This is a genomic window from Massilia niabensis (genome assembly GCF_042655085.1).
Classification (GTDB): Bacteria; Pseudomonadota; Gammaproteobacteria; order Burkholderiales; family Burkholderiaceae_D; genus Telluria; species Telluria niabensis.
In genome coordinates this window covers 168114-261526 of sequence record NZ_JBHSMU010000008.1, presented here as the reverse complement: position 1 = coordinate 261526, position 93413 = coordinate 168114, and the positions used below count along the sequence as shown (strand labels likewise).

At 63.9% G+C, this 93413-nt stretch carries 91 protein-coding genes and 2 tRNA genes (1 of these 93 only partly in view); 50 read left to right on the top strand and 43 right to left on the bottom strand.

Going from position 1 to position 93413, the window contains the following annotated elements:
- Window positions 1–405: 405 nt before the first annotated feature.
- Both ACFPN5_RS08110 and ACFPN5_RS08105 read right to left on the bottom strand, forming a co-directional pair.
- Window positions 406–1974, bottom strand: coding sequence for a phospholipase D family protein (locus ACFPN5_RS08110; RefSeq protein ID WP_379781942.1), 1569 nt, complete (start codon window positions 1972–1974; stop codon window positions 406–408).
- Between the two features lie 3 nt (window positions 1975–1977).
- Window positions 1978–2754: an enoyl-CoA hydratase gene (locus ACFPN5_RS08105; protein ID WP_379781940.1), complete on the bottom strand. Its 777-nt coding sequence runs from the start codon at window positions 2752–2754 to the stop codon at window positions 1978–1980.
- 158 nt (window positions 2755–2912) lie between these two features.
- Between ACFPN5_RS08105 and ACFPN5_RS08100 the strand changes: the two genes are divergently transcribed.
- Window positions 2913–4133, top strand: coding sequence for an MFS transporter (locus ACFPN5_RS08100; RefSeq protein ID WP_379781938.1), 1221 nt, complete (start codon window positions 2913–2915; stop codon window positions 4131–4133).
- A 3-nt stretch (window positions 4134–4136) separates the two neighbouring features.
- On the opposite strand, the gene mltA is transcribed toward ACFPN5_RS08100, so the two are convergent.
- The gene (gene mltA, locus ACFPN5_RS08095) at window positions 4137–5372 is read right to left on the bottom strand and encodes a murein transglycosylase A (RefSeq protein ID WP_379781936.1); all 1236 of its coding nucleotides are present in this window, start codon (window positions 5370–5372) and stop codon (window positions 4137–4139) included.
- Between the two features lie 11 nt (window positions 5373–5383).
- Between mltA and ACFPN5_RS08090 the strand changes: the two genes are divergently transcribed.
- Window positions 5384–5533 (top strand): hypothetical protein, encoded by a 150-nt coding sequence (locus ACFPN5_RS08090; RefSeq protein ID WP_379781934.1) that lies wholly within the window; start codon window positions 5384–5386, stop codon window positions 5531–5533.
- Window positions 5534–5536: 3 nt separating this feature from the next.
- Here the strand turns inward: ACFPN5_RS08090 and apaG are convergent, their stop codons facing one another.
- Complete coding sequence (gene apaG, locus ACFPN5_RS08085) at window positions 5537–5911, bottom strand: Co2+/Mg2+ efflux protein ApaG (protein WP_379781932.1); 375 nt, start codon at window positions 5909–5911, stop codon at window positions 5537–5539.
- A 134-nt stretch (window positions 5912–6045) separates the two neighbouring features.
- On the opposite strand from apaG, the gene rpe reads away from it, so the two are divergent.
- The 8 genes from rpe (at window position 6046) to ACFPN5_RS08045 (ending at window position 12700) form a co-directional block, all read left to right on the top strand.
- Entirely contained in the window at window positions 6046–6717 is a 672-nt protein-coding gene (gene rpe, locus ACFPN5_RS08080; RefSeq protein WP_379781930.1) for a ribulose-phosphate 3-epimerase, read from the top strand.
- On the top strand, window positions 6717–7427 hold the full coding sequence (locus ACFPN5_RS08075) for a phosphoglycolate phosphatase (RefSeq protein WP_379781928.1): 711 nt from the start codon (window positions 6717–6719) through the stop codon (window positions 7425–7427). The genes rpe and ACFPN5_RS08075 overlap by 1 nt, the downstream gene beginning before the upstream one ends.
- 196 nt (window positions 7428–7623) lie before the next feature.
- Window positions 7624–9120, top strand: coding sequence for an anthranilate synthase component I (gene trpE / locus ACFPN5_RS08070; RefSeq protein ID WP_379781926.1), 1497 nt, complete (start codon window positions 7624–7626; stop codon window positions 9118–9120).
- 1 nt (window position 9121) lies between these two features.
- A complete protein-coding gene (locus tag ACFPN5_RS08065; protein WP_379781924.1) occupies window positions 9122–9688 on the top strand; it encodes an anthranilate synthase component II in 567 nt (188 codons plus the stop codon).
- A gap of 21 nt (window positions 9689–9709) precedes the next feature.
- The gene (gene trpD / locus ACFPN5_RS08060) at window positions 9710–10747 is read left to right on the top strand and encodes an anthranilate phosphoribosyltransferase (RefSeq protein WP_379781923.1); all 1038 of its coding nucleotides are present in this window, start codon (window positions 9710–9712) and stop codon (window positions 10745–10747) included.
- A gap of 11 nt (window positions 10748–10758) precedes the next feature.
- Complete coding sequence (locus tag ACFPN5_RS08055) at window positions 10759–11394, top strand: LysE family translocator (RefSeq protein ID WP_379781921.1); 636 nt, start codon at window positions 10759–10761, stop codon at window positions 11392–11394.
- A 12-nt stretch (window positions 11395–11406) separates the two neighbouring features.
- The gene (gene trpC / locus ACFPN5_RS08050) at window positions 11407–12207 is read left to right on the top strand and encodes an indole-3-glycerol phosphate synthase TrpC (RefSeq protein ID WP_379781919.1); all 801 of its coding nucleotides are present in this window, start codon (window positions 11407–11409) and stop codon (window positions 12205–12207) included.
- Window position 12208: 1 nt separating this feature from the next.
- Window positions 12209–12700 carry a TonB C-terminal domain-containing protein gene (locus tag ACFPN5_RS08045; protein WP_379781917.1) on the top strand — a complete coding sequence of 164 codons (492 nt, stop codon included), beginning with the start codon at window positions 12209–12211 and terminating at the stop codon, window positions 12698–12700.
- Window positions 12701–12740: 40 nt separating this feature from the next.
- Here ACFPN5_RS08045 and ACFPN5_RS08040 read toward each other — a convergent pair whose 3' ends face one another.
- The 6 genes from ACFPN5_RS08040 to ACFPN5_RS08015 form a co-directional block, all read right to left on the bottom strand.
- Window positions 12741–14045, bottom strand: a complete 1305-nt coding sequence (locus ACFPN5_RS08040) for an amidohydrolase (protein WP_379781915.1) — start codon at window positions 14043–14045, stop codon at window positions 12741–12743.
- Window positions 14046–14070: 25 nt separating this feature from the next.
- Window positions 14071–15894, bottom strand: a complete 1824-nt coding sequence (locus ACFPN5_RS08035) for a M61 family metallopeptidase (RefSeq protein ID WP_379781913.1) — start codon at window positions 15892–15894, stop codon at window positions 14071–14073.
- Between the two features lie 66 nt (window positions 15895–15960).
- On the bottom strand, window positions 15961–16542 hold the full coding sequence (locus ACFPN5_RS08030) for a nucleotidyltransferase family protein (RefSeq protein ID WP_379781911.1): 582 nt from the start codon (window positions 16540–16542) through the stop codon (window positions 15961–15963).
- A 24-nt stretch (window positions 16543–16566) separates the two neighbouring features.
- Window positions 16567–17025: a (2Fe-2S)-binding protein gene (locus ACFPN5_RS08025; protein ID WP_379781909.1), complete on the bottom strand. Its 459-nt coding sequence runs from the start codon at window positions 17023–17025 to the stop codon at window positions 16567–16569.
- 4 nt (window positions 17026–17029) lie between these two features.
- A complete protein-coding gene (locus tag ACFPN5_RS08020) occupies window positions 17030–17746 on the bottom strand; it encodes a DsbC family protein (protein WP_379781907.1) in 717 nt (238 codons plus the stop codon).
- A 34-nt stretch (window positions 17747–17780) separates the two neighbouring features.
- Entirely contained in the window at window positions 17781–19052 is a 1272-nt protein-coding gene (locus tag ACFPN5_RS08015; RefSeq protein ID WP_379781905.1) for an FAD-dependent monooxygenase, read from the bottom strand.
- A gap of 130 nt (window positions 19053–19182) precedes the next feature.
- Between ACFPN5_RS08015 and ACFPN5_RS08010 the strand changes: the two genes are divergently transcribed.
- Window positions 19183–19258, top strand: a tRNA-Phe gene (locus tag ACFPN5_RS08010).
- Between the two features lie 291 nt (window positions 19259–19549).
- Complete coding sequence (gene gdhA, locus ACFPN5_RS08005; protein WP_379781903.1) at window positions 19550–20893, top strand: NADP-specific glutamate dehydrogenase; 1344 nt, start codon at window positions 19550–19552, stop codon at window positions 20891–20893.
- A 12-nt stretch (window positions 20894–20905) separates the two neighbouring features.
- Here the strand turns inward: gdhA and ACFPN5_RS08000 are convergent, their stop codons facing one another.
- Genes ACFPN5_RS08000 through ACFPN5_RS07985 form a run of 4 tightly spaced genes read right to left on the bottom strand, consistent with a single transcriptional unit; the run spans window position 20906 to window position 24457 of the window.
- Window positions 20906–21964 (bottom strand): glycosyltransferase family 2 protein, encoded by a 1059-nt coding sequence (locus ACFPN5_RS08000; RefSeq protein WP_379781901.1) that lies wholly within the window; start codon window positions 21962–21964, stop codon window positions 20906–20908.
- Window positions 21961–22137: a hypothetical protein gene (locus tag ACFPN5_RS07995; protein WP_379781899.1), complete on the bottom strand. Its 177-nt coding sequence runs from the start codon at window positions 22135–22137 to the stop codon at window positions 21961–21963. Before ACFPN5_RS07995 ends, ACFPN5_RS08000 begins: the two co-directional genes overlap by 4 nt.
- 2 nt (window positions 22138–22139) lie before the next feature.
- Window positions 22140–22898 carry a class I SAM-dependent methyltransferase gene (locus tag ACFPN5_RS07990; RefSeq protein WP_379781897.1) on the bottom strand — a complete coding sequence of 253 codons (759 nt, stop codon included), beginning with the start codon at window positions 22896–22898 and terminating at the stop codon, window positions 22140–22142.
- Between the two features lie 5 nt (window positions 22899–22903).
- Complete coding sequence (locus tag ACFPN5_RS07985; protein WP_379781895.1) at window positions 22904–24457, bottom strand: hypothetical protein; 1554 nt, start codon at window positions 24455–24457, stop codon at window positions 22904–22906.
- A gap of 206 nt (window positions 24458–24663) precedes the next feature.
- Here ACFPN5_RS07985 and ACFPN5_RS07980 point away from each other — a divergent pair, with 206 nt between their 5' ends.
- Window positions 24664–25107 (top strand): nuclear transport factor 2 family protein, encoded by a 444-nt coding sequence (locus ACFPN5_RS07980; protein WP_379781893.1) that lies wholly within the window; start codon window positions 24664–24666, stop codon window positions 25105–25107.
- 62 nt (window positions 25108–25169) lie between these two features.
- On the opposite strand, the gene ACFPN5_RS07975 is transcribed toward ACFPN5_RS07980, so the two are convergent.
- Window positions 25170–25706 carry a DUF2058 domain-containing protein gene (locus ACFPN5_RS07975; protein ID WP_379781891.1) on the bottom strand — a complete coding sequence of 179 codons (537 nt, stop codon included), beginning with the start codon at window positions 25704–25706 and terminating at the stop codon, window positions 25170–25172.
- Between the two features lie 95 nt (window positions 25707–25801).
- Window positions 25802–26767, bottom strand: coding sequence for a MerR family transcriptional regulator (locus ACFPN5_RS07970; RefSeq protein ID WP_379781889.1), 966 nt, complete (start codon window positions 26765–26767; stop codon window positions 25802–25804).
- Between the two features lie 176 nt (window positions 26768–26943).
- Here ACFPN5_RS07970 and ACFPN5_RS07965 point away from each other — a divergent pair, with 176 nt between their 5' ends.
- The 3 genes from ACFPN5_RS07965 (at window position 26944) to ACFPN5_RS07955 (ending at window position 30080) form a co-directional block, all read left to right on the top strand.
- The gene (locus ACFPN5_RS07965; protein WP_379781887.1) at window positions 26944–27840 is read left to right on the top strand and encodes an apurinic/apyrimidinic endonuclease family protein; all 897 of its coding nucleotides are present in this window, start codon (window positions 26944–26946) and stop codon (window positions 27838–27840) included.
- Between the two features lie 312 nt (window positions 27841–28152).
- Window positions 28153–28590 carry a post-PEP-CTERM-1 domain-containing protein gene (locus ACFPN5_RS07960; RefSeq protein ID WP_379781885.1) on the top strand — a complete coding sequence of 146 codons (438 nt, stop codon included), beginning with the start codon at window positions 28153–28155 and terminating at the stop codon, window positions 28588–28590.
- A 2-nt stretch (window positions 28591–28592) separates the two neighbouring features.
- The gene (locus ACFPN5_RS07955) at window positions 28593–30080 is read left to right on the top strand and encodes a PA domain-containing protein (RefSeq protein WP_379781883.1); all 1488 of its coding nucleotides are present in this window, start codon (window positions 28593–28595) and stop codon (window positions 30078–30080) included.
- 54 nt (window positions 30081–30134) lie between these two features.
- On the opposite strand, the gene ACFPN5_RS07950 is transcribed toward ACFPN5_RS07955, so the two are convergent.
- On the bottom strand, window positions 30135–30995 hold the full coding sequence (locus tag ACFPN5_RS07950) for a class I SAM-dependent methyltransferase (RefSeq protein WP_379781881.1): 861 nt from the start codon (window positions 30993–30995) through the stop codon (window positions 30135–30137).
- Window positions 30996–31097: 102 nt separating this feature from the next.
- On the opposite strand from ACFPN5_RS07950, the gene ACFPN5_RS07945 reads away from it, so the two are divergent.
- The 4 genes from ACFPN5_RS07945 (at window position 31098) to msrA (ending at window position 33834) form a co-directional block, all read left to right on the top strand.
- Window positions 31098–32105: an AraC family transcriptional regulator gene (locus ACFPN5_RS07945; protein ID WP_379781879.1), complete on the top strand. Its 1008-nt coding sequence runs from the start codon at window positions 31098–31100 to the stop codon at window positions 32103–32105.
- 52 nt (window positions 32106–32157) lie between these two features.
- A tRNA-Phe gene (locus ACFPN5_RS07940) sits at window positions 32158–32233 on the top strand.
- A gap of 184 nt (window positions 32234–32417) precedes the next feature.
- The gene (locus ACFPN5_RS07935) at window positions 32418–33281 is read left to right on the top strand and encodes an alpha/beta fold hydrolase (RefSeq protein WP_379781877.1); all 864 of its coding nucleotides are present in this window, start codon (window positions 32418–32420) and stop codon (window positions 33279–33281) included.
- A 37-nt stretch (window positions 33282–33318) separates the two neighbouring features.
- A complete protein-coding gene (gene msrA, locus ACFPN5_RS07930) occupies window positions 33319–33834 on the top strand; it encodes a peptide-methionine (S)-S-oxide reductase MsrA (protein ID WP_379781875.1) in 516 nt (171 codons plus the stop codon).
- Between the two features lie 128 nt (window positions 33835–33962).
- Here msrA and ACFPN5_RS07925 read toward each other — a convergent pair whose 3' ends face one another.
- The 4 genes from ACFPN5_RS07925 to ACFPN5_RS07910 form a co-directional block, all read right to left on the bottom strand.
- Entirely contained in the window at window positions 33963–34358 is a 396-nt protein-coding gene (locus ACFPN5_RS07925; protein ID WP_379781873.1) for an FxsA family protein, read from the bottom strand.
- A gap of 258 nt (window positions 34359–34616) precedes the next feature.
- Window positions 34617–35216, bottom strand: coding sequence for a CHRD domain-containing protein (locus tag ACFPN5_RS07920; protein WP_379781871.1), 600 nt, complete (start codon window positions 35214–35216; stop codon window positions 34617–34619).
- A 278-nt stretch (window positions 35217–35494) separates the two neighbouring features.
- Complete coding sequence (locus ACFPN5_RS07915) at window positions 35495–35914, bottom strand: YgiW/YdeI family stress tolerance OB fold protein (RefSeq protein ID WP_379781869.1); 420 nt, start codon at window positions 35912–35914, stop codon at window positions 35495–35497.
- Between the two features lie 42 nt (window positions 35915–35956).
- Window positions 35957–36166, bottom strand: coding sequence for a hypervirulence associated TUDOR domain-containing protein (locus tag ACFPN5_RS07910; RefSeq protein ID WP_379781867.1), 210 nt, complete (start codon window positions 36164–36166; stop codon window positions 35957–35959).
- A gap of 388 nt (window positions 36167–36554) precedes the next feature.
- On the opposite strand from ACFPN5_RS07910, the gene ACFPN5_RS07905 reads away from it, so the two are divergent.
- Window positions 36555–37010 (top strand): fasciclin domain-containing protein, encoded by a 456-nt coding sequence (locus ACFPN5_RS07905; protein ID WP_379781865.1) that lies wholly within the window; start codon window positions 36555–36557, stop codon window positions 37008–37010.
- Window positions 37011–37101: 91 nt separating this feature from the next.
- Here the strand turns inward: ACFPN5_RS07905 and ACFPN5_RS07900 are convergent, their stop codons facing one another.
- From ACFPN5_RS07900 to ACFPN5_RS07890, 3 genes are all read right to left on the bottom strand, one after another.
- On the bottom strand, window positions 37102–37974 hold the full coding sequence (locus tag ACFPN5_RS07900) for a hypothetical protein (RefSeq protein WP_379781863.1): 873 nt from the start codon (window positions 37972–37974) through the stop codon (window positions 37102–37104).
- 58 nt (window positions 37975–38032) lie between these two features.
- Window positions 38033–38620 carry a TerD family protein gene (locus tag ACFPN5_RS07895; protein WP_379781861.1) on the bottom strand — a complete coding sequence of 196 codons (588 nt, stop codon included), beginning with the start codon at window positions 38618–38620 and terminating at the stop codon, window positions 38033–38035.
- A gap of 72 nt (window positions 38621–38692) precedes the next feature.
- On the bottom strand, window positions 38693–39829 hold the full coding sequence (locus tag ACFPN5_RS07890) for a toxic anion resistance protein (RefSeq protein WP_379781859.1): 1137 nt from the start codon (window positions 39827–39829) through the stop codon (window positions 38693–38695).
- 361 nt (window positions 39830–40190) lie between these two features.
- Between ACFPN5_RS07890 and ACFPN5_RS07885 the strand changes: the two genes are divergently transcribed.
- Complete coding sequence (locus ACFPN5_RS07885) at window positions 40191–40847, top strand: OmpW/AlkL family protein (protein WP_379781857.1); 657 nt, start codon at window positions 40191–40193, stop codon at window positions 40845–40847.
- A 556-nt stretch (window positions 40848–41403) separates the two neighbouring features.
- A complete protein-coding gene (locus ACFPN5_RS07880; RefSeq protein ID WP_379781855.1) occupies window positions 41404–43038 on the top strand; it encodes a tetratricopeptide repeat protein in 1635 nt (544 codons plus the stop codon).
- A 3-nt stretch (window positions 43039–43041) separates the two neighbouring features.
- Here ACFPN5_RS07880 and ACFPN5_RS07875 read toward each other — a convergent pair whose 3' ends face one another.
- Genes ACFPN5_RS07875 through rdrA form a run of 3 tightly spaced genes read right to left on the bottom strand, consistent with a single transcriptional unit; the run spans window position 43042 to window position 48898 of the window.
- Window positions 43042–43686, bottom strand: coding sequence for a hypothetical protein (locus tag ACFPN5_RS07875; RefSeq protein WP_379781853.1), 645 nt, complete (start codon window positions 43684–43686; stop codon window positions 43042–43044).
- Complete coding sequence (gene rdrB / locus ACFPN5_RS07870; RefSeq protein ID WP_379781851.1) at window positions 43679–46261, bottom strand: antiviral RADAR system adenosine deaminase RdrB; 2583 nt, start codon at window positions 46259–46261, stop codon at window positions 43679–43681. Before rdrB ends, ACFPN5_RS07875 begins: the two co-directional genes overlap by 8 nt.
- Before the next feature lie 18 nt (window positions 46262–46279).
- Window positions 46280–48898, bottom strand: a complete 2619-nt coding sequence (rdrA, locus tag ACFPN5_RS07865) for an antiviral RADAR system adenosine triphosphatase RdrA (RefSeq protein ID WP_379781849.1) — start codon at window positions 48896–48898, stop codon at window positions 46280–46282.
- 515 nt (window positions 48899–49413) lie between these two features.
- Here rdrA and ACFPN5_RS07860 point away from each other — a divergent pair.
- The 3 genes from ACFPN5_RS07860 to ACFPN5_RS07850 are packed head-to-tail and all read left to right on the top strand — an operon-like array spanning window position 49414 to window position 52426.
- On the top strand, window positions 49414–50184 hold the full coding sequence (locus tag ACFPN5_RS07860) for an HpcH/HpaI aldolase family protein (RefSeq protein ID WP_379781847.1): 771 nt from the start codon (window positions 49414–49416) through the stop codon (window positions 50182–50184).
- Between the two features lie 47 nt (window positions 50185–50231).
- On the top strand, window positions 50232–51128 hold the full coding sequence (glxR, locus tag ACFPN5_RS07855; RefSeq protein WP_379781844.1) for a 2-hydroxy-3-oxopropionate reductase: 897 nt from the start codon (window positions 50232–50234) through the stop codon (window positions 51126–51128).
- Entirely contained in the window at window positions 51125–52426 is a 1302-nt protein-coding gene (locus tag ACFPN5_RS07850) for a glycerate kinase type-2 family protein (RefSeq protein WP_379781841.1), read from the top strand. Before glxR ends, ACFPN5_RS07850 begins: the two co-directional genes overlap by 4 nt.
- Window positions 52427–52478: 52 nt before the next feature.
- Here the strand turns inward: ACFPN5_RS07850 and ACFPN5_RS07845 are convergent, their stop codons facing one another.
- Together ACFPN5_RS07845 and ACFPN5_RS07840 are read right to left on the bottom strand one after the other, a co-directional pair.
- A complete protein-coding gene (locus tag ACFPN5_RS07845) occupies window positions 52479–55430 on the bottom strand; it encodes a bifunctional diguanylate cyclase/phosphodiesterase (protein WP_379781838.1) in 2952 nt (983 codons plus the stop codon).
- A gap of 78 nt (window positions 55431–55508) precedes the next feature.
- Entirely contained in the window at window positions 55509–56045 is a 537-nt protein-coding gene (locus ACFPN5_RS07840; protein WP_379781836.1) for a hypothetical protein, read from the bottom strand.
- 159 nt (window positions 56046–56204) lie between these two features.
- Here ACFPN5_RS07840 and ACFPN5_RS07835 point away from each other — a divergent pair, with 159 nt between their 5' ends.
- The 4 genes from ACFPN5_RS07835 (at window position 56205) to ACFPN5_RS07820 (ending at window position 60654) form a co-directional block, all read left to right on the top strand.
- Window positions 56205–56573 carry a VOC family protein gene (locus tag ACFPN5_RS07835; protein ID WP_379781834.1) on the top strand — a complete coding sequence of 123 codons (369 nt, stop codon included), beginning with the start codon at window positions 56205–56207 and terminating at the stop codon, window positions 56571–56573.
- Between the two features lie 124 nt (window positions 56574–56697).
- The gene (locus ACFPN5_RS07830; RefSeq protein WP_379781832.1) at window positions 56698–58713 is read left to right on the top strand and encodes an LTA synthase family protein; all 2016 of its coding nucleotides are present in this window, start codon (window positions 56698–56700) and stop codon (window positions 58711–58713) included.
- Window positions 58714–58736: 23 nt separating this feature from the next.
- Window positions 58737–59420 carry a response regulator transcription factor gene (locus tag ACFPN5_RS07825; RefSeq protein WP_379781830.1) on the top strand — a complete coding sequence of 228 codons (684 nt, stop codon included), beginning with the start codon at window positions 58737–58739 and terminating at the stop codon, window positions 59418–59420.
- The gene (locus tag ACFPN5_RS07820; RefSeq protein WP_379781828.1) at window positions 59413–60654 is read left to right on the top strand and encodes a sensor histidine kinase; all 1242 of its coding nucleotides are present in this window, start codon (window positions 59413–59415) and stop codon (window positions 60652–60654) included. Before ACFPN5_RS07825 ends, ACFPN5_RS07820 begins: the two co-directional genes overlap by 8 nt.
- On the opposite strand, the gene ACFPN5_RS07815 is transcribed toward ACFPN5_RS07820, so the two are convergent.
- The 4 genes from ACFPN5_RS07815 to ACFPN5_RS07800 all read right to left on the bottom strand — a co-directional run bounded on the left by ACFPN5_RS07815 (window position 60655) and on the right by ACFPN5_RS07800 (window position 64132).
- Entirely contained in the window at window positions 60655–61479 is an 825-nt protein-coding gene (locus tag ACFPN5_RS07815) for a hypothetical protein (protein ID WP_379781826.1), read from the bottom strand.
- A 48-nt stretch (window positions 61480–61527) separates the two neighbouring features.
- Window positions 61528–62061, bottom strand: a complete 534-nt coding sequence (locus ACFPN5_RS07810) for a YgjV family protein (RefSeq protein WP_379781823.1) — start codon at window positions 62059–62061, stop codon at window positions 61528–61530.
- A gap of 312 nt (window positions 62062–62373) precedes the next feature.
- Window positions 62374–62736, bottom strand: coding sequence for a hypothetical protein (locus tag ACFPN5_RS07805; protein WP_379781822.1), 363 nt, complete (start codon window positions 62734–62736; stop codon window positions 62374–62376).
- A 247-nt stretch (window positions 62737–62983) separates the two neighbouring features.
- Entirely contained in the window at window positions 62984–64132 is a 1149-nt protein-coding gene (locus tag ACFPN5_RS07800; RefSeq protein WP_379781820.1) for a branched-chain amino acid ABC transporter substrate-binding protein, read from the bottom strand.
- A gap of 202 nt (window positions 64133–64334) precedes the next feature.
- Between ACFPN5_RS07800 and ACFPN5_RS07795 the strand changes: the two genes are divergently transcribed.
- Window positions 64335–64808, top strand: coding sequence for a hypothetical protein (locus ACFPN5_RS07795; RefSeq protein WP_379781818.1), 474 nt, complete (start codon window positions 64335–64337; stop codon window positions 64806–64808).
- Between the two features lie 83 nt (window positions 64809–64891).
- On the opposite strand, the gene ACFPN5_RS07790 is transcribed toward ACFPN5_RS07795, so the two are convergent.
- Window positions 64892–65983, bottom strand: coding sequence for an alkene reductase (locus ACFPN5_RS07790; protein WP_379781816.1), 1092 nt, complete (start codon window positions 65981–65983; stop codon window positions 64892–64894).
- Between the two features lie 182 nt (window positions 65984–66165).
- Between ACFPN5_RS07790 and ACFPN5_RS07785 the strand changes: the two genes are divergently transcribed.
- The gene (locus ACFPN5_RS07785) at window positions 66166–67146 is read left to right on the top strand and encodes a LysR family transcriptional regulator (RefSeq protein ID WP_379781814.1); all 981 of its coding nucleotides are present in this window, start codon (window positions 66166–66168) and stop codon (window positions 67144–67146) included.
- Window positions 67147–67181: 35 nt separating this feature from the next.
- Here the strand turns inward: ACFPN5_RS07785 and ACFPN5_RS07780 are convergent, their stop codons facing one another.
- Window positions 67182–68342 (bottom strand): PEP-CTERM sorting domain-containing protein, encoded by a 1161-nt coding sequence (locus tag ACFPN5_RS07780; RefSeq protein ID WP_379781812.1) that lies wholly within the window; start codon window positions 68340–68342, stop codon window positions 67182–67184.
- Window positions 68343–68616: 274 nt separating this feature from the next.
- Here ACFPN5_RS07780 and ACFPN5_RS07775 point away from each other — a divergent pair, with 274 nt between their 5' ends.
- On the top strand, window positions 68617–69504 hold the full coding sequence (locus tag ACFPN5_RS07775) for a CAP domain-containing protein (RefSeq protein ID WP_379781810.1): 888 nt from the start codon (window positions 68617–68619) through the stop codon (window positions 69502–69504).
- Between the two features lie 12 nt (window positions 69505–69516).
- On the opposite strand, the gene ACFPN5_RS07770 is transcribed toward ACFPN5_RS07775, so the two are convergent.
- Together ACFPN5_RS07770 and ACFPN5_RS07765 are read right to left on the bottom strand one after the other, a co-directional pair.
- Complete coding sequence (locus ACFPN5_RS07770) at window positions 69517–71562, bottom strand: M13 family metallopeptidase (RefSeq protein ID WP_379781808.1); 2046 nt, start codon at window positions 71560–71562, stop codon at window positions 69517–69519.
- Between the two features lie 73 nt (window positions 71563–71635).
- Window positions 71636–71836: a DUF2905 domain-containing protein gene (locus tag ACFPN5_RS07765; RefSeq protein WP_379781806.1), complete on the bottom strand. Its 201-nt coding sequence runs from the start codon at window positions 71834–71836 to the stop codon at window positions 71636–71638.
- A gap of 264 nt (window positions 71837–72100) precedes the next feature.
- On the opposite strand from ACFPN5_RS07765, the gene ACFPN5_RS07760 reads away from it, so the two are divergent.
- From ACFPN5_RS07760 to ACFPN5_RS07740, 5 genes are all read left to right on the top strand, one after another.
- Window positions 72101–72622, top strand: a complete 522-nt coding sequence (locus tag ACFPN5_RS07760) for a host attachment protein (RefSeq protein ID WP_379781804.1) — start codon at window positions 72101–72103, stop codon at window positions 72620–72622.
- 84 nt (window positions 72623–72706) lie between these two features.
- A complete protein-coding gene (locus tag ACFPN5_RS07755; protein WP_379781802.1) occupies window positions 72707–73279 on the top strand; it encodes a lipocalin family protein in 573 nt (190 codons plus the stop codon).
- Between the two features lie 173 nt (window positions 73280–73452).
- Window positions 73453–75081, top strand: a complete 1629-nt coding sequence (locus ACFPN5_RS07750) for a methyl-accepting chemotaxis protein (RefSeq protein ID WP_379781800.1) — start codon at window positions 73453–73455, stop codon at window positions 75079–75081.
- A gap of 101 nt (window positions 75082–75182) precedes the next feature.
- Complete coding sequence (locus ACFPN5_RS07745; RefSeq protein ID WP_379781798.1) at window positions 75183–75539, top strand: zinc ribbon domain-containing protein YjdM; 357 nt, start codon at window positions 75183–75185, stop codon at window positions 75537–75539.
- A gap of 152 nt (window positions 75540–75691) precedes the next feature.
- Window positions 75692–76426 carry a hypothetical protein gene (locus tag ACFPN5_RS07740; RefSeq protein ID WP_379781796.1) on the top strand — a complete coding sequence of 245 codons (735 nt, stop codon included), beginning with the start codon at window positions 75692–75694 and terminating at the stop codon, window positions 76424–76426.
- Between the two features lie 133 nt (window positions 76427–76559).
- Here ACFPN5_RS07740 and ACFPN5_RS07735 read toward each other — a convergent pair whose 3' ends face one another.
- The gene (locus tag ACFPN5_RS07735) at window positions 76560–77861 is read right to left on the bottom strand and encodes a serine hydrolase domain-containing protein (protein ID WP_379781794.1); all 1302 of its coding nucleotides are present in this window, start codon (window positions 77859–77861) and stop codon (window positions 76560–76562) included.
- 187 nt (window positions 77862–78048) lie between these two features.
- On the opposite strand from ACFPN5_RS07735, the gene ACFPN5_RS07730 reads away from it, so the two are divergent.
- Window positions 78049–79035, top strand: coding sequence for an LLM class flavin-dependent oxidoreductase (locus ACFPN5_RS07730; RefSeq protein ID WP_379781792.1), 987 nt, complete (start codon window positions 78049–78051; stop codon window positions 79033–79035).
- A 5-nt stretch (window positions 79036–79040) separates the two neighbouring features.
- Here ACFPN5_RS07730 and ACFPN5_RS07725 read toward each other — a convergent pair whose 3' ends face one another.
- Together ACFPN5_RS07725 and ACFPN5_RS07720 are read right to left on the bottom strand one after the other, a co-directional pair.
- Window positions 79041–79631 carry an isochorismatase family protein gene (locus ACFPN5_RS07725; protein WP_379781790.1) on the bottom strand — a complete coding sequence of 197 codons (591 nt, stop codon included), beginning with the start codon at window positions 79629–79631 and terminating at the stop codon, window positions 79041–79043.
- A 10-nt stretch (window positions 79632–79641) separates the two neighbouring features.
- Complete coding sequence (locus ACFPN5_RS07720; protein WP_379781788.1) at window positions 79642–80811, bottom strand: PQQ-dependent sugar dehydrogenase; 1170 nt, start codon at window positions 80809–80811, stop codon at window positions 79642–79644.
- A gap of 122 nt (window positions 80812–80933) precedes the next feature.
- Here ACFPN5_RS07720 and ACFPN5_RS07715 point away from each other — a divergent pair, with 122 nt between their 5' ends.
- The 8 genes from ACFPN5_RS07715 (at window position 80934) to ACFPN5_RS07680 (ending at window position 87242) form a co-directional block, all read left to right on the top strand.
- On the top strand, window positions 80934–81467 hold the full coding sequence (locus ACFPN5_RS07715; RefSeq protein ID WP_379781786.1) for a peptidoglycan L,D-endopeptidase MepK: 534 nt from the start codon (window positions 80934–80936) through the stop codon (window positions 81465–81467).
- A 56-nt stretch (window positions 81468–81523) separates the two neighbouring features.
- Complete coding sequence (locus ACFPN5_RS07710) at window positions 81524–82315, top strand: hypothetical protein (protein ID WP_379781784.1); 792 nt, start codon at window positions 81524–81526, stop codon at window positions 82313–82315.
- Window positions 82312–82614 (top strand): hypothetical protein, encoded by a 303-nt coding sequence (locus tag ACFPN5_RS07705; RefSeq protein WP_379781782.1) that lies wholly within the window; start codon window positions 82312–82314, stop codon window positions 82612–82614. Before ACFPN5_RS07710 ends, ACFPN5_RS07705 begins: the two co-directional genes overlap by 4 nt.
- Window positions 82615–82712: 98 nt before the next feature.
- On the top strand, window positions 82713–84194 hold the full coding sequence (locus ACFPN5_RS07700) for a PQQ-dependent sugar dehydrogenase (RefSeq protein ID WP_379781780.1): 1482 nt from the start codon (window positions 82713–82715) through the stop codon (window positions 84192–84194).
- 121 nt (window positions 84195–84315) lie between these two features.
- Window positions 84316–84759 carry a thioesterase family protein gene (locus tag ACFPN5_RS07695; protein WP_379781778.1) on the top strand — a complete coding sequence of 148 codons (444 nt, stop codon included), beginning with the start codon at window positions 84316–84318 and terminating at the stop codon, window positions 84757–84759.
- Window positions 84760–85068: 309 nt separating this feature from the next.
- Entirely contained in the window at window positions 85069–85653 is a 585-nt protein-coding gene (locus tag ACFPN5_RS07690) for an RNA polymerase sigma factor (RefSeq protein WP_379781776.1), read from the top strand.
- A 13-nt stretch (window positions 85654–85666) separates the two neighbouring features.
- A complete protein-coding gene (locus ACFPN5_RS07685) occupies window positions 85667–86155 on the top strand; it encodes a hypothetical protein (protein WP_379781774.1) in 489 nt (162 codons plus the stop codon).
- 25 nt (window positions 86156–86180) lie between these two features.
- The gene (locus tag ACFPN5_RS07680) at window positions 86181–87242 is read left to right on the top strand and encodes a hypothetical protein (RefSeq protein ID WP_379781772.1); all 1062 of its coding nucleotides are present in this window, start codon (window positions 86181–86183) and stop codon (window positions 87240–87242) included.
- Window positions 87243–87326: 84 nt separating this feature from the next.
- Here ACFPN5_RS07680 and ACFPN5_RS07675 read toward each other — a convergent pair whose 3' ends face one another.
- A complete protein-coding gene (locus ACFPN5_RS07675) occupies window positions 87327–87827 on the bottom strand; it encodes a DUF3016 domain-containing protein (RefSeq protein ID WP_379781770.1) in 501 nt (166 codons plus the stop codon).
- A 207-nt stretch (window positions 87828–88034) separates the two neighbouring features.
- On the opposite strand from ACFPN5_RS07675, the gene ACFPN5_RS07670 reads away from it, so the two are divergent.
- Both ACFPN5_RS07670 and ACFPN5_RS07665 read left to right on the top strand, forming a co-directional pair.
- Entirely contained in the window at window positions 88035–88748 is a 714-nt protein-coding gene (locus tag ACFPN5_RS07670) for an endonuclease (protein ID WP_379781768.1), read from the top strand.
- 161 nt (window positions 88749–88909) lie between these two features.
- The gene (locus tag ACFPN5_RS07665; protein WP_379781766.1) at window positions 88910–90418 is read left to right on the top strand and encodes an HD domain-containing phosphohydrolase; all 1509 of its coding nucleotides are present in this window, start codon (window positions 88910–88912) and stop codon (window positions 90416–90418) included.
- A 217-nt stretch (window positions 90419–90635) separates the two neighbouring features.
- Here ACFPN5_RS07665 and ACFPN5_RS07660 read toward each other — a convergent pair whose 3' ends face one another.
- Window positions 90636–92030 carry a GAF domain-containing sensor histidine kinase gene (locus ACFPN5_RS07660; RefSeq protein WP_379781764.1) on the bottom strand — a complete coding sequence of 465 codons (1395 nt, stop codon included), beginning with the start codon at window positions 92028–92030 and terminating at the stop codon, window positions 90636–90638.
- A 110-nt stretch (window positions 92031–92140) separates the two neighbouring features.
- Window positions 92141–93064, bottom strand: coding sequence for a LysR family transcriptional regulator (locus ACFPN5_RS07655; protein ID WP_379781762.1), 924 nt, complete (start codon window positions 93062–93064; stop codon window positions 92141–92143).
- 91 nt (window positions 93065–93155) lie between these two features.
- Between ACFPN5_RS07655 and ACFPN5_RS07650 the strand changes: the two genes are divergently transcribed.
- On the top strand, window positions 93156–93413 hold the start of the coding sequence (locus ACFPN5_RS07650) for a S41 family peptidase (protein ID WP_379781760.1). 1101 nt of this gene lie beyond the right edge of the window; 258 of the gene's 1359 nt are visible here — the first part of the coding sequence; it begins with the start codon at window positions 93156–93158; its stop codon lies off the right edge, out of view.

Below are 93413 nucleotides of genomic sequence, written 5' to 3'. Positions count from 1 at the left end.
CCACCCTTATTGCTAAGGGGTCGCTCACTCAAGATACTGACCGTCACCTCATTGCTGAGACAACGCTTAATACTTTTGTGAACATTTGATAATTTAAGTAATCAAGAACCGAAGTTACTGGCACCTTCATCAAACGCCCACACTTATCGACTGTTAATTGTTAAAGAACTGTATTCGGTACTGCCTTGCTGTGTTCTGCGAATCGTTTTGTTCGTCAGCAGCAGAGGAAAAAGAGTATGAAGCAATTTCTGATTCTCGTCAACCTCTTTTTTGCTTCATCTCAGTTTCCTGATGTGCTGTTGTCAACTCAACTACTTGATTTCGTTGTGCTTTTCAGTCAGCGCTGAAGCGGAGGCGAATCATAACAAAGTTCGGGATGGGTGTGCAAGACCCACCCTGAACTTTTCAGAGCAGCCAGTCTATTGGCAAAAAGGACAGTATCCGGACGCCTGCGCGCTGCCATGCGCTCGTGCCTGGCTCCTCTTCGTGGCGTAACACTTTGCCCTCGGTGCGCTCCAGCCAGTAGAGCTTGCCGCTGTCGTCGAGACGCACTTCATAGGCGCGGCCGGGCATTCGTTCGTCCAGCGTGCGGCCCAGTTGCCCTGCCAGCAACGGGCTGTCGATCACTAGCCCCATTTCCGTATTCAGGTCGATCGACCGTGGGTCGAGATTGAAGGACCCGATGAACACCCTGCGGCCGTCGACGCCAAAGGTCTTCGCATGCAAACTGGACGCGGAGCTGCCGAAGCGGCCGCGCCCGGCCGCCGGAAGCGCGCCCCCCCAGCTGCGGCGCAGTTCGAACATCGATACGCCCGCCGCGAGCAGCTGGCGCCGCCACTTCGCATAGCCGGCATGCACCGCCGCCACGTCGGTGGCTTCGAGCGAGTTGGTCAGGATGCGCACGGTCGCTCCACCACGTGCGATGTCCTCGATCGCCCGCGCAGCCCTGTGGGTCGGGACAAAATAGGGAGAGACGATGTCGAGTTGCCGCTCAGGCTTGCCCAGCAGTTCGCGCATGCCCTCGACCATGCGCTCCTCTAGAGGGATTTGCCCCAGCACTTTCTCCGGCGGATCGCTGACCAGGCCGGCGGCGACCCACTCCAGGGGCAGGCGGCGCTCGACCAGTTGCTCGGCAAACGAAGAATGCCGGATGGCGTCCAGGTAGCGCCGCGCTCCGGCCTGGCCGAGCAGCACCGCGGCACGTTCCGCCAGTGCGGTGCCGGCTTCCGCATCTTCCCGTGCGACCAGTGCGGCGATCGGGTAGGCCGACGCGCTGTTCCAGTAGCGGTCGAAGTCGCGCGACACCTCGCGCACCACCGGGCCGATGGCGAGCACGTCGAGGTCGACGAACAGCAGGTCGCCCGCGGCGTCGAAGTATTCGTCGCCGACGTTGCGCCCGCCGACAATCGTCACCTGATTGTCGATCGTGAAGGACTTGTTGTGCATGCGCCGGTTCAGCCGACGGAAATCAAGGAGGTAGCCCAGGGGGCGCCAGCCGCGCATGGCGAACGGGTTGAACAGGCGCACCTCGACGTTCGGGTGCAGGTCGAGGGCGGCCAGTACCGGATCAAGTCCGGCCGTGTTGTTGTCGTCGAGAAGAAAACGGACGCGCACGCCGCGTGCCGCCGCGCTGCGCAGGGTATCGAGCAGCAGCGTGCCGGTAAGATCGTTGCGCCATATATAGTACTGAACGTCGAGGCTGCGCTCGGCGCTGCGTGCAAACAGCACGCGGGTGGCAAAGGCGTTGCTGCCGTCGGGCAGCGCCACCACGCCCGAGCGGCCGGGATGGGCGGCGGCCAGCGGTACGATGGCCTGTCCCAGGCGCGTCGATTGACTGCCTTCCAGCGCCGTGCTCACGGCCCTTGGCCCCAGCGGGGGCAGCACTGTGCACCCATAGACCGCGACCGCCGCGGCGGCGATGACGAGCGCGCCCGCCCTCGCACGCACCCTTCCGCGCAGCGCCGCGGCCCGCATCGCTTACATGCCTTCGAAGTTCGCCTTGCGCTTTTCCAGGAAGGCAGACATGCCCTCTTTCTGGGCCGGCGTGCCGAAGGCGGCGTGGAAGAAGCGGCGCTCGTAGCGCACGCCTTCGGTCAGCGTCGTCTCGAACGCGCGATTGACCGAATCCTTGATCGCCATCGCTACCGTCACCGGCATCTCGGCAATCGTATTGGCCACTGCCAGCGCTTCCTCCATCAGCGTCTCCGCGGGGAAGATGCGCGAGACCAGGCCGGTGCGCTCCGCCTCGAGCGCGTCGATCATGCGCGAGGTCAGCAGCATGTCCATCGCCTTCGATTTGCCGATGGTGCGCGGCAGGCGCTGGGTACCGCCCGCGCCGGGGGTCACGCCGACCTTGATTTCCGGCTGGCCGAACTTGGCTTTATCGGAGGCGATCAGGAAGTCGCACATCATCGCCAGTTCGCAGCCACCGCCCAGGGCGTAGCCGGCAACCACGCCGATCACCGGTTTACGGACGTTGAGGATGTGTTCCCAGTTGCGGCCGATGTAATTGCCCGGATAGGTGTCCGCATAGGTGTAATTGGCCATCGCCGCGATGTCGGCGCCCGCCGCGAAGACTTTTTCGCTGCCGGTCAGGATGATGACGTTGACGGCCGGGTCGGCGTCGTACTGGTATAGCGCGTGGCCGAGCTCGTTCATCATGTTGTCGTTCAGCGCATTCATCGCTTTTGGACGGTTCAGGCGAATGACCACCACCTTGCCGTGGTTTTCGATCAGCAGGTCAGCATATTCCATGGGACACCCCTCAATAGTAAGTTAGACGACACTGCCGCGATTGTAGCGCCTCCGGCGGCGCGGATGACAAGGTATGATTGCCGGATAGACAATCCGGAGACCCCGTCATCGCCCCGCAACCAGGAACAGGTTTTATCGCCAAACTCCGCAGCGACCCGATGCTGCGCCATCCCGACTTCCGCCGCTTCTGGCTGAGCAGCATCCTGACCAACTTCGGCGCGCAGGTGACCATGCTTGCGCTGCCGCTGTGCGCGGTACTGCTGCTGCACGCGACGCCGGCCGAAATGGGCATGCTCGCCGCCATCCAGTCCCTGCCCTTCCTGCTGTTCGGCCTGCCGACCGGCGTGCTGCTCGACCGCAGCCGGCGCCTGCCGGTCATGCTGGGCAGCGATACGATGGTAGCCGTTGCCCTGGCCAGCGTGCCGCTCGCCTGGTGGCTTGGTGTGCTGTCGGTGCCGTGGATCTATGGCGTGGCGTTTGCCATCGGAACCGGCTACGTGGTGGGCGGCGGCGCCGAGCAGGTCTACCTCACCTTCCTCGTCGGGCGCGACAACCTGATCGCCGCCCACGCCAAGTTCGCCGCGACCGAGTCCGCCTCGCGCCTGCTGGGGCCGGGCATTGCCGGCGGCCTGGTGCAATTGCTGGGCGCGCCGCTGGCGGTGCTGTGCAATGTGATGGCCTTTGCCGTGTCGATCGCCAACCTGAAACGCATCGAGGTGCGCGAGCCGGAACCGATCGCGCCGCAAACCCATCCGCTGCACGAAATCCGCGAAGGCCTGGCATTCGTGTGGAACATGCCCCTGCTGCGCACCCTCGCCTGGATCGCGGCCGCATGGCATCTGTTGTTCTATTCGTTCATGGCGCTGAACGTGCTGTTCGCCGTGCGCGTGCTGGACCTGTCGCCGGGCATGATGGGAGCGGCGCACATGGTCGGGGGCCTGGGCGTGCTGGCCAGTTCGCTGATGGTCAAGCCGATGTCCGAGCGCTTCGGCGTCGGCGCCACGATCGTGATCGGCCTGTGCGGCTCGGCGCTCGGGTTCGCGCTGCTGCCCTTGATCCCCGCCGGGGCCGATGCCGGCACGAGCGTCACGATGGCCGCCTATGCGGTCGTCATGTTCTGGCTCGACTGCGGCGCGATGCTGTTCTTCATGCCCTACATCGCCCTGCGCCAGCGCATCACGCCGGATGCGATGCTGGGGCGGATGGTGGCGACGATGCGCTGCCTGACCGTGGCAACCGCGCCGATCGGCGCCCTGGCAGCCGGGGCGCTGGCCGAACAGTTCAGCGTGCGCACGGGCCTGGCCGCAGTGGCGGCCGGCGCCATCCTGCTGGCGCTTGTTACCGTGTTTGGCACCCGCCTGCGCAGCGCCGAAGGCTAATATTTACTTGGGCAGCAGCACCCATACCGACCCACGCTGCTTCATGCGCCCCGCATACTCGGCCGCATTGCCGCCGAAACCGAAGAAGAAATCCGCACGCACCTGGCCGCGGATCGCGCCGCCGGTGTCCTGGGCCATCATCAGGCGCTGCAGCGGCGCGCCGGTCGCCGGGTGCGAGGTCGCCAGGAACAGCGGCGCGCCCAGCGGCACGTGCTGCGGGTCGACCGCCACCGAGCGCTCGGGCGTGAGCGGCACGCCGAGCGCGCCTTTCGGGCCGACGTTCGGATCAGGCAGGCGTTCCTCGCGGAAGAAAATATAGCTCGGGTTCACGTTCAGCAGTTCCTGGCGCCGTGCCGGATTGGCCGCGATCCAGGCCTTGATGCTCTGCGCTGACACCCCGTCGGCCGGCAGCTCGCCCTGCTCCACCAGCCAGCGCCCGATCACCTTATACGGATGGCCGTTCTGGTCAGCAAAAGCGATGCGCACGGTCTCGCCCGTTTCTTCGATCAGCACCCGGCCCGAGCCCTGCACCTCCAGGAAAAAGGCTTCGACCGGATCGTCGACCCAGACCAGCTCCTTGCCGCTCAGGGGCGCGCGCTCGATCTCGGCACGGGTGCTGTACGGCACCACCTTCTTGCCGACCAGCCGGCCGCGCAGGCGCATGTTCTTCAGACTCGGGTAGGCCGACGCCAGGTCGACCGTGAGTAAATCTTCCGGCACCCGGTAGAGCGGCGTCTGGAAGGCGCCGCCGCGCTTGCGCGAGCCGCGCAGCATCGGCTCGTAGTAGCCGGTGATCAGGCCGGTATCGAGGCCGTCGGGCATGCGCATCTGGTTCGGCACGAAATACGCTTCGAAATAGCTGCGGATGGCGTTGCTGTCGCCGGCATCGACCGTGGCGGCCGCGGTGCATGGCGCCTTCCACTCGGCTTTTCTCACCAGCACGCGGCACGAGGTCGTAAACGCCGGCCAGGCCTGGCGCAGGTCGTCCTGCTGCCAGCCCGGCAGCGCTGCGAACGAGACCGGGGTCATCGGTGGCACGGGGGCCGGAGCTGGGGCGGGGATGGCGACCGGGCCGACCGGCGGCGGCATGATGACGGGCGGCGGCGTCGCCGGCTGCGCAGGCACGGGCGGGGCAGGCACCGGCTGAGGCGCCGGCGCCTGCTGCGGCGTGCCGCAGGCGGCCAAAAGAAGGGCCACGAGGGCGAACGAGCTTGGTACACTGCGGCGTATCGTTTGCATAAGGACTGGTTATGTGGATCTTGATGTTGGAAGCGGGCGTGGCGCTGTTCCTGCTCGTGTTTATCGTCTGGTGGACGATGTTCTCGGGCCGCCCTGAAGAGCGCAAGCGGCCGCTGCGCGAAGAGAAAGCGCCGCCGCCGGAGCTGCCGCGCGACCAGTAACGATCAGTGCAGCATGCTCGGCAGCGTCAGCACGAACTCCGGGATCTTGACTTCGAAGCGGTGGCCATCCTCGGCCACGCAGAAGTATTCGCCGTGCATCGATCCTTGCGGCGTGTCGAGCGAGGTGCCGCTCGTGTATTCGAATTGCTCGCCCGGTTTCAGCAGCGGCTGGTGCCCGACCACGCCCAGGCCGGCTACTTCCTGCACGCGGTTGCTGGCGTCGGTGATGACCCAATGGCGCGAGATCAGCTGGGCCGGCACGTCGCCGGTATTGCTGATCGTAATCGTATAAGAAAACACATACTCGTCGCGGTCCGGCTTGGACTGCTCGGGCTGGTACTTGGTCCGGACGGACACGCTGAAATCGTAGGCAGCCATCGGCTTCTCTTCTCTTATTAGTGGGAACGCATGTGCGCAAAAGAACATGATACCCCGTGATGAAAAACGGGGCTGCGCGCCACTAACCTGGCTCGGCGTAAAATAGCGGCTGTTCACAACTGTATTGCCCTCCCATGACCACCTATCGCATCGCTCCCAGCATCCTGTCCGCCGATTTCGCCCGCCTGGGCGAAGAAGTCCGCAACGTCGTCGAAGCAGGCGCCGACATCATCCACTTCGACGTGATGGACAACCATTACGTGCCGAACCTGACCATCGGCCCGCTGGTGTGCCAGGCGATCCGCCCGCACGTGCAGGTGCCGATCGACGTGCACCTAATGGTGAAACCTGTCGACCGCATCATCCCCGACTTCGCGAAAGCCGGCGCCAACATCATCACCTTCCACCCGGAAGCGTCCGAGCACATCGACCGCACGCTGCAACTGATCCGCGACCACGGCTGCAAGGCCGGCCTGGTGTTCAACCCGGGCACGCCGATGCATTACCTCGAGCACGTGATGGACAAGATCGACATCATCCTGATCATGTCGGTCAACCCCGGCTTCGGCGGCCAGTCCTTCATCCCTGAAGCGCTGAAAAAGATCGCGATCGCGCGCCGCCTGATCGACGAATCGGGCCGCGACATCCTGCTCGAGGTCGATGGCGGCATCAAGGCCGACAACATCGCCGCCGCAGCTGCTGCGGGCGCCGACACTTTTGTGGCCGGTTCCGCCATCTTCGGCAAGCCCGACTACAAGGCCGTGATCGACGCCATGCGCGCCGAACTGGCCACGGTCGGCAAATAATGCGCGCCGCGTTTGGAAATACTACGGCGGTCATTCGGGCCGCCATCATCGACCTGGACGGCACGATGCTCGACACCGTGCCCGATTTCGAACTGGCCCTGAACGGCATGCGCGCCGAGTTCGAGCTCGCGCCGATCACGCAGGATGTCATCCATCCGATGGTCGGCAAGGGCTCGGAAAAGCTGATCCGCGACGTGCTCGCACTCGACTATGACGCCGCGCGCATCGACGCCCTGTTCGACGATGCCATGGCGGCCTACCAGCGCCACTACCTGGCCATCAATGGCGAGCGCAGCAGCTTGTTCGACGGCGTGATCGAGGGCCTGCAGGCGATGCGCTCGCTTGGCCTGCGCCTGGCCTGCGTGACCAACAAGCCGATTGCCTTCACCACGCCGCTGCTGGCGCAAAAGGGGCTGGCGCCGTTTTTCGAGCTGGTCTACGGCGGCGACTCGCTGCCCAGGAAAAAGCCGGACCCGCTGCCGCTGCTGCAGGTCTGCAAGGATTTCGACCTGGCGCCGTCCCAGGTGCTGGCCATCGGCGACTCCTCGAACGACGCCGAAGCGGCGCGCGCCGCGGGCTGCTTCGTGCTCACCGTGCCATATGGTTATAACCACGGAAGGCCTGTGCAAACCATCGATTCCGATGGTATAGTTAATTCGCTACTGGATGCCGCCGAGCTCGTTCGTGCGCACAACAGCACTCAAAACTAACTCATCTATACATGTTCTTCACTAAAAAACACACCGTCAATCACACCCGCGCCCTCGAGGCCTGGCTGTGGCGACGCTGGCAATCCTGGGCCAACTGAACCCGTATTGATTGCTGCCGGTCGCACATGCACCGGCAGGTTTTTTGAACCATCGCCGCCCATCCTCCAACTCGACTGCTGGCGGCCCGGAGAAGAACATGACCGAACTCGAATTCAAATCGCTGGCCAACCAGGGCTATAACCGCATTCCGCTGATCGCCGAAGCTTTTGCCGATCTCGAAACGCCGCTCACCCTGTACCTGAAGCTGGCCCAGTCGCAGGACACCGGCAAGAACACCTTCCTGCTGGAATCGGTTGTCGGAGGCGAGCGCTTCGGCCGCTACTCCTTCATCGGCCTGCCTGCCAAGACCTTGCTGCGCAGCAGCGGCAATCTCACCGAGATCGTCACCAGGGGCGTCGTCGTCGAAACGCACGAGGGCAATCCGCTCGACTTCATCGAGCAATTCCAGTCGCGCTTCAAGGTGGCATTGCGTCCCGGCATGCCGCGCTTCTGTGGCGGCCTCGCCGGTTACTTCGGCTACGACACGGTGCGCCACATCGAGCGCAAGCTGGCCGGCCAGGCCCCGGCGGACCCGCTCGGCCTGCCCGACATCCAGCTGATGGTCACCGAAGAGCTGGCCGTGATCGACAACCTGTCCGGCAAGCTCTACCTGATCGTATATGCCGACACGGCGCAGCCGGAAGCGTTTTCGAAAGCACGCCAGCGCCTGAAAGAGCTGCGCGTCATGCTGCGCCGTAGCGTCGAGCCGCCGGTGACGACCGCATCGGTCCGCACCGAAGCCGTGCGCGAATTCAATAAGGAAGACTACCTGGCGGCCGTCGCCCGCGCCCACGAATACGTGATGGGCGGCGACCTGATGCAGGTGCAGATCGGCCAGCGCATCCGCAAGCCCTACGTCGATTCCCCGCTCTCGCTGTACCGCTCGCTGCGCTCGCTGAATCCGTCGCCCTACATGTATTACTACAACTTCGGCGACATGCAGATCGTCGGCGCTTCGCCCGAGATCCTGGTGCGTAACGAAACCTCTGCAGCGGGCGAACGCAAGGTCACGCTGCGCCCGATCGCCGGCACCCGCCCGCGCGGCGCGACGCCGGAGCGCGACATCGAACTGGCCGCCGAACTGCTGGCCGACCCGAAGGAAATCGCCGAGCACGTGATGCTGATCGACCTGGCGCGCAACGACATCGGCCGCATTGCCGATACCGGCAGCGTGAAGGTGACCGACCGCATGGTCATCGAAAAATACTCGCACGTGCAGCACATCGTCTCGAACGTCGAAGGCGCCCTGAAAGAAGGCATGTCGAACCTGGACGTGCTGCGCGCGACCTTCCCCGCCGGCACCCTGACCGGCGCGCCGAAAGTCCGGGCGATGGAAGTGATCGATGAGCTGGAACCAACGAAGCGCGGCATTTATGGCGGCGCCTGCGGCTATCTCTCCTTTGGCGGCGAGATGGACGTGGCGATCGCCATCCGCACCGGCGTGATCAAGGACGGCAACCTCTACGTGCAGGCCGCGGCCGGCATCGTGGCCGACTCGATTCCGGAAATGGAATGGCAGGAAACCGAAGCCAAGGCGCGCGCCGTGCTGCGCGCGGCCGAACAGGTGCAAGACGGACTGGATGGGGAGATCTGACATGCTGCTAATGATCGACAACTACGATTCCTTCACTTACAACATCGTCCAGTACTTCGGCGAGCTGGGTGAAGAGGTCTGCACGAGACGCAACGACGAGATCACGCTCGAGGACATCGCGGAGATGAAGCCGGACCGCATCTGCATTTCGCCGGGCCCGAAAGCCCCGCTTGATGCCGGCATCTCGGTCGACGTGATCAAGGAGTTCAAGGGCAAGCTGCCGATCCTCGGCGTCTGCCTCGGCCACCAGGCCATCGGCGAAGCGTTCGGCGGCAAGATCGTGCGCGCCAAAGAGGTCATGCACGGCAAGACCTCGCTCATCGCGCATACCGGTGTCGGCGTGTTCAAGGGACTGCCGAGCCCCTTCACCGTGATCCGCTACCACTCGCTGGCGATCGAGCGCGCTTCCCTGCCTGCCTGCCTGGAGGTGACTGCCTGGACCGACGACGGCGAGATCATGGGCGTGCGCCACAAGGAGTACGACATCCAGGGCGTGCAGTTCCACCCCGAGTCGATCCTGTCCGAGCACGGCCACGCGCTGCTGAAGAACTTCCTCGATCGCGCTTAAATCTACCCATACTGGAACGCCATGCCGATCACCCCACAAGAGGCGCTGCTGCGCTGTATCGACCACCGCGAGATCTTCCACGACGAGATGCTGCACCTGTTCCGCCAGATCATGGCGGGCGAGATGTCGCCGACCATGGTCGCGGCGCTGACCATGGGCCTGCGCGTGAAGAAGGAAACCATCGGCGAGATCACCGCCGCCGCCCAGGTCATGCGCGAATTTTCGACCAAGGTGCCGATGGCCGACACCACCCACCTGCTCGACATCGTCGGCACCGGCGGCGACGGCGCGCACACCTTCAATATCTCCAGCGCCGCGATGTTCGTGGCCGCCGCCGCCGGCGCCCGCGTGGCCAAGCATGGCGGACGCAGCGTTTCGTCGTCCTCGGGCAGCGCCGACCTGATCGAAGCGCTCGGCGCCGACATCGACCTGACACCGGAACAGATCGCGCAATCGATCGCGCAGACCGGCATCGGCTTCATGTTCGCCCCGAACCACCACGCGGCGATGAAGCATGTGGCGCCGGTGCGCCGCGAGCTGGGCGTGCGCAGCATCTTCAACATCCTCGGGCCGCTCACCAACCCGGCCGGCGCGCCGAACATCCTGATGGGCGTGTTCCACCCGGACCTGGTCGGCATCCAGGTGCGCGTGCTGCAGCGCCTTGGCGCCCAGCATGCGATGGTGGTCTGGGGCCGCGACAACATGGACGAAGTCTCGCTCGGCGCCGGGACCCTGGTCGGCGAACTGGTGAACGGCGAAATCCGCGAATACGAAATCCACCCGGAAGACTTCGGCCTGTCGATGATCGCCAGCCGCAACCTGAAGGTGGCCAATACCGAAGAATCGAAAACCCGCGTCCTGGAAGCGCTGCGCGGCGACCCGGGACCGGCCTGCGACATCGTGGCGCTCAACGCCGGCACCGCCCTGTATGCGGCCGGCATCTCCGCCTCGATCGAGGAAGGCCTGGCGAAAGCACGCGCCACCATCGAGTCCGGCGCGGCGCTGGCCAAGCTCGAGCATTTTGTTGCCGTCACGCGGCAGCTGGGCGCGAAGGCTTAACAAGGAAAAGCATGTTCGGAATCCACGACCTCCCTCTTTTTGTGATTTCCGGACTGCTCCTCAACATCATGCCGGGCCCCGATTCGCTGCTGATCGTGACGCGCAGCGCGACGCAGGGTTGGCGCGCCGGCTGCGCGGCGGCGCTCGGCATCGGGACCGGAACGCTGGTCCATGTCCTTGCGGCGGCGCTGGGGCTGTCGGCCGTGCTGGCCACCTCCGCCACCGCGTTTACCGTCGTGAAGCTGGTCGGCGCGGCCTACATCCTGTACATGGCCATCGGCCTGCTGCGCACCCGCAAGCGGGTTGGCGACGCCGAGGCGCCCGCTTTGCCTGCCCTGCCCTACCGGAAGATTTTCGCGCAGGGTTTCATGACCAATGTGCTGAACCCGAAGGTCGCGGTGTTCTTCCTGGCCTTCGTGCCACAGTTCATCTCTGCCGATGCCCCCAACAAGGCGCTCGCTTTCATCGTCCTCGGCTGCATTTTCAATTTTAACGGCATGCTGTGGTGCGGCGCGCTCGCGCTGACGACCGCCAAGGCGAGCGAACGCCTCAAACCCAGCCCGGCCGTATCGCTCTGGCTCAACCGGGTGACGGGCGGCCTGTTCGTCTGGCTCGGCGTCAAGCTCGCGCTGGCCAAGCATCACTAAAGGTTTATACGAATGTCCGACATCCTGAACAAGATCCTCGCCGTCAAAGCCGACGAAGTCGCCGCTGCAAAAAAATACCGCGACCTGGCCAGCCTGCGCCGCGAAGTCGAAGGCGATGCTGGGTTGCGCGCCGACCTCCGCGGCTTCGAAGCGAACCTGCGCAAGACCATCGCCGCGGGGCGCGCCGGCGTGATCGCCGAAGTGAAGAAGGCCTCGCCCTCGAAAGGCGTATTGCGGGCGGACTTCCGCCCGGCCGACATCGCGGAGAGCTACGCGAACGGCGGCGCCGCCTGCCTGTCGGTGCTGACCGACCTGAACTTCTTCCAGGGGTCGGTCGACTACCTGCGCCAGGCGCGCGCCGCCTGTGACCTGCCGGTGATCCGCAAGGATTTTATTGTCGACATGTACCAGGTGTACGAAGCGCGCGCGATGGGGGCCGATGCGATCCTCCTGATCGTGGCGGCGCTCGATCATGGCCTGATGGCGGAACTGGAAGCCTGTGCTCAGGAACTCGGCATGGACGTGCTGGTCGAAGTACATGACGGTGATGAGTTGACCGCGGCGCTGCGCCTCAAAACGCAACTGCTCGGCATCAATAACCGCAACCTGCGCACCTTCGAGGTCACACTCGACACGACGCTTGGCCTGCTGCCGAACATACCGGCGGAACGCCTCGTCGTCACCGAGTCGGGCATCCTGGTGCCGGGCGACGTACAGCGCATGCGCGAGGCGAACGTGCACGCGTTCCTGGTGGGCGAAGCGTTCATGCGCGCTTCCGACCCTGGCGCCGAACTTCGACGATTATTCGACTAACATGACAACCATCATCCGCACCCGGGCCGCTTTCCTTCTTCTACTGGCAGCTCTGGGCGGATGCAGCACGGTCCAGCCCGTCGCTTCCACGGCAAAAAGTTTTGTCACCGCCATCGTCTCCGGCGGCAGGACCGCCGCACCCGTCGCACCGCCATCCATTACGCTCGACGCCTACAAGACCGAGGTCGCGCAGCACGTCATGCGGCACAACAGCGAACAAGCGTTCAGCGGGCGCCTGCCGCCCATGCTGCCGGCGATCGTGGTGGTCAATATTACGGTGGACGAAGATGGGCAATTGCAGGACGTCGCCGTGCAGCGCTCGCGCGATCCCGATGCCTCGGCCGTGGCGCTGGCGTCGATGCGGCGCAGCGGGCCCTTGCCGAAGCCGGCCAGCCTGCTCGCCACTAACATGCGGTCCTTCACGTTTTCGGAGACCTTCCTGTTCGGCGAGCGCTACCGGTTTCAGTTGCGCAGCCTGGCCGGGCCGCAATAGGAGCGGCCCCGGTGCGGCATCCGTCCGAATTCGTCGCGTCTCAGCGCCCCAGCACGTTCAGCACCGCCAGACTCATGGCCTGCGCCGCCGTCTTGATCGACGGTTCCGGCACCGGTGCATAGAACGGCGAATGATTAAAGGCGATCGGTTTGCCGCCCTCACGCGCGGCTTCCTCGACGGTCTTCGGATCGTACACACCAGTGAAGAAGAACATCGACGGCACGCCTGCGTTGACGAACTGGGAGAAGTCTTCGCTGGCCGTCATCGCCGGCATGCGCTGCGCGTTGGCGTCCCCGAAAGCGTCCTTGAACACGGCTTCGGTCTTTAATACGAGCGCATCGCTGTTGACGATCGCCGCGCCTCCGCTGATCAACTGCACGTCCGGTGCCGGCGCTCCTGCCATGGCCGCCGAGGCATTGGCCACGCGCCGCACGCCTTCGAGCAATTTGGCACGCACCGGCGGGCTGTACGAGCGGATGGTGCCGCGCACCTGCACGCTGTCCGGGATGATGTTGCCGACGGTGCCGCCCTGGATCGCGCCGATCGTCACCACGCCGAACTCCTTCGGGTCTTTTTCGCGGCTCACCACGGTCTGGACGTCGACCACGAAGCGCGCGGCGATCGTGATCGGGTCGAGCGACTTGTCCGGCGCGGAGCCGTGCCCACCCCGCCCCTTGAACACAATCTCGATTGCATCCGAATTGGACGACACCGCGCCCGTGTTGTAGCCCACGGTGCCATGCGCCAGCGGCCAGGAATGCAGCGCGAACGCGTAGTCCGGTTTAGGGAAGCGCGTAAACAAGCCATCGTCCAGCATCGCTTTGGCGCCCGATACCGTTTCTTCCGCCGGCTGGCCGACGAAGACCAGGGTGCCCTTCCACTGGTTCTTGAGTTCCACCAGCGTGCGCGCAGTGCCGAGCCAGCCCGCCATGTGGATGTCGTGGCCGCAGCTGTGGGTGACAAAACTCTCGCGCCCGTCGCTCGTCGCCTTGGCGCGGCTGGCGTAGGGCAGGCCGGTCTTTTCTTCCATCGGCAGGCCATCGAGCTCGGTGCGCACCATCACCGTCGGCCCGGCGCCGTTCCTGAAGACGGCGACGACGCCGGTCTTGCCGACCTTTTCAGTGACCGTGAAGCCGAGTTTGCGCATCTCGGCGGCGAGCTTGCCGGCGGTGCGCACTTCCTGGAAGGCGATTTCCGGATGCGCGTGGAGGTCCTTGTAGACCGTGTCGAGCCACGGGTACATGCCGTTGACGCGGGTCGTCACGTCCTGCTTGAGCGGTGCAGGAAGCTGGGCCAGGGCCGGGAGCGTGGACAGAGCAAGGACGGCTGCAACAAGCTTTTTCAAGTGGACCTCTTCTAAAGGGAAAAACTCAGGCCGCGCTCGGGCGGCGCAAGGACGACGACGACTTCTTGCCGGCGACGGCCTGCGACAGCGTGATGCCCGGGACCTTGTCGCCCTGCAGGGTCAGGTCGAAGGCGATCAGCTCATCGCGGCGGAAGGCATGGATCACGACCTGGTCGCCGACGCGGTAGCGCGACAGCAGCGCATCGATATTGGACGGGTTGCCGATCACGCGCAGCCCGTCGATCGCAATCACGATGTCCAGCGCCGACAGGCCGGCCTGGTGCGCGGCGCCGCCCTCATGGACCTGGGTCAGTTTGGCGCCCAGCGGATCGCGGCCGATGCCGGCGTCGAACGAGGGCTTGCCGCTCTTCCTCTCGTCGAGCAGCTTCACGCCGAAGGGGGCGAGCAACTTCGCCAGCGGGATATCCTCGGTGCCGCGCACGTACTTCTCGAACAGGGGGCGCAGTTTCAGGCCGCTCACTTCGTCGAACAGTGCTTCCACCTCCTGCTCGGTCACGCCGCGCCCGGCGCCCGCGTAGAAATCGCGCCCATAGCGCTTCCACAGTGCGCGCATGATGTCGTCGAGCGACCGGGCGCCGTCGGTCTTGGCGCGGATCGTCAGGTCAAAGGCCAGCGCGATCAGCGAGCCCTTGCTGTAATAGCTGATGATCGCGTTCGGCGAATTCTCGTCCTGGCGGTAGTACTTGCTCCAGGCATCGAAGCTGGAATCGGCCACGCTCTGCTTGGTGCGGCCACTGCCGCGCAGCACGCTGCTGACAGTCTTGGCCAGCAGCTTGAAATAGGTGGGCTCGCCGATGATCCCGGCGCGCACCAGCATCAGGTCATCGTAATAGCTGGTAAAACCTTCGAACAGCCATAGCAGCGGCGTGTAGTTTTCGACCTGCAGGTCATAGGGCGCGAACACCGCTGGCTTGATGCGCTTGACGTTCCAGGTATGGAAGTATTCATGGCTGCACAGGCCCAGGAATTTCAGGTAGCCCTCGTTCGGCTCGGCGGATTTCGGCGTGGCGCTGCTCGGCAGGTCGGCACGGGCGCAGATCAGCGCGGTGGAGGCGCGGTGCTCCAGGCCACCGTAACCGTCGCCCACCGCCATCGTCATGAAGACGTAGCGGTCCATCGGCGCGCGCTTCGTTTGCGGTTCAAAAAACGCCAGCTGCGCTTCGCAGATCGCTTTCAGGTCGACCTGCAGGCGCGCCATGTCCAGGTTCGGCACCAGGCCCGTGATGACGATGTCGTGCGGGATGCCATGCGCCTTGAAGGTGGCCAGCGCGAAGTCGCCCATCTCCACCGGATGGTCGATCAACTCGTCGTAGTTGGCGGCGACATAGGTGCCGAAGCCGTAGCGCTTGGCGCCCAGTTCCTTCATGGCGGTGGCCACGCGCCAGGTTTTCGCTACCGGATTGCCTGGCCGCTGGATGTCGACCTCGTGCGCGCCCTCTTCCTGGCCGACCACGCGCAGGAACACGCTGGTACCGTTGAAGAAGCCGTGCGTCTGGTCGAGGTGGGCGGCGCGCACCGACAGGTCCCAGGCATAGACTTCGTAATGGAGGGTCAAGGGGCCGGTGACCGGCGCCGCACGCCACGCATGCTTGTCGAGCTTGGTGAGGGCTACGGCGGCGCCGTTCGATTCGGCGCGGATGCGCACGATGTTGCGCGCGAACTCGCGGATCATGTAGCTGCCCGGGATCCAGGCCGGCAGTGCGAACTCCTGTCCATCGGCATCCGGGGCCGGAACGGTCACCGTGACGTTGAACAGGTGCCCCGCCAGGTCTTTCGGGACGATGGTGTAATGGATCGCAGGCTGCTTGCTCGAGGCTGTTTTTTTCATGATGGCGAAGGGAGTCGGCTTGATTCCCGTAGTGTAACGGATTCGATCACCGCGGCAACACGGCAATTAGAGATCGGCCGGGGTATCGATGTCCCGGAAGATGCCGGGGTCAGTCACTTCGACCTCCGTCACATGGGAAGACTTGAGCAGCCCGCGGGCCCCTGCATCCCCCTGCAGCGCCAGCAGCGCCGGCAGGTGGACAAGGCCAAACGCGACGGGATTGCCGCGCCGCCCTTCCATGACGGGCGCTGCGATCCCGGCTCCGCCGGCCAGGGCCTCGAGCAGCGCGCGCATCGTGCCTGGCTCGACGTAGGGCATGTCGCCCAGCGCCACCAGCCAGGCATCGGCGCCGTTGGGCGACCAGTGCAGCGAATGGCGAACCGCATGCACCAGCGAGGCCGCCATGCCGCTGTCGGCCGCATCGCAGACCGTGACCTCGCAGCCGAGCGCGCGCAGCGCATCGGCCACGCCGCCGTCGGCAGGAGGCACGACGGCGATGACCTGTGGGAGTACTGCAAGGAGATGGCGCGCGCTGGCCACCACGACCGGGTCGCCATTGGCGAGCGGTTGCAGCAGCTTGTTGCGGGCGCCTTGCGGATCGAAGCGGCGCCCGCGGCCGGCGGCGAGCAGGATGCCGGCGGCATTCATGGGGCGCCCGTTTTATAGCCTATTTCAGGCGAGGGTAGCCGCGGCATCCTTGATCGCCACGCGGATGCGCTGGTAGGTGCCGCAGCGGCAGATATTGCCGCTCATGGCGCTGTCGATGTCGGCGTCGTTCGGGGCGCGGTTGGCGCGCAGCAGCGCCGTTGCACTCATCACCTGGCCGCTCTGGCAATAGCCGCATTGCGGCACGTCGTGGCGGATCCAGGCGGCCTGCACGGCTTTTCCGACCGGGTCCTGGCCGATGGCCTCGATCGTCGTGATCTTCCGGCCAACGGCGCTCCCAACCGGCGTGACGCAGGCGCGCACCGGCGCGCCGTCGAGGTGGACCGTGCAGGCGCCGCACAGGGCCGCGCCGCAGCCGAACTTGGTGCCGGTCATGTTCAGGTTATCGCGCAACGCCCACAGGATGGGCGTCGAGGGATCGACCTCGACGCCAAACTCGCGGCCGTTGATGTTCAGCTGGACCATCTGCTTATTTGAGCGACTGCAGCTTCGCTTCCAGCGTCGGCAGGTCGACCGCGCCCGGGATGCGGGTGCCGTCGGTGAAGAAGATCGCCGGCGTGCCCGTGATGTTCAGTTTCTGGCCGAGCGCGACGATCTTCGCGTTCGGCGTCTCGCAGCTGGCTGGCGTCGCAGGCGGCACCTTGCCGTTGATCATCCAGTCATCCCAGGCCTTGATTCGGTTCGGCGCGCACCAGATGTTCTTCGACTTCGTGAACGAATCCTCGGACAGGATGTTGTACATGAAGGTGTAAATCGTGACGTTGTTCAGCTCCTTGAGCGTGGTCTGGCGCAGGCGCTTGCAGTAGCCGCAGTTCGGGTCTTCGAACACGGCGATCACGCGCTTGCCGTCGCCCTTGACCTGCTTGAGCGCCAGGTTCAACGGGAGGTCGGCGAACTTGATCTTGTTCAGGTCGTCGATGCGCGCGCGCGTCAGGTTCTTCGAGGTCTTGGCTTCGAACACGTGGCCGATGAACAGGAACTCGGCCTTCTTGTCGGTGTACAGGATGTCGCCGCCGACGCGCAGCTCGTACAGGCCGCTGTATGGCGTTTCGCTGATCGACTCGATCTTGGCGCCGCCCAGGCGTGGCTCGATGTTCTTGCGGATGTTCGCTTCCACATTGTTTTCGGCGCCGACACACGAGGCCACCATCCCCAGCGCCAGCAGCGCGGCGATCTTGGTTTTCATCACAATCTGATCCTTGTTGAAATGACTTGCTGAGTTACTTGCCGAGGGCGTGCGCCATCAGCTGACGCTTTACGAAGGGCAATTTATCGAGCAAGTTTAGCCCCAAATTCCGCGCGATGCGCACGGGTTCGAGGTTGGCGCTGAACAGGCGCTCGAGGCCATCGGTGGCCAGTTGCATTAACAGCACATCTTCCTTGCGTGCCCGTGCGTAGCGCGCCAACACGCGGTCGTCGCCGATCGCGCGGTGTTCTTCGCGTTCGGCCACCACGCGCAGCAGGTCGACGATGTCGCCAAAGCCCAGGTTCATGCCGTGTCCGGCCAGCGGATGCACGGCGTGGGCGGCATCACCGATCAGGGCCACGTGCGGGGCGGTCAGGGCGTGCGGGCGCACCAGGGCGAGCGGCACCGCCTTGCTGGACTCGGGCTGCAATGGCTTGAGCGTGCCGAGCGGCTCGTCGGCGTACTCGCACAGGCGGATCGCCAGTTCCCCCATCGACTCGTCCATCAGCTGGGCGGCCAGGGTTTCCGGCGCCGACCACACCAGCGACACGCGATTGCCCGGCAGCGGCAGCAGCGCAATGACGCCGTCGGCGCAGGTGAACCACTGGTGGGCCACGCCATGGTGCGGCTTTTCGCAGGAAAAATTGGTGACGATGGCGCGCTGGTGGTAGGAGCGGTAATCGATGCCGATGTCGCACTGGCCGCGCACCCAGGAATCGCGCCCGTCGGCGCCGACGACCAGCCTGGCGTCGACCCGGCGCCCGTCGTCGAGTTCGATCGCCGCGCCCTCGGGGCCGCAGCTCAGGCGCACGGCGCAGCCCTGGACGACTTGCACGTTGTGGGCGAATTTCAGTGCGGCGTCCAGTGCATTGTTGAGGTTGCTGTCCTCGACGATCCAGGCCAGCGCACCGGTGTGGGCGCCAAAGGCGTCGAAGCCCAGGCTGCCGCCGTTCTTGCCGTCGCCATTGACCGCCATCGCATCGACCGGCGCCACCCGGGCCAGGTCGAGCGCGCCCCACACCTTCAGCGAGGCGAGCACATCGTGGGCGGTATGGTTCAGCGCGTAGACACGCACGTCCCACGGGCGCTCGCCCGAGCTGGCGGCGGCGCCCTCCCCGTGCGACGGGCTCGACGCCGGCACCAGCAGCGTCACGCTGTGCCCGGCCTGGGCGAAGCCGAGCGCGGCCGTCTTGGCGATGGCGCCATTGCCGACGATGCAGACGTCGCTGTGAACCCCGCTGCGGATGCTCCCGCCGGTGCTGCCGGCGCTGCGGTATTGTGCGGTGGAAGAAGTGGGTGTCGTCATGTCAAGCATTATAGCGGGATGTCCCCCGGCGCTCGGGCCAGGCGAGCAGGCGGTGCGCAGGGGTTTCCGAAGAAAGTTGCAGCCGGGACTTGCAGAGCCGACGACGGGTGGCTATAATCATGCCTCTCTTGGCCTGGTAGCTCAGTTGGTAGAGCAGAGGATTGAAAATCCTTGTGTCGGTGGTTCGATTCCGCCCCGGGCCACCAAGAATTAGCATCGGCAACAATGCAAACAACAACGCCACCTTTGGGTGGCGTTGTTGTTTCCGGGGTCTGCAGGCCCCGGGCATGACCCGGGCTCGCTCACAGGCGGCCCGCGGAAGTCACATCGGCGACCCTGATGTGGTTTTTCATGACGGACATCGTGCTCCAAGCGTCCATTGGTACTATCCCACTGCAAGGCCATCGTCCGGACAAGCAGCGCCAGCGGCGCGGCACTTGGTGCATCAACCAATCATCGCGTCACGCCACGCGACGCGTTCCGACCTGAGGACCCACATGAAATACGCTTCCGTACATCAGTATCTGCAGCACATAGCCGACAGAAACCCTGGTCAGCCCGAATTCCTGCAAGCCGTCACCGAGGTCATGGAAAGCCTGTGGCCGTTCATCGAACAGCATCCCAAGTACACTGAACAGGGTCTGCTGGACCGCCTAGTCGAACCCGAGCGCGTGGTCATGTTCCGGGTTTCCTGGGTCGACGATCACGGCCAGGTCCAGGTCAACCGCGGCTACCGCATCCAGCACAGCATGGCGATCGGCCCTTATAAAGGCGGGTTGCGCTTCCATCCTTCCGTTACCTTGTCGGTACTGAAGTTCCTCGCCTTCGAGCAGACATTCAAGAATGCCCTCACGACCCTGCCCATGGGCGGCGGCAAAGGCGGAGCCGACTTCGATCCGAAGGGAAAAAGCCCGGGCGAGGTCATGCGCTTCTGCCAGGCTTTTGTCAGCGAACTGTTCCGCCATGTCGGCTCGGACACGGACGTCCCTGCCGGCGACATTGGCGTCGGCGGCCGCGAGGTCGGCTACATGGCGGGCATGATGAAGAAGCTCAGCAATCGCGCCGACTGCGTATTCACCGGCAAGGGCCTGAGCTTCGGCGGTTCGCTGATGCGCCCCGAAGCGACCGGCTACGGCACCGTGTACTTCGCACAGGAGATGCTCGCGACGCGCGGCCGCTCGTTCGACGGCCTGCGGGTCAGCGTCTCCGGCTCGGGCAATGTTGCCCAGTATGCGGTGGAAAAGGCGATGGCGCTTGGCGCCCGCGTCATCACCGTGTCGGACTCGAGCGGGACCGTGATCGATACGGATGGCTTCACCCCCGAGAAGCTGGCCATCCTGATGGAAGTGAAGAACCACCTGTATGGCCGCGTCAGCGACTATGCGGCGCGCACCGGCAGCCGTTTCGAAGCAGGCGTGCGTCCTTGGCATGTCCCGGTGGACGTCGCCCTCCCCTGCGCAACCCAGAACGAACTCGATGCGGACGATGCCGCAACCCTGATCAGGAACGGTGTGCTGTGCGTGGCCGAAGGCGCCAACATGCCGTCGACCATCGAGGCCGCAAAGGCGTTCGAGGCTGCCGGCGTCCTGTATGCGCCAGGCAAGGCCAGCAATGCCGGCGGGGTCGCGGTGTCCGGCCTGGAGATGAGCCAGAACGCCGAGCGCCTGAGCTGGCCCGGCGCAGAAGTGGATGCGCGCCTGCTGCAAATCATGCAGGGCATCCATGCGGCCTGCCTGAAGTACGGCACCCGCGCCGACGGCCGCGTCAGCTACGTGGACGGGGCCAACATTGCCGGCTTCGTCAAGGTGGCCGATGCCATGCTGGCGCAGGGCGTGATCTAGTCCCGCCCGGCCTCACCCTTCCGCGCATTCGCCATGTTGCTCGACCGCTGCCACTATCACCGGCATCACCGGCGCCACCGGCGCGGCACGCCGGAACGGCGCTACGCTACGGCCCGTCTTGAGAAAATACAGCGGTCGCTTCTTGCTTTCGTCGAACATGCGCGCCAGGTATTCGCCGATGATGCCGATGCTGAGCAGCTGGATACCGCCGAGGAACAGGACAATCACCACCAGGGAGGGATAGCCCGGAACGGGATTGCCGTACAAGAGCGTGCGCACGGCAAAATAGGCGCCGTAGGTGAGCGCGGCCAGGGCGCTGGCCAGGCCGGCGTAGGTGGCAACTTTAAGCGGACCGCCGGTAAACGAGGTGATGCCTTCGAGCGCGAAATTCCACAGCTTCCAGTAGTTCCATTTGGTGGTGCCGGCAAAGCGCCCTGCCCGTCGGTACGGGACGGCCTTTTGCGGGTAGCCGATCCAGGCGAATAGCCCCTTCATGAAGCGGTGCTGCTCCCGCAACTGCTTGATGGCGTCGACCGCCCGCCTGCTCAGCAGGCGGAAGTCGCCGGTGTCTTCCGGAATCGCGACCCGGCTCATCTTCTGGATCAGGCGGTAAAACAGGAACGCCGTGGCGCGCTTGACCACGCCTTCGCCATCGCGCTGCGTGCGCTTGGCGTACACCACGTCGTAGCCGTCCAGCCAGTGGCTGACCAGTTCGGGGATCAGTTCCGGCGGGTCCTGCAGGTCGGCGTCGATGACGACGACGGCATCGCTGTCGGCATGGTCGAGGCCGGCGGTGAGGGCGATCTCCTTGCCGAAATTGCGGCTCAGGTCGACCAGTTGCAGGCGCACGCTCCGCGCATCGAGCCCGTGGATGACATCGAGCGATCCATCGGTACTACCGTCGTTGACGTAGATGATCTGGCTGTTCATGTCGAGCGTGGCCAGTACCGTGCACAGGCGCCGGTGGAATTCAGGCAGGACTTCCTGTTCGTTATAGACCGGCACGACGACCGACAGCGATCGCCTGGTGTCATGGCTCCTCAGTGTTTCCCGAATCGCGTCCCGAATCATGCCGTGTCCTTCCCATAAGAAAAAGTCCGCCGCGCTTGGAAAATCCGCTGTGCGCCGACGAAATTGCACGTCACCACCGCACCGATCGCCGCCAACTGGACTGCGAAATAGACCAGGCTGCCGGCCAGGCGCACCAGCGCAAAACGGGCGAATCGGGCGAGCGCGGCATCCATCGCTAGCCCGCGCTTGCAACGTAGTACTGCGTCCATAACAGGCCGACGCCGGCCGTTCCGCGCAGCTTGCGCTCCAGCCATTGCTCCAATCGCAATGCAGCCGCGCCGCCAAACTCGGCAAGCAGCGGCAGGTACATGCCCGACTGGTGCTGCTCGCGCAGCGCGAATCCGGCGTCGCGCAACTGGCGCTGCACCGTGCGCGCCGTCATCAAATTGATGTGGCCGGTTTCCAGTACCGGCTCCTTGTAGATGCGCCGCACCAGCGCGATGACGCCGGGAAGAAATGCGATCCGCGCGGCCTGTTCGAGCGGACTGTAGCGCTGCGGGGTCGACAGCACCAGCAGGCCACCCGGCTTGAGCAGGCGGCGCATGCCGCGCAGCGCCGCGCTCGAGTCCGCGATGTGTTCGACGACCTCGGTGCAAAGGATGAGGTCGAAGCTCGCCGGCGGCAGCGCCGAGTCGCAGATGTTATCGCGTGCCAGCTGCAGGTTGGGCAGGCTGTGCCGCAAGGGTTCGGCGTGCTTCAGGAAGGCCGCTTCGATGTCGGTGGCGACCACTTCGGCAAACAGGCGCGCCAGCACCGGCAGGTAGATGCATGACCCGGGGCCGACCTCGAGGGCGCGCGCAGGCCTGGCGGGCGCATGGCGGCGCAAGGCGTCGATGATCCAGTCGCGCCTGGTGCAGTGCAGCCAGCGGCGGGTTGGATTGCTTGAGCGGTACAGGGTTTCCTGCAGGGCGACCAGTTCGCTCTCGGATGCCATGGCCGCTATTCCTGGTGACCCGGCCTGCCCGACAGGGCCGCCTGGCGCGGCACGGACCGCAGCAACACCGAATGCCGCTTGTCGCGGAAGGCTTCCCTGAAACTGCCCTCGGCCAGGAGCAGTTGCCGGATCGGCGCGTCGTTGTCGAGGATGGCGAAGTCGATCGCGAGCCGGTCGAATTTTTCTTTCCAGTCGGCGGCGCCGGAGTACATAGCCTGATGGTCTTTGAAAAATTCGTCGCCATACACATCGACCCGGCCGTCGATGCACACTTTGTGCTCCGGCCCGAGCCGATAGATCAGGTATCCGCCATCGTCGTAAGCGTTGAACATATTCCCCCCGATCCGATTGGCGATCACATAATCCGCGGCCGCCGCCGGCAGCCGTTCGGCCTGCCTTGCCTGCTTCGCGTGCAGCCGCGGCTGGTAGAGCGACAGCAGGATGACGATGGCAGCCAGCACGATCCAGTTCAGCAAGCCTTCCGCCGCCCGGCCCAGTTGCCTGCCGCTCCCGGCAGTACTGGCGTACCTGCGCCCGAGCCAGGAGCCCTGCCATCTGGCGGCACAGGCCGCCGTACTGCCGCGCGCGAGCGCGAGTGCGATGAAGGGCATGACGGTCAGTACCGCGAGCGGAACGTGCCTGACCGAGACAAACCCGTTGAACAGGAAGAAGCCCGGAACCAGCAGTTCGGTGATGTCGGCCCTGGGCGTTGCGTAGATGTACGACAGCAGGAACAAGCCGCACAGCAGCAGGTAGACTTTGGCGACGGTGCCATGGAAATCCGGGCTCTGCCATTCCTGGATCGACCGGTTCGCCTCCATGCCCAGGACCTGGAACGGATACCACCAATGGCCGATGAATTCGGGATTGACCAGGCTGGCAAGCAGGGTGGCCGTGGCGATCCGGGTCAGTTGCACCAGGCGCTGCTTCTGGACGGGATCGCGCGCGTGCGTGGCAGCAAACCAGTAATTGAGCCATTCGGCGCCGGTGAACAGGAAAGTGAGCGCGATCCCGATCACGTAGCCGCCGTGGACGTTCACCCACACCACCATCAGTAGCGGCAGCACGAACAGGGCGCGCCGGGCGCCGTAGTATTTGTCATGCAGGAGGACCGACAGGAACACGGAAAAAAACAGGTAAGTCACTATTTGCGGGCGCGGATTCCACCCGCTGGCAAACACGAAGCCGCCGCACAGGGCAAGCGCGCAGGCAACGAAGGCCGATCGTCCCATCCGCCGCGTCAGGGCAAATGTCACGCCGAGCGTGGCGACGGCAAGGAACGCCGCCAGCAGTTTGACGCCGGCCGGCCCCCACGTTGCAAACGCGCCGAACAGCATCACCTCGAACAGCCATTCGTGCAGTACCCAGGGCTGGCCGGCGCGCGTAAACGAAAAGATGTCGCCCGCGGGCAGCGCGCGATGGGTCACGATGTATTCGCCCGCCTTGAGGTGCCAGAAGTAGTCGGGATCGGTCAGCGGCAGGACCACGGCCAGCACCACGAACAGCGCCACGAACGCCAGCCTCGTCTTCGTGAGCAGCGTGGCGGCAGTCAGCAACATGGGGGTAGCTCCGAGAAAAAAGTATCAAGGAGCAATGTACGTGGGTGAAGCCTTACGTAGTTGACGCTACGCAACTTTTTAAAAATCCCCTCCCCGTCGCGGCGGCCTTGACTTCCCGGCGCCCCGCACTAGGCTGATTATATCGACCGTCCTGGCATGACCGTCCGCGATTGCCAGTGGGCGGCCGGCATCCGAGGGGAACTATCATGGACGCACAAGAAAACAAGCGGATAGTGATGGAAGGCTACCGGATGTTCCAGGCCGGTGACATTCCACACCTGCTGGAGCGCTATCACGACGACGCGCTCTGGATCGAGCCGGACGCGGAGAACATACCGTTTGCCGGCAAGCACCAGGGCAAGGCTGAAATTGCCCGCTTCTTCCAGCAGCTCGACGAGTGCGCAGAAGCGCTGCGCTTCGAGCCGAAGGAATTCATCGCCGAAGGCGACAAGGTCGTCGTGACCGGCGAAGCAACCTGGCTGGCCAGGAACACCGGGCGCAGCTACGACAGCCCCTGGGTGCACGTGTTCACGCTGCGCGACGGGAAAGTGGCACATTTCCAGAGCTTTCACGACACCGCCGCCGGCGAGCGCGCATTCCGGCCCGAACAAGCCGGGCAGACGGCTGCGGGGGCGCCGCTACATCACTAAGAGAACTTACTGAGGGAAAGAGAAACGCCACCGCAAGGTGGCGTTTTTCCATGTTAAGTCTGTTACCACATCAAATCGTCGGGAATCTGGAAAGCCGCGTACGGATCCTCCTCGTCGACCACGGCCGCGGTCTTCTTCACCCGCACCACGAGCGAGGCATCGCGTTCGGCAATCTTGTCGGCGATGATGCGCGGCACCAGCTCGGTGCTGTCGCCCAGGCGCACGATGACCAGGCGCCCGGCCATCAGGTGCTCCTGCACCGCGTTCGACACATAGATGCGCTCGATCTTCGCGCCATGCGTGAAGTTGTAGGCGACGTCGCCATTGCCCTTGTTCTGGCGGTTCTTCTGCACCATCTGCACGATCTGCGCCATGATCGCCTTTTGCTGCGCGGCCGCATCGCGCTGGGCGTTCAGTTCGCGGGCGCGCTCGGCATTCTTGCGCTGCAGTTCAGCGGCGGCCAGCTTGGCCTCGTCGACCGTTTGCGTGCCGGTGCGGCGCTCGATCTTTTGCTGCTTGGTCTTGTCCTGCTGAAGTTGTTTTGCCTTGTTCTTGTTGACCAGGCCGGCCTTCAAAAACTGATCTTGCAACGATGCCATGTCGGCGCTCCAATAATAAGGTGGCCGGAACTGGCCGGCGATGATCACCCGCTAGCATAGCAAGGACGGGGCCGCACGGCCAGCGCCGGGCGCTTTTACGATGCTGCAGCGCGGCTGGCAACACGATCAGGGCGCTGCCACGGCAGCGGCAAGCCTTCGGCGATGGCCAGCGCCTCCATGGCCTCCTCCAGTACCATCCGCGCCTGCCCTGCCGCCAGTTCGAGCTGGGCATGCAGGCGCGCATCTTCCGGATTGCGGTTCGCGCACTGGGCGCTGTAGCGCTCGAAGCTGAAGAGCATCATCAACAGGTCCGAGAGATGGCGCGGGCATTCGCAGCTCAACCGGTTGCTCGCCGCTGTCATGGCGGCCAGCGCATCGTCGTCGAAGCGGGGTGGCGCGACGGCCGTGGCCGGCGCCGTGCGGCCCTGGGGCGACGCCACGCCTTGCCCGGCCAGTGCCGCGCGGCACAGCAGCGCCAGCTCGCCGAGGTCGGCGGGCACGCGGGTGACGAGGCAACCCTGGGCGCGCAGCGCGCGAATGGTGGCGCTGGGACAGAAACGGTACAGCACCACCGTCGCAGCGACGCCCGATGCCGCGCGCGCCGCGGCGATGGGCGCCAACGCGGTATCGTCGAGCTCGGACAGTTCGACCACCAGCACCTGCGCACCGCTGCCCGCCCCCTGTTCGGCCACCTGTTCCAGCCGGGCACAGCTGGCGCGTACATCGAGTCCGGGCAGGCTACGCTCGGCCGCCACGCGCCGCGACAGGGCCGCTCCGGCCAGCACGACGGGTACCGGGCCCGCGGTTGCCCGGGCGCCGGCCGCACCGGCGGCGAGCATGGCTTGCAACTGTTCGGGCGCCAGGCTCGCCAGTATGCCGATCGCATAGCCCTGGTCGACCAGTTGTTTCAGCAATCCCAGCCGCGCCACCTGCTCGGCCGAATACAGGCGCTGCCCACGCTCGGAACGCTCGGCGTCGGACAGGCTGTAGCGCCGCTCCCACATGCGCAGCGTTTCCACCGGCAGGCCGGCCAGCCGGGCGGCGGCTCCACTGCGGTACATAATGCGTTCTGGTTCATTGGCAAGCTGCGTTGTCATGAGTGTCGTCCCGAGATTGTCCCAATAATGTTTTATTATATAGTGACAAAGCTCGGACAAGCGCAGGTTTTCCACGTTCGCGCGCTCTGGCCTCGCGCCCGAAGACATATACTCGGATCATCACCTTACGGGACTCCCTCATGCCCAACCTCGGCCTGGTCTGCATCACCGCTTCGAAAGACGTCCGCTACCGCACCGTCACACGCACGCGCCTGCATGCGCAATCGCCGGATAGCCAGCGCACCATCCTGGAAGACATCTTCCGCGACAACCTGCAAACCTTCGACGCAGCCATGCGCTATTGCACGGGCGCCGGCATCTGGCTGTACCGCATCCCCTCCTCGATCTTCCCGTTCGCGGACACTCCCGAAGGCCTGGCGGTCCTGCAGACGCTGGCGCCGGCGCTGGCGCGCTCGGGGCGGCGCGCCCTGGAGGCCGGCATCCGGCTGGTGATGCATCCGGACCAGTTCGTCGTGCTCAGTTCCGACTCCCCCAGCGTGGTCACCAACAGCATCAAGATCCTGCAGATGCACGCCGACATCATGGATTTGCTGGAGCAACCCCGCTCGCCCTGGGCGCTGCTGGAAATCCACGGCGGCAAGTCAAACCGGGCCGATGCGCTGGTGGCTTGCATTGCAACTCTGCCGGATGCGATCCGTTGCCGCCTCGGGCTGGAAAACGACGAGTACGCCTATAGTGCCGAGGAAATTCATGCCATCTGCATGCGTAGCGGCGTGCCGATGGTGTTCGACGCCCACCATCACATCGTCCACGAGAAACTGGACAGTTACGATGACCCGAGCGTCGCCGCGATGCTGGAGCAGGCGCGCGCAACCTGGGCCGTGCCCGAGCACCAGCTCGTGCACATCTCGAACGGGCGGGCCGGCTTCAATGACCGCCAGCATGCCGACCTGATCGACACCATGCCGGCCTCGTATGCGCGCGCGCCCTGGATCGAGATCGAAGCGAAGTCGAAGGAAGAGGCAATCCAGGGCTTGCGCCCATGGCTCGACTCACTGGATATAGCGGCAGGATAACAGCAAAAAAAGTCACAATATCCGCACAACAATGGTGCGAATTCAAGCATTTCCTCATCACTTGTAGGAAGTACTTACAGACCGCTGTAAGAATCTTCGCAGGCCCAAGCACGTCTGTTCGAACTCAACGATACAAAAAAAGCGTCATGCGTAATGCATGCAGCCCCAGCGTTGGCGCGAATAGTTCGCCGCGACATGTCGTAGGTTCACGCGACTTTCCTGAATCACAAAACGCTGGCTCTATTGTCTAAAACTTTGGAGGCGTATCAGATGATGAAGAAGCTTCGCAGGCCTAACTACAAGGAGATCGCCATGTCCCAGAAACATCAGTCCGGCCGCCTGCTGTACGCCGCCGGCATCACCCTGGCCCTGCTCGGCCTCGCCATCCAGAGCGCGGCCGCCCAGGAAGTGCCGGTGCAGTCAACCGATTCGATGACGGTGGTGCGCGATGCCGAAACCGGCCAACTGCGCGCCCCCACGGCCGCAGAACAGGCCGCGCTGCAATCGCAGACGCAAGCCAGGGCGTCGGGCAATGCGAGCGCGATGCGCGCCGCGCCCAAGGCCACCCAGCAGAAATTCCACGCCAGCGGCGCCCGCGGCGCCCGCCTGACCGACGAGTTCGTCAGCTCGGCCGTGGCAGTCAGGAAGCCAGACGGGAGCATCGAGATGCAGTGCTCCGATTCGCACGACGCGGCCAAGTCCGCTGTCGCGACCGGCCACGTCCACACCAACAAGGTTGAAACGGAATAAACATGCGCACACCTACCATTTCGCGGACCGCCGCGCGCCCGCTGGTCGCTGTCGCCTGCGCCCTCGCCTGCCTGGCTGCCGACGCGGCCACCATCAAGATCCAGAACCGCGACCCCGCCGGCTTCGGCTTCAACGACCCGACGCCGGCCGCGCCGGTGGGCGGCAACATGGGCACCACGCTCGGTCAGCAGCGCATGAACGTCTACCGCCACGTCGCCGACATCTGGCAAAGGAAACTGCAGAGCAATGTCGAGATCGTCGTCTCGGCGGCCTGGGAGCCACTGAACTGCACCGCGACCTCGGCCGTCCTGGGCAGCGCCTCGGCCTGGAACATCTGGTATGACTTCCCGAACGGCAAACCAGGCACCTGGTATCCGCAAGCCCTCGCCAACAAGCTGGCCGGGACCAACCTGAGCGCCGGCCAGCCGGACGACGGTACCGGCTACGGCAACGTCGACATCAAGACCCAGTTCAACGCCAACCTTGGCCAGCCGGGCTGCCTCGCCGGCACCGGCTTCTACCTGGGCCTGGACGGCAATGCCGGCGACCAGATCAACTTTGCAAGCACCCTGCTGCACGAACTGGGCCATGGCCTGGGCTTCTCGGTCCTTTCCGTGAACACCTCGACCGGCCAGCGCATCAATGCCGAGGGAACGGCATATTCGGACACGGGCCTGCCGAGCATCTGGGAAGGCTTCATGTACGACAACACGGCCAGGAAGAGCTGGCTGGTCATGACACCGCTCGAGCGCCGCGCCTCGGCGCTCAACACGCAGCAACTGGCCTGGAAGGGCAGGAACGCCGTTGCCGGCGCCAGGTCGACGCTCGCCCCGCTGCCGGTCGTAAAATCGACCAGCCCGGCAGGCGCCGTGCCAGACGTGGCATACACCCCTTCGACCTTTGGCCCGGCCGTGCCGCGCAGCGGCAAGCTGGGCGTGCTGGCCATGATCGCCACCCGGGCCTTCGAACTCGGCCTAGGCTGCTCGCCGTTCAATGCAGCGAACGCGGCAGCGGTGAAAGGCAAAGTGGCGATCATCAGCCGCGGCGGCTGCGCCTTCGCTGACAAAGTGAAGAACGCACAGAACGCCGGTGCGGTGGCAGTGCTGCTGGCGAATAACGCAGCCGGCACCTTCGTCCCGGGCGGCACCGATCCGACCGTGACGATCCCCTCCTTCGGTATCAGCCAGGCAGATGGCGAAATCCTGAAGGCGGCGGTGGCCAGGGCGAAGCTTCGCCACACGCGCGGCGTCGCCGGTGCCGTCATCGCGTCGCTCGGGATCGATCCGAAGCGCAGGGCAGGGGCTGACCTGGCCGGCCGTCCGCTGCTGTACACGCCGAATCCACTGGTGCCGGGCTCGTCGGTCTCGCACTGGGACGTGTCGGCTTCGCCGAACCTGCTGATGGAACCGTCCATCAACGGCGACCTGACGCTCAGCGTGGTGCCGCCGAAAGACCTGACGCTGCCGCTGCTGAAGGACCTGGGCTGGTAGCTTGCCAATCCGGGCGCTGGCGCAAGCCGGCGCCCGGTTTTGTTTCGACGTCCCTCAGGCGCTGCGTTTGATGATCACCGCCTCCAGGTACTCCGAGGGCACGACGAGCGAGGCCTTGCCGGCCGTGTTGAAGCGCTCGAGCAGCGTGATGATGTCGTGTTCGAGCGCAGCCTGCCCGTGGGCGTCGAGCGCGCCGAACGCCTTGTACACAGGGCCGTAATAGTCCCGGAAGATCTGCACCCAGTGCGCGGGCGACGCGTAGCGCATCAGGAAATTGCGGCGCGTGGTGCGGATGTCGGCGGCGGCGTCGCCGAACAGTTCGCCGAGATAGGCTTCCGTCCCCCACAGCAAGGGCGACATCACGCCCGCCGGCGGCGGCACGTACTTGCCGATCGTCTTGAACAGCTGGCCGATGAAACTGTCGGGTGTCCAGCTTGCCAGGCCGATGCGCCCGCCCTCGCGCACCACGCGCATCAGTTCACCTGCACTGCGCACATGGTCGGGCGCGAACATCACGCCATAGGTCGACAGGGCGACGTCAAAGGCGCCGGCCGGAAACGGTAAATCCTCGGCATCGGCCACGCGAAATTCCACCTGCAGCCCTTCGGCGTCGGCGCGCGCGCGGCCCTTGTCGAGCAGGGCCAGCACATAATCGGTCGAGGTGACGCGGGCGAAGCGGCGCGCCGCGGCCAGCGTCGCATTGCCGTTGCCGGCGGCAACGTCAAGCACGGTTTCGCCGGCGCGGATGTCGGCCGCCTCGGCGAGGGTTTCGCCGACGATCTGCAAGGTCACGCCGATGACGGCGAAGTCGCCGCTGGCCCAGGCCGCCTGCTGGCGCCCCTTGATGGCAGCGAAGTCCGGCGCGGCCGAGGGACGCGTTGTCACGGAAGGGGTCGATTGCGTTGATTTGTCCATGGTGGCATCCTCCATGTTCGCACTTCAAAAATACCAGTATCGTGCGTGGAGGTGCCCGCGACTTGACCGAGCGTCGGCCCCTTTTGCCCGTGCGTCCTGACCATGCAGACCGACACCCTGTCCGATGTGCTGCGCTCGGTACGACTGCGTGGCGCCGTCTTCTACCAGATCGGCTTCCCGGCCATCTGGTCGGTGGAGGCGCCGCCGATGAGCGAGCTCGGCCGCCTGCTGTTTCCCGACGCCGAGCACGTCATGGAATACCACGTACTGTCCAAGGGGGCCGGCTGGGCCGCGGCCGCCGGGCTGGCGCCGGTGGCGCTGCGCGCCGGCGACGTCGTCATCCTGCCGCACGGCGACGGCCACGTGCTCTCGAGCGACCCGGAACAGCAGCCGGCGCGGATCGATCCCGATTGGGTAAAAGCGACGCGCGACGCACCCAAGCCGATCCCGGTCGTGTTCCACTCGCAATACGAGTTCACCTGGGGCGAACATGCGGCGCCTGCGGACAACGAACTGGTGTGCGGCTTCCTCAGCTGCGACCGCCATCCATTCAATCCCCTGCTCGACGCCCTGCCGCGCCTGCTGCATCTGCCGGCCTGCAACGGCACCAGCGCACACGCGGAAATCGGCGCGCTGGCGTTGCGCGCCGACCGCGGCCTGCCGGGCGCCGCCGCACTGCTCGAGCGTGCCAGCGAAACCATGTTCATCGACGCCCTGCGGCGCTACCTCGAACACCTGCCCGCCAACAGCACCGGCTGGCTGGCCGGGCTGCGCGACCCGCAGGTCGGGCGCGCCCTGGCCCTGATCCACCGTTCCCCTGCGCGCCCCTGGACGATCGACGACCTGGCGCGCGCCGCCGGCCTGTCGCGCTCGGTGTTCTGTGCGCGCTTCCTGCGCCTGCTGGGCCAGCCACCGATGCAATACCTGGCGCGCTGGCGCATGGAGGCCGCCGCCGGCCTGCTGCGCGGCAGCCGTGCGCCGGTGGCTTCGGTGGCGCTGGAAGTGGGCTACGAATCGGAAGCGGCGTTCGCGCGCGCCTTCAAGCGCGAGGTCGGCACCTCGCCGGCACGCTGGCGGCGCATGCAGCACGCGACTGAAAATGAGTCCTGAAACATAAGAAATTATGGACGAGACACTACTTCATGCTAAAATTCGCCGCCTTGGCCTGGTAGCTCAGTTGGTAGAGCAGAGGATTGAAAATCCTTGTGTCGGTGGTTCGATTCCGCCCCGGGCCACCAAGAACATACTTCACGCAACGCCAACCATCACTGGTTGGCGTTTTGTTTTTGGATTTCGCAGTCCTTGTGTCCGATCCATTTCCGGACCTTCATCCCTCGCAAAAATTCCTAACGAACGCAGTCGTTGTGACCGCTGCGGTAGGCTTGCAGCCTACGCACGCCCGTGCGATGGGGAGGATCGATCATGCATCATATTCGTTGCGGCACCGGCAAGCCTTTGCTGCTGATTCATGGCCTGGGCGGTCGTTGGCAGAGCTGGAATCCCGTTCTGGCGGATCTCGCGACGAGGCGCGAAGTCATCGCGGTGGACCTGCCCGGCTTTGGCCAGACGCCGAGGCTGGCCGGCGAAACCTCGATCCGCACCCTGGCCAATGAGACCGCCGCCTTCCTCCATGCCCATGGCCTGAGCGGCATCGATGCAGTCGGCAGCTCGATGGGTGCGCGGCTGGTGCTGGAGCTGGCGCGACGCGGCGGGATCGTCGGCGGCGTGGTAGCGCTCAATCCAGGCGGTTTCTGGCAGGGATGGGAGCGTCACGCGTTCTTCAGCTCGATCTACCTGTCGATCCGGCTGCTGCGGCTGCTGCGCCCGGTATTGCCGGCGGTTTGCGCCAACCCACTTGGTCGCGCTTTGTTGCTGGCACAATTTTCTGCCCGGCCGACAAAGCTGGCGCCGGACACCGTGAGCGACGAATTGTGCAGCTATGTGGCCTCGCCAGCTTTTGATGAACTGCTGGCCCAGCTCGCCTACGGTGAGGAGCAACAAGGGGCTCCGCGCAACAGCATCGTGCATCCGCTCGTCATTGGCTGGGGACGGCGTGACCGGGTCTGCTTTCCGCGTCAGGCCAGGCGTGCGCTGGCCTTGTTCCCGGACGCTCAACTGCACTGGTTCGATCGCTGTGGCCATTTTCCGCACTGGGATGCTCCGGCGGAGACCGCACAGCTGATTCTGAGCGCACTTGCCGGTGCGCGCGCCAATGCTGCGGTCGGGCTTTCACACGCGCGCCATGAAGACCGTCCTGAACAATCCTTAGTCCTGCAGCTGCCATAATCGACTGGTCCACCACTCATTCAAGCAAAGGAAATCAATGACAGCTCACACTGAAACCGCCATCCTGGCCGGCGGCTGCTTCTGGGGCATGGAGGAATTGCTGCGGCGCATACCCGGCGTGCTTTCAACACGCGTCGGCTACACCGGCGGCGACGTGCCCCACGCCACCTACCGCAACCATGGCACGCACGCGGAAGCGCTCGAACTGGTGTTCGATCCGGGCCAGATCAGCTATCGCCAGATCCTCGAATTTTTCTTCCAGATCCACGATCCGACCACGGCGAACCGTCAAGGCAATGATCGGGGGATGAGCTATCGCTCCGGCATTTATTATCTCGACGACGCACAAAAGCGCATGGCCGAGCAGACCATCGCCGACGTCGACGCGTCCGGGCTCTGGCCCGGCAAGGCCGTCACCGAGATCGTCGCGGCGGGGCCTTTCTGGGAGGCCGAGCCGGAACACCAGGATTATCTGGAACGCAATCCGAACGGGTACACCTGCCATTTCATCCGGCCGGGCTGGAAGCTGCCCGTCCGCCAGGAACCAGCGTAAGCCGAGGAGTGGAAATCCTTGTGCCGGTGCTTGGATTCCGCCCCGAGCCACCAGGAATTCAGCAGTAAAGCAAAACGCCAACCCATGCAGGTTGGCGTTTTCGTTTCCGAACTCGAGGCGATCAACCCTCAATCTTTCTTTTCCCTGAATTCACCATCAATCACCCTGTCGTCGGTGCTTTTGCGGGGTTGTTGACCAGTGAATTTGAAGACGGAGGATAACATTCGATCGAATATCGCCCGCCTCAACCAGGGGAATGTAAGAAGGAACGCCGTCGCGAAACCTGTAAACGCTACGGGCACGTAGTCGCCTCGCGACAGAAAGTGCAACAAGCAGAGGCCGAGTATGCCCACGATGAGTGGTCGACGGACAGGTTTGGGTAGCAGGCCAACAACGCGCAGCTTTCCTTTGCGTATCCACGGAAATCTTGCAAAGAGAGCGCCAAGCAGCAGTCCTACCACGACCCGGCCCGTGCCGAGATAATCGGCCAACACGCCGATGACAAGGAAACCGGTGTAGGTCATCGTGCTGGCCAACGCTGCCAGCACCAATAACGCGACAGCGGCCGTTAGCTTTGGCGTACGTATCGCCGCTCTGACTAAAAAACCTAGGATTTGTGTACTCCTGCAAATGGGCTATCGCAAATTCTAACAGCACTCTCCGGTGCCAGTGCTTTTCAACCGGTACCGGGTACGGCGCGGCGCGGATGAGATGCATCGGCAACGATGCAACGACAACGCCACCCGAAGGTGGCGTTGTCGTTTCACGAGCAGGAAAGCTTATCAGGATTGCGCGACTCCGCGCCGGCGCCGTAGCGTGGCCAGGCCTGCCGCACCGAGCCCGAACAAGGCGATGCTGCCCGGCTCCGGTACCTCGGTGAGGAAGCCACGAATTTCCCCGGGCAGGAAAGCGGTCGTATGGATGTTCAGGTAGGCCTGGCCGGACGCGAGTCCCGCCAGGAATGCCCGCCGGGCGCTTTCCGCGCTGCCGCCATTATTATTAATAAAGTTGGTGTTGTAGGTGCTGGGATTGAGCAGATCGAAAGTTTCGGTGTAGCTGCCTGAGGTAACGCCGAGTGGGAAGGCGGGAAAGGTCGGCAGCGAAGTGGCCACGCCTGCCGTGCCCGTGAACGGAAGCAGCGTGCAGCAATGGATGTGGGACGCAGTGGTGGGCGCCGTCAAGTTCGAAAAGCTCGCGTTCACCGTCATCATGTTGGTCTCATCGTCGATGAGTACCCTTGTCCGGCCGGTAGCGGGCGAGTTGTTTGGCATGTCCTCGTTCGCGCCGTTCAGAATTGAAGAGTACGTAATGATGGCGGCGTGCGCAGCTCCGCTCAACGAACAGAGCAGGGACATGGACAAGCCGAGGGCAAGGCGTTTCATGACGACTCCTTCAATAAAGTGGATGTGCCATGCAATCAGCATAAAGCGTGCCGATGCGCCAGTACGGGGCAATAATGGTCCCGGATATACGAAGCTCGTGTGAATGTGTAAAGCCGGTCGACAATCAAAAAATACCAACCGTCATCACCAGGTTCCTGACGGTATCGTGAAAAGGAGCAGTCGAGCTCTGCCTCGAACATCCGTTATGTCGGTAGTTCGACTCCGCCCCGGGCTACCTGAATAAGATATCCAGGCAACCCGTGGCGCCGCAGTAACCGTCAGCGGCCTGCCGCCGCGGTCACCACCTTGATCTGCTTGACGTCAAGGGTTGGCTCGCCAACCAGGTCCTTGTCAAATTCGCCGACCAGTTCGACCATCGTGTTCTGGTCGATGCGCACGCCTTGCGGGAACAGGTCGTCGTCGATCTCTACCGTCATCTTGCCGCTGGCGTCGGCGAACTCATACTCTTCGTCGTCCTTGTGGCTGACCAGCTTGCCCTGCAGGCGCGCGTACTGGTCGTCCTTGCCCTTAGCAAGCAAGTCCTTCGCCGTCATCAGAGGAGCGTTCGTCATGCCGGCCTTGCCTTTTGTTGCCGCCTTGCTCGCGGTAGGCCCCGCATAACCGCTCGGCTGTGCCAGGGCCAGGGGTGCCGCGGCAAGCGCGGCGGCGATGACGGACAGTTCAACAATGCGTTTCATACGTGCTCCTTTTCGTAGTTCATTGCAACAGGGAGGATGTGCTCAGACTTTTTCCAGTGCTTCCGGCTTGTGCGCGGCCTCAGCCCCGGTCTTGTCGCTGACGACCAGGTATTCAGGATGGTCCTGCGAGGCGGCGACGTGATGGCCCTTGATGTGCGTCGATGCGGTCAGCTTCTTCTTGATCGTCCCGCTGACCGTGCCTTGCGGCGAGTGCCACCGTACTTTGTCGCCAACCTTGAATGCGTCTTTCATGGGGGGCTCCTTGTCATGGATAGCGGCGCACGCACCGCTGCTGTTGAAACAAGGCTAGCAGATGCTCCTGATCGGTGACGTTCGCCAGCGGGCGGAGCGGGCAGCAGGAAGGCACGGCAGCACCAGTCCGCCCAGGTCGGCTGGCACGCGCGCAACCAGGCGACGATGGGACAGAAACGGTACAACGCCAGGGTAGCGGCGATACCGGATCTGGCGCACCTCCAGCGATACCGGCCCTGTGCAGATGTGCTCGCCACTCACATGTCCCAATGTTGTCACGATAATCTTCAAGAATGAAGAGACAATACTTGGACAATTTGAATTGGGCGGCTTACATTAAGGACATGCCAGTTCACCATGAACTGCTGCCAACCCAGAGGAGCCTCACATGAAGAAGATCCTGTTTGCCCTGCCGCTCGCGATGGCGATCGGTTCCGCCCAAGCCGCCGACATCGTCGATACCGCCAAGTCCGCCGGCAGCTTCAATACCCTGGTCGCCGCCGTCCAGGCCGCCGGACTGGTCGATACCTTGAAGGGCCCGGGGCCGTTTACCGTCTTCGCGCCGACTGACGCCGCCTTCGCGAAAATCCCGAAAGCCAAGCTCGATGCACTGCTCAAGGACAAGGCGGCCCTGACCAAGGTGCTGACTTACCACGTGGTGCCCGGCAATGTGATGGCCGCCGATGTCAAACCAGGCAGTGTCAAAACGGTCGAGGGCAGCTCGCTGATGGTCGGCATGAAAGGCGGCAAGGTCATGGTCGACAAGGCGAATGTCACCAAGACTGACATCGCGGCCGACAACGGCGTGATCCACGTCATCGATTCGGTGATCATGCCTAACTAAGTTTTCACGGGCACAGCCTTGCCCTGTTCAAACAGAACGCCAACCGTCACCGGTTGGCGTTGTCGTTTGTGGATGACCCGGCAGGACGTCGTTAATGACCGCCCTGCGCCTGCGCCATCTCAAGCGCAGGCAAGGTGACCGTCAGGAACGAGGATATTTGACCGATCAGCTCAGCGGCTTGCTGGCGCACCTGCCCCATCTGCATGATCGACAGCTCTGCCTGGCGCACTGCCTGCTGGATCAGGGTGCGGCGCTGGATCAAAGCATCCGACAAGGTCGCATCGAGCGCACCGCCCGCGAGTGTCGCCACAACGGCGAGCGCAGCCGAGTGCAGGCTCAGGTTTTCGGCCGACTCCTCCAGGTTGCGCATCGCGACTTCGCTGTCGGCCATGAGCTGCAGGAGCTGCACACGGGCGGAGGTCAGCGCCGGCTTGTACTCGGCAGGCGATGGCGGGCGGCGGAACAGCTTGCCGAACATGCCCGTCGGCGCTTTGGTGCTCTCGAGCGCGGCGTCGAGTAGCGTGGGCACGGCCATTTGTGCGAATTTTAGCACCAGCTCGGTGACGGGCTGGAGCAGCGCGGCCTGCTCCATCAACGGTTGCTCCGCCCACTCCGTGACCAGCGCCAGCCGGACCGGCAGGAGGCGGCGGAACAGCGCGGCCAGGCGCCCCTCCGCGTGTTCGAACAATGCCGGATAATCGGCCCTGGCGGTTGCCAGGGCATCGCGCACCGCCGGATGGTCTTCGCTGTCGAACAGCGCCCGGGCTACAGGTTTCTGGGTCACACCTGAAGGCGCCGCGGGCAGCTCATCGAATGACAGCACCCGGGGCGGGCTGTCGGAGGCGAGCGGCGCAGCCTCGTCGCCGAAGTCGAACGCTTTCGGCACAGCGGAAGGGCTGACCGGCTCCGGGGCAGGCTCCGGCTCCTCGCCGAAGTCGAATGCCTTGGGCGTCTGGTGTGTCATCGGCTGCTTGGCGGCGGGAGCCGGCGCTTCGATGAAAGGCAGGCGCGCGTGGCCGTCCTCAGACGGTGCCGCCGAGCTTGCGGATGAAGGTCGCCAGGTTCAGCTTGAAGCCGGCGCCGACGGCCTGGAAGCGCCATTCGCCATCCTTGCGGTACAGCGAGCCGAACTGCAGCGCGGTCTTATCCGAGTAGTCTGCGTCCAGGTCGTATTCCGCGAGCACTGCGCCGGTCTCGTCGTTGTACACCTTGACGTAGGCATCCGTGACACGGCCGAAGGTCTGCTTGCGTGCATCGGCCTCGTGGATGGTGACCACGATCGGCATTTCCACGACTGCCGGGTCGACCTTGCCCAGGTCGACGGTAATGACTTCATCGTCGCCATCCTTGTCGCCCGTGCGGTTGTCGCCGGAGTGCACGACGGCCCCATCCGGGGAGGTGGTGTGGTTGTAATAGACGAAGTGGGCGTTGCTGATCATGACCGGGTCGTCGTCCGCGTTTTTCCTGCACAGGAATACCGACGAGTCGAGGTCAAAGGGCTGGCCTTCGGTCGCGTTGACCTTCCATCCGAGGCCGATACGAACACGCTTCAAGCCCGGGGCGGTTTTTTCGAGATTGATACGATGGCCAGTCTGGAGCGTCGTCGACATACACTTTCCTTATATGGTGAGAATGGTATTTTCGCTGGAATGCGCACCCGGGGCAACGGGTGACGTCACTTATCAGGCCCCGGTTGGCGAAAACCGCGTAATCAACTCACGCTCGAGTTCCTGCAGTTTCGGCAGCTCTTCCTTGCGTCGCTGCTGGCCTTCGTTCGAGATCTGCTCGAGCTTGTCGAAAGCGGTCATCAGTTGGGTCTGGACGTGCTGGGCGGTTTCCAGGCTGACCAGGGAACGCTGCTTGGCGCGGGCCACCGTCTCGGTATTTTCCAGCAACATGTCAGCCTGGGCGCGGAATGCCGCGTCGGTGGCGTCGTACGCCGCGTTGGCGACCGCCGCGCTCTGCTTGGCCTCGAGTTGCAGCAGGTAGAGCGAGAACACGTTGCGCCAGGCCGGAATCGACACGTTGACGATATCCGTGAAGGTGTCCGTCAGCGCCCTGGCATTATCTTGCGACAGGCGGATTTGCGGCACCATTTGGGTGGCCATCAGCATGGCGCGGCGCAAATCGTCGATGCGTTTTTCGAGACGCTCGAGCCGGCGCTTGAGCTCAGTGGCCTGCTGCGCCTCGAAGGCGTTGGCTGGCGCAGCCTGCTGCGCGACCGCCTGCCTGAGTTGCTCCGCCCAGGCTTCGCCCTTCCTCACGTCGGCATCCAGGCCCTGGTAGTACATTTCCAGGCCCTTGTACATTTCATCGAAATCGTGGATGCGTCCCCTGTGCACATTGGCATGGCGTGTCATCTCCGCAACCAGGGTGTCCATGCGCGATTCGACTACCTGGTACTGCGACAGCATCTTTTCCTTGACCGAGCCGAACATGTTCGTCACGCGCGACATCAGGCCGCCCGAGCGGAGCTTGGCCGGGTCCAGCCCCTTGGAGGTGGCAATCAGTTCGTTCAGCTGCGTGCCGAACACATCCGCGTCCGACGCACGCACGGTGCCAAGCAACTTGGCCGATATCTTCGCCACGCCCGTGCCCGTGTTGCCGCCCAGGGCCTCGATGGCCTTGTCGTCGATACCGGAGACATCGACACGGACCAGCGGGGCCGCGCTCGCCTCCGGACGCAATGCCGGCAGCGCGTCCGGCGTGCTGGCAAGACTCGGGAACGGCGCCATTGCTGGCGCCGGTGCGGGCGATGGCGCCAGCGGCACCGCAGATGCTGCGTTCGCTTCTTCGTCAGAGGAGAACAGCGGTTTCATAGGGTTCCTTCAGGTTTTGAAATGACAACATTCATAGGGTACCACCGGCGGCAGCGTAGAGGATTGAAAATCCTTGCGTCGGTGGTTCGATGCAGCCCCGGGCCACCAAGAACATCGTTCACGCAACGCCAACCATCACAGGTTGGCGTTTTTGTTTCCGGAACTGGAAGTCCTCGTGTCCGGTCTATTTCCGGGCTTCCGTCGAGCACCCTGGTGTCCTGTTGTTGGGATTCAGACGCTGAGCGGATTGGTACGGAAGGCGCGGAATTTACTTCAATCAATTCAGGCATTGGTATAATCTCGACTGGAACACCTTGGCCCTGCCCGGCCGGCTCAATCGCCTGCCGGCTCTGGAGGATGCATGCAGAACCCCACTTTGATCGTCAAACGCACCGCACTGGTGTGCACCATGCTGGCGTGCCAGGCCGCGCACGCCCAGTTCGACTTGCACCGCGTGAGCGTGCGGGCAGGCCCGACCACGATCGTCCCCAATGTTACGAGCGGCTACCTGAGCGGCCCCAGCGCGCCCGGGACCCAGATCGACGTCGACTCCGCAAGCGGGATCACGGGCGGCCTGAACTATGCGCTGACCGACAACATTTCGATCGACTTCCCGCTGGACCTGCCGTTCCGGTTCGACGTCAACGGCGCGGGCTCGCTCAACGGGGCCGGCAAACTGGCCGACATCAAGGCGCTGCCGATTTCGCTGCTGGCGCAGTACCGCTTCGGCAACGCCGCCAGCGTCGCCAGGCCTTACGTCGGCGCCGGTGCGGCGTACACGCGCTTCTATGGCGCCCGCAGTTCCGCACTGCTCACCCCCGTCACCCTGTCGATGAAAAACCGCTGGAGCAGAACCGCCCAGGTCGGTGTTGACGTGCCATTCAACGCCAGGTGGTCGCTCGATATTGCCGCAACCTATGTGCATTTGAAGACCACCGGCTCGCTGTCGACTGGCCAGACCATCGACGTCGCGCTCAACCCGATGTCCTGGAGCCTGGCGCTGGCGTACCGGTTTTAAGCTGCCAGGCCGGCCGCTGTTGTTCAATTGCTGGGAGCGGAAAATCCAAGGTCGAGTGCGACCAATGTCAACGATGCGTCCTGACTGATCAGCCGGCGCATCGCCTCTTCCCCCGAACGGCGCTCCAGAAAACCTGCGGACTCGTGTTGAGCTGGTCACTAAACAGCGCGATTGCGCTGTGGTTCGCAGGTCCAGTTATCACGCCAACATCGGTTTCCGTGCAATAAGCTTGAGGCCTGAATTCGCGTACAAGGTTTGATCTCGCGCAAGCCAAAAGTTCGCCTACGAAACTTGGAACTCTGGCCTGGATTCCAATAGCGATATCCGCATTATCCACACGGCAGCGATGCCGGGGGGGGAGGAGTCATGAGACCGCGATTCGTACTGCTTTTCGCTGCCACTGCCGCAGCGTCCGTCCTCCTTGCCGTGCCCTCCACGCAGGCCGGGCGCGAGGCCAAGGCCCAACCAAAGCCCCGTCGCCTTCGATCCGCTGTTCGCCCCCGGAGCCGCATGCTCGCCGGCACAACCAGGACGCCCGCCCCTGCTCGACAGCCTGGTGCTGGCGCAGGCGGAAACCCGACCATTCCAGCCGGGCCAGCAGCCGCCCGCCAAGGCGCCGCCGGCCCCGGCCGGGCCGCCCCCGCTGTATGACAACCTCGGCACCCTGCACGTGCCGATCACGACCAAAAACCCAAAGGCACAGGCCTACTTCGACCAGGGCATGCGGCTGACCTTTGCGTTCAACCACGCCGAAGCGGCGCGCGCATTCCGCGCCGCGCAGGCACTCGATCCCGGCTGCGCCATGTGCTACTGGGGCGAGGCCCTGGTACTGGGTCCCAACATCAATGCGCCGATGTTCCCCGAGGCGGTCGCACCGGCCGTCCAGGCCGCTGCCACGGCCATGCGCCTCGCGAAAAGCGCCACGCCCGCCGAGCAGGCCCTGATCCGGGCCGTTTCCCAGCGCTACAGCGCTGCTCCGAATGCCGACCGGGCCACGCTCGACAAGGCCTATGCCGACGCCATGGCCGCGGCGGCACGTGCCCATCCCAACAACGACACCATCCAGGTGCTGTTCGCCGAATCGCTGATGGACCTGTCGCCCTGGGATTACTGGGCCGCCGCCGGCACCCAGCCGAAGAACCGCACGGCCGAGACGGTCGATGCGCTCGAACGCGTCCTCGAGCGCAACCCCAGCCATCCCGGCGCCGCGCACTATTACATCCATACGATGGAAGCCTCGGTCAAGCCCGAAAAAGCCCTGCCTGCCGCGCGCGTGCTGGCGCGCCAGATCCCAGGGGCGGGGCACGTCGTGCACATGCCTTCCCACATCTATTACCGGCTCGGCATGTACCGGGAAGCGCTGCAGTCGAACGTGGAAGCCGTCGCCGTCGACGAGAAGTATTTCGCCTCCTCGCCCAGCGATCCCGTCTACCGCAGCGCCTACTATCCGCACAACATCCACTTCGTGATGGTGTCCGCGCTGATGGGAGGCGACGGCAAGACGACCCTGGATGCCGCTGGCAAGCTCGACAAGGCGGTCGGCGCCGATGCGGTCAAGGCCATCGGCGCGCTGCAACCGGTCAAGTCGGCGCCCTACTTCGCCCACGTCCAGTTCAGCAGCCCGGACGTGCTGCTGTCCCTGCCCGATCCGGGGCCCGACTTCGTGCTGGTCAAGGCGATGTGGCACTACGCGCGCGCCATCGGCCACGTGCGCAAGGGGGACGCCAGCGGCGCGAACCGCGAGGTAGCCGCCCTCGAGCGCATCGAGCGCAGCAGCGACTTCAAGCCGCTCACCGACTGGGCTATACCGGGGCGCGAAATCGTCCAGACGGCCAGAGCCGTGGCGCGCGGTCGCGTCGCCGACCTGCAGGGCAGGCTGCCGGACGCGATCGCCGCCTACCGCGAAGCCGTGACGATCCAGGATGGCCTGCCCTACATGGAACCGCCCTACTGGTATTACCCGGTGCGCCAGTCGCTCGGCGTGGCGCTGCTGCGCACCGGCCAGCTCGACCAGGCCGAGCAGGTCTTCCGCACCTCGCTGGCGCGCACCCCGAGCAACGGCTGGGCGCTGCGCGGGCTGATGGAGGTGTACCGCGTCCGTGGCGATAGCGCGGCGCTGGCAGCTGCCCAGCAGCGCTTTGCGAAAACCTGGCTGGGCAAGCCAGAGGGGCCGGCCTTGTCTGCGCTCTGAGTATCAGCTTCCGACTATTTTCGCTTTAATGGCATCAAGCGTGAAAAACGTGTCACCAACATGGTCCCGATATACATCGACGGCGTAAGCCTCAATCAGTTTTTCTTCTTCTTCCTTCTTGCTATTTCCGGCCGGCTTACGGGAGATGGCCGCAAGACGCTCGAGATAAAACCTGCTTCGCGCAAAGGCTCGGGTATATCCAAATGTCCGATCGGCTATCAATCCGCACGCCAGCAAGAACACAGCGTGGATGAAGCGCATGACGATCACCGCTTCCATTTCCCCTGTGAACCACATGGCAGGGAGTACGAATACTGCGACCAGCAGTGTTCCGCCGACCCGTTCCAAAAGCCCGTCCCAGCGCCATCCCACGAGCGAAAGAAGCAAGACGAGGGCAATGACAATCTGAACATCGAAATCCATGAGTGGTGCAAACGTCCCCATATCCAGCGTAGAGGATGCATCAACTGCCTTGCCGGTTTTCTCTTCGGCACCACCCCAACTCGCTTTCAGCAACAATAAAGCACCGAAAACGGACGCATAGATAGCGCCAAGCGCAGCGAGGCGCCGGGTACAGAAACTGGCCAGGCTGTAGCGGGCCTCCGCACACAATAATTTGTCATGGAATTCGCTGGCTGGATCATTCAAAATGGGTTTTCTTCTCAAAAATAGGCAAATGATTGCGATTGAATTCGTCTAGCCCGAATTCGCGCAGACGCTCGAGCCAGCTTTCAACGCAGGTACGTGAATAGCCCAGGTCGATTGCGGCTTCACCCAGCAGGGCATACTCGGTGCGCAGCGTGGTCGGCATGATGCCGGGGTCGTCGGTATTGATCAGCACCTTGATCGGTCCCCGCCTCAGGCCAAAACGGTTCCACTGCATGCCTTGTACGAGACAAGTCTCGTTCGGCGGATACCAGCGGAAGATCGGATGCTGGCTGTGGTTCTCGAGGCGGGCGATATACACGTTGGACGTTGGATTGGCCTCGATGATGAGCCCCATGGCGTCATATCGGTTAAGGAGAAAATCTTGCAGGGCACACATGAACTCGAGATCCTCCGCCGTTTCGAAGTCGTGCAGCAGAACGTCGCCCGTTTTTTTTGGTAGCCCATCCATGGCGTCCACATCGCCGCTCGGTTGCCGGACAAGCACATTCTTGATGGACTTTTCTTGATGGGCTTTTTCCTGGCAGTGCAGGTAAATGCGTTCAGCACTTCCCTTCGTGCCATCCCGTCCTGCCATCAGCCGGTCATAATCCGGGACGGCCGCTTCCAGCTGAGGGTCGTACATCCTGACTGGGTTACTTGAAAACTGATAATGGCAATTCCTGCGCAAATCCCAGGCTTCGTACAATTGTTGTGGGGTCGAACGGGAAAATTGCCCGTCGTACCAGCTGGATTCGCGCAGGAACCGTGAAATTCTCCGTTCCAGGCGAGGAACGATCTGTGCGGCGAGGGGCAAGCGGGCGCTCAGGGTGCAAGCTTGGTGCCAAGCCCATACCAGATTGTCGAGATGCTCATCCACGGACAGGATCATGTCGCCGTGGTGTTCGACCCATGTGATTGGTTCGATGCCGAGCGCCAGGCCATGGCCGATCCTGTCCCCGCTGCGCAGCTCGCAAAAGCGTACCGTTTCATCGACGTGACGCAGCCCGGAAAGCGGGTGAGCATAGTCTTCTCCCGCGTGGATGCTCAAATGGAAGCCGGCCGAGCCATGCTCATCGGGAGGCCGCGGCAGCAGCCCGTGCCGCAACCAGCGCAACACCGGCGCGAACACCTCGCTGCGTACCAGGTTCTCGTCGCCGGCAATGTCGAGGCCACGCAACCAGCGACCCGGATTAAAACGGTAATCCGGATTGATGTGACCACCGGCGAATTCGTCCAGATTCCACCCTGATTCGCGGGCGAGCGCCTCCGCAAATTTGTTTGCATCCTCCCAGAGCGCTGCACGAGATCTCACGTATTTCTCGCGCCGCAGAAAGTGAACACAGAAATGCCAGCGTTCGAGTTGCTCGATATACGACTTTACTGTCACCGGAGATGGCGCCATGCCGAACTCCGGGGACGCTACACCGCTATGGCGGGCAACCGCCTTTGCTAGTGTCGCCGTTAGGCCCGCAGAGAATAAGTCGGGCGAAATCTTGATCTCAGCCAGATCCTGTTTGCCAGCGAACATGCGGGCAACCACATCCATCGTGCTGGCATCCACATCGACCGTCTTCCGCAACTGATTGTTATAGTAGAGTTGCGTAAAGCGCGTCAATCCTTGGCCGTCCATAATCAGCTGGTGACGAAGCTGCATCAGCTTGCCAAACAGGTAAAACACCGCAACGCGCACATACTCGTTGCAATCGGCATGGCGATAGCTGTACCAGAGGAATACGACTAGCCAGCGCCAGGCCCTGCTTTGATCGCCGGCCAGCATGGCACGGGCGATCTGTGCCTTCAACCATGGGCCACCTACCTCCGCCTCTAGCCGATGCCGATCCAGCAGGAGGCTCCAGTCGATGTCATCCATCTTTGCTTGCAGCTCGTTGTCGGATAATGCACGAATACAGCGGGAGCGGAAGCTTTCCGGATCCAGAGTGCCGGCCGGGGGCGCCTGCAAATCTGCAGTCAGCAGGGTTGTCGTGAGTTCGCGCAGAGGCCTGAACTCGCTTTGGAATTGATGCGATAGTTCGTCCGCTAAATTGCCCAGTAAGGCTAGCGCATCGAAGTGAATTCCCCCAAGATGCACATGGCCTTCCGCGTAGTGTTTGTTCGGGCGGGGAGGCGGCGCATAGAACGGAAGCTGGCTGTCTACGACGCGCGCAACATCATGCGGCGACGCTTGGCTATCGAGTATCCAGCCGGCGAAATGCCAGCCCACGAGGAGGGTCGGCTCTACCTCTGCGGCCAGCCTTGCGTAGGCTTGCACTTTATCGTCCCGGTACTGCAGAAAGTCGCCGTTTCGCACCATGAGCTGGTGAATAAGTTCGTCAAACAGTGGCCATTTGCCGTCGACGAACAGATCATCGGGCCACCATATGCGAACGGCCCTGTCCAGGTCGTTCAAGCGGAACCGGCGCGGATGGCTGCGATCAAGGTCGCTTACCAATGCTATTCGGCATTTGATCGAAAGCTCTTTATCGTCAGATGGTGACACGGCGGTGCGCAGATAGGCATGCAGGCTTCTGTTCAGATGTTCGCTCGCAAATACCGCACCGGTCGTCAGTTCAGTCAATGACCGTTTAAGCATGCCTTACGTTCCCTTTTTTACCTGCCCTACGCGGTTGATCGCGTCCCGCAGCTTGGGATTCTGATATTTTTCTTCGTAGGCCTTCAAGAGTTCCCTGGCTTTTCCAATAGGCAAATTCAATATCCTGCGTGCAGCTGCGTCGTACTGCTTCTTACCGGTGTACTCGAACAGCCAATCGCTCGGATTCTGCCTCTCTATCCTCCCCTCTACCGCAGTGTTCGTTTCCTTTTTTTCATCAGAGAGCGCTTGCGCCGACGGCACTGGTAATCTATCGGTAAGTAGCTTCAAAGGATGGGATTCGAGCAAGGCCGTGATCGCACCTACCCGGCGGCCGAACTCCGTGACTCCCGATTTCTCGCCCACAAACGGGGTAATGTTCTGGCGATAGAGGTCACTCCTCTGGAAGTCGGCGCCGTCGCCGACGTTGACGGTAGCAATAATTGGCGGAAATCCGTAGCGTTCGCCTTTTTCGAAGCTGCCGAACGCGGCCCAGATACTGTTGAATGCCTTACGGCCCACCCACGCGATGGCGGCAAACGAATCAGGCGCTGACACGGTCCTGCTCGGAGCGTTGAATATCCACGCCTGATTGAAGAACTTGTTCATGACGTTGTACACCAGCCAAGGGGACAGGTGCAGGTCCCGCAACTTCAGTTGCGCCCGCCATTGATTGATGTCGCCCGCCAGTTTGGCCATTTCATCGGTCAGGTCCATGGGGTCGGCTTCGATGTCGGGTACATCGACCTGTTCAATCGCATCCCCTCCCAGCGTCTTCGTCTGCGCCAGCGCGCCAACCGAAAAGAAGGGAGGCCGCGAGAGAACCATAGCAATGTCGGATGCCGTCATATCCCTCATCAGGCTGGTAATGACGAGTTCGAACATGCGCCCAACGCACAGTAACATCCCTGTCTTGTTGCGCTGATAGAAGTTCCGGTGCAAGAGCAATTCGGTCAGCAGTCGCAAGTCGGACTCGACGTTTGCCGCTAAATATGTCCGTGTTGCATTTACTGACACTAGGGGCCCTATTTCGGGCACGGGGTAAGGCAGGATCGTGGCGCTCGACAGCTTCTTGAGCCAACCTTCCGGAACCCGGGCCGATAGTCTCTCCGCCCAGTCGGCTAAGTCGTGAACGGCTTCAAAATGGGGGTGCTGACTTGTCTGCAGCGCAGGTTGGAACAGTGAAGTATCAAATACGCTGATCCATTTATTGCCCTGTCGATTCTTCAGGCTCGCCCAATCGCCGTAAGCTTTCAGCACCAGATACGCTGCGCCGGCTTTGGCGTCGGACCTAAAATGTTCCCCCAACGTGGAAATCCATTGAGCGATCGAGATGCCGTCTAGGGGAGAGCTGTAGTTACGTGGAACTGCGCTGGTACGATCAAGAAATTCCGAATACGCCGTGTCGCGGGAGCTCCGCCGTTCGCTGGTGTCGCCGGTAACTTCCGTACTCTCATAGGTGTGCTTAAATGCCCGAATTGCTGCGAAAGAAATCTGCGGCATCAACATGTGGTGACGCAGCATCTCCTTGCTTAACCTATGATCCGAAATTGCCTTGTCCAACGCCGGAATCAAGCCGCGTACCCGATAAGCTAACTGTGCAAAAGCGCGCAACGTATGGACGGGTACCGGCAGATGGCTGTTTTCAACGCCGTTGACGCGGTCGTTGAGCAGCCCTTCCAGCCACGCATGAAAGTGGGGGAAAGTGAGACTGCCGCTTCCCATTTCACCCAGCACGATCGAATCGTCGCCAAAGTACTGGTCCATATTCGGCATGCTCAGGCGATATTGCAGTGGGAGCACTTTGCGGTGATATTCAGTCGCCAGTTCTTTGGCACGTTCTTTCGCCTGCAGCGCCTCGGATCGACTGTCCTTTAACAGGCGGCGGTGAATGTCGCGCCACGTAACGTCATGGTACAGCCCCGCATCCCCGCTGATCACAGGAAGGACAAGTGGCGAGGTCAGGTAGCGGCGTACCACTTCGAGGTTCTCGAAGGCGCGGTGCAGGGACGTGTCGACATCGTCGACAGGAAGAACAAGCAGCTGCTTACCGAGCAGCTTGAGCACAGCGTCGAAGAACTGATGGACCTCGTTGACGAGTTCCTGGTTGCCGATAAAGGCACGGATCTTGTCCAGCCCCTTCTTGTCGCGCTGTGTTTGCATGTTTTCAAGTGCATGCCCCAGCAGGTGCAGGCGCTTGTACACATTGGTGCGGCCAACCGACTCGTGCGCCAATGCGCCCTTAACATCCTGGTCCGAAAGGACTGCCGCAACGACGATATTGAGGAAAAGATCATCATGGTCTTCCAATAGCGTCGGATCGATCGGCTTCAATACATGCACCCGGCCGAGCAGCTGTTTATCTTCGCTTTCAAGATATGTTTTCAGGTTCAACAGAACCGAGCTCTTACCTGAACCGCGAGCGCCATCCACCAGGACTGCGGCATGGCGCTGATTACTTGCGTGCGGAGTGGAGCGGGTTGCATCGTTCAGTCGTTCCTGCACATGTCCACGCAAGGACCCGTAGACGGCACGGGCCAGCAGGTTGCGAGCATCCGCCTGTGAAGCACTATCGGCTTGGCGAATAGGGAAAAATATCTGTTCCGCTGTGAGGTTTTCCGCCATTTGGAGACCTATATCAAGACGTTAAAATTTAAACCAGATGACAGCCCGGTAACGCTGCGATCAATACTGCAATTTACACATCACAATTCCTGAATGCAATGAATTCTTGAGCGCGTATTTAGCTTTTTAGCGCCTAAGAGGACTCCAGTAAGCGCAGAGATAGGCGACAACCGAACGCAGGAGCTTTCTACCGCCCTGCGAGTCCAGCATTCGCCCTCCATGACATCTCTGCCCAGACCCTGTGCCCTCGGTACAGCTTCGGCTCCTATTTGATCGACGAGGTGTAAAAATAATAGAAGTTGTATGATGACATCAAAAATTGTGCTATGTTTTAGGTCTAGTATATTTATCGCCAAGCTGCAAGAATCAGGCATACACGGGGCATGCGTAGCGCATGACGCCGAGCTACTCCTAAGGAATACGCACCTAGTTGTACGATGTCATACCACTAAACACGCAATCGTAAGCTGTTACATCCAACCATCGGCCCCCAGAGGCCACATCAGGAGGAAGACATGCAGGTGCCAAGCAACCATTTCAAAAGCGCGTTGCGCAACGGCGAGATGCAACTGGGCCTGTGGTCCGGCCTGTCCAGCCACGTCACGGTCGAACTGCTGGCCAATGCCGGCTTCGACTGGCTGCTGCTGGACACGGAACACTCGCCGAACGAACTGCCGATGGTGCATTCCCAGCTGCAGGCGATCGCGCGCGGCACCACCCATCCGATCGTGCGCCCGGTCTGGAACGATACCGTCAACATCAAGCGCTACCTCGACATCGGCGTGCAAACGCTGCTGATTCCGTATGTCCAGAATGCCGAGGAAGCCCGCCAGGCGGTGGCGGCCACCCGCTATCCCCCGCTGGGCGTGCGCGGCTATGCGGCAGCGGCACGCGCCTCGGACTTCGGCAGGATCAAGGACTATCCAACCGCGTGCGAAGAACAACTGTGCGTGCTGGTGCAGGTCGAAACCCCGGAGGCACTGGCGAACATCGAAGCCATCGCCGCGGTCGATGGCGTGGACGGCCTCTTCATCGGCCCGGGCGACCTGGCCGCGTCGATGGGCCATATCGGCCAGGTCGGCCATCCGGACGTGGTCGCCGCCATCGACGACGCCATCGCCCGCATCCGCGCCTGCGGCAAGCCGGCCGGCATCCTCGCCGGCGACGAACGCCTTGCGCGGCACTGGATCGCGGCCGGGGCGAATTTCGTTGCCGTCGGCAGCGATGCCGGCATCCTCGCGCGCGGCGCCGAGCAACTGGCCGCCAAATTCAGGAACCTTGGCTGAAACCTTATTTATAAGCGCATCCCGACACCATTACCAAAGGAAATAACATGAGCAAAATCGGATTCATTGGCCTGGGCATCATGGGCACCCCCATGGCGGGACACCTGCTGCAAGCCGGCCACGAGCTGTTCCTGCATGACGTGAAGCCGCTGCCGGCCGAACTCGCGGACAAGGGCGCGCAGGCCTGCGCCTCGGGCCGCGAAGTGGCCGAGCAGGCGGACATCGTCATCGTCATGGTGCCGGACACGCCGCACGTGGCCGCCGTCCTGTTCGACGCGGGCGGCGTGGCCGAGGGCCTTTCGCCAGGCAAGATCGTGGTCGACATGAGCTCGATTTCGCCGATCGAGACGAAAAAATTCGCCGCGCGCATCAATGCGCTCGATTGCGACTACCTCGACGCGCCCGTCTCGGGCGGCGAAGTCGGCGCCCGCGCGGCCAGCCTGACCATCATGGTCGGCGGCACCCAGGAGGCGTTCGACCGGGTCAAGCCGCTGTTCGACCTGATGGGCAAGAACATCACCCTGGTCGGCGGCAACGGCGACGGCCAGACCACCAAGGTCGCCAACCAGATCATCGTCGCGCTGAACATCGAAGCGGTCGGCGAAGCGCTGCTGTTCGCCTCGCGCATGGGGGCCGACGCCGGCAAGGTGCGCCAGGCACTGATGGGAGGCTTCGCCGCCTCGCGCGTGCTGGAAGTGCACGGCGAGCGGATGGTCAAGCGCACCTTCGATCCGGGCTTCCGCATCGAGCTGCACCAGAAGGACCTGAACCTGGCGCTGTCGAGCGCGCGCGAGATGGGCCTGTCCTTGCCCAACACGGCCACCACGCAGCAGCTCTTTTCGACCTGCGCGGCAAACGGCGGCAAGGCCTGGGACCACTCGGCCCTGGTGCGCGCGCTCGAGATCATGGCCAATTTCGATATCGGCGGCACGGTGCCACAATGACGCCCCCGGCCCCCTCCTCTTCCACTGCGCCACGCGCGCTGCTGCGCGCCATGTTCGACGCTGCCGTCGCCGCCGCCCAGCCGTCGATCTGCCTGCCGCCGCACCTGCCCGCGCCGCCGCGCGGGCGCACGCTGGTCATCGGCGCCGGCAAGGCGTCGGCCGAGATGGCGCGCGTGCTCGAGCAGCATTGGTCGGGCGAATTGAGCGGACTGGTCGTCACGCGCTACGGCTATGCGGTGCCGTGCGAACGCATCGAGATCGTCGAAGCGGCGCACCCGGTGCCCGATGCCACGGGCATGGAGGCCGCCCGCCGCATGCTGGAGATGGTGGGCGGCCTGAGTGCCGATGACCTGGTGATCTGCCTGATCTCGGGCGGCGGCTCGTCCTTGCTGCCGCTTCCGGCACCAGGGCTGGACCTGGCCGACAAGCAGCGCCTGAACACCGCGCTGCTGGCCAGCGGCGCCACCATCGGCGAGATGAACTGCGTGCGGCGCCACTTATCAAGCATCAAGGGCGGCCGGCTGGCAGCGGCCTGCCACCCGGCGCGCGTGGTCACCCTCCTGATCTCGGACGTGCCGGGCGACGACCCGGTCGATATCGCCAGCGGCCCGACCTGCGCCGACGCCACTACCTGCGCCGACGCGCTGGCGGTGCTGCAGCGCCACCGCATCGAGGTGCCGCCGCATGTGCGCGAGGTGCTGGAAAGCGGCCGTGGCGAGTCGGTCAAGCCGGGCGACCCCCGCCTGGCAGGCCATGAAATCCACCTCATCACCGCACCGCAGATGGCGCTCGAAGCGGCAGCGGCCGTGGCGCGCGCGGCCGGGGTGCCGGCGCATATCCTGGGCGACAGCATCGAAGGCGAAGCGCGCGACGTCGGCATCGTCATGGCCGGAATTGCACGGCAGGCGGCCACGCGCGGCCAGCCGTTCACGCCGCCCTGCATCCTGCTCTCCGGCGGCGAGACCACGGTAACGGTGCGCGGCTGCGGGCGCGGCGGACGCAATGTCGAGTTCCTGCTGTCCCTCGGCGTGGCGCTCGATGGCCTGGCAGGCGTGCATGCGATCGCCTGCGACACCGATGGTGTCGACGGGCAGGAAGAGATCGCCGGCGCGCTGCTGGCCCCGGACAGCCTGGAGCGCGCCTATGCCCAGGGCCTGCGCGCCCGCGCGAGCCTGGCCGACAACGACGGCCATGGCTTTTTCGGGGCGCTGGGCGATTCGGTGGTGTGCGGGCCGACGCTGACCAATGTGAACGACTTCAGGGCGATCTATATCGGCCAGGATGCCCTGGTCCGATAGACAATCGAGCAAACGCCACCTTCGGGTGGCGTTTTGTTTTATCGGGGCTTCTTCAGGCGGCCAAGCGTATTTCAATCCGCTCGATCACCTGCATCACGTCTTCGGACGGCACCGGCGGGCTGAAGTAATACCCCTGGCCGATGTGGCACCCGTGGGCGAGCAGCCAATGCATCTGCTCCCGGGTTTCGACGCCTTCGGCCACGATGGTCATCTTCAGGGCATTGCCCATGGCGACGATGGCCTGGGTCAGCTTCTCCGCGTTTGCATCCTCGAGCATACTTGCGGTAAACGATTGATCGATCTTGAGACACTGCAGCGGCAACTGGCGCAGGTAGCTGAGCGAGGAAAAGCCGGTGCCAAAATCATCGAGGGTGGTGGAAATACCCTTTTCGTTCAACGCGCGCAACACACCCTGGGTCTGGCTCAGCTGGCGCATGAAGCACGATTCCGTTACCTCGATTTCCAGGGCAGCGGCGGGAACCTTGTACTCCTTTAATAACTCGGTGAAATACGTCACCAGGTTCGGCGACAGGATATCCGCGATCGAGAGATTGATGGCGATCGGCAGCATCGTCAGGCCGCTGGCGTGCCGCCGGGCCTGTTCTGCGATGGTATTGCGGATCACCCATCGATCGATGTGGATGATCTGGTCGCTGTTCTCGGCGATCGGGATGAATGCGCCAGGCGTGTTCTGGCCGCGGGTCGGGTGATTCCACCGTACCAGCGCTTCGAGGCCGACCACCTTGCGGGTAATCAGATCGACCTTCGGTTGAAAAACCAGGGACAGCTGGTTCCGGTCCACCGCCTCGTTCAGGTCACGTTCGAGCAGGTAGTAGTCCAGCTGGTTTTCCGCCATCGCCATCTCGAACACCACGCTGCGGCTGCGGCCCAGGGATTTCGCCTGGTACAGCGCCAGGTCCGCGTGGCGCAGCAATTCACTCACGGTACGGCCATGGCCCGGCGGGATCGCAATGCCGACGGAAATCCCCAGGCGAAGCTGCTGCCCGTTAATGGCGAACGGGGTGGCAACGGCTTGATGCAGGCGCTCGGCAAACGTCAGCGCGATGGCGGGACTCGGATGCGGGATCTGCAACAGCAGCATGAACTCGTCTCCGCCTAGCCGTGCCAGGAGGTCGAATTCGCGCATTACCGCTTTCAGCCTCAGGCTCAGTTGCTGCAGCACCTGGTCACCGGTTTCGTGGCCATAGGTGTCGTTGATTTTCTTGAAATGATCCAGGTCGAGCAGCATCAGGGCGGTATTGTACTGGCCGTCCTCCAGGCGCCTCGATACCTCGTCCTCCATGGCCCGGCGGTTATACAGCCCGGTGAGATGGTCATGGTGGGCGCGCCAATGCAGGGTTTCCTGCATTTTCCGGTTGCTTTGCAGCTTGTCGACCTCGCTCAGGATCCGCAGCAGGTTTTGCAGCGCATCAGCGTCCATCTGATGCCAGCGATCCGAATGGCCGCGCACCGACTGCTGCCAGACAGCAAAGGATCGTCGTGGCTCGAGGCGCACCTGGCCATCGGGAAGCGCAACAAGCTCCTTTGCAGGTTGCCCGCCCCAGCGCACTTCGCGCACCACTTCCTGCCGGGTCAGGAAACAAAAAATGATGTCGTCGGCATAGCGTTGCGCCAGCAACAGGCCGGCCGCTTCCGGCAGGAACCGGAGCGAGCGCTGTTCGGACGTCAGCAGATCGTCGACCATGTGCACGCTCGGGCTGCGGCTCTGGATGTCCAGCCGCGAGCCGACCTCGTCGAGTATCTGATGCGTGGAGCCATGCCGTGCCCCCGTTCCCCCGACATAGGCGAGGGTGCCGATCTGCACACCCAGGTTGCTCGCGTTAAATGCCGACAACAGCCTGGGCAGCCACACGTCCAGTACCGACGGAATATCGCCGTCCTGGATCAGGGCCTGATGAAACTGGTTCAGCAAGCGGTCGAGCGTGATGCGCTGGTGGACGGTTTCCAGATGGGACAGCGCCTCGATGCGCATGTTGGCGATTTCCGCCAGCAGTTCGCATACCTGGCGCATGCCTTCGCGGATCTGGTACGGGGGCGTCCTGGGTTGATGGTGATGGCAGGCGATCAGCCCCCACAGCTTTCCTTCGCACACGATCGACAAGGTCATCGTGGCACGCACGCCCATATTCCGGAGATAGGACAGGTGCACCGGCGACAGGCCGCGCAATATGCAATGGCTTTGGTCGAGCGGTTCCCCACCCGGCAGTGTGGGAGGCACCAGCGCATCCATCGACGCCTCCACATCGGCCAGCACGCGCAGCTTGTTGGTGAGGTAGAGCGTGCGCGCCTGGGCGGGAACGTCGGAAGCGGGAAAGCGCAATCCCACGTATTTTGGGTCGTACCCTGGGCCGGTGTGCTCGGCCACGACCTCGCCGCACCCATCGGGCAGGAAACGGTAGATCATCGTACGGTCGAACGCGCAGACTTCCTGGATCACCTTGACACACTCGTCGAAAAAGGAATCGAGTCCCGCGGCGCGCCGCAAACGCGCGATTACCTCCCCGAAATCGGCAAATACCTGGTTTTGCCGCTGCACTTCATCGTCGCAGCCGTTCACGGGCAGCCATTCCAGCAGCGCTAGCTCCCCGCGCCGGTGGCCGAGACATTCCCACTGCGAGGCCATGGACTCCACCTGCCCGGGCCCGGCGGCATGCGCGGTCTGCTCGAACCGGGGCCGCCAGCGCAAGGCGACGAGGTGCGATTCCGGCAGCGATGCAATATCGAGTGGTTCAGCAACTGAGTCAGCCCCCTCGACGGGAGCGACCCAATCGGACAGCGGCCGGGAGAGCAGCGCCTCGGCGCCTTCCAGGCCGGGCCAATGCGGCATGATCCCGGCGGAGACCTGGATAATGCACCGGCTCGCCAGGTCGACGACCATCAGGAAACCATAGGACTGCACAGTGCCCAGCAGGTGAATCGGCTCCCGGGCACAGGATTGCTCCAGCTCTGCCGGAATGGTGTCGCTGCGGACATCCGGGTTCATGCTCTCCAGCTCCTTTGTACGGCCTGCTTACAAAAAGCCAATCAAAATTGAGACCTCCAGCACGAGCATTGGTTCCGCTTAGCCCGGCGCTCGCTTCAGGACGAATTCCGCGCGTGGCCTTGCATGCCTGTCCAGGCGATAGCGCAACACATTTCCATCCTCACTGAGGCTGACGGTCCAGACGTTGGTCTCCGCGCCGGGGACGAGGCGGGCAGTATGGGCGTCGGCAAGGAAGGACTGGGAGCGTGCCGTCCCGCCCTCCTTTGCCATGCCGCCATACATGGTCACCGCATCGGGCGTGCCGTCCGGGTGGCGGTGATCGTGCCGCAGTTCCAGCCCGGCCGGGCCACGGGTAAAGATCCAGGTGCGCGACCGATCCTCGCCGACCAGCACCGGCATGCGCACGCCCGCCGCGGTACAGACCACCTGGGTCGATATTTTCTTGCCGGCGAAATCGTTTTTCGGATCGACCGCATACGCCTGCGCGCCTTCGAAGCGCTGGGCGCACATGCCCTGCAGCGTGCTCATGAACTGGTCGCGCGTGTCGACCGGGGCCGTGGTTGCGGCGCAGCCGGCAAGCAGGCAGGCGGCGAGGACGGGAAGGAAGGATCTCATTGCGTTCCGGAATGTGGTGGAGGAACGCCGAGGGTAACACGCTGGCTCGGCAGCAATCACGGCTGGCGGCTAGTGCTCAAGGGAACGGGTCAATGCGATAATGTGCATGAGAATCGCGATTCGCTCATTGACTGCGCCAACCACTGCGGAGAATTTTTCATGCCCCATATCGCCGGTATCGACCATGTTCAGGTCGCCGTCCCCCCTGGCGCCGACGACGCGGCGCGTGCCTTCTACGGCGGCGTACTCGGCCTGCCGGAAATCCCCAAGCCGGCCCCGCTGAACGCCTCGGGCGGCGTGTGGTTCGTCACCGGCGCCACGCAATTGCACATCGGCGGCCAGGCTAACTTCGTGCCGGCAAAAAAGGCGCATCCCGCCTTCATCGTCGAGGATTTCGACGCCTATTGCGCGCTGCTGCGTGAGCGCCAGGTGGTCGTGCGCGAGGAAGCGCAGGTGGCCGGCCGCCGCCGCGCCGGTATCGAGGACCCGTTCGGCAACCGCATCGAACTGATCGAGGCGTCCATATAGAACGAGAACGCATTTAACGAGAATTTAACGTCACCTTAACAGTCCCGAGACACGTGATTCGCTAATCTGCGCCGATTCGGCACGCGCCACCTGGCCGCGCCACGAATCCACGCACATCGAGCACATGAATCACGCAACTGCCTGCCCAGTAACAGACGAGTCCTTTCCCGTTCAGCAGCCGGCGCGCCGGTGGCGCCGATGGCACTGGTCGCGCCAGCTCGGCCCCTATCTCAACCTGTTCTGCCTGCTGGCGGCGGGGCTGGCGATGTTGTCCGTGTCGCGCCTTGCGCTCGTGTGCTGGCAGCGCCAGCGGGTGGACGCTGCCGGCATCATCGGTGAACTGTTTATCCAGGGTATCCGCGCTGACCTGATTCTGCTCGGCTATTTTCTCGTGATCCCGCTGGCGCTCGCGCCCTGCCTTGCCTACAGGCGCAGCGCGCGCCTGTGGACCGGGATGACCGCATGGTGGTCCACGTGTGCGCTGGTGTTCATCGGCTTCATGGAACTGGCCTCGCCCCAGTTCATCCAGCAATACGACGTGCGCCCGAACCGCCTCTTCGTCGAATACCTGGCCTATCCGGCCGAGGTATTCGGCACCTTGTGGCAGGGCTACCGGGTGGCCCTGCTCCTGACGTTGGCTGGCACCCTGCTGCTGGCCCTGGCATTGCACGCCGTGCTCAGGCGCGCGTCGAGCCAGACGACGATGTGGCCGGCCAAAAAGCTGCTGCTCACCTGGCCGCTCCTGATGCTGGTGGTGGCGATGCAGATCCGCTCCACCACCGCGCACCGCCCGGCCAACCCGGCCATGTTCGCGCTGAGCGGCGATGCGCTGGTCAATTCGCTGGTCATCAATTCCGCCTGGTCGGTGCTCGATGCCATCCATTCGCTGCGCAAGGAGGCCAGCTCGTCGGAAATCTACGGCCGCATGCCCCGAGCAAGCATCCTCGCCGCCGTCACTTCCGCGCCATGGCTGCGGGATTACCGCTATCCGTCGAGTGAGATTCCTACCCTGCACTACCAGCAGGCGGCAGTCGCCCGCGACAAGCCCCTGAACCTGGTCATCGTGCTCGAGGAAAGCCTGGGCGCGACCTTCGTGCAATCGCTGGGAGGATTGCCGGTCACGCCGGAACTGGAAAAGCTCAAGCACGAGGGCTGGTGGTTCGAGCAGCTGTACGCGACCGGCACCCGTTCCGTGCGCGGCATCGAGGCCGTGGTCGCCGGCTACGCGCCGACGCCGGCCCGCAGCGTGGTCAAGCTGTCGCTCGCGCAGCAGAATTTCTATACGCTGGCCCTCGGCCTCGGCAAACAGGGCTACCAGACCGAGTTCGTGTACGGCGGGGAAGCGCACTTCGACAACATGCGCTCCTTCTTCACCGGCAACGGCTTCCAGAATGTCGTCGATCGGCGCAGCATGCACCCGCGCTTCGAGGGCAGCTGGGGCGCCTCCGACGAAGACCTGTTCGATACCTCCCTGGAACGCCTGAAGCACCTGCACGCGCAGGGCAAGCCCTTCTTCAGCCTGATCTTCACCTCCTCGAACCACGAACCCTTCGAATTCCCGGACGGTAAAATCGCGCTGCACGACCCGGTCAAGGGGCGCGTCAACAACGCCGTCAAGTATGCGGACTACGCGCTGGGCAAATTCATCCGCGCAGCGAAACAGCAGGACTACTGGCGCGATACCGTCTTCCTCATCGTGGCCGACCACGACAATCGGGTCTACGGCGACAGCTTGGTGCCCATCAAGAAATTCCATATCCCCGGCCTGATCCTCGGCGCCGATATCCAGCCGCGCCGCATCCGGACGCTGACCAGCCAGATCGACCTCGGTCCGACGCTACTGTCGCTGCTGGGCGTCTCCAGCGCGCACCCGATGATCGGCCGCGACCTGGCCCGCGACAGCACCACGCCTGGCCGGGCCATGCTGCAGTTCGATAACTATTTCGCCTGGCTGGAGGGCAGTTCCGCCACCATCCTGCGTCCCGGGCAACGGCCCCTGCCCGGCCGCTACGATGCTGCCAGCGGGCAGCTGGTCCTCGGTAGCGCGCCGCCCGAGAAGGCCAGCGTCGACCGTGCACTGGCCCATGTGATGCTGCCCTCGCTGCTCTACCGCGAGCAGCGCTACCGGCTGCCGAAGTAAACACCGCACTTTATAATGACCCGATGCGCATCCTCATCATCGAAGACAACGCCGACATCGTCGCCAATCTGTATGGCTTCCTCGAACCGAAGGGCTATGTGCTCGATTCGGCGCCGAATGGCTATGGCGGCCTGGCGCTGGCCAGCGAACACGACTACGACGCGATCGTCCTGGACGTGATGCTGCCGGGCCTGAACGGCCTCGAGATGTGCCAGAAGCTGCGCGGCGAACTGCGCAAGAACACGCCGGTCCTGATGCTGACCGCGCGCGATACGCTCGAGGACAAGGTCGCCGGCTTCGACAGCGGCGCCGACGATTACCTCGTCAAGCCGTTCTCGCTGGTCGAGCTCGAAGTGCGCCTGAAGGCACTGGTGCGCCGGGCGCGCGGCGCCGGCGCCGCCAGCGCGGTGCTGGCGGTGGGCGACCTGGTCTTCAATACCGAAACCTTCCAGGCGACGCGGGCCGGCATGCCGCTGGCGCTGACCAAAACCGGCTACACGATCCTCAAGCTGCTGATGCGGGAAACCCCGAAAGTGGTGCCGCGCGACCGCATCGAGCACGAACTGTGGGGAGACAACCCGCCCGATACCGACGCCTTGCGGGTGCATATCCACGCCCTGCGCCAGGCGCTCGACAAGCCGTTCCCGCAGCCGATGCTGCAGACGATCGCCAAGATCGGCTACAAGCTGGTCCCGGCAAATGATTAAAACCGATTCGCTGCGGCGGCGCATCACCCGCGCCTACCTGACCTTTGCCGCCGTGTCCTCGGTGTTCTTCGCCATCATCGCGGCCGTCGCCGTCGAGGGGATCGAGATTCAACTGGTCGACGAACGCCTGGAAGAAGTGGCTGCCTGGGCCGGCCCGCGCAGCGCCGGCGGCCTGCCGGTCGAGATGCCGGCGGGACTGAGCTACCACCACGGGGCCGGCATTCCGCAGCCGCTGCACGCACTCGCCGAGGGCGTGCACGAGGTGACGGTCGACGGCGTCGACCTGCACGTGCTGCGCGGGCGCGACGGCAGGGGCGACTGGGCGGTCGTCGACCACGCCAGCGCCTACGAGCAGATCGAACTGGTCGTGTATTCGATGTTCGCCGTCGCCTTCATGGGATTCATGGGCTTTGCCGTGGTCCTGGGGCGCTTCCTCGGCAACCGCATCGTCGACCCTATCGTGGAACTGGCCGACGCCGTGGAAAAACGCGCCCCGCAGTTGCCGCTGCAGGACCGCCAGGACGAGCTCGGCCTGCTGGCGCGCACCATCACCGGCCACACGGCCGAGCTGCGCCAATTCCTCGACCGCGAACGCTTTTTCACCGGCGACGTCAGCCACGAATTGCGCACCCCGTTGACGGTGATCACCGGTGCGGCCGAGCTGCTGCTGGAGCAGACGAAGCACGATCCAGCGCTGCACGCGCCGGCCGAACGGATCCACCGCGCCGCACGCGACGCCGGCGATGTCACCTCGATGCTGCTGCGCCTGGCGCGCTCGCCGGAGCGGCTGGAGTGGAGCGCGATGCCGGCGGCGGCGCTGGCCAGCGCCGAGGTGGCCCGCTACCAGGCGCTGGTGGCGCACCGGCCCGTGGAGTTGCGCTATGCCGGCGGTGACGACTTCGTTGTGCATGGGGTGCGCGAGCTGGTGCTGGCGGCGATCGGCAACCTGGTGCGCAACGCCTGCCAGTACACGCAGCAGGGCCATGTCGAGGTCCGGCTGGAAGCCAATGGCGTCATCGTCGAGGATACCGGCCCGGGACTGCCGCCGGCCGCCCGCGCGCGCCTGTGCAACGAGCCGATGCCGACTGGGGCGCGCGGCTCGTCCGGAACCGGGCTCGGACTTGGGCTGGTCCAGCGCATCTGCGCCCACCTCGGCGCCAGCCTCGTCCTGCGGGAGCAGGCAGCGGGCAGCTGCATCGAAATCCGTTTCCCCCAGGAGCTAACGCGGCCTTGATTACTCCGAAATAATCCTGATGACCTTGACAGCGGCCCCGCCACCGGGAACCAGCGCGCCCGCCAGTTCCGATCCCATTTCAAACAGCATGTCACGCGTGGTAATCGCCTGAAGCTTTTCCTTGAACCACTGGCCATTCTCGATCACTTCGCCCGTCAAGCCGTCGACTTCGATGACGCCCACCTTGTCTTCGGTGGTCCAGGCGTATTCGAATGCGAATACAGGGCGGTAATACAGGTGCACTTTCTCAACCGTGATGAGGTCGTCCTGGAACTCGTGCGCATTGATCACCTCCGCCGCCAGCGTCTGGCGTATTTTCTGCAGCAGCATCGGCAAACGCAATTGCGGAACGATCGCTTCGGGCAACTCGAGCACCGTCTGCTCCTGCACCTTGTATTTGCTGATGTAGTTCGCCAGCGCCCCTTTTTTCAGGTCCCGCGACAGGCCATCGAGATGATCTTCATATTTGATTTTTCGATGCGAGTACTCGACTGCCGGCAGGCTGATCGTCCGCTTGCTTCCCTGCTCCGCGATCGAATATTCCTCGCCGTTAATGATGATCTTCTTTGCATAGGCATTGCCGATCTCCACCGGGTACACCAGCTCGCGCGAATAATCGACGGAACGGGTTGTCAGGACCTGCCAGAACGGCTCGTAACGCAACACGTGTTTCGACAGGAGTACGGTCTCATCCTTGGGCCGCTTGAATGGATTGAGCTTGGCAATCAATCCAAAAGCGTTCAGTTTTTTCTGGTTCGCCTGCTCGGCGGCGGCGCTTAAAGGATAAACCTGATCGAAAACGAACACCTTTTCGGCATTCTCCATGTATTGAATACGCTCCGCCATAACATCTCCCAGGAAATATTTAATATATTAAGCGATTTCTTTCGGGTTTAGAGCCTGGACCGCCCTCGCTTCGCGCACCATGCGGCGAATCGTCACGATGTTCACTGCAGCGATCACCAGTTCCAGTGCCGTCCCGCCGATCGAACCGGTGATCACATTATTCGCAATCCACAGCCCGGTCCCGCAGAGCATCGCCACGCGCATCCGCACCCCCTCCATCAGGAACAGGGCGAGCGTGCCGATGCAGGACGCGCCCAGCGGCAGCCAGTCGCTCGGTCGTGTCGCCAGCGCGATGCCGAGCCCGAGGTTGACCGCGATGACGGCGAACGCGACCCACTTCGAGCGGGTGTAGAGCGACAGCACCGAGCGCAGCAGCGACATGGTCGAGCTGGCGACCGCCGTGGGCTTGCCGAGCAAATAGAAATGGATGATGTAGGCGAGGCATTCGGCCGCCATGAAGAGCTTGAAGCGGCGGTCGTTCTTCTGTGAAAAAGAGCTGACACCGAGCACGAAGGCCGCATAACCGACGCACTGCGCGGGGGAAAACCAGTCGATCGTCATTAAATGGACATCAGGAGGAGAAGGACTTGAGCGGGCCGCGCCTGTCGGCACCGCCGGGAAGGCCATGGATGGGGCTGGCGAAAAAAGATTATACCTGCCTCATCAAGAGCCCGTTCTCTCGACAACAGAGGCATTCCCGGCCTAAAACCACAACATGATCGTTGTGAAAATCGACGCCGCGGACCTTGCATAGTCCGAAAAAGCAGTCAAGCGTCGCACGCCTGCCTTGCCTGCAAAGTGCAGGTGAAACACGGGCCGCCTGCGCTGGCCTCGTGTTTCAGCTCTTGCTTACACTACAAGAAGCGTAACGGATCACACAGCCAATCGATTCCATCCCGGACCTGACCCAGGCAATGCCAGTCGAAATCCTGCTGCCTTGGGATTCTTCGTTCCTGTTGTATTTCGTATCCATACTACACAACTAATTAGTCCAAAATAAAAAGCAGGTAAGGACAAACGATATCCGGCTTTTATCCTGTTTACTACGCCGGCGCCAGGGCTACCAATACCCTCCGCCCGCCATTCTGGAATCGCTGATTCAAAAGCCGCACTGACGTTATTGCTTCCAGTTGGGGCCAGCACCGTATCGTCTTTGCTCGCCTCTCCATGAAGATAAACGAGAAGCAGATTTAACTTCTTTCCTGGGCAGGACCAGGCAAAGGAACTGTCGTCCATGCATCTCGTCTCGAACCTGCCAATAGGTAAATAGCTTTCCCATTTCGGCAAGCTTGCCTCATGCATCCCTGTTGCCCGACTGCGCCGTTGGCGCGCATAAGACTCCAGGACAGACAGATACGATGCGTTTCCTCGGGTTGGTCATCGCTTATCTCAATATTCAGCCCCCCGTCTGGTCCGCCACGAATTGCCTGGATCTTGACCCGGCCACTGAGGGGAGCCATGTCTCCCAGCTCGTAGTCAGTGCTTAGCGCAGCACTTGCAGCTTGGTCTTCTTGCCCTTGCGGTAGGTGTAGAGGGTCAGTGCGGCGTTGCGCAGGTCGCCCTTCGGGTCGAACGCGATGGTGCCGGTGATGCCCTCGTGCTTGATTTGCGCCAGCGTGGGCAGGAACTTGGCCGGCTCGACGGAACCGGCTTTCTGCATGGCGGCGGCGAACACCATGGTCGCATCGTAGGCATATGGCGCGTAGGTCTGCACTTCCATCTTGTAGCGCTGGCGGTAGCGCTCGTTAAACGCATTGAAACCGGCTTCCTGCGCCCCGCTCACGCCGCCCGCCACGACGCAGAACACCTTGTCGTCGCCAAGCGCGTCGCCCGCCAGCAGCGGCAGCTTTTCCGAGCAGATGCCGTCACCGGCGACCATTTTCGCGCGCAGCCCGAGCGCCTTCATCTGCTTGAGCATGGGGCCGGCCACGGCGTCCATGCCGCCGTAGAAAATCACGTCCGGATCGCGCGCGCGGATTTGCGTGAGGATGGCGTTGAAATCGGTCGCCTTGTCGTGCGTGAACTGGCGGCTGACGATGGACGCGCCGCTGGCCGCGCCGGCACGCTTGACGCCCTTGATGAATTCGTCGGCCAGGCCCTGGCCGAAGGCGGTGCGGTCATCGATGACGGCGATCTTGCGCGCTTTCAGCGTCGTGATCGCATAGTTCGCCATCGTGCTGCCGACCAGGTTGTCGTTGGCCACGACCCGGAACGCGGTCTTGAAACCCTGGTTCGTGTAGAGCGGCGTGGTGGCCGCCGGCGAGATCTGGGGAATGCCCGCGTTCGCATAGATTTTCGAGGCCGGCACCGTCGGCCCCGAATTCAGGTGGCCGACGACTGCCGCCACCTTCGCATCGACGAGCTTTTGCGCAACCGCGGTACCCGTCTTCGGATCGCTGGCGTCGTCCTCGGGCTGCAGCACCCATTTTACTTTTTGCCCGCCGATGACAATGCCCCTGGCGTTGAGGTCGTCGATCGCCATGCGGGCGCCGTTTTCGATGTCCTTGCCCTGGTGGGCGCCGGGGCCGGAGAGCGGCGAGGCGGTGCCGATCCTGACGACCGTCTGTGAATGGGCCGGTGGTGCAAGGCTTGCAGCGAGCAGGCAGGCTGAGAGGATGGCGCGAAGTCGCATGGCAGTTTCCCTGGATAGTTGCACCAATTGTAATGCTGAGCGGGTCAATGGCGCTCGGGTAATCGTGCAGGCGATAGCAAGCAGGTGGCAAGCGTGCACGCAACAGGGTGCTTGCCTGCGCGCTTTTGCTGATATATTTCGTGCAATAATTTTCTATAAAGAATGGGCCGGCAACGGTCCTGCACCACTACAAGGAAAGACCATGCGCACCACGACCCTCATCCGCACCGGCCTCACACTGGGCGGCCTGCTCGCACTGGCCGGCATGACCGGCTGTGCGTCCGTCACGACTGGCGACGAGCAGGTCGTCTCCGTGGAAACCTACTCCCCGGCCGGCCCTGTCAGCGGCGCAACGTGCAAACTGCAGAACAAGAAGGGCTTCTACTACATCACCACGCCCGGCAGCCTGCGCGTGTTCCGTGACTATGGCGACATGACCGTCACCTGCGACAAACCGGGCCTGCCAACGAGCATCGTGCGGGTCAAATCGAAGACCGGGTATACAGTGGCCGGCAACATCCTGTTCCCCATCGGCGCCATGGTCGACGCCTTCTCCGGCGCAGCCTACGCCTATCCTGCCCTGATCCGCATCAGCATGAATGATGGCGTCACCGGCGCGACGGCGACTGCCGTACCGGGTCCGGCGGCGGCTCCCGTAAAGGGCGGTTCGAACTGAGGCAAGCCCGGCAGCCAGGACGGGACATTTAAAATAGAAAAAGCCAACCCTCGGGTTGGCTTTTTCTTCAGGGATCGACCTGCTTACGCCGCCTGGTCCAGCGTCGGGTAATCGATATACCCCACTTCGCCATGCGTGTAGAAGGTCAGCGGGTTCGGCACGTTCAGCGGTGCGTCCTGCTGCAGGCGCTGCACCAGGTCCGGGTTGGCGATGTAGAGGCGGCCAAAGGCCACCGCATCGGCCCGGCCCGATTTGACCGCGTCGATCGCCATCTCACGGGTGTAGCCGTTGTTGGCGATATAGGTGCCCTTGAACGCCTGGCGTGCCCATGCGAAATCGAAACCCGGCACGTCGCGCGGGCCGCCGGTGGCGCCTTCGATGAAGTGGATGAAGGCGATACCGCGCTTGTTCAGTTCCTCGATCAGGTAAGCGAACACGGCTTGCGGGTTGCTGTCGGCCAGGTCGTTGGCCGGCGTCACCGGCGACAGGCGGATGCCCACGCGGCCGGCGCCGATTTCGGCGACCACGGCGTCGACCACTTCGAGGGCGAAGCGGCAGCGGTTTTCGATCGAGCCGCCGTATTCGTCGGTGCGCTTGTTGGCGCCGTCGCGCAGGAACTGGTCGATCAGGTAGCCATTGGCCCCGTGCAGTTCGATGCCGTCGAAACCGGCGCGGATGGCGTTGGCGGCGCCGCGGCGGTATTCGCCGACGATGTCCCTGATTTCTTCCAGCGCCAGCGCACGCGGCTCTACCACATCGACCTTGCCGGCACGGGTGTAGGCCACCACTTTCGGCGCCACGGCCGAGGGGGCGATCGGCTGCACGCCGCCGGTCAGGTTCGGGTGCGTCACGCGGCCGACGTGCCAGATCTGGGCGACGATCTTCGAGCCGGCGTCGTGCACGGCCTGGGTGATCGGCTTCCAGCCTTCGACCTGCGCGTCGGAATAGATGCCCGGCGTGGCCATGTAGCCCTTGCCGACCGGCGACACTTGCGTGCCCTCGCTGATGATCAGGCCGGCGTTGCTGCGCTGGCGATAGTATTCGATGTTCATGGCGCTGCCCGGCACGTCGCCGGCCGGCTCGTCGGCACGGCTGCGGGTCAATGGCGCCATCACGACACGGTTGGCAACCTCGATGTCGCCGATGCGGGTGGGTTGAAACAGTTGCTGGGTCATGTCCGGGTCCGTTTCTTCAAGTTGGTCGATATCCGGGCCGCCGGTCGCGGCACCCCCATGGGGGTAATCGCCGGCAGCCACTACAATTCACAGTATGAGTATTCCTGGCGCAGCTGGGTAGACCACACGAATGATATGATCTATTCCTGACGGGAATAGGTGGGAGCCGAGTTGGAGATGAGATGGATCGCCTGCAATTGATGGAAACCTTTGTCCGGGTGGTCGAGACCGGCAACTTCTCGGCCGTCGCGCGCGAGGAGCGCAGCACCCAGTCCAGCATCAGCAAGCAGGTGCAGGCGCTGGAAACCCTGCTCGGCGCGAAACTGCTGGTGCGCTCGACGCGCAGCCATGCGCTGACCGAAGCGGGCAAGCGCTACTACGAGCGCTGCCGCCAGGTGCTCGACACGCTCGAGGAAGCACGGGTCGAGATCCAGCGCACCGAAAACGAAATCTCGGGCGTGCTGCGCGTGGCCGCGCCGGTCTCGTTCGGGCGCCTGCACATCGTGCCGCGATTAGGAAGCTTTTTCGCGCGCTACCCGAAGCTGAAAATCGACCTGCAGCTCGACGACAGCTTTGTCGACCTGGTCGTCGGCGGCATCGACGTGGCTTTTCGCGTGGGAGAGCTGAAGGACAGCCGGCTGATCGCGCGCCGCATCGGCACCGCGCACCGCGCCGCCCTCGCCTCGCCCGGCTACCTTGCGCAGCACGGCGAGCCGCAACATCCGAACGAGCTGCGCGCGCACCAGTGCATCGTCTACACGGGCCTGGCCAACCTCAACGAGTGGAGTTTCCAGGGCGAGGACGGCGCCCAGCACACGGTGCATGTCAACGGCCACCTGCAGTCGAACAGTTCCGAAGCGATCCGCCAGGCCGTGGTCGAGGGGCTCGGCATCTGCTACACGCCGCAGTGGGTGTACGGCGACGACATCCGCGCCGGACGGGTGAAACCGATCCTGACGCGTTATCGCTTACCGCCGCTGCCGCTGAACGTCGTATTCCAGCCGGCGCGCCGGCCCTCGATCAAGATCGGCCACTTCGTCTCCTTCTTCGCGGACGAGTTCTCGCGCGATCCGGACATTTCACCGATGCTGGCCAGCCAGGACGGCGAGGGCAACGCGCTCGGCGGCCTGGGTGCAAGCGCAGGCCTGACCGGCGCGCGCTAGCCGGTATGACGACCTGCCTGCCCTGCAAGCGGCAGTCAGGCCTTGCGGCGACGCGCAGCGCCGAAAGCGAGGGCACCCATGCCCAACAGCAGCAGGGAGGCAGGCGCCGGCACTTCGACCGGTTCGGCCGGCTTCTCGAGCACCTCGCCAACCAGGTTGAGGGTCAGCTTGTAGCCCGAACCCAGCGTATTGGCGGCGTAAGCGACATCCGGTGCGACGTCGGCAAACACCATCTCATAAGTGCTGCCGAACTTGCCAACCGTACCATTGAGGAAAGAAACACTGTAGTCCTTGCTGTCACCCTCGTTCAACTTGCCGAAGGTCGACAGGTTGGTCGCGAACATGCCAGCGTCGCCGCTGCCGGAAAAGCTGGTCATGCTCAGGCCGACACGGTTACCCAGTGTGGCGCTGGCCAGGTTAAAGACCGAGAACGCGCGCTCCGCCACGCTATCGCCGAGGTAGACGGAGCCGAAGTCCAGGCTCAGGACGTTCGAGCCCGATGCATCGAACGACTGGGCCGCATGCTGCAGGTAGCTGTAGGTGGCATTGAGCGTGCCGGTCCAGTCGGCGGTGGTTGTGGTCGTGGCGACGTTGTTCGTATTGAAGGTATTCGTCAGGGTCCTGGCCGTCAGCGAGGTGGCAACATGGTCCACATTGACCGTGGCGCCAGGGCCGGCGGCCGCATAGGCATCCAGGTTCGCCGCATCCACCGACAGGTTCGACGCGACAGTGGAGGACGACCCGGGCAGGATGCAAGCGCTCTTCTGCTTGCCGACACAGTCGTCAGTAAGGGTGCGCGAAGCGCTGGCACCCGTGACCTTGCCTGGCATGACCAGTTGAATGGCGCTCGTGCCGGTGCCTGTCGCGCTGGAGTTGCTGCTGTTGCTACCGTCTGACGTGCCGCTGGTGGTGACATGTGTCGTATGGGTATAGGACGATTTGAGCGCGACATTCACACCGGTCAGCACGCCTTTTTTGCTGTCGAATGCCGCGAGCTGGGTCGTATGCATGAGGACATTGGTTTTGCGTGCCGCATCGTGCGCAGCCATACCGGGGTTCAGGCTATCGGTGACCGTATCCTTTGCAGTGAATCCCACGTCGCCAGTCGAAGTGATCAGTGCGGCATGGGCAAAGCCTGGCGTGGCCAGTGCGGTCACAGCGCTCAGTACCGCAAGTTGCATCGTATTCTTGAACATGTTATTCCCTAGGTTTTGTGACATCGTCACTATTTATATTAACAATCAGAAACTATAATTGTATATATGCAATTGATGTGCCAGCTTGCCTAAGTGCCTGAATATTTACATGTTTATTTAAGGAAACTATAATTATCCAACTCGCATGTAAAATTTCTCGACAGAAAATTCAATGCTAGAGACGTGTTCGCCTCGCGCCAAGCGCGGCGCACGCACGAAGCGTCAGGCTGAGATATGCTGCTCTCCAGACTAACCTCCGCTTTGCAGAGTCGTCATGCCAATGTTTCGTATTTTCCCGGTCCGCACCGGCGCGCTTGTCGCCTTGGCTGTCTCAGTTGCAGCCCTGCTAGCCACCCTGCCGGGCGTCGCGCATGCGCAAACCAATACCGGACTCATCGCCCTGATCAACGACTACCGCGCCGCGCCCGCGAGTTGCGAAGGACGCCGCCTGACGCCGGCGCCGGCCCTGCGTCCGAACGCCGCGTTGGCGCGGGTACGCGTCGGCGCCGGCACCTTCCCCGAGTCCGCCCTGGCAAACGTCGGCTATTACGCGGTCCATTCCGAGGTCATCCATGTCGGCGGGCCTCAGGACGCCGCGGCCGCGATGGAGGTGATCCGCCAGCCTTACTGCCGCGTGCTGCTCAATCCCGGGGCTGTCGACATCGGCGTTACCCGCCGCGGCGACGAATGGACGATCGTGCTGGCACGGCCGATGACGCCGCTGGCGCTGCCCGCACAGGAAGCGGTGGGCCGCCAGATCCTCGATGCCGTGAACCAGGCGCGCGCCAGGCCGCGCAACTGCGGCACGCGTGCCTTCGGGGCGGCAGCTCCCGTCGCCTGGAACGGCGCGCTCGCTGCCGCCGCAGTGGCGCACAGCCGCGACATGGCGACCAACCGCCATTTCGAGCACAAGGGAACGGACGGCAGCGAAGTCGGAGCGCGCGCCGAGCGCGCCGGCTACCGCTGGCGCCTGATCGGGGAAAACATCGCGGCCGGCCAGACCTCAGCCCAGGAAACGGTGGCCGGCTGGATCGAGAGCCCCGGCCACTGCGCCAACCTGATGAACCCGGCGTTCACCGAAATGGGTGCGGGCTACGACATCCGCCGGGCAAAGATGCCGGGCTTTGCCTACTGGACGCAGGTGTTTGGCGTGCCGAGGTAAAGAAAACGCCTCTCACCAGAAAATGACGCGCTGATCCGGCGCCAGGTACATCTTGTCGCCCGGCTTCACACCGTAGACTTCGTAGAAGCCCGGGTGGTTGCGCATGCTGCCGTTGACGCGGAATTCCGACGGCGAGTGCGGGTCGGATTTCACTTGCGAGATCAGGGCGGCGTCGCGCGCCTTGCCGCGCCGGGCCTGGGCCAGGCCCATGAACAGGCGCTGCTCGGCGGTGAAGCCGTCGATGGTCGGCGCCGGTTTGCCGGCCAGGTAGATCTTGTAGGCGCGGGTGGCCATGATGGCGCCTGCGTTGTCGGCGATGTTTTCGCCCAGCGTCAGTTCGCCATTCACGTTGTAGCCGGCCAGCGGGCTGTAGGCGCCGTACTGGGCCACCAGCACCTTGCCGCGCGCGGCGAATTTTTCGGCATCCTCTTTCGTCCACCAGTTGCGCAGGTTGCCATCGCCGTCGAACTGCGAGCCCTTGTCGTCGAACGCATGGCTGATCTCGTGGCCGATCGAAATGCCGACCGAGCCGTAGTTGACGGCCGGTTCGGCGTCGGCGTCGTACAGCGGATACTGCAGGCGGGCGGCCGGGAACACGACTTCGTTCAGGGTCGGGCTGTAATAGGCATTGACGGTCTGCGGCGACATGCTCCAGGCGGCGCGGTCGACTGGTTTACCCAGCTTGGCGATGCTGTACTGGTGGCCGAATTCGCGCGAGCGCATCACGTTGCCGACCAGGTCGCCCCGTTCGATTTTCAGGGATGAGTAATCGCGCCACTTCTCCGGGTAGCCGATCTTCGCCTTCATTTTCGACAGTTTTAATTGCGCCTGCTTCTTGGTGTCCTCGCTCATCCAGTCGAGCGTCTGGATGCCTTCGCGAAAGGCGATCACGAAATTCTTCACCATCGCTTCGACCTGCTGTTTGCGCTCGGCCGGGAAGTGCTTCTCGACATACACCTTGCCGACGATTTCGGAGAGGTCGCGGTTGACCTGGGCAATGGCCAGCTTCTCGATCGCCCGGTTTTCCTTCGCGCCCGACAGCACGGCGCCGCGGAAGGCGAAGCTCTCGTCGACGAACGGCTGCGACAGATAAGGCGCATAGCTGCTGAGCAGGCGGAATTCGAAATACGATTTCCACACCTCGACCGGCGTGGCGGCGATGAGCTTGTCCAGGCCGGCCAGGTAGCTCGGCTGGTTGACGATGAGCGAGTCGACCTTGCCGGCAATGCCCGTGCCCTTCGTATAGGCCTTCCAGTCGAAGCCGGGCATCAGGTCCTTCAGTTGCGCCAGCGAGAGCTTGTTGTAGCGCTTGACCGGGTCGCGGTTTTCGACGGCGCTCCACTGCACGCGCGCGATTTCCTTTTCCAGGGCCACGACCTGCGCGGCCTTGGCGGCGGCGTCGGCGTGGCCGGCCAGCGCCAGCATCTTTTCGATGTGGGCCTGGTACTTCGCGGCGATGTCTTTCAGGCGCGCGTCGTCCTGCAGGTAATAGTCGCGGTTCGGCAGCCCCAGGCCCGACTGGCTGATGCCGACGATGAGGCGGGTCGAATCGCGGTTGTCCTGGCCGACATACATATCGAGCGGCGCGCCGGCGCCGATGCGCGAGAAGTACGCCGACAGGGGCGCGACGCCCTCTTTGTCCTTCAGTGCCGCCACGCGCGCCAGTTCCTTCTTGAGCGGCGCCAGGCCCAGCGCGTCGCGGCGCGCCTGGTCAATATAGCTGGTGTAGTAGTCGCCCATCTTCTGCGCCTGCGATCCCGCCTTGGCGACGGCCCTGGCGCCCTTCACAGCGGCAGCGCCTTCGACAATGTCGCGCACCTGGCCCTCGACCTTGTCCTGGGCGACGTTGAAGGCGCCCCAGCTCGAACGGTCCGACGGGATCTCGACGTCTTTCAGCCACTTGCCCTGGCTGTAACGGAAGAAGTCGTCCTGTGCGCGCACGCCGGTATCGACCGCCGCGACGTCGACGCCCGAGGCGGCGGAAGAAGGGGCGGCGCCGGCGTGGGAGGCGACGGCAAACAGCCCCGCGATCAGACTGCTGCACAAGGTACGCTTCATGGTGTCTCCGGACTGGAATAGTTGTGAACCGGAGGATGCTAATGCAAATGGCAGAGCCTGCCAAGGGAGGATGCTAGCGCCGGAACAGCCAGAGGAGGATGCTGACCACCACCGAAATGACGATGCAGGTGACGATCGGGAAATTGAAGCTGAAGCCCTCGCGCACGATGTGGATGTCGCCGGGCAGGCGCCCGAAAGGCAAGCGGCGCAGCCAGGGCCAGGCGACGCCGATCGCGGCAATGGCAAGGCCCAGGACGATCAGCGTGCGCTGCATGGTGCCGTCCCTTTTACGAAATTGGATGGGGTGCCGTATTGCGTGTCCTGTTTCTCGTTTGCCATACTCGATATCCCATTTCGACCAATTAGGAAATGCGTTCAATCATTTTTTCATTGTGCCGAACCCGCGCGAGAACCGGCGCCCGGCATGCCCCTCACCTGCGTGCGTCGGGGTTCCGGACCCCGATGCTATACTGAATTTACGCGACGATCAGCATGCAGATCGAACATCATTCACGATTCATTATTGACAGGGGGTAGCATGCCAACAACCTGGATTATCACGGCCAACGCCGGCCGGGCAAGGTTCTTTTCTGAAAACGATCCAGCAGAACCACTGCAGGAATTGCAGGACATGGTGAACAACGGCGCGCGCCTGCGCACGCAAGAGTCCGAGACCGACAGGCTGGGACCGCGGGCGGCAGGCAAGAGCAGCCACAGCATCGGCAGCGCCCAGAGCGGCGCGGCGGTTCACAACAATGCCCCAAGCGGCGGTGCTTCCGGCGCCCCCACCTCGATGTACGAGCCGAACCAGACGCCCGCCGAGCACGAGACCGAACTGTTCGCCAAGGACATCTCCAAATTCCTGATGAAATCCCACCAGGAAGGCCTGTTCGACCACATCGTGCTGTCGGCCTCGCCCCAGTTCCTGGGCTCGCTGCGTGCCAATTTCGATCCGCACCTCAAGCCCCTCATCAAGACGGAGTTCAACAAGGATTACACCCACGTTGCCCCGCACCAGCTGCGCGACCAGCTGCAGGCGCAACAGGCCAAGTCGGAGTAAGCCGGCCGGGTAGGTGACCCGTGACGCCAACCGCTGCCGGTTGGCGTTTTTTTTTGCCGGCGATGGCCGAACGAACGAGATGCTATGACGACCCGCCCCTCCCTCTTGCGCGGCGCCCTGCTCGCATCACTCGTGCTGCTGGGAGTGAAAGCCTGGGCAGCCAGCAATGCCCAGGCCGCGCCCGCCGAGCTGCAGACGATCCCGGCGCTCGACCTGCCGCGCTACCTGGGCACCTGGTATGAAATCGCGAAGTTCCCGAACCGTTTCCAGCGCAAGTGCACCGGCTTCACGACGGCCACCTATCTGGCCCTGCCCGACGGCCGCGTCCAGGTCGAGAACCGTTGCCGCCTGGCCGACGGCAGCACCGATGTCGCGACGGGTGTGGCGCGCCAGATCGGCGACGCGGCGTCGCCTCGGCTGAAGGTGCGCTTCGCGCCTGCAATCCTCTCCTTCATTCCTATCGTGTGGGGCAACTACTGGGTCATCGACCTCGACCCCGACTATGCACTGGCGGCGGTCAGCGAACCGGGGCGCGAATACCTGTGGATCCTGGCGCGCACCCCCACGGTCGAGAAGGCGGCCTACGATGCGCTGGTCGCGCGCCTCGCCCGCCAGGGCCTCGATGTGCGCAAGCTCGAACGCACGCCCCAGCAATAGCCGGCAGTTAGGCTGCTCAGCCGTTCCGTTGCCTTACCGCCACATTTCGTCGAAATGCGCGGTCCCCACGTAATTGTTCACGACGAAATTTCAGGAAAGTGCAAGAATCGGTGAGATTTCCATACGGAAATAACGTTAATTCATCACTTCCTCACCGGGTTGCAAGGTCGTCCATGAAGCTGAACAACTACAAAATCCGTACCCTCCTCGTCGCCGGTTTCGGCACGGTCCTGTTACTGATGCTGGTCCTCGTTGGTGTCGGCCTGGCACAGAACCAGAAGGTCAACGCGCTCAATGCCCGCCTCCTTGGGGAAAGCATGCACCATACCGACCGGCTGGATGAGTGGTTGTCGATTATCGAAGTCAATGCAGCGCGCACGCTCGCGGTGGCAAAGCTGGCCGATCCTGCCGCAGAAAAGTTTTTCATGGACGCCATGGCGCTTTCCTCGAAGCGGGCGGATGTGCTCCAGGCCGCCACCAAGGCAAGCGTGGCCGGGGACGCCGCGGCCAGTGCCCTGTTCGCGGATATCCTGGCGGCGCGCGAGGCCTACCGCGACGCACGCAAGAACGCATTCAAGCAGAAGGCCGACGGCGAAGTGGAGGCGGCGGCCAGGTTCTTCGAAACCGACATGGTGCCGAAGGTCGGCACGTATGTGGAAAGCGTGCGCCGCCTGGTCGCCTACCAGAAGGCCGCCATGGACACCGACAGTGCGGCGATCGCCGATGCATTCGAGGCGAGCCGCCACCTGCAGCTGGCCTTGTCAGGCGTTGCCCTGGCCGCCGGCATCGCTTTCGCCATCCTGATCGGCCGCGCGATCACGACGCCCGTGCGCGAGGCGCTGGCGGTGGCGCAGACGGTCGCAAAAGGCGACCTGAGCAGCCGCATCGAAGCCGGCGGCAGCAGCGAGACCGGCGCGCTGATGGGTGCGCTCAAGGACATGAACGAGAACCTGGTGGGCATCGTCAGCCAGGTGCGAAACAGTACTGAAACGATCGCCAGCGCCGCCGACCAGATCTCGGTCGGCAACCTCGAACTGTCGGCGCGCACCGAGCAGCAGGCCAGTTCGCTGGAGGAAACCGCCTCCTCGATGGAAGAGCTGACGTCGACCGTGCGCCAGAATGCCGACAATGCCCGTGCGGCCAACGCACTGGCGCAATCGGCGTCCGACGTGGCCAGCCGCGGCGGCGGCACCGTCGAGCGCGTGGTGCAGACCATGGACGCCATCACCGCGTCGTCGAAGAAAATCGTCGACATCATTGCCGTCATCGACGGCATCGCTTTCCAGACCAATATCCTCGCCCTGAATGCGGCGGTCGAGGCGGCGCGCGCCGGCGAGCAGGGCCGCGGCTTCGCCGTCGTCGCCTCCGAAGTGCGCACCCTGGCCGGACGTGCGGCCGGCGCCGCGAAGGAAATCAAGGGCCTGATCGGCGACTCGGTCGACAAGGTCGAGGAAGGCAGCCGCCTGGTATCCGAAGCCGGCGCGACGATGCAGGAAGTTGTCGAGAGCATCGGGCGCGTCACCACGATCATGTCGGACATCGCCCTGGCCAGCCAGGAACAATCGGTCGGCATCGAACAGGTGAACGGGGCGATTGCGCAGATGGACCAGGTCACCCAGCAAAATGCGGCGCTGGTCGAGGAAGCGGCCGCCGCATCGGAAGCGATGCGCGAGCAGGCCTACGCGCTGACGCAACTGGTGTCGACCTTCCGCTTCGACCAGCACGCCGCGAACACGGTGGGCGCGGCCACCACGGCACCTGCGCCGGCCAGGGACATGCTGGCCTTGCGCCACGCGGCCTGACGAGCGTACGCGGGTTGGCGCGCCATGCCTGATGGCCGCGCCACCCTGGGGCCGCGCCAGCCGGGGCGTTATACTCGCCGTTTTCGAATCGAATCCTTCCCATGACCGCCCTGCCTCCCTGCCCCGCCTGCCACTCCACCTATACCTATGAGGATGGCGGCACGTTGACCTGCCCTGAATGCGGCCACGAGTGGTTGGCGCAACCCGGGTCGGCGCAATCCGGCGGCCCCGGTGCCGAGACGGCGCGCGTGTACCGCGACGCGGCCGGCAACCTGCTGCAGGACGGCGATACCGTGACCGTCATCAAGGACCTGAAGCCGAAGGGCTCCGGCGGCGTCATCAAGCAGGGTACGAAGGTCAAGAACATCCGCCTGGTCGACAGCGATCACGATATCGACTGCAAGATCGACGGCTTCGGGGCGATGAGCCTGAAATCGGAATTCGTGCGCAAGGTGTAAGCGGCGCGCCAGGCCGGCGCGGCCACCGTCGGCCCGGCACGACGCCGGCACCCGCGCAGGACATGCAAACACCAGCCTTTGGCTGGTGTTTTTTTTTGCCCGCGCCTCACGCGGGCCTGGAACGACCGCAGGATCAGTAGCCGCGTCCGCTCGTGCCGCCGCCGGTACCGGTGCTGGTGCCCGAAGCACCGGTAGTACCCGAGGTGCCGGACGTGCCGCTGGTGCCGCTTGTGCCGGACGTACCGCTGGTGCCAGAAGTCCCGGTGGTGCCGGTAGTGCCCGAAGTGCCGCTCGTGCCGGAAGTACCGCTGGTGCCCGAAGTGCCAGTCGTGCCGCTGGTGCCGCTGGTGCCGCTGGTGCCGCTGGTGCCGCTGGTGCCGGTAGTGCCGGTAGCGTCGGTCGTGCCAGCCCCGCCGCTGCTGCCCACACCCTTCGCACCACCAGCCGTCCCCATCGCACCGCTCGTGCCGGTGTCGACCGAACCGCTGGTGCCGCTCGTGCCGCTGGTACCGGTGCCCATCGTGCCGCTCGTGCCTGAGGTCCCGCTGGTGCCGGTGCCCATCGAGCCCGTGGTGCCCGACGTCCCGCTGGCGCCCGTGGTGCCCGTGGTGCCGCTATCGGTAGTGCCCGTCGCCCCGGTGCCCGCTGCGCCGCTCGCGCTGCTGGAGGTACCGCTGGAGCCGGTCGTGCCGCTGCTGCTCGAGCCGCTCTGGCTGGACTTGCTCTTCTTCTGCTTTTTCTTGCTCTTGCTGGTGTCGGTACTTGAGGTCTGGTCGCTTGCCTGCGAACCCGAGCTGCCCGAGCCGCTCGTCTGGGCGCTGGCGTTAAACGACATCGCCATCGCTGCCGCGACTGACGCACCGAGCATTGCTTTCAACAATTTATGAATTTTCATATCTATCTCCTAATATCCCGGGGGCTAAAAAACTCAACAATATCAACAACATGTGAGTTGCCGAGTGTAGGGAGGTCGACATGGAAGCAGCGCACGCTAGCCTTTCGGCAAGTAAAAACCAGTCATCAGCGGCTTGCCACCGGCTGCTTCGAGGGGTCCGCCGCTACCCGCGCGGCCTGCGCCGCCAGGGTGCCGAGCTCGGTGTACAGCGGCAGCACGTTGCCCTTGTCGTCCGGGTAGACGCGGTTCGACAGGAACACATAAAAGCTGCGTGAAGCGGGGTCGATCCACAGCACGCAGCCGGTGAAACCCGTATGGCCGTAGCTGCCGACCGGGAACAGCGCGCCGCGCGGGCGCAGCGCAAACGGCGAATCGATGTCCATGCCCAGCCCACGCAGGGCGGCCATGCCGGGCGGCGTCTGCACCGTGCCCAGCAGGCGCACGCTGGCGCGCGACAACACCCTGGTGCCATCGAGCTCGCCCTCGCCCAGCAGCATGCGGGCGAAGCGGGCGATGTCGTGCACCGTGCTGAACACGCCGGCGGAACCGGCCACGCCGCCCATCCGGCGCACCGTCGGATCGTGCACCACGCCTTGCAGGGTGGCGCCCCCGGCGAGGTCGCCGTGCGGTGCGATCGGGCCGGCGGCCGGCGCCCGCTGCGTCGGCGCGATGCGTTGTGCAGGCAGGCGGCGCAGCGGCAGGTAGCCGGTGTGCTTCATGCCGAGCGGCAGGAAGATGCGCTGCCGCGCAAACTCGTCGATCGGCATGCCGGACACGCGCCGCACGAGCTGGCCGAGCAGCACGTAATTGATGTCGGAATAGGTGAAAAAACTGCCCGGCGCATGCTTGAGCGGCTGGGCACAGGCCAGCGCAAAGGCCGCGGCGTCGCCGCTCCAGGCGGCGCCGGTTCCGTTCGTTCTTGCGGGCAGCCCGGCGCCCAGGCCCGAGGTATGGGTCAGCAGCTGGCGGATCGTGATCGCGTCCTTGCCGCCGCCGGCGCACTCCGGGAAATACGCGGCGAGTTTCCCCTCCAGGTCGAGCTTGCCGTCCTCGAGCAGCAGCAGGATCGACGGAGCGGTGGCCAGCACCTTGGAGAGCGAGGCCGCATCGAATACGGTGTCGAGCGTCACGCCCGGGGCGCCGGGCTCATGGGTGAAGCGCCCGTAGGCCCGTTCGTACCGGGCGCCGCCCCGTTCCAGGTGGAACACCGCACCGGGCATCTGCTGCTGCGCGATCGCGGCGCCGATGGCGGCATCGATGCGCGCGAACTGGCTGCTGTCGAGCTCGGTATATGCACCCGCGTCACCGCTGCGAGGTTGCGGCACGCCGGCGCAGCCGGCGGCCAGGAGTGCGAGGCCTGCACCGGCGATGGCGGCCGTGTTTGCGTCCTTCAGCAGACGCAGCGCACGAAGGGAAAAACGATGCATGGGAAACCCTGGAACGAGCAGATGGCGGATGCGGCCTGGGCGGAGGCGCGGGCGCGGAAGAGGCCCATCATAGGCAAGCCATTTTCCCTGGTCAATATTTACACGCCGGGCAGGCCGCAGCCGGCGCACCGGCCGCTTTTTGCGACCCGGACAGCGAAAAAAAAACCTTCGGCGTATCATGCGGCTCATGATTCCCTTATCCATACTCGACCTCTCGCCGATCGCCGAAGGCAGCGATGCGCGCGCTTCTTTCCACCATTCCCTCGACCTCGCCCAGCATGGCGAACGCTGGGGCTACAACCGATTCTGGCTGGCCGAACACCATGGCATGCCGGGCATCGCCAGCGCCGCCACCTCGGTGCTGATCGGCTATGTGGCGGCCGGCACCTCGCGCATCCGCGTCGGCGCCGGCGGCATCATGCTGCCGAACCACTCGCCGCTGGTGATCGCCGAGCAGTTCGGCACGCTCGAGTCGCTGTTCCCGGGACGCATCGACCTCGGCCTGGGCCGCGCCCCGGGTTCCGACCATATCACTGCGCGCGCCCTGCGCCGCAACCTGGCCTCCGACGCCGACGAATTCCCGCAGGACGTCCTTGAGCTGCAGGATTATTTCGCCGATTCGCCGCGCCGCCAGGTCAAGGCCATCCCGGGCGCAGGCCTGGAGGTGCCGCTGTGGATCCTGGGCTCGAGCCTGTTCGGCGCCCAGCTCGCCGCCCACCTCGGGCTGCCCTACGCCTTTGCCTCGCACTTCGCGCCGCAGATGATGATGCAGGCGATCGACATGTACCGCGCCAACTTCAAGCCCTCGAGCCAGCTCGACAAGCCGTACGTCATGCTCGGTTTTAACGTATTCGCGGCAGACACCGATGAGGAAGCGCAGTTCCAGGCGACTTCGATGCAGCAGGCGTTTGTGAACCTGCGCAGCGGCCGCCCGTCGCGGCTGCAGCCCCCGGTGCGCGGCTACCTCGATATCCTCGCCCCGCAGGAACGCGCGATGCTCGACAGCGTGCTGTCGTGCTCGGCAATCGGCGCGCCGGCCACCGTGGCAGCCCAGATGAAGGCCTTCATCGCCCACACCCGCCCCGACGAGCTGATGATCACGTCACAGATCTTCGACCACGCCGCGCGCCTGCGCTCGTACGAGATCACGGCGCAGATTCGCGAAGCGGCGTAAGCCCTCTACGCGTCCCCGGTCCCCGCCTGCAAGGCATCGATCAATTCCCGCGTGCTGCGTACCCGTCCCATCACCCGGAAGGTATTGCGGCAAGCGAACTCGTGCGCCTCCGCCGTGATGCCGCTCATCGCATCCTCGGCAAACACCAGCGCATAGCCGCGGTCATGCGCCGCGCGCGCCGTCGATTCCACACCAAAATTCGTGACGATGCCGCCCAGCACCAGGGTCTTGATATGGCGCCGCCGCAGCAACTGGTCGAGCTCGGTGCCATAGAAGGCGCCCCACTGGCGCTTGGTGATGACGATGTCCGTTGCCTCCACCCCGCAGTCCGGCGCCAGGTGCGAGGCGTCGGGCGCCGGCGCGGGCGCGCCCGGTGGGCGCAGCGGCGCGTCCGCCAAGGGCGACTGCAGCTCGTTCATCAAGACCCGCACATAGATCACCATGGCCCCGCGGTCGCGCATTTCGCCGGCCAGCAGCACGCAGTTGCCGAGCACCTGCTCGGCGGAATACGGCGCCAGTGCGCGCCCGACGTTGCCGTTTTGCAGGTCGATGAGCACCAGTGCAGTGCTCGCGAGATCGATCGAAAAGTCAGTCATTGCATTCTCCTCAGGACTTGTCCGGCACGATGCGCAGGATGCGCGAGTTTGATTCGTCGGTCAGCACGTACAGGTGGCCGTCCGGCCCCTGGCGCACGTCGCGCACGCGCTTGCCGATCGACAGCCTTTCCTGCTTCGCGACCTTGCCGGCCGCATCGAACTCGATGCGGCGCACATCCATCGCCGCCAGGTTGCCGGCAAACAGGCTGCCGCGCCATTGCGGGAAGGCGGTGCCGGTGTACACCGCCAGGCCGGACGGCGCCGGCGACGGCGACCATGCCAGCAGCGGATCGACCATGCCCGGCACGCTGGGTTTCCCGACGGCCACGCGGGTGGTGTAGTCTAGGCCGTGCGTCTGGATCGGCCAGCCGTAATTCCTGCCGCCCTCGATGCGGTTGATCTCGTCGCCGCCGCGCGGACCATGCTCGCTCGCAAACACCCGCCCCGCCGCATCGACCGCCATACCCTGGATATTGCGGTGCCCGTAAGACCAGATTTCCGGCAGCGCGCCCTGCCTGCCCGCCAGCGGATTGCCCGGCGCCGCCTTGCCGTCGGCGCTCAGGCGCAGGACCGAGCCGTTGTGGCTGCCGAGGTTCTGGGCCTGGTCGCGCGCCAGCATATTGCCGATGCGCTGGGGCGGATTGCCGCCGTCGCCAATGCTCATCAGCAGGTTGCCGTCCGCCATGAACACGATGCGCGAGCCGAAGTGCTGGCCGCCCGTCTTCGACGGCGAGGCACGGAACAGGGTCTTGATGCCGTGCACCCGCTTGCCGTCGAAGACACCCTGTACCAGGGCGGTGCGGTTGTCGTCCGTCGTACCGTTTGCCATCGTCATGTAGACGCGCACATTCGGGCCCTTGTCGGCGGGATGCACGGCGATGTCGAGCAGGCCGCCCTGGCCGCTGTCCATCACGATCGGCAGGCCTTCCATCGGCACCGCCTGGACGTTGCCGGCGGCGACCAGGTGCAGCGTGCCGTCCTTGCCGGTGACGAGCATGCGCCCGTCCGGCAGCCAGGCCATGCTCCACGCTTGCGGCAGGGCGCTGGTGACGGTCTCGGCACGCCACCCCTTCGCGTCCGGGGGCGCGCCGGTCGCCTCCACTTGGGCAGCAGCGGGAAGCGCTGCGCAAGAGATAACGAAACTGACCGCGGCGCGTTGGGCAAGTTGGTTGAATTGCATGCAAATCTCCTTTAAAAGTTATTAACCTTCCGTCATCGTGTTGCATTTCTCACGTATCGACTGCAAAGATAACGGAATCGGGTTATCATCGTTGTTTCTGAACCTGCGTAAGGATGCTCTCAATGACCCAGCGACGCTCTTTCCTCAAAAGCTCTGTTGCACTCGCTTCCGTGATTGCCGTGCCCGGCCTGGCAAAAGCTGCCCAGCCTGCACAAGGCGAACGTGTCCTGCGCCTGTACAACACGCACACCGGCGAAAGCCTGAAGAGCGTTTTTTGGGCCGAGGGCCAGTTCATTCCGGACGCACTGCAAGACATCAACAAGCTGTTGCGCGACCACCGCAACAACAAGATCGCGCCGATCGATCCGAAACTGCTGGTGCTGCTCAATGAAGTCGGCAGCAAGTTCGGCGACACGCAACTGCACATCATTTCGGGCTACCGCTCGCCGGAATCGAACGCCAAGCTCGCTGCCAACGGCAATGGCGTGGCCAAGCACAGCATGCACATGGACGGCAAGGCCATCGACATCCGGGTGCCGGGCAAGAACCTCGTCCACGTGCACAAGGCAGCCATGGCGGCACGCGGCGGCGGCGTCGGCTATTACGCCGATTCGCAGTTCGTGCACATGGACACCGGCCGGGTCCGCTACTGGTAACCGGCATGCGGCCGCTCGCACGCTGCCTTGTTCTAAGTGTTAGCGTAACATGCGCCATGCTGGCCGCCGTCCCGGCCGCCAGCATGGCGCAGCAATCTCCGCAGTCTCCCGTCGCCACCGTGAACGTGACCAGCACACGTGATCCGGTCGACAAATCCTACCGCAAGATGATCCAGGGCATGGAACGCTTCGAACGCGAGCGTGCCCTCGCCCCCGCCGCCAGCCTGCGTTTCCGCCTGCTGCCCCGCACCCCGGACGTCAAGATGGAAGGCATCACCCTGCGCGTGGCCGGGGACACGGTGACAGTGCCGGTGCCCGTTGCACCCGACAACAGCTTCGTGTTGCCCCGCAATGAACAAGCGCTGCGCGAAAACGCGGCCGTGCTCGCGAACCGCAAGACCACCAGCATGACCTGGCGCGCCGCCATCAACACGCCCGGCTTGCCACCCGGCACAAGGCGCCTGGGCGACCTGCGCCTCGAATGCCGGGTCGGCGTGGAAGCCGGGCTGGTGTCGAACAGCTCGCCCCTGTTCGGCTGGATCTCGGATGTGCTCACCGGCCCCGACCAGGTCTGCAACAGCCCCAACGGCAATTACCTGTTTTTTGCCGAGCGCCCGATCTTTTCGGTGCGCCTGCGCGTGGGCAGCCGGGTCGAGGAATTGCCGTTCAAGATGCTCTATCACGGCGGCGAAAAAACGCCCGCCGACCTGCCCTTCTGCGATTGCCAGGTGCTGCTCGATCGCACGTATTTCGCGCCGATCTGGGATGCGAGCTGGCCCGACGATACGATCATCGAGTTCGAGTACATGACCGACGCCCCCGCGCCGGCGCCGGAGGTGGCCCCATGAAGACGTGCGCCCTCCTCCTTGCAGCCCTGCTCCTGGCGGGCTGCGCCACCGGTCCCGCCCCGCCCGGCACCCAGGTAGCGGCCGACCGGCTCGCTACGACGGTCGTACCCGGCCGTACCACCAAGGCCGAGCTGCTGGCCGCCTTCGGCAACACCAAGTCCGTCGTCTTCGACAGTGGCTTCGAGGTCTGGGTCTACCAGTCGCCCGCGGGCGGCGAGCGGTTTGCCGAGTACGTGATCCTGATCGATCCGCGAGGCGTGGTCGCCAAGGCCCGCCAGCGCCCGCCGGCCGCCCCATAACTATTCCCGGGGCAATTGCTGCGGCGAAGCGTGCGCGGCCCGTTCAACATCACTGGCAGTATCGGCGTGCGGAGTCCCGAATCCTGTAGAGGCCCATCATGCTGGTCGATCGCGCACGGATGTTTTTGCTGTCGCTGCCGCTCGTGCCGCTTGTGTTTTTCCTCCTGCTGCTGGCCGGTTGCGGCGGCGGAGGCGGCGATCCCGGCGCCGTTTCACCCCCGCCAGCGCCCCCAGGCGCGACCACCGGCTCCCTGCAGGTCGTCGTCAATTCCCTTCCCGCTGGTACGAATGCCACGGTACGCGTCACGGGGCCGAACAACTTCGCCCAGGATGTGATCAGTACCCAAACCCTGAACAACCTGGCACCCGGCTCCTACAGTGTCGCCGCTGCCAGCGTCAGCGTCGGCAACGCGACCTATACGCCGGCCCCAGCTACGCAGAGCGTCGTCGTCACGGCCGGCGCCACGGCAATGGCCACCGTGGCCTATGCAAGTACGGCGCTGACACTGGCGCTGCAGGATATCGGCCCCACCTTCACCAGCCCGACTTTCGTCACCGCGCCGCCAGGCGACGACCGCCTGTTCGTGCTCGAGCGGCGCGGCGTGATCCGCATCGTGCGCAATGGCGCCACGCTCACCCAGCCCTGGCTCGACATCAGCGCCAACGTCTTTGCCGGCGGCGAAGGCGGTTTGCTGTCGATGGCCTTCGACCCGAATTTCGCCAGCAACGGCTATTTCTATATCTATTACACCGACCCGTTCCTGAACATTGTCGTCGAGCGCTACGGCTCCTCCCCAACGCCGAACGTCGCCGACCCGACCTCGGCGCTGACCATCCTGCGCATCCCCCACCCGCAGTTCCAGAACCATTTCGGCGGCCTCGTCGCCTTCGGGCCCGATGGCTTCCTGTACGCCGCGACGGGCGATGGCGGCGGCGCCGGCGATCCGTTCGGCAACGCCCAGAACCTGACTTCGTTGCTCGGCAAGATGCTGCGGGTGGACGTGCGCAGCGCCACTGTGGCCCAGCCGTACACGATCCCGGCCACCAATCCCTACGTGAACGGGGCTGGACGGCGCGCCGAAATCTGGGCCTACGGCCTGCGCAACCCGTGGCGCTTCGCCTTCGACGGCGAACAGCTGTATACGGCCGACGTCGGCCAGGACGCACGCGAGGAGGTGAACATCGCCGCGGCCTCCCAGGGCGGCCTGAACTATGGTTGGGACATCATGGAAGGCACGGCCTGCTTCGGCGCCACCACCTGCGACCGCACCGGCCTGACCCTCCCTGCGTTCGAGTACGAGCATGGCGCGAACGAGGTCAACGGCTGTTCGATTACCGGCGGCTATGTGTATCGGGGAACGGCGATCCCTGAACTGGCCGGGCGCTATTTTTATTCGGATTATTGCAGGGGCTATATCAAGAGCTTCTTCGCCACCGGCGCCGGCATCGTCGAACAGCGCGACTGGGGCCTGGGCGCGGCCGGCCAGGTCGTCTCGTTCGGTCGCGACGGCGCGGGCGAACTGTATGTGGTGAGCGCCGGCGGACGGGTCTTCCGCATCGTTCGGGGCACCGTTCCTTAAGAAGCGTCCAACAAGATCCTCAGGGCAAGGCGCATCGTCGAAGACAGTACGACGGTACGGCGAGACGAATGCAACGCCGCCCTGGGGGTCTTGTTGGGCGCTTCGATGTAAAATTGGATCCATGGCCCGCCTACAACTCGACTTCCCCGAAGACCAGTACTACTACTCCACGCCGCTGACGGTGCGCGTGACCGACATCAACGCCGCGAACCACCTCGGCAACGACTCGATGATCTCGATGATCTCCGAGGCGCGCGCGCTGTTCCTGTTTGAATTCGGCGTCGCCGAAACCGAGCGCGACGGCACCGGCATCATCGTCACCGACCTGGCCACCACCTACCGCGCCGAAGCGCACGCGCGCGACGAATTGCTGTTCGAAGTCGGCGTGATGGACTTCAACAAGTACGGCGGCGACATCACCTTCCGCATCACCCGCCCGCGCGACAAGGCCCTGGTCGCCATGGCCAAGTCCGGCTTCGTGTTTTATAACTACAAAACCAGCCAGGTCGTCGCCATGTCCGAGGACTTCCGCAACAAGTTCGAGCGCGTCAACTGGATCGACTAGGATCCGGGGCTAACTCGGGCACAACGCGATCGTCGCCAGGATCGAGCTTCGGCACACGCAGATGGTTCGCCATCCAGGGCCTTGCCCCCACCCGTCCTACCTAGGTCTGGCTACGAATTCCGGTATGTGTCGATATCAATCGGGGCGCGTACTGCGGCGAGAAAATCCAAGACGGGCCGTTCAAAACCGATTGCAGGCATAGAAACGGTTTCGTCCTGATCTATCCAAAGCAGCCCCGGCAGGCAAGACCTGCCGCATCCCGCAAAAATAGTTGGAACTTTATCGTCATCTCAACGGAATATGCTTGAGATGACGACCATGACCATCACGCCGACCACCACCGACGACGAGCTGCTGCGCCTGATGCGCGCCGGCGACGCGCGGGCCTTTGCCGCGCTCTACCGGCGCCACCAGGGTCCGCTCTACCGCTTCGCCCTGCTGCGCTGCGGTTCCAGCGCCACGGCTGCCGATACGGTGCAGGAAGCGTTCATGGGACTGCTGAACGGCCGCCTCGCCTTCGACCCGCTGCGCGGCTCGCTGCCGAACTTCCTGTTCGGCGTGGCGCGCCTCCTGATCCTCAAGCACGAAGCGCCGCGCCGGCGCGAAGCCGCCCTGCCCGAGCCGGACGAAGACGGCGAGCTGGACGAGCCCTGCCCGGACGCCTGTCCGCTGGCGCGCGTGCTGGCCGATGAAACGGCGGAAGAAGTGCGGCGCGCGCTGGCGCGGCTGGCGCCGCATTACCGCGACGCCGTCATCCTCTATGAAATGCATGGCCTGTCCTACCTCGAGATCGCGGCGATCTGCGCGGTCGACATCGGCACCGTGCGCTCGCGCCTGGCGCGAGGCCGCGCGCTACTCGCAAAAATCCTGCATGCCCACGCCTCGGCCGCCTGACATGGAAACGATCATGGACACCAACGACAACCCCGACCTCGACGCCCGCTTGGGGCTTCTGCGCAGCGCGCTGGCGGACATGGACACCCCGCGCTGCGTCGAAAAGGAACTGATGCAGGCCTTCAACGCCGCGTTCGCGCCGCCCAGGCCCTGGTATCGGCGCCTGAGCCTGCCGGAATGGTGTGCCGCCGGGGCCGGCTCTTTTGTTGCCGCCGCGATGCTGGGCCTGCTGCTGGTGCCGCCGCGCCTGGCCGGCGACATGCACGAAGCCCAGCCGCTGGTGCGTTTCGACGACGGAGCCGCCTTCATTGCGCTCGACTCGCTCGAGCGCATCGACCAGGAAGCCGAGCCGCGCCTGGTGCAGGCGGAGGTGCCGCGCACGATGCTGGCCGCGCTCGGGTTGCCGGTAACGCCGGAAAACGCTGGCGAGGCAGTGCACGCCGAAATGCTGGTCGGCGCCGGCGGCGAGCCGCTGGCGCTGCGCCTGACGTCGATTGATTGATTGAATAACCACAACGAGGACAAGCATGAAAACGAACCAATTGCTGCTGACTGCCCTGCTCGCCTGTTTATTGTCGCCTGCGCTGGCCGAGGAAGAACTGGCCGTGCCTGCGGGTCTGGAAGCCGATGCGCCGCATCCTCGCGAAGAAGTGCCCATCCTTCACCGCCGCCATGGCACCGGCCAGCCGGTCAAGAATGCGCCGTACAGCGCCAGGGCGGTATCGGAACGCCTGCAGCAACTGTCCGACGGTAACCAGATCGAGCGGCGCACGAGTGCCGCCAGCTACCGCGACAGCGCCGGCCGCACCCGTCAAGAAGTACGGGGCAGGAATGGCGAAGTGCAGGTCGTGACGATCCACGATCCGGTGGCGAATGCGGTCTGGATCCTCAGCCCGCGCACGCGCACGGCGCAAAAACTGCCTTCGCACGCCGACATCGCCCGCACCGCCGGCGCCGCTGCGCGGGCGCGCATCGAACAGCTGCGCAAGGAAGGCCGCCTCCCACGACTCGAGCGTGAGGCGGGTGTCGCGGACAAGGCGGGCGAACGGACCGCCGTCCATGTCGAACGTGAAAACGACGGACGCCGCGAAATCGTGCGCGTGATCCGCATCCCCCGTGGCCCGGGCCAGGACACAGCCGGCGCCGGGGTACAGCCTGGCCCTCATTTCGGTCCGCATTTCGGTCCGGCCATCGGCCCGCAGCTCGGCACCATCGTCGCGAATGCCGCGGGAGACATGAAATGGGCGTCGAAGGCCACCAGCCGCGACCTGGGCACGCGCGACTTCGACGGCGTGCGCGCCGAAGGCAAGCTGCGCAGCTATGAAATTCCGGCTGGAGAAGTCGGCAACCGCAATCCGATCGTGGTCGCCGACGAAACCTGGTACTCGCCGGATTTGCAGATCACCGTGTATTCCAAGCACAGCGATCCGCGCAGCGGCGACTACGTGTACCGCCTCGAGGGCTTGAAACGCGGCGAACCCGACGCCGCCCTGTTCACGGTGCCGTCGGACTACAAGGTGCGCGAGGCCGGGGAACTGCGCCGCGAGCTGCGGCGCGAACTGCATGTGCCGGGCAAGAAAGCAGAGTAAAAAAAACGTGCCGGTGAATACCGGCACGCCTGTCCAACAAAGACCGGGCTACCCTCAGGCAGCCCGTCTGTTTATTCACGCATCTCAGCGCCGCGCGGCGCGTTCGCGCGGCACGATCGCCGAATAGAACCAGTCGTCGATCATGCGCTTCTCATGGCGCAGCGAGTCGTTGTCGGTGTGGCGGCTGATGCGGTCCATGAAGGACATGTCGCGCAACTGCACCTCGCCGCTGCGCAGCACCTGGCCGTTCTGCTCGATTGCGAAGCGCAGGTCGATGCGCGGCCAGTCCACGCCGTTGCTCTTGACGATACGCAGGTCACGCGCCCCGCGGCCCGGATACTCGCGTCCGGCCAGGTCGACGTCCAGCACATCCACGCGCAGGTTCTGCCCCGGCGGCAACTGCGCCCCCAGCTTGGCGAAGTGCCCGGTCAGGTCCTTCAGCACCGCTTCCCGCTCCCAGGTCGCGAACGGCAAGTCCGAGAAACGCTCGGGCTCGACATAGTTCACGGTCACATCGGCCGACGCTGCGCCTGCCGCCAGCGCCAGCAGGCCGCTCACGGCCAGTTGTTGAATCACGTTCTTCATGGCGATTCCTTTCGTTCGCTATCTGTCTCTACGTCCATATGCGTTCACCTTATTGGCGTTCAATATACGCGCGTTTACGACGTCCCGCTGTCTCCGCCCAGTAAATCCTGTATCGGTTTGTTAGTCCTCGCACAGCCGATCCCAGCCACACGTCTCAGAATGCTGTCAAGGAGGTGTCCCGTGCCAGAAGGTCCATCGCTTTTCATCTTGAAAGAAGAAACAGCCCGCTTCGTCGGCCAGCAGATCGTGGAAGCCGGCGGCAACACAAGCGCTATCGACCCGACGCGCCTGCTCGGCCAGAGCATCGTGTCGCTGCGTACCTGGGGAAAGCATTTCCTCATCGAATTGCCGAACATGGCGATCCGCATTCATTTCCTGCTGTTCGGCACCTACCGTGTGAACGAGCAGCGTGAGGGCAAGCCCCCACGCCTGTACCTGCGTACCGCGGAGGGCGAGGAGCTCAATTTCTATGCGTGCTCGGTGCGTGAGATCGACTGCGATCTCGACAGCCTGTACGACTGGAGCGCGGACGTCATGGGCGAGGACTGGAACCCGGCGCGCGCGCGCAAGAAACTGCGCGCCCAGCCCGACATGCTGGCCTGCGACGCCCTGCTCAACCAGGATATCTTTTCGGGTGTCGGCAACATCATCAAGAACGAGGTCCTGTTCCGTATCCGCGTGCATCCCGCTTCGACAGTTGGGGCACTCCCGGCGCCCAAGTTGCGTGCACTGGTGGAAGAGGCGCGCCAGTACAGCTTCGATTTCCTGGAGTGGAAAAGGCAGTATGTACTCAAGCAACACTGGCTGGCCCACGCCAAGAAAACCTGCCCGCGTTGCGATATCCCCTTCACCAAGGCCCACCTCGGCCGCACCAACCGCCGCAGTTTCTTCTGCGAGCGCTGCCAAAAACGCTACGACTGAGTCATTACTCCAACACTTCATTAACAGTTGCAATACAAGTAGGCGTGTTGCTTGTTGTTAATGTGTTGGAGCGGGACTACAATGATTTCCTACTGGAATTGTAGGAAAATTCCTCTTTTGATTTTTCCACTTCGTAACACCCTTACGGTAACGGAAACGCCATGTCCTTCCTGTCCCCCGCCACGCCCAAGCTCGCTCCCTGGAAAGTTCTCCTTGTCGACGACGAGCCGGACATCCACAACATCACGAAGCTGACGCTGAACCGCTTCCGCCTCGATGGCCGGGCGCTGTCCTTCCTGCACGCGTACAGCGGCGCGGAGGCCAAGGAGATCCTGGCGCGCGAGAGCGACATCGCGCTGGTGTTCCTCGACGTGGTGATGGAACGCGAAGACAGCGGCCTGGAAGTGGCGCGCTGGATGCGCCAGGAGCTGGGCAACGGCCTGACCCGCATCGTGCTGCGCACCGGCCAGCCCGGCCAGGCGCCGGAAGAGCGTGTGATCGTCGACTACGACATCAACGATTACAAGGAAAAGACCGAACTCGACCGCACGAAGCTGTTCACCACGACCTTCGCTGCGCTGCGCGCCTACCGCGACATCATGAAGGTCGAGGAAGCGCGCCGCGTGCAGCAGAACTACCGCGAGGGACTCGAGCGGGTGCTGGCCGCATCGTCCCACCTGTTCAAGCAGCGCAACCTGAAGGATTTCGCCAGCGGCCTGCTGCAACAGGTGGTGGCCCTGCTGCGCCTGGAGCAAAGCATGCTGCTGCGCCTGAAAGGCGCGAGCATGATCACCGGCGAGAGCCAGTACGAGGTGCTGGCCAAAATCGGCGACTTCGGCAACCAGGGAATCGATGCCGGCCTGCTCGCGCAGCTGGACGAGGCGCGCCATAACCGGATTTCGCAACTGTACGGCGACACCTATGTCGGCTATTTCCCCAACAACCACAGCGGCAAGGCTTCGCTGCTGGTGCTGCAGGGCGTTGAGGAAATCTCCGACATCGACGCGCAACTGCTCGAGGTGTTCTGCTCGGGCGTGGCAATCGCTTTCGATAACATCCTGCTGAACCAGGAAATCACCGACACCCAGGCCGAACTGATCCTGCGCCTGGGCGACGTGGTCGAATCGCGCTCGAACGAAGCGGGCAACCACGTGCGGCGCATGGCCCAGGTCTGCCACCTGCTGGCCGAGGCCTCGGGCATGCCGGAATGCGAAACGGCGACCCTGGTGCACGCCGCGCCCATGCACGATATCGGCAAGATCGCCACCCCCGACGCCGTGCTGCTGAAACCCGGCCGCCTGACCCCGGAAGAATGGGAAGTGATGAAGCAGCACCCGACCGTGGGCCTGCAGATCCTGGACGGCTCGAGCCGGCCTATCCTGAAGGCCGCTGCAGTGATCGCGCACCAGCACCACGAAAAATACGACGGCACCGGCTACCCGCAGGGCTTGAAGGGCGAAGCGATCCACCCGTACGCGCGCATCGTCGCCGTCGCCGACGTGTTCGACGCCCTGAGCCACGAGCGCTGCTACAAGAAGGCCTGGCCGGTGGAGCAGGTCACCGAATACATGCGCGAGATCGCCGGGCACCACCTCGACCCGCACTACGTCAGCCTGCTGATCAAGAACATGGACAAGGCGCTGGAGATCAACCGGCAGTGGCCGGATTGAACAGGTAGCGGCGGATCTGCCGACATGCATGCCCGTGGGACGTAGGGTGTGCGGCTCCACCCGATAGTGCGCATGGACGCGGCGTGGATGCCGCCTACGCGTTCAACTCCCGTAAGCACTGACGCGAGGTTTCCCGAGCTGGTTGAAAGCGTGGGCGGCATTGACGCCGCAGGCATTCACATGCCCGGGTGTAGCCGCACACCCTACGTCCTGTTGCTCAGGCTGCCAGCTTTTCACCGCGACGGCTGCGCGGGAAGCTCAGGTCATACCGCAAGCCCTGCCCCGGTGCACTTTGCACTTTCACCGTTCCGCCCAGCGCCCCCGTCACCAGGTTGTACAGGATGTGCGCCCCCAGTCCACTGCCGCCATTCCCGCGCTTGGTCGTGAAGAAGGGGTCGAACAGTTTGTTGAGCGTGTCCTGGTCCATGCCGGCGCCGTCGTCGGCGTATGACAACGACACCACGTCGTCCGCCACCTGCACATGCAGCGTGATCTTCCCCGCCTGCTCATGCTCGAAGCCGTGCACCAGGGAATTGACCACCATGTTGGTGACGATCTGCGACAGCGCACCCGGATAGCTTTCCATCTGCACGTTCGCCGCACAATCGACCTCGACCTTCACCGGGCGGCCTTTGAGTTTCGGCTGCAGCGACAGCAGAACTTCATTCAGGTAATTGCACAGATTAAAACTGCGGATGTCGTCCGAGGACTGGTCGACCGCCACCTGCTTGAAGCTGCGCACCAGGGCCGCCGCGCGCTGGGTGTTGGTGGTCATGATGCGCAGCGACTGGTCGACGATGTCGAGGAAACTGTCCAGGCTGTCCTGGGTCATCTCCCCCGCGGCCAGCTCGGTGCGGGTCAGGCGCAGCTCTTCGACCAGGTGGCTGGTTGCCGTCACGCAGATACCCAGCGGGGTGTTGATCTCATGCGCGACGCCGGCCACCAGGCGGCCGAGCGAGGCCAGCTTTTCCTGGCGCACCAGTTCGCCCTGCGCCTGCTGCAACTGGGTCAGCGCGCTGTTCAGGGCGGTGTTCTGCTCTTCCAGGCGCACGGTACGCTCCTGCACGGCGCGCTCGAGCCGGTCCATGCTCTGCAGGCTTTGCAGCGCCACCGAGACGTGGTTCGCGATCACTGCGAACAGGGCCTGGTCTTCATCGCTGTAGGTGTGTTCCGGGGTATAGCTCTGGATCACCATCGCGCCCAGCGGCAGATGCTGCTGGTCGAGCAGCGGGCAGCCGATCCAGTGCTCGGCCGCGCTGCCGGCGCCGAAGTTCGACCCTTGCGCCGTGCGCGCCTGGAAATCGGCAGCCGTCACGACCAGCGCCTGGCGGTTGAGGATCACCCAGGCCGTCGGCGATTCGTCGGGTGAAGCGAGCTGCACCGGCTGGTTCAGCGCCGGTCCTTCATCCGATTCATCCACAAAATAGACGAAGCGCACGGTGCCTTCGTCGCGGTCCGACAGCGCGACATAAAAGTTAGCTGCGTACATGACGCGGCCGAGCGCGCGGTGCACGGCACGGATGAATTCGGTGATGTCGCTGCAGCTGGTCGAGGTCTGCCCGATTTCGAGCAACAGCGACTGCACCGCTTCCAGCCGGTCGAGACGTTTCATGGTTTCCCTTAATATTAATTCCCAAGGGAAATATTAGCAGCAGATCGTAGCGGCAGACAGCCCTTTGAGCTCGGGGTCACTATTGCGACGCGGAAAGACAACGACTGGAGTCACACCACCCCATGCGCAGCCCAGGGCATCGGCCCGATTTCCTGTTTCAGCAGAGCGAGAAAACGTTCGGTGCGCGCCGAGCGCCTGCTGTGACGCGCGCCCATCAGCGCCACGATATCCGCTTCCGGGCCGCAATGATCGGGCAACACCTGCACCAGCGTGCCACGGCGCAGTTCATGCGCAATATCCCACGCCGAGCGCTGCATGATCCCGTAGCCATCGAGCGCCCATTGCTTGATGACCCGGCCGTCGTTGCTCGACAGCGCAGGGTTGATGCGGACGGCGTCGTAATGCCTATTGCCGGGCGCGCGCAGGCGCCACAGGCTGAGGTCCTCCGCGTTCTCGCGCAACATCAGGCAGCGGTGATGACGCAGGTCCGCCACCACGAGCGGCGTCCCATGCCGTTCCAGGTAAGCAGGCGTTGCGCACAGCATGCGCCGGTTCTTCGCCAGCACATGCCGTTGCAGGCTCGAATCCGGCAGTTCGCCGATGTGCACCACGATGTCCCAGCCGTCGCCGGTTCCCAGGTTAGGTTGATCGGACAGTTCGAGCTCGACCGACAGCAGGGAATGCTCGGCCTGGAAACGGGCGGCGAGCGGCGCGACATAGGCATTGCCGAAACCCAGCGGCGCGAGGATGCGCAGGCAGCCCACCATATCATTCTTGCGATCACCCAGCGTTTCCGCCAGGGCGTCCATTTCGGCCAGGATCAGCGCGGCCCGCGTTGCCAGCAACTGGCCCTCGCCGGTCAGGGTGACGCGCCGGCCGGACCGGTCAAGCAGCCGAAGCCCCACCTTCTCCTCGATCGCCTGCAGCCGCTGCGTGACCGACGGCGGCGTGACATGTAGGACGCGCGCGGTGGCCGCCAGCGTCGGCTGGCTCGCCACCGTGCAAAAGAAACGCAAATCGTCGCTGTTGAGCATTAAGTCCAGCCTAAATCAAAGAGTCAATCGGCATGAAGCCCGAGCCATACACTCAACTATACAATAGCCGTTTTCATAACACGAGATTCCAATGCGCCAAAGAATTTGGTTGATGATCGCTGGCGTGCTGGCCAGCGCGGTCGTCCATGCCGGCCCCGCACGCTTCACCCCGGAGCAATTGCAGCAGGACCTGCAGGCGGCCCGTGACTTCATCGCGGTGACTCATCCCAAGCCCGACGAATGGGTGTCCGCGCAAGCCCTGCAACAGGCCATGCACAACGCCGAAACGCAATTGCGGGACCCAAAGACCCGGGACGAGGCCTGGCGCATCCTGGCGCGCATGAATCCC

Coding starts and splice junctions, on each gene's coding strand:
- ACFPN5_RS08110 (WP_379781942.1), bottom strand. CDS start 1,974: ATGCGGGCCGCGGCGCTGCGCGGAAGGGTGCGTGCGAGGGCGGGCGCG.
- ACFPN5_RS08105 (WP_379781940.1), bottom strand. CDS start 2,754: ATGGAATATGCTGACCTGCTGATCGAAAACCACGGCAAGGTGGTGGTC.
- ACFPN5_RS08100 (WP_379781938.1), top strand. CDS start 2,913: ATGCTGCGCCATCCCGACTTCCGCCGCTTCTGGCTGAGCAGCATCCTG.
- mltA (WP_379781936.1), bottom strand. CDS start 5,372: ATGCAAACGATACGCCGCAGTGTACCAAGCTCGTTCGCCCTCGTGGCC.
- ACFPN5_RS08090 (WP_379781934.1), top strand. CDS start 5,384: ATGTGGATCTTGATGTTGGAAGCGGGCGTGGCGCTGTTCCTGCTCGTG.
- apaG (WP_379781932.1), bottom strand. CDS start 5,911: ATGGCTGCCTACGATTTCAGCGTGTCCGTCCGGACCAAGTACCAGCCC.
- rpe (WP_379781930.1), top strand. CDS start 6,046: ATGACCACCTATCGCATCGCTCCCAGCATCCTGTCCGCCGATTTCGCC.
- ACFPN5_RS08075 (WP_379781928.1), top strand. CDS start 6,717: ATGCGCGCCGCGTTTGGAAATACTACGGCGGTCATTCGGGCCGCCATC.
- trpE (WP_379781926.1), top strand. CDS start 7,624: ATGACCGAACTCGAATTCAAATCGCTGGCCAACCAGGGCTATAACCGC.
- ACFPN5_RS08065 (WP_379781924.1), top strand. CDS start 9,122: ATGCTGCTAATGATCGACAACTACGATTCCTTCACTTACAACATCGTC.
- trpD (WP_379781923.1), top strand. CDS start 9,710: ATGCCGATCACCCCACAAGAGGCGCTGCTGCGCTGTATCGACCACCGC.
- ACFPN5_RS08055 (WP_379781921.1), top strand. CDS start 10,759: ATGTTCGGAATCCACGACCTCCCTCTTTTTGTGATTTCCGGACTGCTC.
- trpC (WP_379781919.1), top strand. CDS start 11,407: ATGTCCGACATCCTGAACAAGATCCTCGCCGTCAAAGCCGACGAAGTC.
- ACFPN5_RS08045 (WP_379781917.1), top strand. CDS start 12,209: ATGACAACCATCATCCGCACCCGGGCCGCTTTCCTTCTTCTACTGGCA.
- ACFPN5_RS08035 (WP_379781913.1), bottom strand. CDS start 15,894: ATGAAAAAAACAGCCTCGAGCAAGCAGCCTGCGATCCATTACACCATC.
- ACFPN5_RS08030 (WP_379781911.1), bottom strand. CDS start 16,542: ATGAATGCCGCCGGCATCCTGCTCGCCGCCGGCCGCGGGCGCCGCTTC.
- ACFPN5_RS08025 (WP_379781909.1), bottom strand. CDS start 17,025: ATGGTCCAGCTGAACATCAACGGCCGCGAGTTTGGCGTCGAGGTCGAT.
- ACFPN5_RS08020 (WP_379781907.1), bottom strand. CDS start 17,746: ATGAAAACCAAGATCGCCGCGCTGCTGGCGCTGGGGATGGTGGCCTCG.
- ACFPN5_RS08015 (WP_379781905.1), bottom strand. CDS start 19,052: ATGACGACACCCACTTCTTCCACCGCACAATACCGCAGCGCCGGCAGC.
- gdhA (WP_379781903.1), top strand. CDS start 19,550: ATGAAATACGCTTCCGTACATCAGTATCTGCAGCACATAGCCGACAGA.
- ACFPN5_RS08000 (WP_379781901.1), bottom strand. CDS start 21,964: ATGATTCGGGACGCGATTCGGGAAACACTGAGGAGCCATGACACCAGG.
- ACFPN5_RS07995 (WP_379781899.1), bottom strand. CDS start 22,137: ATGGATGCCGCGCTCGCCCGATTCGCCCGTTTTGCGCTGGTGCGCCTG.
- ACFPN5_RS07990 (WP_379781897.1), bottom strand. CDS start 22,898: ATGGCATCCGAGAGCGAACTGGTCGCCCTGCAGGAAACCCTGTACCGC.
- ACFPN5_RS07985 (WP_379781895.1), bottom strand. CDS start 24,457: ATGTTGCTGACTGCCGCCACGCTGCTCACGAAGACGAGGCTGGCGTTC.
- ACFPN5_RS07980 (WP_379781893.1), top strand. CDS start 24,664: ATGGACGCACAAGAAAACAAGCGGATAGTGATGGAAGGCTACCGGATG.
- ACFPN5_RS07975 (WP_379781891.1), bottom strand. CDS start 25,706: ATGGCATCGTTGCAAGATCAGTTTTTGAAGGCCGGCCTGGTCAACAAG.
- ACFPN5_RS07970 (WP_379781889.1), bottom strand. CDS start 26,767: ATGTACCGCAGTGGAGCCGCCGCCCGGCTGGCCGGCCTGCCGGTGGAA.
- ACFPN5_RS07965 (WP_379781887.1), top strand. CDS start 26,944: ATGCCCAACCTCGGCCTGGTCTGCATCACCGCTTCGAAAGACGTCCGC.
- ACFPN5_RS07960 (WP_379781885.1), top strand. CDS start 28,153: ATGTCCCAGAAACATCAGTCCGGCCGCCTGCTGTACGCCGCCGGCATC.
- ACFPN5_RS07955 (WP_379781883.1), top strand. CDS start 28,593: ATGCGCACACCTACCATTTCGCGGACCGCCGCGCGCCCGCTGGTCGCT.
- ACFPN5_RS07950 (WP_379781881.1), bottom strand. CDS start 30,995: ATGGACAAATCAACGCAATCGACCCCTTCCGTGACAACGCGTCCCTCG.
- ACFPN5_RS07945 (WP_379781879.1), top strand. CDS start 31,098: ATGCAGACCGACACCCTGTCCGATGTGCTGCGCTCGGTACGACTGCGT.
- ACFPN5_RS07935 (WP_379781877.1), top strand. CDS start 32,418: ATGCATCATATTCGTTGCGGCACCGGCAAGCCTTTGCTGCTGATTCAT.
- msrA (WP_379781875.1), top strand. CDS start 33,319: ATGACAGCTCACACTGAAACCGCCATCCTGGCCGGCGGCTGCTTCTGG.
- ACFPN5_RS07925 (WP_379781873.1), bottom strand. CDS start 34,358: ATGACCTACACCGGTTTCCTTGTCATCGGCGTGTTGGCCGATTATCTC.
- ACFPN5_RS07920 (WP_379781871.1), bottom strand. CDS start 35,216: ATGAAACGCCTTGCCCTCGGCTTGTCCATGTCCCTGCTCTGTTCGTTG.
- ACFPN5_RS07915 (WP_379781869.1), bottom strand. CDS start 35,914: ATGAAACGCATTGTTGAACTGTCCGTCATCGCCGCCGCGCTTGCCGCG.
- ACFPN5_RS07910 (WP_379781867.1), bottom strand. CDS start 36,166: ATGAAAGACGCATTCAAGGTTGGCGACAAAGTACGGTGGCACTCGCCG.
- ACFPN5_RS07905 (WP_379781865.1), top strand. CDS start 36,555: ATGAAGAAGATCCTGTTTGCCCTGCCGCTCGCGATGGCGATCGGTTCC.
- ACFPN5_RS07900 (WP_379781863.1), bottom strand. CDS start 37,974: ATGACACACCAGACGCCCAAGGCATTCGACTTCGGCGAGGAGCCGGAG.
- ACFPN5_RS07895 (WP_379781861.1), bottom strand. CDS start 38,620: ATGTCGACGACGCTCCAGACTGGCCATCGTATCAATCTCGAAAAAACC.
- ACFPN5_RS07890 (WP_379781859.1), bottom strand. CDS start 39,829: ATGAAACCGCTGTTCTCCTCTGACGAAGAAGCGAACGCAGCATCTGCG.
- ACFPN5_RS07885 (WP_379781857.1), top strand. CDS start 40,191: ATGCAGAACCCCACTTTGATCGTCAAACGCACCGCACTGGTGTGCACC.
- rdrA (WP_379781849.1), bottom strand. CDS start 48,898: ATGGCGGAAAACCTCACAGCGGAACAGATATTTTTCCCTATTCGCCAA.
- ACFPN5_RS07860 (WP_379781847.1), top strand. CDS start 49,414: ATGCAGGTGCCAAGCAACCATTTCAAAAGCGCGTTGCGCAACGGCGAG.
- glxR (WP_379781844.1), top strand. CDS start 50,232: ATGAGCAAAATCGGATTCATTGGCCTGGGCATCATGGGCACCCCCATG.
- ACFPN5_RS07850 (WP_379781841.1), top strand. CDS start 51,125: ATGACGCCCCCGGCCCCCTCCTCTTCCACTGCGCCACGCGCGCTGCTG.
- ACFPN5_RS07845 (WP_379781838.1), bottom strand. CDS start 55,430: ATGAACCCGGATGTCCGCAGCGACACCATTCCGGCAGAGCTGGAGCAA.
- ACFPN5_RS07840 (WP_379781836.1), bottom strand. CDS start 56,045: ATGAGATCCTTCCTTCCCGTCCTCGCCGCCTGCCTGCTTGCCGGCTGC.
- ACFPN5_RS07835 (WP_379781834.1), top strand. CDS start 56,205: ATGCCCCATATCGCCGGTATCGACCATGTTCAGGTCGCCGTCCCCCCT.
- ACFPN5_RS07830 (WP_379781832.1), top strand. CDS start 56,698: ATGAATCACGCAACTGCCTGCCCAGTAACAGACGAGTCCTTTCCCGTT.
- ACFPN5_RS07825 (WP_379781830.1), top strand. CDS start 58,737: ATGCGCATCCTCATCATCGAAGACAACGCCGACATCGTCGCCAATCTG.
- ACFPN5_RS07820 (WP_379781828.1), top strand. CDS start 59,413: ATGATTAAAACCGATTCGCTGCGGCGGCGCATCACCCGCGCCTACCTG.
- ACFPN5_RS07815 (WP_379781826.1), bottom strand. CDS start 61,479: ATGGAGAATGCCGAAAAGGTGTTCGTTTTCGATCAGGTTTATCCTTTA.
- ACFPN5_RS07810 (WP_379781823.1), bottom strand. CDS start 62,061: ATGACGATCGACTGGTTTTCCCCCGCGCAGTGCGTCGGTTATGCGGCC.
- ACFPN5_RS07805 (WP_379781822.1), bottom strand. CDS start 62,736: ATGGACGACAGTTCCTTTGCCTGGTCCTGCCCAGGAAAGAAGTTAAAT.
- ACFPN5_RS07800 (WP_379781820.1), bottom strand. CDS start 64,132: ATGCGACTTCGCGCCATCCTCTCAGCCTGCCTGCTCGCTGCAAGCCTT.
- ACFPN5_RS07795 (WP_379781818.1), top strand. CDS start 64,335: ATGCGCACCACGACCCTCATCCGCACCGGCCTCACACTGGGCGGCCTG.
- ACFPN5_RS07790 (WP_379781816.1), bottom strand. CDS start 65,983: ATGACCCAGCAACTGTTTCAACCCACCCGCATCGGCGACATCGAGGTT.
- ACFPN5_RS07785 (WP_379781814.1), top strand. CDS start 66,166: ATGGATCGCCTGCAATTGATGGAAACCTTTGTCCGGGTGGTCGAGACC.
- ACFPN5_RS07780 (WP_379781812.1), bottom strand. CDS start 68,342: ATGTTCAAGAATACGATGCAACTTGCGGTACTGAGCGCTGTGACCGCA.
- ACFPN5_RS07775 (WP_379781810.1), top strand. CDS start 68,617: ATGCCAATGTTTCGTATTTTCCCGGTCCGCACCGGCGCGCTTGTCGCC.
- ACFPN5_RS07770 (WP_379781808.1), bottom strand. CDS start 71,562: ATGAAGCGTACCTTGTGCAGCAGTCTGATCGCGGGGCTGTTTGCCGTC.
- ACFPN5_RS07765 (WP_379781806.1), bottom strand. CDS start 71,836: ATGCAGCGCACGCTGATCGTCCTGGGCCTTGCCATTGCCGCGATCGGC.
- ACFPN5_RS07760 (WP_379781804.1), top strand. CDS start 72,101: ATGCCAACAACCTGGATTATCACGGCCAACGCCGGCCGGGCAAGGTTC.
- ACFPN5_RS07755 (WP_379781802.1), top strand. CDS start 72,707: ATGACGACCCGCCCCTCCCTCTTGCGCGGCGCCCTGCTCGCATCACTC.
- ACFPN5_RS07750 (WP_379781800.1), top strand. CDS start 73,453: ATGAAGCTGAACAACTACAAAATCCGTACCCTCCTCGTCGCCGGTTTC.
- ACFPN5_RS07745 (WP_379781798.1), top strand. CDS start 75,183: ATGACCGCCCTGCCTCCCTGCCCCGCCTGCCACTCCACCTATACCTAT.
- ACFPN5_RS07735 (WP_379781794.1), bottom strand. CDS start 77,861: ATGCATCGTTTTTCCCTTCGTGCGCTGCGTCTGCTGAAGGACGCAAAC.
- ACFPN5_RS07730 (WP_379781792.1), top strand. CDS start 78,049: ATGATTCCCTTATCCATACTCGACCTCTCGCCGATCGCCGAAGGCAGC.
- ACFPN5_RS07725 (WP_379781790.1), bottom strand. CDS start 79,631: ATGACTGACTTTTCGATCGATCTCGCGAGCACTGCACTGGTGCTCATC.
- ACFPN5_RS07720 (WP_379781788.1), bottom strand. CDS start 80,811: ATGCAATTCAACCAACTTGCCCAACGCGCCGCGGTCAGTTTCGTTATC.
- ACFPN5_RS07715 (WP_379781786.1), top strand. CDS start 80,934: ATGACCCAGCGACGCTCTTTCCTCAAAAGCTCTGTTGCACTCGCTTCC.
- ACFPN5_RS07710 (WP_379781784.1), top strand. CDS start 81,524: ATGCTGGCCGCCGTCCCGGCCGCCAGCATGGCGCAGCAATCTCCGCAG.
- ACFPN5_RS07705 (WP_379781782.1), top strand. CDS start 82,312: ATGAAGACGTGCGCCCTCCTCCTTGCAGCCCTGCTCCTGGCGGGCTGC.
- ACFPN5_RS07700 (WP_379781780.1), top strand. CDS start 82,713: ATGCTGGTCGATCGCGCACGGATGTTTTTGCTGTCGCTGCCGCTCGTG.
- ACFPN5_RS07695 (WP_379781778.1), top strand. CDS start 84,316: ATGGCCCGCCTACAACTCGACTTCCCCGAAGACCAGTACTACTACTCC.
- ACFPN5_RS07690 (WP_379781776.1), top strand. CDS start 85,069: ATGACGACCATGACCATCACGCCGACCACCACCGACGACGAGCTGCTG.
- ACFPN5_RS07685 (WP_379781774.1), top strand. CDS start 85,667: ATGGACACCAACGACAACCCCGACCTCGACGCCCGCTTGGGGCTTCTG.
- ACFPN5_RS07680 (WP_379781772.1), top strand. CDS start 86,181: ATGAAAACGAACCAATTGCTGCTGACTGCCCTGCTCGCCTGTTTATTG.
- ACFPN5_RS07675 (WP_379781770.1), bottom strand. CDS start 87,827: ATGAAGAACGTGATTCAACAACTGGCCGTGAGCGGCCTGCTGGCGCTG.
- ACFPN5_RS07665 (WP_379781766.1), top strand. CDS start 88,910: ATGTCCTTCCTGTCCCCCGCCACGCCCAAGCTCGCTCCCTGGAAAGTT.
- ACFPN5_RS07660 (WP_379781764.1), bottom strand. CDS start 92,030: ATGAAACGTCTCGACCGGCTGGAAGCGGTGCAGTCGCTGTTGCTCGAA.
- ACFPN5_RS07655 (WP_379781762.1), bottom strand. CDS start 93,064: ATGCTCAACAGCGACGATTTGCGTTTCTTTTGCACGGTGGCGAGCCAG.